The organism is Kitasatospora sp. NPDC028961 (assembly GCF_055564815.1).
Genome location: NZ_JBVHVO010000001.1, coordinates 287,482 through 377,791, shown reverse-complemented (window position 1 = coordinate 377,791; position 90,310 = coordinate 287,482). Strand labels below are relative to the sequence as shown.

The window sequence follows — 90,310 nt, the reverse complement described above, 5'->3', positions numbered from 1 at the left end:
GAAGAGATGAGCTCTCCCCTCGACCCCCCCCCACACCCCCCCCCCACCCCCCCCCCCCCCCCTCCCCCCCCCCCCCCCCCCCCCCCTCCCCCGGTGTCCGGCCCGCGTCCGGTCCCGTCCAGTGCGGTCCCGTCCGGTCCCGCCCCGTCCGGTGCGGTCCGCTCCGGTCCCGTCCGGTGCGGTCGGGACGCCCCGGGAGCGAGTGCCGAGCACGTACCCGGCGCGCCGATGTGACACGCTCTCGGTATGCCGCTCGACCAGAAGCCCGTGCCCGCGCAGCCGTCCGCCAGCTCCGGCCCCGACCGCACGCCCGGTCAGGACGGCGTCGACCACGGTCAGGACGCCGCCGAGGAGGCCGTCGACGCGCCAGGGGCGGGCGAGGACGGCTCCACCGGGGCCGTGCCCGCGGCGCCCTGGGACGTCCGGCAGGCGGGTCCGTGGAAGCACCGCGACCTGGCGGCCAACGGTGCCCGGTTCCACATCGCCGAGCTGGGCGAGGGCCCGCTGGTCCTGCTGGTGCACGGCTGGCCCGAGTACTGGTGGGCCTGGCGCCACCAGCTGACCGCGCTCGCCGAGGCCGGCTACCGGGCCGTCGCGCTGGACCTGCGGGGCATCGGCGGCAGCGACCGCACCCCCCGCGGTTACGACCCGGGCAACCTCGCGCTGGACATCACCGGCGTGATCCGCTCGCTCGGCGAGCGCCGGGCGCACCTGGTGGGCCACGCCTCCGGCGGCACGCTGTCCTGGGTGGCGGCGGTGATGCGGCCGTCGGTGATCCAGAGCCTCACCGTGGTCTCCGCCGCGCACCCCCGGGACCTCCGCCGGGCGCTGCTGACGGACCGCCGCCAGATGGCCGCCTTCGAGCACGTGCTGGGCTTCCAGCGGCCGTGGATACCGGAACGCCGCCTGGTCGCCGACGACGCCGCGCTGGTGGGCCGCTACCTGGACGCCTGGACGGGACCGAACCAGCTGGACCGGACGGCGGTGGCCGCGTACCGGCAGGCGATCCAGATCCCCAGCACCGCGCACTGCTCGATCGAGCCGTACCGCTGGCTGCTGCGGTCGATGGCCCGCCCGGACGGCATCCAGTTCGCCCGCCGGATGAAGAAGCCGATCACCGCGCCCACCCTGCACGTCCAGGGCGCCGCCGACCCGGTGCTGCTGTCGCACACCGCGCTGGGCGGCGGCGAGTACGTGGCCGCTCCGTACCGGTGGCGGCTGCTGCCCGGGATCGGGCACTTCCCGCACGAGGAGGCGCCGGAGGAGTTCACCGCCGAGCTGCTGGACTGGATCGGCCGCCACAAGGACTGAGAGCCCTCCGCATCCGGACACGGAAGCGGAGCCCAACTCCGTTGATATTGAGCTCATATGACAAACGCATAGGCCATGTTGACGACATCCCGGGCGGTTATCCCGGCCGACCCAGGGGCATCCATTGCGGTATGACCTGGATGCCCGATCACGGCAGCGCTCCGCGCAGCCGACGCCACAACAGCTCGCAGAGGTCCGGCCACCGCCCCGACTGGGCGGACGACCTGGGTCACGACGGCACCGACCGCCGCCGGAGCACGGCGCAGCGGCAGCTCGGCATCCCGCGCATCCTCGGCCGCCGCGCCCGCTGGGTGGGCGCGCGGCTACGGCGCGAGAGCTGAGCCTCCGCGCCGGGGCGGCGCGAACGAGAACCGGGGCCGGGCGCGGCCCGGCCCGACCCGACAGTCCGAGCGACCGGCGACCCCGCGGCCGGTCCGGTTCAGCGACCGGACCGGCGCGGCGGTCGGCCCGCCCGGGTCAGTTCACCCACGTCGGTGACACCGCGGTGAACCAGAGCAGCACGAAGGTCGCCACCGACATGATCGGCACCAGCACCTTCGTCTCGACGCTGTTGCCGCTGCGCTTGATCAGCACCACCTCGTAGCGCTCCTTGTGCGGCCAGAGCAGCGGCGCGCCCTTCTTCGTCAGGCAGTCGCCCAGCAGGTGCGCCAGCGCGCCCAGCGCCACCGCGTACGGCAGCCAGCCGGGGGCGTTCGGCATCCAGCTGTTCATCCCGGCGGTGCCCAGCGCGGCGAGGCCGATGATGGTGATCCACGCCGTCGGGCCGTCGCCCGGCGGGTGCAGCCGCAGGGCGCGGATCGCGAGCGCCAGGAGGAAGAACGTCATGCCCAGGGTGAAGTTCCGGCCCAGGTAGGTGACGCCGGCCCAGGTACCGCCCCCCATCAGCGCGACGAACAGCAGCGAGTGGGTGGCGTGCCGGTGTCCGCCGGAGATCCAGGACACCAGGCGGCAGAGCAGCCGGGAGACCGGGCCGAGGAAGTTGGCGATCGTCCCGTCGTGGTGGTCGAGGTCCGGGAGCAGGGCGGCGCCGGCGCAGAGCACCGTGCCCATCAGGATGTCCGCCGGCTGCAGGGTGGTGTCGAGCAGCAGCGGCGGCAGGAACGGTGCCGAGGCCGCGTACAGCATCGCCCCGCTGACCGCGTGCGAGTGACCCATCATCGGACGCCGCCGACCTCCGCTCGGCCCACCCCGGGACGGCACCCGGTTGAGCCGAACGGGTGAGCGCGGCCGACGCTACCAGCCCGGGCCGACAACGCGGCGGACATCGGACCCACCGGTGGCCCACAGCCAGGTCGGATCGGGCGGGTCGACCAAGTCGGGCGGGGCGGGCCGGCCGAGTCCGCGCGGCCGGGTCGCAGCGGGCAGGTCCTGACCGGCCGGCACGAGGGCGACGGCCGGCCGCGTCAGAGCGCGCAGCCCTGGGTGTCCACCCGGGTCGCCGCGGTGCTGCCCTTCTCGGCGTCCTCGCGCACCTCGGCCGCGGTCAGCACGTACCCGGTGTCCGCGCTGTCCAGCGACTTGGCGAAGACCACGCCGAAGACCTGGCCGTCCGGGGTGAGCAGCGGGCCGCCGCTGTTGCCCTGGCGGACCAGCGAGCGCACCGAGTAGACGTCGCGGACGACCTGGCCGCGGTGGTAGATGTCCGGGCCGTTGGCCTGGATCCGGCCGCGGATACGGGCCGGCTGGACGTTGAAGGCGCCGTTCTCGGGGAAGCCGGCCACGATCGCGTTGTCGTTGGTCTTCGCCTCGCCCGCGAAGGAGAGCACGGGGGCGTTCAGCTTCGGCACGTCCAGGATCGCGATGTCGCGCTGCCAGTCGTAGCGGACGACGGTGGCGTCGTAGAGCTGGCCGACGCCGCCGATCTGCACGGTGGGCTCGTCGACCCCGCCGACCACGTGGGCGTTGGTCATCACCCGGTGCGGCGCGAACACGAAGCCGCTGCCCTCCAGCGTCTTGCTGCAGGCGGTGGCGGTGCCGACCACCTTGACCAGGCTCTGCTTGGCCTTGGCCACGGCCGGGCTGGCGGCCAGCGCCGGGTCGGGGGTGTCGACCTGGGTGATCGGCTCGTGCTCGAAGGGGTTGAAGACCTGCGGGAAGCCGTTGCGGGCGAGCACCTTGGAGAAGTCGGAGAACCAGTTCGGCGCGTCCGAGGGCAGCGTGTCCTGGACGCCGCCGAGGATCGCCGAGGTGCGGACCTGCTTGGAGACGGTGGGCAGGGAGGTGCCGGCGAGCGCCGAGCCGATCAGCCAGGCCACCAGCAGCATCGAGATCACGTTGACCACCGCGCCACCGGCGGCGTCCAGCGCCTTCGCCGGCCGGCGGTCGATGTGGCCGCGCAGCTTCCAGCCGAAGTGGGTGGTGACCGCCTGGCCCACCGCCGCCAGCACGATGACCACCACGACGGCCACCACCGAGGCGGTGGTGCCGGGGCTGAGGTGGTCGAGCAGCAGCGGGAGCAGCTGGACGGCGATCAGGCCGCCGCCGAGGAAGCCGAGGACCGACATCACGCCGACCACGAAGCCCTGCCGGTAGCCCGACACGGCGAATCCCACGGCGGCGGCGATCAGCAGCAGATCCAGGACGTTCACTCCGACACCCTCCCACGGCGGGCGCCGGGGCCACACAGTCGGGCGTTCACGTCGTCCTGGCGTCGCCGCCCAGCAGCGCACGGGAGCGGTCGCGGTCACCCTGCACCAGCGCCAGCGCCTCGTCCGAGAGGTCGACGATCCGGGTCTGGTCCCAGGGCAGCTCCAGGCCGCTGTGGTGCAGCACCCGGTCGATCACCCCGGCGGTGAAGCCCCAGACCAGCCGGCCGCCGACCGCGAAGGCCGGCCCCAGGTGTCCGGACGGGTGGCGCAGCCGGACCCGGTTGGCAGGGTCGGTCAGCTCGGCGATCGGCACCCGGAACACCGCGCCGGTCTCGCCCGCGTCCACCGGACGGACCGGTGACTCCTCGCGCCACCAGCCGAGCACGGGGGTGACCACGAAGCGGCTGACCGGGATGTAGAGGGCGGGCAGGGCGGCGAAGACCTGCACCCCGGACGGGTCCAGGCCGGTCTCCTCCCAGGCCTCCCGCAGCGCCGCCACGACCGGGCCGGAGCCCTCGGGGTCGCCGTCCTCCGGGTCCAGCGCGCCCCCGGGGAAGGAGGGCTGCCCGGCGTGCGAGCGCAGCGACCGGGCCCGTTCGATCAGCAGCACGTCGGGGCCGGTCCCGCCCTCGCCGAAGAGCATCAGGACGGCCGCGGCGCGACCGCCCTCGGCGGGCGGCAGGAAGCGGCTCAGCTGCTCGGGCAGCACCCGCTCGGCGGCGTCCCGGACCGGCTCCAGCCAGGACGGCAGGCCGTCCCGCTCGATCCGTCCCGGCAGGGCCTGCCCGGGCCCCCGGTCGTGGCCGTGCGCCGTCACTCGGCCACCGCCAGATCCGCGACCTTGCCCTGGTGAGCGACGGCGTCGGCCCGTGCCGCCGCCTCGCCCGGGTAGTTCGCGGGCGGCCTCAGCCGCTGGCCGGGGTGGCCGCCCATCTCGTACTTGAGCAGCTTCTTCGCCTTCTCCGGATCCGTCTCGCCCTCCCCGTAGGAGGGGCAGAGCGGCGCGATCGGGCAGGCCCCGCAGGCCGGCTTCTGGGAGTGGCAGATTCGCCGCCCGTGGAAGACCACCCGGTGCGAGAGCATCGTCCACTCCGACTTCGGGAAGATCTCCGCGACGGCCGCCTCAACCTTGACCGGGTCCTCCTCCGCCGTCCACCCGAACCGCCGGGCCAGCCGCCCGAAGTGGGTGTCCACGGTGATCCCGGGCACGCCGAACGCGTTGCCGAGCACCACGTTCGCCGTCTTGCGCCCCACGCCGGGGAGGGTGACCAGGTCGGCCAGCCGGCCCGGGACCTCGCCGCCGAACTCGTCCCGCAGCGCGATCGAGAGCCCGATCAGCGACTTCGCCTTGTTGCGGAAGAACCCGGTCGGCCGGATGACCTCCTCCAGCTCCTCCGGCACCGCCGCCGCCATGTCCTCCGGCGTCGGGTACTTCGCGAACAGCGCGGGCGTCGTCTGGTTCACCCGCAGGTCCGTCGTCTGCGCCGACAGCACGGTGGCCACCAGCAGCTCGAACGGGTTGTCGAAGTCCAGCTCGGGGTGCGCGTAGGGGTACAGCTCCGCCAGTTCCCGGTTGATCCTCCGGGCCCGCCGCACCATCGCCAGCTGCGACTCCGGCTTCCTCGGCTTCACAGCCACCTTCACCGCCGGCTTGGCTGCGGCCTTCCGGACCTTGCTCTCTGCCATGCAGGAAGGCTACGCCGAACAGCCCTGACCCCGCGGGCGATCAGCCATCGACGCGGGGCCGCGGACGATCAGCCCTCGACGCAGGGCCGCGGCCGGTTCGGACGCCCCCTGCGCGGCGGCCGGTCAGGACGGCCCGCAGGGCTGGTCCGCCGGCGTGCGCGGCGCCGGCGACGCCGTGGGCGCGGGAGGCACCGCGGGCCCCGCGGGTGCGGCCGCCACGGCCGCCACAGCCGGTGCGGCGTGGCGGTCGCGACGGGCGGGGGCGAGGGCGCCGAGCATCACCACGGCCGTCACGGCGAAGGCGGACGGGTAGCCCAGCGGACCGGCGACGACGCCGAAGGCCACCGCGCCGACGCCCATCCCCGCGTCGAAGGCGACGTTCCACAACGCCGTGACGGCGCCGAAGCCGGCCTTGGAGACCCTCGCGTACATCAGGGTCAGGGTGGCGTTCTGGGCCGCGCCGAAGCCGATGCCGAACACCGCCGCGCCGGCGACCACGGCGACCGCGCTGCCGGTCAGCGCGATCAGCAGGGTGCCCGCCGCGCAGAGCAGCAGCGCGGGCAGCACGAGCCGCTCCGGTCCGTGCCGGTCGCCGTACCGGCCCGCCGCCCAGCGGGCCGCCGTCGCCGAGGCCGGCTGGACGAACAGGGCCACCGCGGCGAGGCCCGCGGACCCGGCCGGGACGGCCAGCGGCAGGAAGGTCACGATGATCCCGGCGGCCAGCGCGGTGGCGCCGAAGACCACGGTCGGGCGGCGCAGCCCGGCCGACCGGAAGCCGGCCACCACCCCCACCGCCGGCTCGGCGGACGGTTCGCGGTCCGGCAGCCCGGGGACGGCGGCGATCGCGGCCAGCGCCACGGCGCCGGCGGTCACCGCCACCGGGGTGTAGCCCACGTGGGCCGCCAGCCAGACGCCCAGCGGCAGGCCCAGCAGCGAGGGCACGCCCGAGACCACGCCGACCAGCGCCAGCCCCTCGCCGCGCCGCTCGGCCGGGATCAGGGCCGCCGTCAGCGCGCCGCCGGCGACGATGGTGAAGGCGAAGCCCAGCCCGCGCACCAGGCAGACCGCCGTGATCCAGACGAGGCCGCCGTCGACGGCGGTCAGCACCAGCGCGGGCGCCCCGAGCAGCAGCAGGCCGACCGCCAGCACCGAGCGGTAGCCGAAGCGGACCACCAGCCGGGGTGTGGCCAGTTCGCCCAGGACGGTCGTCAGCATCAGCGCGCCGGTCGCGAGCCCGGCCGCGTTGCCGCCCCCGGTGGACTCCTCGGCGTAGAGCGGGACGACGGAGAGCAGCAGGTTGAACCCGGTCGAAGCGCCGAGGATCGACACGAAGCGCAGCAGCAGCGGCCGGGTGACCAGCCGGGGGCGGGTGCCGGGCGCGGTCCGGGAGGGTGCCGTCGAGGTCATATGACGGACCGTAGGCCCGAACCGGCCCGTTCGTAAGATCCGTATCGGCCGCTCCGGACGGCCGCCACCACCGCGGTCAGGGGCAGCCGACGACCTGGCCGGCCCAGGAGAGGCCGCCGCCGAAACCGAGCAGCAGGGTGGGGGTGCCCGCGGGCACCTCGCCGCGCTCGACCAGCTTGGACAGCGCGAGCGGGACGGAGGCGGCCGAGGTGTGGCCGGACTCGACGACGTCGCGGGCGACCACCGCGCCGGGCACGCCGAGCCGGTCCACCACCGCCTCGATGATGCGCAGGTTGGCCTGGTGGGTGACCACCGCGCCGAGGTCCGCGGGGGTGATCCCGGCCCGTCGGCAGGCCTCCTCGGCGATCGGGGCCAGCGCGGTGGTGGCCCAGCGGTAGACGGTCTGGCCCTCCTGACGGAACTTCGGCTGCCAGCCGTCGTCCAGCCGGACGGCGTGGCCCCGGGTCGGGTCTGAGCCCCAGACCACCGGCCCGACGCCCCGACCGGCCGGATCGTGGCTGAGGACCGCCGCACCGGCGCCGTCGCCGAGCAGGACGCAGCTGGAGCGGTCCGTCCAGTCGGTGACGTCGCTCATCCGCTCGGCGCCGATCACCAGGGCGTGCCGGGCGGCCCCGGCCCGGACGGCGTGGTCGGCGGTGGCCAGCGCGGTGCAGAAGCCCGCGCAGCCGTTGTTGACGTCGAAGCCGACGGCCGAGGGGATGCCCAGCCGGCCGGCGACCTGGGTGGCGATGCTCGGGCAGCGGTCCCTGGCCGAGCAGGTGGCGACCACCACCATGTCGATCTCCTCCGGCGCCAGGCCCGCCGAGGCGAGGGCCTTGCCGGCGGCGGCGGAGGCGAGGTCGGTGACGGACTCCGTGTCGGCGATGCGCCGGGTGACGATGCCGGTGCGCTGCCGGATCCATGCGTCGCTGGTGTCGACCAGTTGGGCGAGGTCGTCGTTGGTGAGGACTCGGGCGGGCTGGTGGTGGCCCAGGGCCGCGATCCGGGATCCCGACATGTCTGCTCCTCCGTGAGGGGGTGTCACGCCGGGACTATAGCGTCCGAACGGTCGGACTCTAAAGGCCCGAGGCTGGCTACACTGGGCCGGTGAGCCCGAGAAGATCCGTCGCCGACGCCCGCCGGACCCGCACCGCGATCCTGCGCCGGGGGCTGGACCTCGCCTCGGTCGAGGGCCTGGAGGGGCTGACCATCGGCCGGCTCGCCACCGACCTGTCGATGAGCAAGTCCGGCGTCCTCGGCCACTTCGGCACCAAGGAGACCCTGCAGCTCGCCGTGGTCGACGAGGCCGTCGCCCTGTTCGTCCGCGAGGTGGTGCAGCGCGCGGCGGCCGCCGGCGCGGAGCCCGGGCTGCCGCGGCTGCTCGTCCAGTGCGAGGCCTGGGTCTCCTACCTGGAGCGCGACCTGCTGCCCGGCGGGTGCTTCTTCACCGCCGTGACCTCCGAGTTCGACGACCGGGAGCGCGGGCCGGTCCGGTCGGCGGTGGCCGCCCGGAACGCCGTCTGGCAGCGCGAGCTGCGCCGGCAGACCGAGCTGGCGATCGCCGCCGGTCAGCTGCCCGCCGAGCCGGACGCCGAGCAGGTGGTCTTCGAACTGACCGGGCAGGTCCTGGCGCTCAACCACGCCCGCCGGCTCTACCGGGACGCGGCCGCGCCCGCCCGCACCCGGCGGGCGATGCGGCGCCTGCTCGGGCTGCCCGCCGCGGTCGACGGGCCGCCCGAGCTGGCCCCGCTCCCGGAGCCGGACGACCACTGAGGCCGCCCGAGCTGGCCCCGCTCCCGGAGCCGGACGACCACTGAGGCCGCCCGGCCCGGGCCACCGGCACCTCCCCTGTGCGTGCCGGTGAGCTCCTGCCGGTCAGCGCCGGTACAGCGCGTCCAGCTCCCCGTAGCCCAGCGCGCCGGGCGCCCCGGTCACGGCGCCCGTGCCGAGCAGTTCGGCGGCGGCGCGGTGGGCGGCGCTGTACGCGGCCTCGGCCAGCCCGGTGCCGACGCTGATCCGCCGGACGCCGGTGGCGGCGAGCTCGGCGACCGTCGGCCCGCCCGGCCCCGTCATCGCGTTCACCGGCAGCGGGGACGCGGCGCAGAGCCGGGCCAGCACGTCGAGGTCCAGCAGGCCGGGGACGAAGAGGCCGTCCGCACCCGCCCGCGCGTACGCCGCCACGCGCACCAGCACCTCGTCCAGCCGGCCCTCCTCCGGGCCGATCCCGAACAGGAAGACGTCCGTCCGGGCGTTGACCAGCAGCTCGGGCAGGCCCGCCGCCGCGGCCGCCGACCGGGCGGCGGCCAGCCGCGCGGCCTGCTCGGCCACCGGGAAGAGCGGGCCGCCGGCCGCCGCCGAGTCCTCCAGGTTGATCCCGGCCGCGCCGGCCCCGACCAGCGCCCGCACGGTTTCGGCCACCTCGGCGGGGGCCGCCCCGTAGCCGCCCTCGGCGTCGACCGTGACCGGCAGGTCGACGACGGAGGCGATCCGGCGGGCGGCCTCGGCCATGTCCGCCCGGCCGAGCTGCTGGCCGTCGCCGCGACCGAGCGACCAGGAGACGCCGCCGCTGGTGGTGGCGATCGCCGCGGCCCCGGCGGAGGCGATCACGGCGGCGCTGCCGGCGTCCCAGGCGTTCGGCAGGACGAGCACCCCGTCGGCCACGAGCGCCCGCAGCCGCAGGGCCCGCTCGCGAAGCTCGGGGGTGGTGGTGCCGGTGGACTGGGAGGCGGACATACGGGGTCACCGTCTTTCGGGCCGTGGACTCGTGGACTCATGGACTCGTCAGGACCGGATCCTGCGCCCCCAGCCGCCCGCGCTCCACTGATTAAGCCGGAGCCGAATCCTGGCGGCCCTCGACCGCCCCGATCCCCTGATAATCCTCGGCGCCCCGTCCCGGGCGCCCCCGCGCACCGGACCGCGCGCGCCCTGGCCGACCTGCGAACACCGCGAGAACACCGCGCCGGCCCCGGACACCGGCCGCACGCGTCGCCGGCACCGCCCGCCACGCCGCTCCACGCGCCCGCCGGAGCCGCCCGCAGGCCGCTCCGGCGGTACGAATGGCCCCGCGCAGCACACCTCGGCGCACCCCCTCCTCATATGATCGGAGCGACATGCGCCATGCTTGGTGATGCAGAGCACTGTACGGAACTTGCGCCGACCGGCTTGATCGCCGGGCGGCCGAGAAGGAGGAAGCACGTGGACGACGTTCTGCGGCGCGCCGCACTCTTCGCGGCACTCGACGACGAACAGGCCGGCGAGCTGCGCGCTTCCATGACCGAGGTGACCCTCGCCCGCGGTGAGTCGCTGTTCCACGAGGGCGACCCGGGCGACCGGCTGTACGTCGTCGCCGAGGGCAAGGTCAAGCTGCACCGCGCCTCGCCGGACGGCCGCGAGAACATGCTCGCCGTCCTCGGCCCCAGCGAGATGATCGGCGAGCTGTCGCTCTTCGACCCGGGCCCGCGCACCGCCACCGCGAGCGCGCTGACCGAGGTCAAGCTGCTGGGCCTCGGCCACGGCGACCTCCAGCCCTGGCTGCACGCCCGCCCCGAGGTCTCGATCGCACTCCTGCGCGCCATCGCCCGCCGGCTGCGCCGGACCAACGACGTGATGTCCGACCTGGTCTTCTCCGACGTGCCCGGGCGCGTCGCCAAGGCCCTGCTGGACCTCTCGCGCCGCTTCGGCGTGCAGTCCGACGAGGGCATCCACGTCGCCCACGACCTCACCCAGGAGGAGCTGGCCCAGCTGGTCGGCGCCTCCCGCGAGACGGTCAACAAGGCGCTCGCCGACTTCGCCGGCCGCGGCTGGCTGAAGCTGGAGGCCCGCGCCGTGGTCCTGATGGACGTCGAGCGGCTCTCCCGCCGCTCGCGCTGACCCGGCCGGCCGGAGCCTCCGCTCCGGCCCGCCCGGCGCGCCGTCGGTCCCACCGACGACGAGGGCCCGTCCACCGATGCGGTGGACGGGCCCTCGCGCGTGTCCGGTGCGGCTCCGGGCGGTCGGCCCGGCCGGCGGTCAGATCAGCCCGTGGTCCTCCAGGTACTGGAGCTGGGCCCGGACCGACAGCTCGGCCGCGGGCCAGAGCGCGCGGTCCACGTCCGCGTAGACCCGGGCCACCACCTCGTCCGCCGTCCGGCAGCCGGCCTCGACCGCGGTCTCCACCTGGGCGAGCCGCCCGGCCCGGTGCGCCAGGTAGTACTCGACGGCGCCGAGCGCGTCCGCGAGCACCGGCCCGTGGCCGGGCAGCACCGTGCGCACGCCGTGCTCGGTCGCCATATTCTGCAGGTGGCGCAGCGAGTCCAGGTAGTCGCCGAGCCTGCCGTCGGGGTGGGCCACCATCGTGGTGCCCCGGCCGAGGACGGTGTCGCCGGTGAGGACCGCGCCGTCGGCCGGCAGGTGGAAGGTCAGCGAGTCCGAGGTGTGCCCGGGGGTGGCGACCACCCGCAGGTCGAGGCCGCCGACCTCCAGCCGCTGGCCGTGCGTCAGGCCCTCGGAGCCGAGCCGGTACGCCGGGTCCAGGGCGCGGACGTCGGTACCGGTCAGCTCGGCGAACCGCGCGGCGCCCTCGGAGTGGTCGGCGTGGCCGTGGGTGAGCAGGGTGAGCGCGACGCGCTTGCCCTGCTGCTCGACGGTGTCGATCACCCGGCGCAGGTGCCCCTCGTGCAGCGGGCCCGGGTCGACGACCACCGCGAGGTCCGAGCCGGGCTCGGAGAGCAGCCAGGTGTTGGTGCCGTCCAGCGTCATCGGCGACGGGTTGGGCGCCAGCACGCAGACTGCCCGGGGGGTGGCCTCGCCGCCGATGCCGGCGGCGGGGTCACCCGGGAGGATTCCGCTCACCGGCCGCTCCCGCCGAGTCGGCCGCCCTCGCAGGTCCGGTCGAGCACGCGTCCGGGCAGTGCCCGGACGAGGGCGCGCAGCCCCGGTATGCCGTCTACGACTGCGCCCTCGCAGGCGAGCGGGCGGGGGGTCAGGCTGCGGGCGGGCATCGCGCGCGCCGTCCGGCGAGCCACGTCGTTGTGGGTCATCGGGCGTCGATCCTTCCTCGGGCGGTGTCGGTTCATCGGATGTATCAGTTCATCGGTTCATCGGCTCGTAGGTTCGGGGGCCGGGATCCGGCGTCCGGGTGCCGGGCGCCCCGAGGCCGGGACATCAGCGGTCTTCGGGAAAGTCTCCATCGATGGTGAGCTCTTCATACCCCGACCATCGAACCGTCATTCGATCCCCCCGGACCTCGGCGGTGCCGAGGATCGGGCGCAGCGAACGCCCCGCCGCGGCCTCCAGCGCCTGCGCGGTGCTGCGCACCGGCAGCAGCTCCCGCAGCACGGTCACGGTGGGCGGCAGCATCCCGAACACGCCGTCCTCGTGGCCCCGGACGGCCTCGGCCGGAGAGAGCCAGGCGACCCGGTCGGCCTCGCCGACCTCCAGCGCGGCCCGCTGACCGGGCGGCAGGGCCGCGACGAAGAACCAGGTGTCGTACCGGCGCTCCTCGAACGCCGGGGTGACCCAGCGGGCCCAGCCGGCCAGCAGGTCGCTGCGGAGCAGCAGGCCGTGCTCACGGAGGAAGTCGGCGAAGGAGAGCTCGTGGGCCTCCAGGGCGGCGCGCTCCGCGCTCCAGTCCCGGGGTTCGGCGGTGCTGTCGGCGTCCGGGCCGGCCAGCAGGACGCCAGCCTCCTCGAACGTCTCGCGGACGGCGGCGCAGACCACCGCCTGCGCGGTCCGGGCGTCCACACCGAGCCGCCCGGCCCACTCCTGCGGGCCGGGCCCGGCCCAGCCGAGCTCGGCCTCGGCGTCGCGCGGGTCCACTCCGCCACCCGGATAGGCGTACATGCCCGCCGCGAACGCCATCGAGCTGCGCCTGCGCAGCAGATAGGCCTCCGGCCCGGTCGCCGTGTCCCTCAGCAGCACCACGGTGGCGGAGGGCCGGGGCTCCGGCGGGATCACCTCGCCGGACTCGACCGCCCGGATCCGGGCAGGCCAGCCGGGCGGCATCGGGAGCGTCGTTGCTCGCTGGTCCATGCCCGGATGCTAAGCGCACGAGGGCGGGGTTGGACAGGGCCGACCCCACCCTCGTGATCGGTCTCAGGCCTTGACCCGGACCTGCAGCTCGACCTCGACCGGGGCGTCCAGCGGCAGGACGGTGACGCCGACCGCGCTGCGGGCGTGCACACCGGCCTCGCCGAGCACCTGGCCGAGCAGCTCGCTGGCGCCGTTGATGACGCCGGGCTGGCCGGTGAAGTCGGCGGCGGAGGCGACGAAGCCGACCACCTTCACGACCCGCTCGATCAGGTCCAGGTCACCGACCACCGACTTCACCGCGGCCAGCGCGTTGAGCGCGCAGATCTGCGCGAGTTCCTTGGCCTCCTCCGGGGTGACCTCGGCGCCGACCTTGCCGGTGGTCGGCAGCTTGCCGCCCACCATCGGCAGCTGGCCGGAGGTGAAGACGAACTCGCCCGAGCGCAGGGCCGGCACGTAGGCGGCGACCGGCGCGGCCACCGGCGGCAGGGTCAGACCGAGCTCGGCGAGCTTCTCCTCGACCTTGCTCATGCGTTCTTCTCCCGCTTGAAGTAGGCCACCAGCTGCTCCGGGTTCGGGCCGGGCACGACCTGGACGAGCTCCCAGCCGTCCTCGCCGAAGTTGTCCAGGATCTGCTTGGTGGCGTGCACGAGCAGGGGCGCCGTCATGTATTCCCACTTGGTCATGGCCAGACTCTAGACGAGCGGCGGGGGCGAACGGGGCGGCCTGCGGACCGGCGTGTGAGGTGGCCCACAATCCGGGCATGATTCAGGCCCGGCCTCCCCGATGCTCCCGGCATCCGGCGCGGTCCCTGGTTACCCTCGCGGGAGGGCACCTGCGCGGTGGCGGCCCTCGGAACGGCCCCTCGGCCCTCGGAGACGGACGGAGACGGAGCGTGGCACGCACCCCCGGCCAGGCGGCCCGGCGTGATCCCGACTGGGAGGGCGTCCGGCTGCACGTGGTCAGCGGCAAGGGCGGCACCGGGAAGACCAGCCTCGCCGCGGCGTTGGCGCTGGCCCTCGCGGCCGAGGGGCGGCGGACGCTGCTGATCGAAGTGGAGGGCCGGCAGGGGATCGCCGAACTGTTCGGGATCGCCGCACTGCCGTACGAGGAACGCCGGATCGCGTCCGTCACGCGCGCCCAGCTGGGGCTGCCCGGCAGGGGCGGCGCCGGGTCCGGCAGCGGCGAGGTGTACGCGCTGGCCATCGACACCGAGCAGGCGCTGCTGGAGTACCTCGACATGTTCTACAAGCTCGGACGGGCCGGGAAGGCGCTCCAGAAGGTCGGCTTCGTCGACTTCGCCACCACCGTCGCCCCCGGCGTCCGGGACGTGCTGCTCACCGGCAAGGCGTGCGAGGCGGCCCGGCGCAAGGCACCGGACGGGCGCCGCACGTACGACGCGGTGGTGATGGACGCGCCGCCGACCGGCCGGCTCACCCGGTTCCTGAACGTGAACTCCGAGGTCGCCGGGCTGGCCCGGTTCGGGCCGATCCACACCCAGGCGCAGGCCGTGATGCGGGTGCTGAAGTCGCCGGAGACCGCGGTGCACCTGGTCACCCTGCTGGAGGAGATGCCGGTGCAGGAGACCGTCGACGGCTTCACCGAGCTGCGCGAGGCCGGCCTCCCGGTCGGCGGGGTGATGGTGAACATGGTCCGGCCGCCGGTGCTGGACGCGGCGGCCGTGGCCGCGGTGGACGGGGACCACCGCGAGGAGGTCGCGCTGGCCCTCGGCGAGGCGGGCCTCGGCGGGCGCTCGCGCAAGCCGGACACCGTCCGGGCGGCGGTCGACCCGCTGCTCGACCCGCTGCTGGAACAGGCCCGGGAGCACGCCGAGCGGGTGGAGCTGGAGCGCGAGCAGCGCGCCGACCTGCAGCAGCTGAAGCTCCCGAGCTACGAACTCCCGCTGCTGGGCGAGGGTGTGGACCTCGCCGGGCTGTACCGGCTGGCGGGCGAACTGAAGCGTCAGGGGGCGGCGTGAGCGGGAGTGCGAGCGGGAACGGGAGTGCGAGCGGCGGTGCGAGCGGGAACGGTGGGCAGGACGGGCAGGGCGTGGGTGACAAGCAGGGCGCGGGCAGCGGGCAGGACACCGGCACCGAGCGGGGCAGCCACCTCGACATGGACCGGCTGATCGACGACCCGGGGACCAGGATCATCGTCTGCTGCGGCTCGGGCGGCGTCGGCAAGACCACCACCGCCGCGGCGCTCGGACTGCGGGCGGCCGAGCGCGGCCGCAAGGTCGTCGTGCTGACCATCGACCCGGCCCGCCGGCTGGCCCAGTCGATGGGCCTGACCGAGCTGGACAACACCCCCCGCGTCGTCAAGGGCGTCACGGGCGAGGGCGAACTCCAGGCCATGATGCTCGACATGAAGCGGACCTTCGACGAGGTCGTGCTGGCCCACGCCGAGCCCGAGCGGGCCCGGGCGATCATGGAGAACCCGTTCTACCAGTCCCTGTCGGCCGGCTTCGCGGGTACGCAGGAGTACATGGCGATGGAGAAGCTCGGCCAGCTCCGCGCTGCCGAGGAGTGGGACCTCATCATCGTCGACACCCCGCCGTCCCGCTCCGCGCTGGACTTCCTGGACGCGCCGAACCGGCTCGGGTCCTTCCTCGACGGCAAGGTGATCCGGATCCTGACCGCCCCGGCCAAGGTCGGCGGGCGCAGCGCGATGAAGTTCCTCAACGTCGGGATGGGCCTGCTCACCGGCACCCTGGGCAAGATCTTCGGTGCCCAGCTGCTGACCGACGTACAGACCTTCGTCAGTGCGATGGACTCGATGTTCGGCGGCTTCCGCGAGCGCGCCGACCGGACGTACCAGCTGCTCAAGGCGCCGGGGACGGCGTTCCTGGTGGTGGCCGCGCCGGAGCGGGACGCGCTGCGCGAGGCGGCCTACTTCGTCGACCGGCTGGCCGCCGACCGGATGCCGCTGGCCGGGCTGGTCCTCAACCGGGTGCACCGCACGGGCGCCCCGCAGCTCACCGCCGAACGTGCGCTGGCGGCGGCCGAGGCCCTGGAGGAGAACGGCTCGGAGCACACGTCACCCGAGGCGGAGCTGCTCGCGGCCGGACTGCTGCGGCTGCACGCCGAGCGGATGCAGATCATGTCGCGGGAGCGCCGCACCCGTGACCGCTTCGTCTCGGTCTACCCGGACGTGCCGATCGTCGAGGTCGCCGCGCTGCCCGGGGACGTGCACGACCTGGACGGGCTGCGCGCGATCGGCGACCGCCTCAGCGGCGCCGTGTAGCGCTCCGGCACCGGCCCCCGCGACGCCGCTCCCCCGTGGCGTCGCTCCCGGACCGTTGCCGTCCAGCTCGTGAACCGCCGTCGGGTGGCTGTCGCGCCCGTCGGCTCCGTGACCTGCCGGCCCGCGTGGGGCGCCGGCGCCGTACCCGGCCGTGCGGGCCTCTCAGCACCGTGCCGGCCGCTCAGCGCCGAATAGGTCGCTCAGCACCGGATAGGTTGCTCAGCCCGCCTGGGCGTAGTCCGTCAGTATCACACCGGTGGCGAGGGACTCCTCGTACTCGGTGCGGGCCGTCTCCAGCAGCCGCCGCCACGACATCACGGTCGGCCGCCGGCGCAGCAGCGCCCGCCGCTCGCGCTCCGTCATCCCGCCCCAGACCCCGAACTCCACCCGGTTGTCCAGTGCGTCCGCCAGGCACTCCGTGCGAACGGGGCACCCGCTGCACACCGCCTTGGCGCGGTTCTGCGCCGCCCCCTGGACGAACAGTTCGTCCGGATCACTAGTGCGGCAGGCGGCCTGCGCACTCCAGTCGTCTACCCAGCCCATGCCGGCGCCGTCCTCTCCCGAATCGAGGCTCCCCCACGGCGGCAACGGCATATTCACCGTTGCCAGTTGAGGACGTTACGGAAGAACGACAGCTTGCAACAGCCCCTTCGGGCTCAATCTCGAATGACCCGATCGGACTATGGGTATCGGTCAGCTCACTCGTTGGAGTGATCGCAGGTCGCAAGCCTTGCCAAGAAACCCGGGGGAACTCTCGCCACGCGAGCCGTTACGGAGAGCCACCAAAAGAGGGTGGACAGCTGCCAACAGCTGCCTCAAAAACCGGCCAGAGAGGGGCAATTCGGGCAATCCTCATCACTCACAAGAGTGAGTGACGTTGACGCACCGAAGCTGTCGCAAGCTTGTGACAAGCCTAGGCGAACACCTGCCCCTATGTACGGGATTCGGCGACGTAGGGTTCTCCCCATGGCACCGAAGCGCCCCCAGGCACCCCAGCCCCCAGGCAACCCCGGAGCTCCGAGCGGCCGGCGCCGCGGGTCACCGCTCGACTTCGCGGGACACGGAGTGAAGTTCCTGGGGGTCAGCGTGCTCTCCGGAGTACTGCTGGCCGGCATGGCCCTGCCCGCCGTCGGCGCGCTCGGGCTGACCGCCAAGAGCACGGCGGAGAGCTTCGACGACATCCCCGACGACTTCAAGACCCCGCCGCTGACGCAGGCCACGCAGATCTTCGACGCCAAGGGCGGGCTGATCGCCAAGGTCTACGAGCGCGACCGCACGGTGCTCACGGCGGACCAGATGTCCCCCTACATGCGCCAGGCGCAGGTCGACATCGAGGACGCGCGCTTCTACGAGCACGGCGCCGTCGACCTCAAGGGCGTGCTGCGCGCGGTCAGCAAGAACGCGGAGAGCGGCACCGCCTCCCAGGGCGCCTCGACGCTGACCCAGCAGTACGTGAAGAACGTCAACGTGGAGAAGGCCGGCGACGACCAGGCCGCCGTCCTCGACGCGCAGCGCAAGACGCTCGGGCGCAAGGTCCAGGAGCTGAAGGTCGCGATCAAGTTGGAGGAGGACCTGACCAAGGACCAGATCCTCACCAACTACCTCAACATCACCTTCTACGGCCACCAGGCCTACGGGGTCGAGGCCGCGGCCCAGCGCTACTTCAGCAAGAACAACAAGGACCTCACCGTCGCCGAGGCCGCCACGCTGGCCGGCATGGTGCAGAACCCGTCGCAGTACGACCCGGTGCGCTACCCCGAGAACACGGTGAAGCGCCGGAACGTGGTGCTCGACAAGATGGTCGAGAACAAGCACATCACCGCGGACCAGGCCAAGGAGGCCAAGGCCGCGCCGCTGGGTCTGAAGTACAAGGACCCGCAGAACGGCTGCATCACCGCCCAGGCGGGCATGGGCTTCTTCTGCGACTACGTCCGGCACGTGGTCAAGCAGGACCCGGCGTTCGGCAAGAGCGTCGCGGACCGGAAGAAGTTCTGGGACCAGGGCGGACTGAACATCTACACCACCCTGGACCCGGACAAGCAGGCCGCCGCCCAGAACGCGGTGACCTCCAAGGTCAAGGTCACCGACTCGGTGTCGGCCGCCGCGACCATGATGGAGCCGGGCAGCGGCAAGATCCTTGCGATGGCCCAGACCCGCCCCTACGGCCTGGACCCGAACAAGAACCAGACCGTCGTCAACCTCAACGTCGACGCGGCGATGGGCGGCGGCAACGGCTTCCAGACCGGATCGACCTTCAAGCCGATCCTGGCCGCGGCCGCGCTGGAGTCGGGGATGTCCCCCACCCAGCCGTTCCCGTCCGAGAACAAGATCGACTACCCGTCGATGTCCACCTGCGCGGGCACCTGGAAGAACACCGACAAGCCCAAGGCGACGGTGAAGAACGAGTCCACCTCCGAGGTCGGCCCGTACGAGCTCAAGCAGGCCATGGCGCTGTCGGTGAACACCTACTTCGTGCAGATGGAGCAGCAGGTCGGCCTCTGCGCGATGAAGCAGATGGCCAACAAGCTCGGGATCACCCAGTCCGCGAAGGGCGACGCGTTCCAGGAGGTGCCCTCGATGGTCCTCGGCACCCAGGAGCTCTCGCCGCTGACCATGGCGAACGTCTACGCGACCTTCGCCGCGCGCGGCAAGTACTGCACCCCGATCGCGATCAACAAGATCAGCACGGTCGACGGCAAGGACGTCAAGGTCCCGCAGTCCACCTGCAGCCAGGCCTTCTCCGAGCAGACCGCGGACGCCCTCAACACCGTCCTGCTCAACGTGACCGAGAAGGGCACCGCGGCCGCCCTCGGTCTGGAGGACGGCCGGCAGATCGCCGGCAAGACCGGTACCACCGACGAGAAGAAGGCCGCCTGGTTCAGCGGCTACACCCCGTCCCTCGCCACCTCGGTCTGGCTCGGCGGCCCGGCCGGTGGCGTGAAGATGAAGAACATCACCATCGGCGGCAAGTATTTCCCCGAGGTCTTCGGCGCCGACGGCCCCGGCCCGATCTGGCAGCTGGCGATGAACCAGGCGCTCAAGGGCTCGCCGAAGGACCAGATCCAGACCATCAACATCCCGGACCCGGCGCCCAAGCCCGACCCGAACGCGACCGCGCCGGCCACGCCGCCGGCGGGCGACGCCGCCGCGGCCGGTGGCGGCACCCCGGGCGGGAACCCCGGCGGCCAGCCGGGCGGCAACCCCGGCGGCGCCACCAACGCCGGCGGGATGATCGGCGGCGGCTTCACCTTCCCGCCGGGGATCATCGGCGGCGGGAACGGCAATGGCAACGGGAACGGGAACGGCGGCCGGCACTGACCGACCCGCACCGACCGGCCGACAGCCTGGGACACCGAGAGGGGCGCCCTCCGAGCAGATCGCTCGGAGGGCGCCCCTCTTGTTCGTGCGGGTGGTGGGGCGGCGTCTTCGCGCGGCGCGTGCGCCATGTCGCCGGCGCCCGCCCGCCCGACTGGCCGGTCGGTCGGGCGGTCGAGGCCGTCAGCCGGTGAGCGCGGCCTTGACCGCGGCGGCGACGCGGCCGCCCTCGGCCAGGCCGTCCACCTTCGGCTTCACCAGCTTCATCACGGCGCCCATGCCCTGCGGGCCGGTCGCGCCGCTCTCCGCGACGGCGGCGGCCACGATCGCCGTCAGCTCCTCGTCGGACAGCTGCTTGGGCAGGTACCCCGCCAGCAACTCCCCCTCGGCCCGCTCCCGCGCGGCCTGCTCCGTCCGGTCTGCGGCGTCGAACGCCTCGGCCGCCTCCCGGCGCTTCTTCGCCTCGCGAGCCAGCACCTTCAGCACCTCGGCGTCCGAGAGCTCCCGCTTCTCCTTGCCGGCCACCTCCTCGCTGGTGATGGCGGAGAGCGTCAGCCGGATGGTGGCCGAGCGCAGCTCGTCCCGGTCCCGGATCGCGGCCGTGAGGTCCTGGTGCAACTGCTCCTTGAGCGTGGTCATGGCCCAGAGTCTCCCACCTGCGGCGATCGGCTGCCCGCCATTAACGCCGGCGCATCGGCGGTGGAGCGCGCACGGGCCGCGGTCGCGGGAGGTGCTTCGCACCATCCGGTAACTTTTTATAGTGGTTACATGACTGACGAACGGGCGACCGGACTGGTGCTGCACACTCCCGGAGGTGCGCGCTACCACTTCGACCCCGGCGCGCTCTGCCTGGAGCTCCTCACCACCGGTGGCCCCGGCGACTACGCCCGGTACGAGGTGCTGCACCACCCCGAGGACCTCACCCGATGGCTGGAGCTGTCCCGACTGGAACTCCCCGAGGAGGGCGTCCGCGTCGACGTGGGGCAGCTGACCGCCACCCGGACCCTGCGGGACGCGCTCTGGCGCCTCGCGGCGGCCCGGGCACACGGGAAGGCGGGGGCCGGGGCGGACTACGCCGTACTCAACCGCGCCGCCGCCCACCCGCCGCTCGTCCCGCAGATCGGCCCGGACGGCGCGGCCGCCGCCCCGCTGCCGGCCGACGGCGACCAGGTCCTCTCCGCCCTCGCCCGTGACGCCATCACCCTGCTCACCGGCCCCTACGCGGACCGGGTCCGGGAGTGCGGCGGCCACAACTGCCGCCTGATCTTCGTCGACACCTCGCGGCCCGGCCGGCGGCGCTGGTGCTCGATGGAGCACTGCGGCAACCTGCACAAGGTCCGCGCCCTCCGGGCCCGACGCGACGAGGCCGAGCGGACGGACCCCGCCACCGGATCGGCCTGACCGGCCAGGGGCCGACCGGGGCGGCGGCACGGTCCGGCGCAGGTGCCGGCACGGGCATTCGGAGCACAGCGGCGTGTCCTCCCCGGCCCACCGGACGTTCACCGGCTGATCCACCGTCTGAGAGCATGGAGCGATGCGACCGCTGTACTCCGTCCCCCTCGGAATCGCCGCCACCGGCGCCGCCTGCCTCGCCTACTCCGCCGGGTACGAGGTCCGTTCCTTCCGGCTCCGCCGGGTCGAGGTCCCCGTCCTGCCCAAGGGCGCCCGCCCCCTCCGGGTACTGCAGGTCTCGGACATCCACATGGTGAGCGGCCAGGGCAAGAAGCAGCGCTGGCTGCAGAGCCTCGCCGGACTCCGGCCCGACCTGGTGGTCAACACCGGCGACAACCTCTCCGACCCGCTCGGCGTCCCCGCCACGCTCGACGCGCTCGGGCCACTGATGGACTTCCCCGGGGTCTACGTCTTCGGCTCGAACGACTACTACGGCCCGGCCCGCAAGAACCCGGCCCGCTACCTCCAGGCGATGCGCAGCGGCGCCCACGGGATGAACAACCCCGACGGCACCGCGCGGCGCGGCATCACCGGCGCCGTGCACAACCCGTGGGAGAAGCTGCGCGACGGCTTCGACGCGGCCGGCTGGCTCGACCTCACCAACACCCGCGGCCGACTGAACATCGGCGGCCTCGACCTCGAGTTCACCGGCCTGGACGACCCGCACATCCGCCGCGACCGCTACAGCGAGGTCACCGGCGGCCCGTCCGCCGACGCCGACCTCTCGCTGGGCATCGTGCACGCGCCCTACCTGCGCGTCCTGGACGCCTTCACCGCCGACCGCTACCCGCTGATCCTGGCCGGCCACACCCACGGCGGCCAGCTCTGCGTCCCCTTCTACGGCGCCCTGGTCACCAACTGCGACATCGACTCCAAGCGGGTCAAGGGCCTCTCCACCCACCAGGCCGGCGGCCGCCGCGCCTTCCTCCACGTCTCGGCCGGCTGCGGCACCAACCGCTACACCCCCGTCCGCTTCGCCTGCCCGCCCGAGGCCACCCTCCTCACCCTCACCCCCTCCGGCTGACCTGCGGCGGAGCCCCCCTGGGAATCGGATTTCGTCTCTCGGCAAGCGTCCGGTAGAGTTCTACTCGTTGCGAAGGAGACGGAGCAACAAACCGCAGGACCGGGGTGTGGCGCAGCTTGGTAGCGCGCTTCGTTCGGGACGAAGAGGCCGTGGGTTCAAATCCCGCCACCCCGACCCAGTAGTACGAGGAAGGGCCCTACCGGAGAGATCCGGTAGGGCCCTTCCTCGTTGTGCATGACTAGCTGCGTGACTGATCCTCAGCATCTTGCTTCGACGAGAATCATCCGTGATCTGGATCACCTCTCGGCCTGACCCCCTGGTGGAACTCCTCATTGCGGGCTGCGTCGGAGTGACTGCCGCTGATGCCTGGGACAGAAGCACGAAGCCGTGGCACAGCTCAGGACACCAGCTCCCCTGTCGCTGAGAGCGAGATCATCCCAGCCCTGCCCACCCACTACTCCTGGACGCGTCGACACATCAGGGTCGCCGGCCTCGGCCTGCACGCATTGACGATCTGATTGCAGAGACCTCGCCCGGAGCGGTCACTGATCACAGCCCGATACAGGCTCCGAGACGGTGGGGATGGCTCCCGGGACTGCGGCAGAGCAGTCGGCGCCGCGTGACTACGCTGTGGCTACGACATTGGGGGAGGGGAAGCCATGACAGCGTGGGTACTGGTCTGCAACCCGGCGAAGTTTCGCATCGATGACCTTCGGGCGGCCGGCGCCGAGTTGGACTCGTGGACCGTCCGGCGCCACCTGAAGGAGATGCAGAAGGGCGATCCGTTCGCGCTGTGGATAAGCGGTCCAGGAGGAGGCGTTGTAGCGCTCGGCGAGCTCTCTGGAGAACCGCACTGGACTGACGCCGAGGGAGCCGACCATGAGTACTGGACCGAGCCGCCTGGGGGCGGGAACGCCGTTGCACTTAAGGTCAGCAAGTGGCTGAACTCTCCCATCCCACAAGCATGGTTTAAGGGCAATAGCGTCTTCACCGGCGCCGGCATCCTCTCTCAACCCTTTGCCGGGAACCCTCATCGCCTCACGGATGACCAGTGGGAGGCACTGGTCTCCGAGACAGAGCGAGCCATGAGCTCAGGGCTTGGCAGCGCAGTAGCTAAGGACGACGACTGGCACCTCCAGCCTGGCGAGGAGATTCGTCGAGTCGAACTCCACGACCGCTACGGGGGAAGCCGCCAAGGGGGGATCAGCCCGTCGCAACAGTCCGGGAATGTCCTGTTCTTCACGGACGCCAGCACAGGAGAGCAGCACGGGTACAACGATGTTTGGGAGTCTGACGACCACTTCCGCTATACCGGTGAAGGGCAGACCGGCGATCAGGTCTTCACCAAGGGGAACAAGGCGATCCGGGATCACCTCCAGGACGGCCGGCACCTTCGCCTGTTCATTGGCAGCCGGGGCATTGTCCGTTACGCCGGCGAGTGGATCCTGGATCCCAACGAGCCGTACTCATGGGGGCGCGCCAAGTCCACGAACGGCGGCCCGGAGCGGAAGGTCATCCACTTTCACCTCATCCGAGTTGGGGCCGCGGTAACCGCCCCCGGCGTACCTGTGGGCAGCGACTATCGGGTCGAAGACGAGACCACCGTGCCAGCACAAGCCGTCCCAAGTTCTCCGGACCCAGAATTGATGGGTCGGAACCTCAGTAAGCATCGAGAACTACAGAATGCGCTCGCCAAGCAGGCGCAAGCCCGTGGCATGAAACCGTTGTCGCCGACTCCGGCCGACCCGGCCTTTGACATTGCGTGGCACGACGGGGACACGCTGACGGTGATCGAGGTGAAGTCCTTGCGCCCCGAGAATGAGTCGCATCAATTGCGGACTGGAATAGGTCAGTTGCTCGATTATGTAGACCAGCTCAGCGCGCGTGCACCGCAGGTTCGTGGGGTGCTATGGCTGGAGCGGACCCCGTTGGAGGAACGCTGGTTGGGCATCTGCGAGCGGGCCGGGGTGGTTCTCGCATGGCCGGAAGCAGACGCGAAGGTCTGGGAGTAGGGGATTCTGGCGCGCTTCCCCCACGACGGACCCTCGTCGAACCCTGAGATGGTTCCTAACCACACACGCCGGCTCGCTCCGGAGCTGAGCACCCGATGGTGCAGCGCCACCATTCGCCAAATCAAGCGAACAGGCGTCCGCTTGGGTCCGAATGAGGACCTGCGAATTTAAGTCCTGCTGCGCCACGACTGAGGGGCCAGCCGAATAGCTCTGGCTGGCCCCTCGGAAGTCCACCGTCAGCTACCGCGGGTCAGTGGGTGGGGGCGTCGGGGTGGGGGACGACGGTGACGACGGTGGAGCAGGAGGTGGCGCCGTCGGGGCCCTGGTGGAGGGTCACGCCGATGCGGTCGCGGCCGGCCGGGTCGCGGGCCAGGCGGGCGGCGTCGACCAGGCAGGGCTCGTCGAGTTCGACGTAGCTGCTGAAGACGCACTCCATGGCGACCGCCAGGACGGGGGCCGGGGAGCAGAGGGCCTGGGCGGCCTGGCGGCAGGCGTCGAGGAGCAGGGCGCCGGGCGCGTGGTCGACGGGGTGGTCGAAGTAGACCGGGTGGGAGGTGTCGACCCGCAGCTGCCAGCGCCGGGCGTGGTCGGTGGCGGAGAGGGCGACGTCCTGCGAGGTGGTGGCATCGGGTCTCGCGGTGCGTATCGGGGGCCCGGGCGGCACGGCGCGTGCCATCGCCGTGGCGGCGTCGGCGTGGTCCCCGCGCAGCCGCCGGTAGATGGCCGGGGCCTGGACGGTGAAGCGGGTCTGGGCGGTGGCGAGCGGCTCGCCGGCCCGGCTCACCATGTAGGAGAGGGTGAGGGCGCAGACCCGGTTGCCGCGGCGGACCACGTCCTGGCAGACCACGTCCAGCTGGATCTCGTCGCCGTCCCGCTCGGCGGGGCGGTCGGCCAGGAGCAGCTCGGGGACCAGTGCGAAGCTGAACCGGTCCCAGACGAGGTGGTGCCCGAGCGGGACGTCGAAGGCGGCGTGGGAGAGCAGCGGGAAGCTCTGCCGGACCGTCTCGACCAGCAGCATCGGGTCGTAGAGCCCGCTGTCGGCGCGATCGCGGGGCCAGCGGGCGGTCACCCGGTAAGCGTCCGGGCCGGTGGTCTCCCAGCCGGTCAGCAGCACTTCTTCGGCCGCGCGCTTGTGGACGAGTTCCTTGGGCACGGTGGTCGCAGCAGTCATGGTGCTGCCGTGGTCTGTGCGATACATGTGTGCACTCCCCCAGAATGGCCACTGGCGTGGTTGGTGGAGCCTCCGTTGTGTACGCCGGGCCCCGCTGCAAATAACGTAGAGGTCGTTCTTTTTGTTTGTCGAGGAGTTTGGAGTCACTGTGACGCGAGCGAAGCAGGACCGAGCCGTACGCACCCGCGGGACGATCCTGAGGGCCGCCGCACAGGTCTTCGACGAGTACGGTTTCAGCGGCTCAAGCGTCAACAAGATCATCACACAGGCGGGCACCACCCAAGGCGCAATGTACTTCCACTTCCGGTCGAAGGAGGAACTGGCCAAGGCGGTGATGGACGAGCAGGCCGCCGACCTGGAACTGCCGGACCGGCCGGCCGGTCTGCGTCAGCTCCTCGACCTCAACCTGTACCTGGCCGACGAGCTGCGGGAGAACGTGCTGCTGCGCGCGGGCGTCACGCTCGCCGTCGAGCAGGGCCAGCTCGGCCTGCGGGACGTCCGGCCGTACGAGATGTGGGCCGAGCAGTTCTGCGCCGAGCTGGAGGAGGCCCGCAAGGCCGGTGAGCTGCTGCCCGACGTCGACTCGGCGGAGTTCTCCCAGGTCCTGGTCGGGGCCTACACCGGCACCCAGGTCATGTCGCACCTGCGCAGCAACCGCGCCGACCTGCCGGAGCGGATCGCCCGGCTCTGGTGGTACCTGCTGCCCGGGATCGCGACCGCGCCGGTCGTGAAGACCTTGCGGGGCGTCCTCGCGGAGCGCGGGCACCGGGCGTGACGCGCATCCTGCTGACCGGGGCCGGCGGCTTCATCGGCTCCGCGGTGCTCGCCGCGCTGCGCGCCCGGCCGGAGACCGGCGTGATCCGGGCCGTCGCCCGCTCCGCCGCGCCGCCCGGGACGGTCCGGGTCGCGGCGGACCTCACCGACCCGGCGACGCTGCGCGGCGCGGCCGAGGGCGCCGACGTCCTGGTCCACCTCGCCGCCGCCGTCTCCGGTGACGAGGACGCCTGCGCGGCGGTCAACGTGCTCGGCACCCGGGCGCTGCTCGCGGAGGCCGCCCGGGTGGGCGTGGGGCGGATCGTCCACCTCTCCACCACCGCCGTGTACGGCCCCGGCCCGCACCGGGGCATCGACGTGGACGGGGTGACGCCGGCGCCCGTCTCGGCGGCCAGCCGGACCAGGCTGATCGGGGAGCGCGCGGCGCTCGACGCCGGCGCGGTGGTGCTGCGCGCGCCGCTGGTGCTGGGCGCCGGGGACCGCTGGGTCGTACCCTGCCTGGCCGAACTCACCCGGCGGGTGCCGGCCCGGTGGGACGGCGGCGCGGCCCTGCTCTCGCTGGTCGCGGTGGAGGACCTGGCCCGGCTCGTCGCCGGGCTGGCCCTCGGGCCGGAACGGCCACCGAGCGGGGTCCACCACGCCGGCCACCCCGAACCCGTCCGCAGCGGCGCCCTGTTGGACGCCCTGGCCGAGCACGGGGTACTGCCCCCGGCCCCCGGCCAGGACTGGCCCTGGGAGCGCTGCCTGGCCGAACTGCGGCGGGTGCCCGGGGCGTTCAGCGAGCGGCAGTTCGCGCTGCTGGCCCAGGACCACTGGTACCGCAGCACGGAGATCTGGCGGTCGACCGGCACCGATCCCGGACCGGGACCGCTGCACCGGCTCGCCGCGGCCGCGCCCTGGTACCGGGACCACCTCGCGCGGACGGACGCCACGGCCACCGAACGGAGTTCCGAGGGAGTTGCCAAAGCTGCAAGCGGATGACGGCCGAGCGGTGCGTATGCGGCCCGCTCCGCGTAGCGTCGGGACTCCGTCGGATCGGCTCGGACCGACGCAGGGGTCCCGGCCTTCCGCCCGCCCCGCTCCGTCTGCTCGAAGGAGCCACTCCCGCTCATGCGGTTCGTCAGTCCCCCGCTCCAGGCCGTGGAGCCGGTGCCGACGCTCGGCCGGTGCGCCAGAGCAGCCCTCCCCGACGGCGGTGGGCGATGAAACAGGAACGCGCCCAGCACACCCGACGGGCCCTGCTGCGGGCCGCCGCAGGCGAGTTCGACCAGCACGGCTACGCGGGCACCTCGCTCTCCCGGGTCAGCCGGGCGGCCGGGGTCACGATGGGCGCGCTGACCTTCCACTTCCCCACCAAGGCCAGCCTGGCGGACGCCGTCCGCGCGGACGCCGTCGAGCTCACCCGGGCCGCCCTCGGGGGCCCGGCGGAGGACGGGGCCACGGCGGGCGACAGGGCCCCGGCGGGCGAGGGGAGAACGGACGGTAGGCCTCCGGCCCGCGACAGCCCCGGCGGGGCCGACAACGCCCCGTCGGGCTGCGGCACCGGCGAGGTGGCGCGGCTGACCGACGTGCTCACCCGGCTGCTCCAGGACGAGCCCAGCGTCAGCGCGGCGGCCAGACTGGCCTGGGAGCAGCCCGGCTCGGCCGACAACTGGTACGCCAGCTGGATCCCCGTCCTGCGAGGGCACCTGACGCGGCACCAGCCGGGCGTCCCCGGGCCGCGGGCCGACGGGTCGAACGGCTCCGGGCCGCAGGGCCCTGCGGCCCGGCACGACCTCGAAGCCCAGGGCCCCGCAGCACTGGGCCCCGCAGCACAGGGCGACCCCGACGGACAGGGCCCCGGGGGCCGGGTGGTGGCCCCGCCGGCGGCGGCCGCCGATGCGCAGGACCTCGAAATCCTGGTGCACTGCCTCGTGGTGGGCTCGGAGGCCCTGCGGCGCGGCGTCGTGCCGGTGGGCGGGGCGACCGCCCCCACCGGGGACGAGCTCCGGCAGCGGCTCCGCAGGCTCTGGCACCGCACGCTGGCCGGTCCCTCGGCCTGACGCCGTCCCTCCGTATGCGCCCCGTGGCCGGGCTCGACACCGGCGCGCTACCGGCGTGGTACCGGCGCAGGAGCAGCGCACCCCCATGCTCCGCGCCCTGCGATGGCAGGTGTGCGCCGGGGCGCACACACCCCGGCATACGAACTTGTCAGAATCGTGCCAGCGCTCACCTCGACCCCCAAAACAAAGCGATCGTTCGCTATTCTTCCCGGGACGGCATTCACGGCACCTCACGATCCCGGGGAGCTCACATGGACGCGCAACACCTGCCGCCGGCCGGCGAAGCATCGGTCTCCCGGTTCGCCGAGCAGGTCTTCGCCCACCTGCCCCGGATAGACCAACGCCGCTGGGCCCACGCCTATCTACGCGGCCTGCTCGCCGCACCGGGCCGCAAGTCGTTGTCGAACATGGCCACCAGCCTGACCACGAGCCGGACCGCCGCACTCTCGCTGCAGCAGTTCATCAACGGCAGCCCGTGGGACTGGCGGCCGGCCCGCCGCACCCTGGCCCGCCTCACCACCACCGGCCCGCGCCCGGTACGGGCCTGGACGGCCACCCTGGCGGTCATCCCCAAGCGGGGCGACCAGGCGGTCGGCGTCCACCGCCGCTTCGTCCCGGAGTTCGGCCGCACCATCAAGTGCCAGGCCGCGGCCGGGATGTTCATCGCCACCGACCGGCACGCCGTACCGGTCGACTGGTCGCTGCTGCTCGACGCCGACTGGACGGAGGACCGGGACCGCCGGGTCCGCGCCCGGATCCCGGACTCCGTCACCCCGCGCCCGGCCGACCGGACGGTGCTCGACATGGTCGACCGGCTGGCCGCCCACCTCCCCGTCGCCCCGCTGGTCGCGGACCTCACGGTGGTCGACGACCTGCCGCCGCTGATGTCGGCGCTCGCCCGCCGGGGCGTCCCGTACCTGCTGGAGGCCCGGCCGCACCAGGCCGTCCGCCCCGTCCTGCAGGCCACCACCGGGCGGTTCGGCCGGATCCAGCAGGACGCCGTGCCGGTCGAGTCGCTCCTCCCGCGCCAGCGGCCGCGCACGCCCGGCACCCCGCAGCCGACGCTGCGCTGCGTCCCGGTCCTGACGCCCGGCGTCCAGGGCGCGCCCGTCCACCGGCTCTGGGTGCAGGACGCCCGCGGCGGCAGGGACCGGCGGTACTGGCTGACCAACCTCAGCGAGGACGCTCCCGCCGTGCTCGCCCTGCTCGGCACCGCGGCGACCACCCGGGACGCCGTGGACCGGCTGGGCGCCGACTTCGGCCTGCTGGACTTCTCGGGCCGTTCCTACCTCGGCTGGCACCACCACATGACGATGGTCTCGGCCGCGTACGCGCTCGGCCACGACCGGCCGGACCTGACCGGCACGCCGGCTCGCGAGGTGTTCCGCACCTCCGCCTGACCCCCGCCCCGACCGCCGCCCACCCGGGGCCGGCCGCCCGCGCGGCAGCGGGCCGGCCCCGGGAGCGCCGGCGCCCTACGCCACCAGCGCCGCGGCCTCCGCCTCCCGGGCCGCCGCGACCATGCCCGCCAGGGCGGCCCGGCTCGCCCCGAGGACCAGCAACTGCCGGTCCAGCGCCGCCAGCCGGTCTTCGAGCACCTCCAGCACGCACGAGTCCACCGTGTTCTCACCGCTCACACAGGGCAGCACATCGCGGATGGCACTGGTCGAGAGCCCCGCGCCCAGCAGGGCCCGGATCCGGCGCACGACCACCGGCGCCTCGGCGCCGTACCGGCGGTGGCCGCCGTCGCGCCGGCTGCTCTCCAGCAGCCCCTGCTCCTCGTAGTACCGCAGCAGGCGGACGCTGACCCCGGTCTGCGCCGACAGTTCACCGATCCGCATGTGACCCTCCGAACGCGCGGCCGCGCATCGCCCACCGACGGTGAGTGTAACGCCGCAGGGAACACCGGAGCGGGCCACCGACTTTGCTGCAGCGCAAATGATTTGACGATCCGTCGGACCGATGGGGGGATGACGGCCGGACAGCGGAGAGGGCCGGGTGGCCGGGGACGGGCACCGCTCTCCGTCCCGGTCGCCCGGCCCACCGTTCGCGCCTGCGCCGATCCGTCAGCCGAGGATCTGGAACACCGAATCCGCCTGCCCCGCGTACGCGTTGCTCAGCGCGAAGGTCCGGCTGCTCGGGCGGAAGATCCCCGCCTGCTCCGCGTTGCCGAGCCGGGAGCGGCGGCGCCGACGAGTTGCCGGCACGTCGGCCGTCGCCGGTCTGCGGGGGCAGCGTCAGAGGAGGTCCGGGAGGTCGGTGCGGGCGGTGACGCCGAGCTTGGGGTAGGCCTTGTAGAGGTGGTGGCCGACCGTGCGCGGGCTGAGGAAGAGCTGGGCCGCGATGTCGCGGTTGGTGAGCCCCCGCGCCGCCAGCCGGACGATCTGCAGTTCCTGCGGGGTGAGGGTGGCCAGGGGCCCCACCGGGGCGTCGGCGGGGGCCGGGGCGCCGGCTCCGGTGGCGGTGAGTTCGGTGCGGGCGCGGTCGGCCCACGGGTGGGCGGCGAGCAGTTCGAAGGTCTCCAGGGCGGCGCGCAGGTGCGGGCGGGCGTCCGTGCGTCGGCGTTCGCGGCGCAGCCACTCGCCGTAGAGCAGCGCGGTGCGGGCCTGCTCGAAGGGGCGGTGGGTGCCGTCGTGGAGGTCGAGGGCCGCGCGGTAGGCGGACTCGGCGAGTTCGTCCGGCCCGAGCAGTGCCTGGCAGCGCAGCCGCAGCGCCTCGGCCCACGGCACGGCGGCGGCGCCGGCCCAGCGGGCGAAGCGCTCGTACGGTTCGGCGGCCCGCTCCGGGGTGCCCAGCCGGACGGCGGCCTCGACCAGGTCGGGGACGGCCCGGGTGGCGCCCACGTGGTGGCGGTAGGGGCCGGTGGTGAGCGCCTGGAGGCGCTCGGCGGCGTCGGCGGCGCGGCCCCGGCCGAGGTCGAGCAGGGCGAGCGCCCACTGGGCCCAGGGCTCCCCGGGCGCGGGCGCGGGTTCGCCGCCGCCGGGCCCCGTCCCGGTGTTGGTATGGGTGAGCGCCGTCGCCGTCCGCGCGGTCGCGGTGAGCGCGGCGCACTCCTGCTCCGCGCCGCGCAGCGCGGCCAGGAAGCCGAGCAGGGCGCTGAGTTGGCTGACCCACTGGTGCTGGCCGGTGTCCCGGGCCAGGGCCAGGGCCTCGGAGGCGGTGACCTCGGCGTCGCGGTGCCGCCCGTGGAACAGCTCCGCCTCGGCGAGGAAGAACTGCAGCGTGGGCAGCGCCCCGACAGTGCCCTTGGCCCGGGCCTCGGCGACGAGTTCGGCGCCGAGTTCCACCGTTTCGGCGTCCCGGCCGAGGACCAGCGTCACCCCGCAGAGCTGGACCAGGTCGCTCGGCGTCTCGGCGCCCGCCCGACGGGCCGCCGCCGCGGTGTCGCGGGCGGCCGGCAGCGGCGGGGCCGGGCGGCCCAGCGCGGGCAGGACGGCCGCCGACAGGTGACGGGCGAGCGGAGTGAGCGGATCCCCCTCGGCCAGCGGGAGCGCGGCGAGCCGGTCGAGCACAGCGACCACCGGCCCCTCGCCGGCGTACCAGGCCGCGTGGAAGGCCTGGAGCAGCATCCGGGCGGCGTGCGGCGCCTCGATGTCCGTGCCGGCCGCGTCCAGCAGCAGCCGGTAGGCCGCCGGGTAGGAGCCGCGCCAGAAGTGCGCGGTGGCCCGGACCTGGTCCAGCAGGGCGTGCGCGAAGACGCTGTCCGTCCGGGCTCCGGCCTGCTCGGCGAGCGCCTCGGCCTGTGCCAGCTTGCCCTCCTCGGTGGCGGCCTCGGCCGCCAGCACCAGGCGCCGGGTGGCGCCGTCGCGGTCGGGGGTGAGCCGGGCGGCGCGCTCGTACGCGGCGGCGGCGCCGCCGTGCGCGCCCCTGGTCTCCGCGCTGACGGCGGTGCGCTCCAGGGCGTCGGCGAGGTCGGCGTCGGGTGCGGTGGCGGCGAGGGCCAGGTGCCAGGTCCGGCGGTCGCCGTTCTCCAGGGCTCCGCCGATGGCCCGGTGGACCGTCAGACGCTGTTGTATCGGGGCGCGTTGCAGGATCGCGGCGCGCAGCAGCGGGTGCCGGAACGCGAGGCGGCGGTCGGTGCCCAGGGCGACCAGGCCCGCCTCCTCGGCGGGGGCGAGGTGGTCGGCGCTCACGCCGAGGGCGGCCGCGGCCGCCAGCACGACGTCGAGGTCACCGTTCTCCTCGGCGGCGGCGACCAGCAGCAGGGTCTGGGTGGCCGGCGGCAGACCGGTGACCTGGCCGTGGAAGGCGATCTGCAGACGGCTGGTGAGCGCCAGCCCGCCGGAGGCCGCCCCCGCCCGGTCGGCGGCGGATCCCTCGACCGGGACGGGCAGTTCGGTGAGCGCCAGCGGGTTGCCCGCGGACTCGGCGAGCATCCTGCGGCGGACGTCGCCGGTCAGCGCCGACGCGGTGCGGGCGTCGAGCAGCAGGGCGGCGGCGGGCTCGGCGAGCCCGGCCAGCCGGAGTTCGGGCAGGCCGGTCGGCGGCAGACCGTCGCCGGAGGTGCCGGAGGCGCCCGCGTCCCGGGTGGCGAGCAGGAGGGCGACGCCCTCCGCCTGGAGCCTGCGGGCGGCGAGCAGCAGGGCGTCCAGCGAGGCCCGGTCCAGCCACTGCACATCGTCGACGACACACAACAGGGGCTGGTCGGAGGCGAGTTCGGCGAGCAGGCCGAGCGTCGCGAGACCGGTGAGCAGCCGGTCGCCGCCCGGCCCGGCCGGTGCGGCGGCGTCCCCCAGGCCGAACGCGCCCTCCAGGGAACGCCGTTGCGGACCAGGCAGGGCGGCGAGCCGGTCCAGCCCGGGGGCGAGCAGCAGACTGAGCCCGGCGAACGGGAGTTCGGCCTCGTACTCGACGCCGGTCGCCCGGATCACCCGGAACGCGCCGCCGCCCGCCGCCACCGCGTACTCCAGCAGTGCGGTCTTGCCGATCCCCGGCTCGCCGCGCAGCACCAGCACCCCGCTGCGGCCCGCCTTCGCGCCGTCGAGCAGCGCGTCGACGACGGCCTGCTCCTGTTCCCGCCCGTAGAGCATCCCCATCCTCCGACCCTACTGGCGTGGCCTACCTACGGCCCCGGCGGTGCGCCCGCTCCCCTACCTATCCGTGACGGATTCGCCCACCGGGCGTCGTCCGTACCTTCGTGAGCAGCGGGAACGACCCGCCGAACCACCCAGCAGGACACGGGAGAAGACGATGAACGACATTCAGGTGACCGACCTCCACCGGCTCGCCGAGCGCTACCTCGCCGCCTGGAACGAGACCGACCCGGCCGCCCGCCGCAAGCTGGTCGACGAGGTGTGGGCCGAGGACGGCAGCTACACCGACCCGCTGGCCGCCGTCACCGGCCGGGACGGCGTCGATGCCCTGATCGGCGCGGCCCAGGCGCAGTTCCCCGGCCTGGAGTTCACCCTCGGCCCGGTCGACGCGCACCACGACATCGCCCGGTTCACCTGGAACCTCGGACCGGCGGGCGGGGAGGCGCTGGTGGTCGGGTTCGACGTGCTGGTCGCCGGGCCGGACGGCCGGATCGCCTCGGTGTACGGCTTCCTGGACCGCGTCCCGGGCGCCTGAGCCGCCGGAGGAGGCGGCGGGGGCGGGCGACGCACCCGCCCCCTCGCCCGGCCGACCTCGTGCGCACCCACGCCCGATCCCCGCCCCGCTCCCGAAACCGCTCCCGACTCCGCCGAGGAGAGCCCGCGATGAGCACCGCCCCGCCCACGCGTACCGACCTGCGTACGAGCACCGCACCGCCCACCCGCACCGCCCTGCCCACGAGCCCGGTCACGGTCACGGCCGGGGCTGCGGACGAGGCCGGGGCCGGGGAGCCGGCCACCCGGGGCCTGCTGCCGGTCGTCCTGACCGCCACCTTCATGACCGCCCTCGACGTCTTCGTGGTGAACGTCGCCGTCCCGTCCGTCCAGGCCGACCTGGGCGCCGGCCCGGCCGCCGTCCAGTGGGTGATCGCCGGTTTCGCCCTGGCGCTGGCCGCCGGGCTGATCACCGCCGGCCGGCTGGGCGACCGCTACGGGCGGCGCCGGGTGTTCGCCCTCGGCCTGGCCCTGTTCACGCTCGCCTCTGCCGGCTGCGGCCTGGCCCCGACCGCCGCCGCCCTGGTCGGTGCCCGGATCGCGCAGGGGCTGGCGGCGGCACTGATGGGCCCGCAGGTGCTGGCCATCCTGCGCACCGCGTTCAGCGGTGCGGCGCAGGCCTGGGCGTTCGCGATGTACGGGCTGACGATGGGCGTGGGCGCGGTGTTCGGCCAGCTGATCGGCGGCGCGCTGATCCGCGCGGACCTCTTCGGCCTGGACTGGCGCAGCTGCTTCCTGCTCAACCTGCCGGTCGGCCTGGCCGCGCTGGGCCTGGTCCGCCGCTGCCTGCCGGAGTCCCGCGCCCCGCACCGCCCCGGGCTGGACCCGGTGGGCGTCCTGCTCGTCACCGTCGCGCTGACCGGCCTGGTGCTGCCGCTGATCCAGGGCCGCGAGGCCGGCTGGCCGCTCTGGACCTGGCTCTGCCTGGGCACCGCCCTCGCCCTGCTCGCCGGCTTCGCCGTCCACCAGCACCGGCACACCGGGACACCGCTGGTCGACACCGGCCTCTTCCGGAGCCGGGCCTTCGCCGCCGGGCTGCTCGCCCAGCTCGCCTTCTGGCTCGGCCAGGCGTCGTTCTTCCTGGTGCTCGCCCTGCACCTGCAGCAGGGCCGCGGCCTGGACGCCCTCGGCTCCGGCCTGGTCTTCACCGCGATCGGCGCCGGCTACCTGCTCACCTCCACCACGGCGCACCGCGTCGCCGCCCGCCTCGGCCGCCAGGCGATCGCGCTCGGCGGGCTGCTGATGGCCGGCGGGCTGGGCCTGCTCGGCCTCGCCGTCCACGCCGGTGGGACGACCGGCGGCGTCTGGTGGCTGGCGCCGGGCCTGTTCGTGGACGGTCTCGGGATGGGGCTGGTGATCGCCCCGGTGACCAGCGTCGTGCTGGCCTCGGTCGAGCCCCGGCTGGTCGGGTCGGCCGCGGGGCTGCTGGCCACCGTGCAGCAGGTCGCCGGGGCGCTCGGGATCGCGCTGATCGGGATCGTCCACTACGGCGCCGGCGATCCGGTCACCGCCCTGGAGCGCTGCGTCGCCGCGCTGGCGGTGCTGGAGTTGCTGCTGGTGGGCCTGGTGCAGCTGCTGCCCCGCCGGACGCCCTGAGGGGAGCGCGGCAGGGCGGGTGGACCGGTCCCGGTCCACCCGCCCGTTCCGTTCACTCCCCCCGATCGGGTTGGATGGGTGGATGAGCGAGGAGAAGAGCGCCGTACCGGCGTGGGAGCAGCGGTTCAGGGCAGCCAGGGTTTCCCTCCCGGACTGGGCGGAGGACGCCCCCGACCGGTCGCTGTACGTGTCCAACGCGACCGGTACCTACGAGGTGTACGCCTGGGACCGCGCCACCGACACCCACCGGCAGGTCACCGACCGGCCGAACGGCACCACCGACGCCGAGCTGTCGCCCGACGGCGCGTGGATCTGGTGGTTCGACGACAACGACGGCGACGAGTTCGGGATCTGGCGCCGCCAGCCGTTCGCCGGCCGCCCGGAGGACGGCGCCGGCTCTCCCGACGAGGAGGCCGTGCCCGGCCTGGCCGCCTCCTACTCCGCGGGCCTCGCCCTCGGCCGGGACGGCACGGTCGTGGTCGGCCGCTCCACCGACGAGCACGGCACCACCCTCCACCTGCGCCGCCCGGGCGCGGCCGAGACGGTGGAGATCTACCGCCACGAGGAGTACGGCGGCATCGGCGACCTCAGCTACGACAGCGCGCTGCTCGCCATCGACCACACCGAGCACGGCGACGCGATGCACTCGGCGCTGCGGGTCGTCCGGCTCGCCGACGGCGCGACCGTCGCCGAGCTGGACGAGGTCACCGGGCACCCGGAGCCGCGCGGCATCGCCTGCCTCGGCTTCGCACCGGTCGACGGCGACACCCGGCTGCTGGTCGCCCACCAGCGCACCGGCCGCTGGGAGCCGATGATCTGGGACGTGGCGACGGGGGCCGAGACCGCGCTGGCGCTCCGCGACGAGCAGGGCCGCGAGCTGCCCGGCGACGTCTCCGCCCAGTGGCGCCCCGACGCCCGCGCGCTGCTGGTCGAGCACGAGTACGAGGCGCGCAGCGAGCTGTTCTCGTACGCCCTCGACACCGGGGTACTGACCCGGCTGGAGACCCCGCGCGGCACCGTCGGCGGCGCGACCGCCCGCCCGGACGGCACGGTGGAGTTCCTCTGGTCCTCCGCCGCCGAGCCGTCCGCCGTCCGGTCCACCGCCGGCACGGTCGTCCTGCGGGCGCCGGGCCCGGTGCCGCCGGGCTCGGTCCCGGTCGAGGACGTCTGGGTGGACGGCCCGGGCGGCCGGGTGCACGCGCTGGTCCAGCGCCCGGTCGGCGACGGCCCGTTCCCGACCGTCTTCGACGTCCACGGCGGACCGACCCACCACGACAGCGACTCCTTCGCCGCCGGCCCGGCCGCCTGGCTGGACCACGGCTTCGCGGTGGTCCGGGTCAACTACCGCGGCTCCACCGGCTACGGCCAGGCCTGGACGGACGCGCTGCACGAGCGGGTCGGCCTGATCGAGCTGGAGGACATCGCCGCCGTCCGCGCCTGGGCGGTCGCGAGCGGGCTCGCCGACCCGGAGCGGCTGGTGCTCACCGGCGGCTCGTGGGGCGGCTACCTCACCCTGCTCGGCCTCGGCGTGCAACCGGAGAACTGGACCCTCGGCGTCGCCGCCGTCCCGGTCGCCGACTACCTGACGGCGTACGACGACGAGATGGAGGCGCTGAAGTCCCTGGACCGCACGCTCTTCGGCGGCACACCGACCGAGGTGCCCGAGCGCTGGACCGCCTCCTCGCCACTGACCTACGTCGAGCGGGTCCGGGTGCCGGTCTACATCAGCGCCGGGGTGAACGACCCGCGCTGCCCGATCCGGCAGATCGAGAACTACGTGGAGCGGCTGGAGCAGCTGGGCCGGCCGCACGAGGTCTACCGGTACGACGCCGGGCACGGCTCGCTGGTGGTGGAGGAGCGGATCAAGCAGCTGCGGCTGGAGATCGACTTCGTCCGGCGGCACCTGGGCGCGGGGAGCGCCGGGGCGGGTCAGGGCGAGCCGAGCGACGGGGGCAAGGGGTGAGACGTCGGCTGACGCTCATGGGGGTGGGGGTGGCCGGGGCGCTCGCGCTCACCGGCTGCTCGGGTCAGGACGGCAGCGACGCGGCCTGCCCGCCGCCGCTGTCGCCGTCCAGCCGGCCGACGGCGACCGCCACGGCGACGGCGACGGCCACCGCGACGGCGGCCGCGGCCGGGGCGGCGGCGGGCCCGGCCGTCCGGGCGGTCTCCCGCGCGGCCGACGTCGCGGTGGGCGTGTCGGGTGCGTCGGGTGCGTCAGGTGCGGACGTCACGGACGTCACGGCCGTCACGGCCGTCACGGACGTCACGCGGGCCGCCGCCGGTGACGGGGCGGTCGTGCTCGCCTCGTCCAAGTCGTCCGGGTCGAAGTCGTCCGGGTCCAAGGGGTCGAAGAGCTCCAAGAGCGGGCGCAGCACCCGCCACCACACCGACCACTACGACTCGGACGACGACAGCGGCAGCGGGAGCGGCGGCAGCCGGTGCGGCAACCCGCCCCCGACGGTCTCGCCGTCCTCGACCCCGTCCGGCACGCCCTGGTCCCCGCCCGCGGCGACCCCGCACCCGACGCCGGCCGTGCCGACGGCGCCCGTTCTGCCGCCCAAACCGGCCGTCCCGCCGGCGAAGCCCTCGCGCTGAGCCCGGCGTCCGGGGGGCTGAGCCCGGCGTCCGGAGCGCTCAGCCCCGCGCCCGGCGAGCTGGGTCCGGAGGGCTGAGCCCGGCGTCCGGAGCGCCGAACCCGCCCCGGGCGGCCGCCCGCACCCCGGCCGGGGCTACTCCAGGACCGGGTCCAGCCCGAGGGCCCGGTCCTGCGCGGCCTCCGCCTCGCGTCGCACCAGGCGGAACCACATGAAGACGACGAAGCCGCCGAAGACGAACCACTCCAGGGTGTACCCGAGGTTCTGGAACGCCCGCAGGCTGAGGCCGTCGCCGCCCTGCGGCTGCACGGTCGGCACCGGGGTCAGTCCCGCCGGCACGGTGTCCGAGGACACCCAGCCGTCGTACCAGCCGTCGTACCAGCCGTCGTAGGAGAGCTTGTTGACGAGCGAGGCCTTGTTGATCGTGCCGAGCTGTCCGGCCGGGAGCCCGCCGGCCACGGCGCCGCCGCTGCCGCTGCTCTCGCCGGCCTGCAACCGCCCGGCCACCGTGACCTCGCCGACCGGCGGCAGCGCCGTGGCGGCCGCGCCCTCGGCGGGCGTGCCCGGCGCCCAGCCGCGCACCACCGCGACGATCCGGCCGTCGTCGGTGCGCAGCGGGGTGAGCACGTAGTAGCCCTGCTTGCCGTCCAGCACCCGGTTGGGTACGAGCAGCTGGTGTTCCTGGTCGAAGGTCCCGGACACCGTCACGGCCCGGCCGACGGTGTCGGTGGTGACCTGCGGCCGGTCGGGGCCGAGCAGTTCGCCGAGCGGCGCGGCCGTGCCGGCGTCGTCCACCGCCTTGCTGATCTCCTGGTGCGAGGAGACCTTGTCCTCGAACCGGCCGAGCTGCCAGGAGCCGAGCCAGACGCACACCGCCACGGCCGCGACGGCCAGCGCGGTGCCGCTCAGCCAGCGCGGAGTGAGGAGGAACCGGTACACACCCCCCACGGTAACCAGTCCTCACACCCCGCCTGACCACAGGGGCCCCCGCCACGCCCGCCCCGACCGGGGCCGGGCACCGCGGCCGGGGCCCGCACGCGTGGGCCGGCGCCCGGCGGCGGGGTCAGTCGGAGGACGGCGAGGTGGACGGCGCCGAGGTCCCGGTCGGGGAGGGCGCCGCGACGGCCTGCGGCGCCGTGCGGTAGACCGTGCCCGAGCAGGCCCCCGGCAGGACGACGGAGGCGGCGCTCGGGCTGCCCGGCGCCGGGGTGTGCGCGAGGGTGACGCCGGCCGGCGGCGCGGTGGGGCCGGAGGTCGGGGTGGCCGAGGGGCTCGGCGCCGCGGTCGGGCCCGCCGTCGGGGTGGTGGACGCCGGGGGCGCCCCGGTCGGTGCCGCCGAGGCTCCGATCGCCGGGGCGACGCCGCCCGTGCCGGAGCCCGCGGCCGAGCCGCCCGGTCCGCCGGACCGCAACGCCTGGGCGCCGCCCGAACCGGAGCTGCCCGGACCGCTCCGGCCGGCCGTCGCACTGGGCGAGACGCCGCCCGCGGTCCGGCAGCCGCCGCCGTCCGGCACCCAGCCGAAGTCCACCCGGTAGGCGGCCTGCGGTGCAAGGAGCAGCCCGGGACCGTCCCCGCCGCCCGGTCGCGGGGCGGGCAGGTCGGTCGCCGGATCGTCCGCCGTGTGGTCGGTCACCCGGATCCGGGACTGGTCCGTCCCGGTGGCCCCGGTCACCGCGACCGAACCCGGCCCGCCGAGCCGGCAGGTGTGCGCGGAGGTGTTGACCACCGCGAAGTACCCGTAGATCCGCCCGTCGCCGTCGGCCGCGCCGACCCTGGCCGTCCCCTGCCCGAGGTCGCCCCGGAGGCAGAGCGGTACGGGCGCGTCGTCGCCCCCGCCGGTGCTGGAGGCGCTGGGCGGGGCGGACGCGCCCGCCCCGGCGTCGGCGCTGCTGGCTCCCGGGCGCGGCGTGGTGCTCGCCGCGCCGGACGGGCTGCCGGCGCCTGGTGAACCACTGGCCTCGGGGTGCGGCAGCGCGTTCGGGCCCGCGGCGTCGGTGCCGGCCGTGCCGCCCTCGACGGTGGCCGAGGGCGTCGCGCCGGACGCGCCGGGGGTGCCGGGGCCGCCGGAGAGTCCGAGGTGGTCGTCGTCGTGCAGGGCCGGCAGGCCGATCGCCACCGCGACCGCCAGTGCGGCGGCCGCCGTCCAGGCGCCGCGCCGGGCCGCCCGCCGCCGGGGTACCGCGCGGCGGATCCGGTGCAGTCCGGCGGGGTCGGGCTGCACCTCGGCCACGGCGCGCTGCAGCAGCACGCGGACCAGCAGCTCGTCGGTGTCGAGCCTGTCGGTGGGCGGCCCGTCGGGCTTCGGGGCGAGCGCGTGGGGGCCCAGCGCGTCCGGGCCCAGCGCCTTCGGGCCGGGCGCCTTCGGCCCGCGCACGTCAGGACCGTCCGCTCTCGGGCCCTGCGCCGTCGGGCTCTGCGCCGTCGGGCCGTTCCCGTCCGGGCCACCGCCCGTACCGATCCGGTCGTCAGCCATGCCCGGCCTCCATCTGGACCCGCAGCGCGGCGATCCCTCGCGAGCCGTAGGCCTTCACCGAGCCGAGCGAGATGCCCAAGGTATCCGCGACCTGTGCCTCCGTCATGTCCACGAAGTAACGGAGCACCAGAACCTCCCGCTGACGACGTTGCAGACCACGCAGCGCGGCCTTCAACTGGTCGCGCTCCAGCGCATCGTAGGCTCCTTCTTCTGCACTGGCCATGTCAGGCATCGGCTTCGGCAGCAGCCGCAGGCCGAGGATCCGCCGTCGCAGCGTGGAGCGGGACAGGTTGACCACGGTCTGCCGCAGGTAGGCGAGCGTCTTCTCCGGCTCACGCACCCGGCGGCGTGCCGAATGCACCCGGATGAACGCCTCCTGGACCACATCCTCACAGGTCGAGAGGTCGTCGAGGAGCAGCGCCGCCAGCCGCAACAGGGAGCGGTAGTGGGCCTGGTACGTCTCGGTGAGCAGGTCCTCGCTGGTACCCGCGCCGGTACCGGCGCCGGAGCCCGCCGTGCCGGGTGCGACCGCCGTCATCTGGCTGTCTTCCGGCCTATCCGCAGGTCGCTGGGCACGCGGCGAGAACGTCACCACGGCCGCTGCCGAGATGCCCGCCCCTGCCCCCACCATCACGTTCGCCACGCCCGTTGGACACTCGATCCCCTGTCATGGTTGCCCCAGCCCACGGAGCATTCTCGCGTACGGGCGGCGGCCCGCTCCAGGGGATTCCGGCGGATTGGGCAAGTGACCTCCGAAGGACCGCAGAAGGCGCACGGAATCTCACGACGTCTCACGGTTCTCGCCGCTTTCGGAGCCCGTCCGGTCCCGCCCCGGTCCCGCTCCCATCCTTGGGGCCTTACGGAGGGACACGATCCATTCCCGTCCCCGGCCCCTACCGGTCTCACGGTCGGTCCCGCTCCGACGGTTCATCCGGCCCCCCGCGTCGTCCGGCGTCACCCGGCTCCGCCCGGCCGTCAGGCGCCTCGCGGCCCCGCCCCGGCCCACGGCGCGTCAGACAAGGAGTTCGCCCGCCACCAGCTCGGCGATCTGCAGGGCGTTGAGCGCCGCGCCCTTGCGCAGGTTGTCACCGCAGAGGAACAGGTCCAGCGCCGCCGGGTCGTCCAGCGCCCGCCGCACCCGCCCGACCCAGACCGGATCGGTGCCGACCACGTCGTTCGGGGTGGGGAACTCCCCGGCCGCCGGGTCGTCGTACAGCACCACGCCGGGGGCGTCACGGAGGATCTGCTGGGCGTGCTCCTGGGTGACCTCGCGCTCGAAGACCGCGTGCACGGCCAGCGCGTGGGTACGCACCACCGGGATGCGGACGCAGGTCGCGGAGACCCGCAGGGCCGGCAGGCCGAGGATCTTGCGCGACTCGTCGCGGAGCTTCAGCTCCTCGGACGACCAGCCGCCGTCCATCAGCGCGCCCGCCCAGGGCACCGCGTTGAGCGCCAGCGGGGCGGCGAACGGGCCGTTGTCGGCGATCACGGCACGCAGGTCGCCGGTCTGCTCGCCGACCTCGGTGCCCGCCACCAGCGCGACCTGGGCGCGCAGCGCGTCCACCCCGGAGCGGCCCTCGCCGGAGGCCGCCTGGTAGGAGGCGATCACCAGTTCGCTGAGCCCGTACTCGGCGTGCAGCGCGCCGATCGCGGCGATCATCGCCAGCGTGGAGCAGTTGGGACCGGCCACGATGCCGCGCGGCCGCATCCGGGCCGCCGCCGCGTTGACCTCGGGGACGACCAGCGGGACGTCCCCGTCCATCCGGAACGCGCCGGAGTTGTCGACCACCACGACGCCCTTGGCGGCGGCGATCGGTGCCCACCGGGCGGAGACCTCGTCGGGCACGTCGAACAGCGCGACGTCGATCCCCTCGAAGGCCTCCTCGGTGAGCGGGAGCACCTCGACGGACTCCCCGCGCACGGTCAGCTTGCGGCCGGCCGAGCGCGGGGAGGCGACGAGGCGCACCTCGCCCCAGATGTCCTGACGGAGGGAGAGCAGGCCGAGCAGCACCTCGCCGACCGCGCCGGTGGCGCCGACGACGGCGAGGTTCGGCCGGCGGGTCATCGCCCGGTGCCTCCGTAGACGACCGCCTCGTCCGACTCGCTGTCCAGCCCGAAGGCGCTGTGGACGGCGCGCACGGCCTCGTTGACGTCGTCGGCCCGGGTGACGACCGAGATGCGGATCTCCGAGGTGGAGATCAGCTCGATGTTGACGCCGGCCTCGGAGAGCGCCTCGAAGAAGGTCGCGGTGACCCCCGGGTTGGAGCGCATGCCGGCGCCGACCAGGGAGATCTTGCCGATCGCGTCGTCGTAGCGCAGCGACTCGTAGCCGATGCCCTCCTTGACCCGGCCGAGCGCGTCGATGGCCTTCTGGCCCTCGGTCTTCGGCAGCGTGAAGGAGATGTCGGTCAGCCCGGTCGCGGCGGCCGAGACGTTCTGCACCACCATGTCGATGTTGACCTCGGCGTCGGCGATGGCGCGGAAGATGCGCGCCGCCTCGCCCGGCTTGTCCGGCACGCCGACGACCGTGACCTTGGCCTCGGAAGTGTCGTGGGCGACTCCGGAGATGATGGCCTGCTCCATCTCGCCCCCTTCGGGCTGGTTCGGGTTGTCGTTGCTGACGATCGTCCCGGGAAGACCCGAGAAGGACGAGCGTACGTGAATCGGGATGTTGTAGCGCCGCGCGTACTCCACGCAGCGGTCGAGCAGCACCTTGGAGCCGGACGAGGCCAGCTCCAGCATGTCCTCGTAGGCGATCCAGTCGATCTTGCGGGCCTTCTTCACCACCCGCGGGTCGGCGGTGAACACGCCGTCCACGTCGGTGTAGATCTCGCAGACCTCGGCCCGGAGGGCCGCGGCGAGGGCGACGGCGGTGGTGTCCGAGCCGCCGCGACCGAGCGTGGTGATGTCCTTGCCGGTCTGCGAGACGCCCTGGAATCCGGCCACGATCGCGATGTTGCCCTCGTCCAGGGCGGTGCGGATGCGGCCCGGCGTCACGTCGATGATGCGCGCCTTGTTGTGGACGGAGTCGGTGATGACACCGGCCTGGCTGCCCGTGAAGGACTGGGCCTCGTGACCCAGGGATTTGATCGCCATGGCCAGCAGCGCCATGGAGATGCGCTCTCCAGCGGTCAGCAGCATGTCGAACTCACGGCCGGCAGGGAGGGGTGACACCTGCTCCGCGAGTTCGATGAGCTCGTCCGTCGTGTCGCCCATCGCGGACACCACGACGACGACCTCATGGCCGGCCTTCTTGGCGTCAACGATTCGACGGGCCACGCGCTTGATGCCCTCGGCATCCGCAACGGATGAGCCGCCGTACTTCTGCACGACAAGGCCCACGTGCGCTCCTCGACTTGTGTCGTTTCCGGGGGCTCTGGGCCCCCGCACCCCCGGGTGGCGGGGGTTGTGCGGTCCGCGCCAGTCTACCGAGCGGGGGTGCCCCGACTGCCGCTTTCCATATGATGAGACGCCCGTTTCAGCAGGTGGGCGGCGGTTCGGAGGTGGCGACCGGCAGGTCTGCGGGCTTTCCGGTGCGGCCCCGGAGAATCGGCGGACGAACGGACGGCGGCCCCGGGGTTTTCCCTTCCACCGGAATCCCTGAGGCGTCCGTCACAGTCCGTTCCCGCCCGTTCCCCGCCTCCGGGGCTGCCCGTCACCGTGCGCCTGTGCTGCCCGCACCGCTCGTGCCGCCCGTCGTACGGCTGCCCGGTCTGCTACCTGCCCAGGCCCAGCTCGGCCGCCATCAGGTCGCCGGCCTGCTGCTCCAGCTGCTCGTCGGTGAGCCCGTCGTCGTCGGTGTCCGCACCGTCCGGCACCGCCCCGATCGGGCTGTCCAGCCGGACGTGGGCGATCAGCGACTGCAGCGCCCGCAGCACCGCCGAGCAGGTCGTGCCCCAGTTGGAGAGGTACGAGAACTGCCACCACCAGAGCGCCTCGCTGACCCGCCCCTCGCGGTAGTGGGTGAGCCCGTGCTGGAGCTCACTGACCACGCCGGCGAGGTCGTCCGAGATCCGGAAGGCGTTCGGCTTCTCCGGCGGCCCGTACGGGTCGAAGACCTCGTGGTAGACGTCGATCGGCGCGAGGAGCACGGCCAGCCGCTCGCGCAGCTGCTCGCTGTCCGGCTCCGGACCGGTGTCGGGCTCGAAGCGGTCCTCCGGGACGACGTCCTCGATCGCGCCGAGCCGACCGCCGGCCAGCAGCAGCTGCGAGACCTCCAGGAGGAGCAGCGAGACGGCGCTGCCGGGCTCGTCGCCCTTGGCGACCTCGGTGACGGCGAGTACGAAGCTCTCCACCGAGTCCGCGATCTGCACCGCGAAGTCGTCCGGCTCCGAGCCGTGCGCATGGACGTGCGGGGCGGGCCGGTCCTGCTGCGGGCCTGCCTGGTGGGGCGTGTGGGGCTGCTGGTTGATCGTCCGGTCAGACATCGAGCAGTCGTCTCCCTTCGAAGGCGCGGCCGAGGGTCACTTCGTCCGCGTACTCCAGATCCCCGCCGACGGGCAGACCGCTCGCCAGCCGGGTCACCTTCAGGCCCATCGGCTTGCAGAGCCGGGCCAGATAGGTGGCGGTCGCCTCCCCCTCCAGGTTGGGGTCGGTGGCAAGGATCAGCTCGGTGACCGTGCCGTCCGCGAGGCGCGCCAGCAGCTCGCGGATCCGCAGGTCGTCCGGGCCGACGCCCTCGATCGGGCTGATCGCGCCGCCCAGTACGTGGTACCGGCCGCGGAACTCGCGGGTGCGCTCGATCGCGACGACGTCCTTGGGCTCCTCGACCACGCAGATCACCGCGAGGTCGCGGCGCGGGTCGAGACAGACCCGGCACTGCTCGGCCTCCGCGACATTGCCGCAGGTCGCGCAGAACCGGACCTTGTCCTTGACCTCCAGCAACGAGTGCGCCAGCCGGCGGACGTCGGTGGGGTCTGCCTGCAGGATGTGGAAGGCGATCCGCTGCGCGCTCTTGGGCCCGACGCCGGGCAGCCTGCCCAGTTCGTCGATCAGGTCCTGAACCACGCCCTCGTACACGTCGCGCCTTCCCTCAGGGGTCTGTGGTGCACCGGTTGCCCGATGTCCCGGTGCCATCATCCAACGAATCGGGCGCCGGGCACACCGCCCGACGCCCTACTCCCGCATAAATCACACAGGTCTGTTATCCGAACTTCAGACCTTCATGACTTCGGTCTTTCCGCCCCGATTCGGCCATCCGACCAGGTCAGAACGGCAGACCGGGGATTCCGCCGCCGCCCAGGCCCTGGGTCAGCGGGCCCATCCGCTCGGCCTGCAGCTTCTGCGCCGCCTGGTTGGCGTCCCGGACGGCCGCGAGGATCAGGTCGGCCAGGGTCTCGGTGTCCTCCGGGTCGACGGCGGCCGGCGCGATGGCCAGGGCCACCAGCTCACCGGCGCCGGTCACGGTGGCCTCGACCAGGCCACCGCCCGCCGAACCGTTCACCTTCGTCTCGGCCAGCTCCTGCTGCGCCTGGGCGAGGTCCTGCTGCATCTTCTGCGCCTGCTTGAGCAGCTGCTGCATGTTGGGCTGGCCACCACCGGGGAACACGGCTCACTCCTTGCGTTCTGCGTCCGTCGTGCTTCGCTTCGTCCTGGCACGCCTGCGCCGACCGCGCCGCCGGCCGTGCCGGCCGGGCGTCGCGCGGACGTCGCCGCGTCGTCGCACCGAGCCTACGTGCTACCGGTGCCGGGCGTCCGATCGGTCACCGGCCGGGTCCCGCTCGGGCCGCCGACTCACCGGCCGCCCCCTGCCGGCGCGCCGCCCGTCCGCCGGTCAGTTCCCGCCGTGGCGGATCTCCTGCAGCACCGTCGCGCCCAGCTCGCGGATGATCAGCTCCTGGCCGGAGAACGTCTCCTCCTTGAGCTCCGGATCGTCCTCCTCCGGGATGTCGTCCTCCAGCGCGACCGACTGCGCCGGGCGCCCGGCCGGCGGAGCCGACGGGGCCTGCACCGGCGGAGGTACCGGCGCGGGCGGCATCGCGGGGGGCGTGGCCATCGGCGCGGGCGCCGGTACGGGCGCCGGCGCAGCGGCCTGAACCGCAGGCGCGGGCGCCGCCGGACGCGCCGGTGGGGCCCCCCAGCCGCCGGTGGAACCACCGGGGCTGCCCGGGTTGCCGGAGCCGCTGCCGCCGGGATTCCCGCCCCCGGCGCCGCCGGTCCCGCCGGAGCCGCCCGACGGGTCGATGATGCACTCGATCCGCCAGTCCACACCGAGCGCGTCCGCCAGCGCCTGGCGCAGTACGTCGTCACTGTTGCTGCTGACGAAGCTGTCCCGCGCGCCCGCGTTGATGAAGGACACCTGGAGCACGCTGCCGTCGAACCCGGCCACCTGGCCGTTCTGGCTGAGCAGGATCCAGGTGAAGCGGCGGCGGTTCTTCACCGCCTCCAGGATCTGCGGCCACATCTGCCGGACCTGCCCGGCCCCCTGCTGGGCGGCGCCCGACGGCTGCCCGCCGCCGGGCGCGGCGGCCGGAGCGGGGGCGGGCGCGGCCACCGGGGCGGCCTGGACCGGCGCGGGAGCCTGCTGCACGGGCGGCGCCGCCACCGGAGCGGGCGCACCCCCGCCCGGGGAGAAGCTGCGCGGGATCGGCCACGCACCCGGCGCGGGCGCTGCCGGCGCGGCGGCCTCCTGCGCCGGGGCCGCGGGCGCTACCGGCGCCTGCACTGGGACGGCCTCCGCCTGGGGGGCCTGCACGGCGGGAGCCTGCGGGGCAGGCGCGTGCATCACAGGGGTCTGCATCGGGGGCTGCACGGCGGGAGCCTGCATGGCGGGAGTTTGCATGACGGGAGCCTGCATCGGGGCCGCGAAGCCGCCGGTGGCCGCCCGGCGCTCCAGCTTGTCCAGCCGCGCCTGCAACGACAGCTCGTCGCTGTACGCGCCCGGCAGCATCACCCGGGCGCAGATCAGCTCCAGCTGCAGCCGGGGCGCCGCGTTCCCGCGCATCTCGGTCAGCCCGGTGTTGACGATGTCCGCGGCCCGGCTGAGCTCGGCCGCGCCGAACGCGTCCGCCTGCGCCTGCATCACCGCGACCCGGTCCGCCGGGGCGTCGATCAGCCCCTTCTCCCCGGCGTCCGGCACCGTGGCCAGGATCACCAGGTCCCGGAGCCGCTCCAGCAGGTCCGTCACGAACCGGCGCGGATCGTGCCCGCCCTCGACCACCCGGTCGATCACCTGGAACACCGTCGCGCCGTCCTGCCCCGCGAAGGCGTCCACCACCTCGTCCAGCAGCGCGGAGTCCGTGTACCCGAGCAGCGCGGTGGCCATCTGGTAGGTCACACCGCCCTCGGTCGCACCGGCGAGCAGCTGGTCCATCACCGACATCGAGTCACGCACCGACCCGGCCCCGGCCCGGACCACCAGCGGGAAGACGGAGTCCTCCACCTGGATCTGCTCCCGGCCGCAGACCTCCGCCAGGTAGTCGCGCAGCGTGCCGGGCGGCACCAGCCGGAACGGGTAGTGGTGCGTCCGGGAGCGGATCGTCCCGATCACCTTCTCCGGCTCCGTGGTCGCGAAGATGAACTTGAGGTGCTCCGGCGGCTCCTCCACCACCTTCAGCAGCGCGTTGAAGCCGGCCGAGGTCACCATGTGCGCCTCGTCCAGGATGAAGATCTTGTACCTGCTGTGCACCGGCGCGAAGAACGCGCGCTCCCGCAGCTCACGGGCATCGTCCACACCACCGTGCGAGGCGGCGTCGATCTCGATGACGTCGATCGAACCGGGCCCGCCCGTCGCCAGGTCACGGCAGGACTGGCACTCACCGCACGGCGTCGGCGTCGGCCCCTGCGCACAGTTCAGGCAGCGGGCCAGGATGCGCGCGCTCGTCGTCTTCCCGCAGCCGCGCGGGCCGCTGAACAGGTAGGCGTGGTTGACCCTGTTGTTGCGCAGGGCCTGCTGGAGCGGAGCGGTCACGTGCTCCTGCCCGATGACCTCGGCGAAAGTCTCGGGGCGATAGCGGCGGTACAGGGCTAGGGACACACCACCGACGATATCGGGACGAGCCGACAAACGCGTCGCCCCTCAACGGCCCCCGCCCGCCCCCGGGAACGCAAAGACCCCCCGCGCACCCGCCAGAGCCCTCCTACCCTTGCTGCCTTCCGGCCCTGGGGGGGTTCAGAGAGATAACGCCACACGAGGGGCTGACACCCACAGTACCGGATCCCGGCCCCCGTCCTCCACCACCCACCCTCCCCACCCCCGCTCCGCGATCCGCAGGCCACACCCCCGGACCACCCTCGACATACGTGGTCGCAACCACCCCCGAACATGTACTAAGCTCTCCCACGGAGGATTCGCCTAGAGGCCTAGGGCGCACGCTTGGAAAGCGTGTTGGGGGCAACCCCTCACGAGTTCGAATCTCGTATCCTCCGCCGGCAGAAGGCCCGGACCGCATCGCGGTCCGGGCCTTCGTCGTCTGCAGGGGTGCTGTTCGCCCGAAGTACGTCGGGACAACCTCGCATAAGTTTCGGACGCCATGCCCCCAGCTTCGACACTGAACTCGTCCGACCGTTGGCGCCCCCCGGGGAGACACCTCTGGCACCTCTGGCACCTCCGATGCCTTGACGGACTCCCGGGTACGACTTCGCGCGGTGCCGCCCTCCCGGGGCGGCACCGCGCGTTTCCGCCCTCCGGTCCGGCGCGCCGGACGAGCCCGGGGCACCGGTCGCTCCGGGCAACGCAGTGGCCCGGATCACAGGAGCGCTTGCCGGGTGGGCGAAATGGAGGGGCCCGCGAAGTGGTTGACACCTGAACATCGCACCCGCCGTCCGACCACGAGGGAACCCCATGACCAGCACCGCGTCCTCCGCCTCCCGTGCGGCCGAGCTGCTCGCGCGGCCCGTCGAGCTGAACGGGCTGACCGTCCCCAACCGCATCGTGATGGCGCCGATGACGCGCCAGTTCTCGCCGGGCGGCGTGCCCGGCGAGGACGTACAGGCGTACTACGCCCGGCGGGCCGCCGCCGGGGTGGGGCTGATCCTCACCGAGGGGACGTACATCGGCCACGAGTCGGCCGGGCAGAGCGACCGGGTGCCGCGGTTCCACGGGGAGGAGCAGCTGGCGGGGTGGGCCGAGGTCGCCGCGGCCGTGCACGCGGCGGGCGGCACGATCATGCCGCAGCTGTGGCACATCGGCATGGTGCGCAAGCAGGGCGAGCCGCCGTTCGCCGACGCCCCCGCCGTCGGCCCCTCCGGCCTGCGGATCGACGGCACCGAGGGCACCGGCAGGGCGATGACCAGGAGCGACCTGGACGACGTCATCGGCGCCTTCGCCGAGGCCGCCGCGGCCGCCGAGCGGATCGGCTTCGACGGCATCGAGCTGCACGGCGCCCACGGCTACCTGCTCGACCAGTTCCTCTGGGCGGGGACGAACCGGCGGACGGACGCCTACGGCGGCGACCCGGTCGCCCGGACGAAGTTCGCGGCCGAGATCGTGGCCGCCGTCCGGGAAGTGGTGTCGCCGGAGTTCCCGGTGGTCTTCCGATACTCGCAGTGGAAGCAGGAGGCCTACGAGGCCCGGCTCGCGGAGAGCCCGGAGGAGCTGGCGGACATCCTGACCCCGCTCGCCGAGGCCGGCGTCGACGTCTTCCACGCCTCCACCCGCCGCTACTGGCTGCCGGAGTTCGAGGGCTCGGACCTGAACCTGGCGGGCTGGACCAGGAAGCTCACCGGGCGGCCCGCGATCACCGTCGGCTCGGTCGGCCTCGACGGCGACGTCATCCGCAGCTTCGCGGGTGAGGGTGCCACCGTGCAGGGCATCGACAACCTCCTCGACCGGCTGGAGCGCGACGAGTTCGACCTGGTCGCCGTCGGCCGGGCGCTGCTCCAGGACCCGCAGTGGGCGGCGAAGGTCCTCGCCGGCCGCTTCGACGAGCTGAAGCCGTACGACGTGTCGGCCCTGACGACGCTGAGCTGACGTCGCGTCATGTTCCGTGTCCGCCAACCGCATCACAGCGGGCGGCGGGCACGGCCGTGCCGCCGGCCTCAGGCGGCGCGGGCGGTGCGGCGGTAACTGCCGGGCGGCTGCCCGTACTCGCGCTTGAAGGCCTTGGCGAAGGCGTACTCGGAGCCGTAACCGGTCCGGGCGGCGACGGTGGTCAGCGGGGCCTCGGACTCGCGCAGCAGGGTCGCCGCGGTGGTCAGGCGCCAGCGGGTCAGATAGGCCATCGGCGGTTCGCCGACGAGCGTGCTGAAGCGGCGGGCGAAGGCCGCGCGGGAGAGTCCGGCCCGGTCGGCCAGCGACTCGACGGTCCACGGCGCCGCGGGGGCCTCGTGGATGGCGGTCAGCGCCGGGGCGACGGCGGAGTCGCCGAGCGCGGCGGCCCAGCCGGCGGCCGCCGCGGGGGGCTGGTCCTCGAACCAGGCGCGCAGGATGTAGAGGAGCAGCGAGTCGATCAGGGCGGGGACGATCCCGGCCGAACCGATCCGCGGCTTCTCCAGCTCGGTGCCGAGGAGTTGGACCGCCGCGCTGAGCTCGGGGTGGCGGCCGTGCCGGGTGGGCAGGTGGATGACCGCCGGCAGTTGGCGGACCAGCGGGTGCGGACGCCCCTGGTCGAGGTGGTAGTTGCCGCACAGCAGGCTGGTGCGGGGGCCGTCGCCGCCCAGGGTGACCATGCCGATCGGTGAACCCGGCCGGTACTGGTCGGGCCGCTCGGTCTCGGCCGGGGTGGCGGGGTGGTCGGCGAGGATGTGGCCGCGGCCGTCGCGCAGGAAGACCACGTCGCCGGGGCTGAGCGCGATCGGCTCCGCGCCGGGCGCGTCCTCCAGCGGGACCAGCCAGCACGTCCCGTACAGCACCACGTGGAACCCGGCCCCGGCGACCGGGGGGAGGCGCAGGCCCCAGGGGGCGCGGCCCTCGGTGCGTACGGACGTGGGCTGCCCCGTCCGCATCGAGCTCAGCGCCTCGGTCAGGATGTCCAACGCCTTCCCCCCGCTTCCCCGTTCGTCCGACCTGTTCGGCCCATCCGGCCCATCCCGAATATCCGGCACGTCCGGCCCTCCACTGTAGGACCGCGCTCAGGCGACGGTGAGGACGACCTTGCCCTGCACCCGGCCGGACCCGACCAGCTCGTGGGCCTTGGCGGCCTCGTCGAGCGGAAAGGTCTCGGTGACGTGCGGGCGGACGCGGCCCGCGTCGACGAGTGCGGCGATGGCCTCCAGCGAGGCGTAGTCGGGCTCGACCGAGATGCCCGCGAAGTGCCGGCCGGCGGCCTCGATCCGGGCGGCGAGCTCCTGGTTCCAGTGCTCCATGATGCTGACCAGGGTGCCGCCGGGGCGCAGGACGGCCAGGGCGCGGTCGCCCTCGGAGGAGGAGTCGAAGACGACGTCGACGTCGCGGACCGCCTCGGTGTAGTCGGTGGTCCGGTAGTCGATCACCTCGTCGGCGCCCAGGCCGCGAACGAACGCGTGCTTGGCCTCGCTCGCCAGGGCGATCACATGGGCTCCCCGGGCCTTGGCGATCTGCACGGCGAAGTGGCCGACGCCGCCGGCCGCGCGGTGGATCAGCACCCGCTGGCCCTCGGTCACCCCGGCCGCGTCCACCAGGCCCTGCCAGGCGGTCAGGGCGGCGAGCGGGAGGGCGGCGGCGTGCACGTGGTCGATCGTGGCGGGCTTGCGGGCCACCTGCCGCGAGGGGACGGCGATGTACTCGGCGTACCCGGTGGCGGCGCGGGGGAAGAACGGCATGCCGTACACCTCGTCGCCCGCCTTGAACCGGGCGCCCGGGCCGGCCTCCTCGACGACGCCCGAGATGTCCCAGCCGACACCGAACGGCGGCTCGCCCAGCAGCGGGTAGGCCCCCGACCGGACGGCCACGTCGACCGGGTTGACCCCGCTCGCGTGGACCCGGACGAGGACCTCGCCGCCGAGCGGGGTGGGGCGGTCGATCTCGACGGTCTCCAGGACCTCGGGGCCGCCGAAGGACTGCTGGGTGACTGCGCGCATGGGAGGACTGCCTTCCTGGCTCGCCCGGCCCTCGTGCGGACCGGTTCTCGTTGTCCCCAACCCTAGGAAGGTCCGATGAGCCGATGAATATCCTTCAGTCTTCGGAAGATGTCCCAGCGTCTCGTGCGGCGGGCGCTCCGCTCCACGGCGACCGGACCGGCCCGCGACTGGTGGAACGAAGGCAATTGACCCACCATCATGCTGCTGGAATGCACTGCTCCACCGGTCTTCCGAATCGCTAGATTCATGGTCATGACGAACGCCGCCGCAGCCGCGCCGACCACCACGCCCACCGGCACCCCCGGCACCCCCACCACCCGGTCTCCCCGGATCAACTTCGCCAAGGCCGCCCCGGCCGCCTTCAAGGCGCTGATCGGCTTCGACGCCGCCGCCCGCGAGGGCCTCGACCCGGCGCTCGTCGAGCTGGTCCAGATCCGCGCCTCGCAGCTCAACGGCTGCGCCTACTGCCTGCACCTGCACACCTCGGACGCCCGCAAGGCCGGCGAGAGCGAGGAGCGGCTGCACCTGGTCGCCGTCTGGCGGGACGCCGCGCACTTCTTCACCGCGCAGGAGCAGGCCGCCCTCGCGCTGACCGAGGCCGTCACGCTGATCGGCCAGGCCGGCCTGCCCGACGACGTCTACGCCCGGGCCGCCGCGCAGTTCACCGAGGAGGAGCTGGCCCGGCTGCTGGCCCTGGTCCTCACCATCAACACCTGGAACCGGATCGCGCTCAGCACCGCCAAGGTCCCCGGCACCGACGAGCGGGCGGCGCACTGACCGCCCCGTCGCGGCGAGCCGCCGTCGACCCGAGAGCCCGGCCCCACCCCCGTCGGGGCCGGGCCCTCGGCCGCACCCGGTCCGGTGACCGGGCGGAACGGGCGGCAGCTGGCTCAGAGGTGCCCGAGGACGGAGCGGACGGCCTGCTCGACGGCCGCGCGCGACTCGTCCGTCGGGTCGACGGTGTCGAACCCGTGGTGGCCGTGCGGGACGTCGATCACCTGGAGGTCCGTGTCCCGTGCCTCGGCGGCGGCCACGAACTCCTCGACCGTCGCGGCGATCTCCGTGACCTCCAGGCCCACCCGGGTCAGGACGACGGGCAGCCGCCCGGCCCCGGCCAGCGCGTCCACCGGGCGGAACCGGCTGTCCACGCCCTGCCAGCCGGGCAGCGGCGCGAGGATCGGGTAGGTCACGGCGAGGCAGCGCAGCCAGGACGGGGGCGCGGAGAGCCAGTCCGCCGAGAGCGGGCCGCCGCCGGAGAAGAACCAGAGAGCGATGCGGTCGCCGTCGACGCGCGGGTCGGCGCGGAGCAGTTCGACGGCCTCGGCGACGTCCGCCGCGGCGAGCGGGTAGTCGGCGAGCGAGTGCAGGCGGTGGTCCAGGGTCGCGCCGATCACGCCCTGGCTCGCCGCGTACCGGCCGTAGCCGACGTAGGTCGTCCAGTCCCGTGGGGTGGGCCGCACGGTCTCGGGGACGGGGCCGCCGTGGACGAACAGCACCGCCGGACGCGGCGCGGCGGCCGCGTCGGTCGCACCAGCCGCATCGGTCGCACCGGCCGGGTTGGTGCCGGCCGCACCGGCGCCGGCCGGGTCCGCCGGCAGGTAGAGGTCGACCCGGCCGATCCGCTCGCGGGTCTGCTCGGGCACGTCCAGCACGAACGGGCGCAGGTAGCCCGGCAGTTCCTGGGCGGGCGCCGCCGCCAGCCGGTGCCCCTCGCCGGCCGCGGCGCCGAGCAGGAGCTCGGCCAGCTCGTCCGGACGGGAGAGCATCGGCCAGTGGCCGGTGTCCAGGTCGAAGAAGCTCACCCGGGGGTCGGCGAGGGCCTTGAACTGCGGCATGCCGAGCGTCATCAGGCCCTCCAGCTTGGCGATGCTCATCCCGCTCTCCGTGCAGAAGATGCCGGAGGTCGGCACGGTGGCGAGGGCCCCCGAGAGCCTGAGCGGCTGGGTGAAGGTGGCACTCGGCTGCGGCGAGGCGAGACCGGTCAGCCGGGCCAGCGCCTCCTCCGAGAGGCCGGCGGTGCTGCCCCAGCGGTGCCACCCGTCGGCGGCCGGCGGGTCGATCCACCCGGTCCCGCCGTCCCGGTCCGCCGGGTCGAGCAGCCGCCGGCGGACCTCCTCGTCCGGGACCAGCTGAACGGCGGCGTCACCGTCCTGGGGCAGGCCGGCGTCCAGGTAGACGATCCGGGCGATCCGCTCCGGGCGCCGGTCGGCCGCGCCCAGCACGGGGTGGATGCCGTAGTCGTGGCCGACGATCACCAGCTCCGTCGCCTCCACCCCGTCGATCAGCCGCACCACGTCCTCGATGTGCGTCTCCAGCCCGGTGTCCGGACCGCCCGCCTCGCGGCGCTCCCCCAGCCCGGTGAGCGTCGCCGGGTACACCTCGGCCCCGGACTCCTCCAGCCTGGCGGCCACCTCCCGCCACACCTCTCCACCGGTGAAGGGCCCTGACACCAGCACGAACGCCGTCATGATCGTCTCCTTGCGCGGATCGTCCCCGCAGGCGGCCCGCCGGCCGCCCGCGCACACCGGTACGGTAGGAACTCCCCCTGAGGGAGGTTCAAGCCTTGCTGTCGTCAGACGTCATGTGGAGCATCGGCGAACTCGCGGAGCAGGCGAGCGTCACGGTGAAGACCGTCCGGTACTACTCGGACCGCGGCCTGCTGCCCGAAGCCGGCCGCAGCTCCGGCGGCCACCGCCGGTACGGCCCGGAGGCGCTCGACCGGCTCCGGCTGATCCGCTCCCTGCGCGCGCTCGACCTGCCCGTCCCGGAGGTCGGCCGGGCCCTGGAGGACGAGTCGGCACTGGAGGGCGCCGTCGCCCGGCAGTTGCGCGAGCTCGGGTCCCAGCTGGCCGCCCTGCGCTGGCGCGAGGCCGCCCTCCAGCTGCTCCAGGACTGCACCCCCACCGAGCGCGCCGACCGGCTGCGTCTGATCGGCGCGGTGACCAGTCCGCCCGACACCACCGTGCTGGCCCGCTTCTGGCGCCGGGTGCTGCCCCCGCGGCTGCCCGCCCCGCTGCTCACGGCGGTCGTCGACGCGGCCGTCCCGCAGCTCCCCGACGATCCGACCCCGGCCCAGGTGCTGACCTTCGCCCGGCTGCACGCGCTCACCGCCCCCGGCCGGCTCAGCATCGACGTCTGCCGGCCCGACCTCCGCGAGCCCGACGAGGACTACCGGCCGGCGGTGCTCTACCAGGGCCTCGGCACGGCGTACGAGCTGGCGGCGGCGGAGATGGCGGACGGGGCGGGGCGGCCCGGCGAGGCGCTGGACTGCTTCGTGGCCGCGCACGCCGACTCGCGCGGGCTGCGCGACACCCCGGAGTTCCGCCGCCGGCTCGGGTACGTCCTCGACCAGACCGCCGACCCGGTGATCGGCCGCTACTGGCAGCTCGCCGCGGAGCTCGCCACCCCGGCCGGCGGCCCGCCCGCCGTCACGGCCGGCTCCGCCCACGAATGGCTCCGCGCCGGGCTGGGCACCACCGCGTTGGGCGCCACCGCCCTGGGCGCCACCGCCCTGGGCGCCACCGCGCCGGGCGCCTCCCCGCTGCGCACCACCGCCCCGGACGTCCGACGCCCCGAAGCCGCCTGAGCGCCCGCAGCCCCCGCTTCCGGCGCAGCCCGCAGGGCCGAGGCCCTCAGCCCATCGTCTTCGCCCCGTCCAGCGACTCCCGGATGATGTCCGCGTGCCCGGCGTGCTGCGCGGTCTCCGCGATGATGTGCAGCAGCACCCGGCGCACCGACCAGCCGGCGCCCGGCTCGAACCACGGCGCCTCCGGCAGCGGGTGGACGAGGTCCAGATCGGGCAGCGTCGAGACCAGCTCGTCCGTCTCGCGCGCCACCCGCTCGTACGCGGCGAGCAGGCCCGCCAGCGTCTCGCCGTCCGTCATCCGGAACTGGCCCTCCCAGTCGATCGAGCCCCGTTCCATCGCCTCCGCACCGCCGACCGCGAACCGCGACCAGCGCTCCTCGACGCCCATGACGTGCTTGATCAGACCGCCCAGGCACAGCTCGCTCGCCGTGGTGCGCCGGGCGGCCCGCTCGTCGTCGAGGTCACGCACGGTGTACCGGAGGAAGCCGCGGTGCTTGTCCAGCGTCTGGAGCAGGTCGGCACGCTCGCCGCCCGCGGGTGCGCCGGCAGCCATCAGGCGTCCGCCATGGTCGGCATGGGCCCGGAGGTCGTGCCCAGGTCGATGACGCCGAAGGCCGCGCCCTGCGGGTCACCGACGGCGGCGAACCGGCCGAACGGGCTGTCCATCGGCCCGAAGAACAGCTGTCCGCCGTGCTCGGTCACCTTGGCGATGGCGGCGTCGCAGTCGTCCACCGAGAAGTAGACGCTCACGTACGAGGGCGCCTCGGGCGGCATGTCGTCCGGTCCGACCTTCATCCGGCCGAGCGCGGGCCGGTCGGCGACCTGGAAGATCTTGTAGTCGACCTGGTCGGTGTCCATCCGCTTGGTGCTGTAGGGGAAGACCGCGGGGAAGAAGACGTCGGCCTTGCCCGGCTCACGCGTGAGCACTTCGGCCCAGGTGTACGAACCCGGCTCGTTCTGCTTCTCGAAGCCCTCGTGGCGGCCGGCCTGCCAGACGCCGAAGGTGACGCCGCCCGGGTCCTTGGCGATCGCCATCGAACCGAAGTCGCCGACCTGCATCGGCCCCATCAGCACCTCGCCGCCCGCGGCGCGGATCTTCTCGACGGTCGCGGCGGTGTCCGGCGAGGCGAGGTACAGGCACCAGGCCGACGGCACGTCGTCCCCGGGCATCGGCGGGACGACGGCGGCCACTGCCTTGCCGTCCGAGTACGCCGTCGTGTAGTTGCCGAACTCCGACGCGCTCTCGCCGAAGGTCCAGCCCAGCACCGCCCCGTAGAAGGCCTTGGCGCCGTCCAGATCCTTGAACATGGCGTCGGCCCAACAGGGTGTGCCCTCAGGTAGCACGGTCATGATCCTGCCCTCCATGTAACGATTTGCCCCGATTCGTCACAGTAGCCAGTCCCCCGTCGGACCGCGCCCCGAGTACCCGCACCGCGCCGCCCGCGCCCTCCGCACCCGCCCTCCCCGGCTCCTGCCCTTCCTGGCCTCCCCGGCCTTCCTGCCCTTCCTGGCCTCCCCGGCCTCCCCGGCCCTCCGCGGCCTCCCCGGCCGGACACGGCGACGGCCCGCCGGAGCACCCCGGCGGGCCGTCGCGAGAACCGGTCACCGCTACACGTCGGCCGCACCCGCCGGGAGGGTCACCGGAAGGGCCGCCGCGAAGGCGAACCGCGACGCCGCCGTCCCCAGTCCGGGCGCGCCGAACGGGAGCGCGCCCCCGGCACCGACCGGGGCGCCCTCCGGCACGACCGTGGCCGGGGCGACCACGCCGTCGGCCGGCACCTCCGCCGCCGGCGCCGCGTCCGCCTTCGGCACCTCATCGGCCGCCGGCCCGGCCGGGAGCTCGGCCGCCCTACCATCCGCCCCCGACCCGCGCCCGAAGTGCCGCCGAAGGTCCGCCTCGCCGTACCGGCGGCAGTCCCGGTGCCAGACGTGGATGCCCGCGAGCCAGTTCTCCAGCTCCTTGACGTACCCGTCCAGCAGCGCCCGGGCCTCCGGCTCCAGCCCGAAGTCGTCGTACAGCACCGGGAACTCGTTCTGCGCCACGTGCTCGAACTGCCGCAACCGCGAGTGCATCAGGTCGTCGACGATGCCGACGGCCGAGGGGTAGTCGCAGTTGAAGAAGTTCTGCACCACCAGGACGGCGTTGTGCACCTCGCCCTCGTACTCGACCTCCTTCTGGTACGAGAAGAGGTCGTTCATCATGCACGCGTAGTCGGCGGCCGCGCTCTCCAGCGAGCGCATCGGCCCGCTCTCGTAGATCTCCGGCGGGACGGCCTGGCCGTGCGCCAGTCGGCACAGGCTCATGGTGAGGTCGGAGCCGAAGGTCTTCCGACGCATCTCGATGTAGTCCACCGGGTCGGGGATCCGGTGCTGCGCCTGGTTGTTGAGCTCCCAGACCCAGCTCAGGGTCATGTCCTCGATCGCGGCGCGGAACTTCCGCCGGGCGTCCGGCGTCATCGGGGCGCTGGTCCGCTCCCAGAGGTCGGCCAGGCCCCGCTCCAGGGCGTTGACCGGCACCGGCGCCGGGCTGTCGTCGACGGGCATGAACGTCGAGAAGCGCTCGGTGAGCAGCTTGGCGCCGACCAGGTCGCGGGTCCGCCCGTAGACCACCGGGTAGTAGTCGTCGCCGTAGGTCCCCCACGTCAACCAGGCCGAGGTGAGGTCGAGTTGTTCGGGGGTGGCGTCCGGGTGGATGCCGGCCGAGCAGAGCGGGAAGTCGTAGTCGGCGAGCTTCTCGGCCGTCCAGATGCCTGAGCCCGGTACGCCCGGCTGCGCCTCCAGCATGCCCATCCGGGCTGCCCACGCCACGGTGTTGACCCGGGAGGCGTCCAGGTGCGGGCTGAGTTCGACGGTGTACGGGAGCCTGAACTCCGGCAGCCTGGAGGCCCCGACCCGCTGGTACGGCACATGGCCGTGCGAGCGCGCCCGCCGCACCGCCGGGTCGACGCCACCGGGCGAGCCGGGCGTCCCGTCGAGCGTGTTCACCCCACTCAGCGAGCCCAACTCACCCATGCCGCCGGGCAGTCCGCGCCCCGACCCGGCCCGCAGCACGTCCAGCGCCGACGTCCCGACCCCGCCGATCGCGTACTGGTCCCACCAACGGGCCGGCGCGGCGGCCGCGCCGCCGCCGTTCATGTACCGGCTGGACCGCATGTGCCACTCGTGGCCGCCCGACTGCCAGTCCTGCAGACCCTTGACGTACGCCATCACCCGCGCGACGCCCGCCGGGTCCAGCCCGGTCTCGGTGAACAGCCAGGGCAGCTCGGTGAACACGGTGTTCTCGAACTGCTGGAGCCGCGAGGTGAGCAGGTCGTTGACGGCGTCCGCGGCTTCCTGCGTCGTGCAGCCCAGGAAGGTCTCCAGCACGAGGATGCCGTTGCTCAGCTCGCCCTCGTCCTCGACCTCCCGCTGGTAGGAGAAGATGTCGTTGCGCAGGTGGACGCCGTCCGAGAAGGCGTCCATCAGCACCCGCAGCGGTCGCGAACCCGAAACCTCCTTCGGCACTTCGGCGTTGGCCGCGTACTCGATCAGACCGGCCGACCAGGGCGCGCCGCCGACCTTGCGGCGCATCTCGATGTACTCGACCGGGTTGGCGATCCGGCCGGCGTTGATGTTGGCGAGTTCCCAGAGCGACTCGTTGAGCAGGTTCCGGGTGCTCTCGGCGAACCGGATCCGCCAGTCCTCCCCCATCGAGGGCACCGTGCGCCGCCACAGATCGGCCAGGCCCGCCTCGACCGGGTTGGTGGGCTCGGGCATCGGGGTCGACGGGTCGGCCGGCATGAACAGCGGCAGCCGGTCCAGATAGGCCTTGCCGCCCTCGCGGTCGTTGCTGCGCTTGAAGATCTCCAGGAAGTGGTCGTCGAAGAAGAAGACCCACACGTACCAGTCGGTGACCAGCGACAACGCCTCGGCGGAGGCGTCCGGGTGGGTGTACGCGCAGAGCAGGCCGTAGTCGTGCGCCTCCAGATCGGCCTGGTCCCAGATGCCCGACCCCTCCAGCATCCCCATCTCCCGGGCCCACGCGGTGGAGTGGGCCCGGGCGCCTTCGAGATGGGGGTTCAGGCGCGCCGGGTGCGGCACGTAGAAGGAGGGCAGTTCGAACGGCTGAGTCACCGGGCGAGCCTTTCTGGACGCGTCGAGGAGGCCGACCGGCCCGGCGGAGCGGAGCCGGTCGGTCCGCTGCCCCACGACCCGGTCGGCTCAGCATTACCCCTCGCCGACGATCTCCACCGGACAACCGCAACAGTCGTATGAGATAACCCACTTCCCCCGAACACCCGCCCGATAGAACGCACGCCTCTCGGTCACCTGTGCGGACGGAACAGCCCGGCATCCACCCTCGGGGGCGATCCGTCCTGCGGGAAAGGACGTTGGCGGCGGGTCACCGATCCGGACGGATTACCCGGCCCATTCCGACCGCGCGACGATACGCCAACGAACTACCCAGGCGGGCCAAGGGCGGCCAACTCAAGCAATCCGTTCCGACGGGCGTGTTGACCCGCTCCCCTCATCCCCCGTCCACCAGACTGGGCGACGATCCGAGTCTCCACGATCCGAGGAGGGCCTGCCCATGAACGTCACCGTCCGGCTCGCGCAGCAGCCCGAGGCCGACGACCTGCTCGGGCGCAGCGCGCTCGCCGCGCTCGTCGGGATGCTTCTCGACCAGCAGGTGCCCATGGAGTGGGCGTTCACCGGCCCGCTCACCATCGCGCAGCGTCTGGGCCGGGACGACCTGGACGCGCACGAGATCGCCGTCCACAACCCCGAGGCGTTCGTCGCCCTGCTCTCCGAGAAGCCGGCCGTGCACCGCTACCCGGCCGCGATGGCCAAGCGGGTGCAGCAGCTCTGCCAGTTCGTGGTGGCGCAGTACGACGGCGACGCGGCGGCGCTCTGGCGCGACGTCGCGACCGGCCGGGAGCTGCTCAGCCGCCTCAACGCCCTTCCCGGCTTCGGGAAGCAGAAGTCGCAGATCTTCCTCGCGCTGCTCGGCAAGCAGTACGGCGTGCGGCCCGAGGGCTGGCGCGAGGCGGCGGGTCTGTACGGCGAGGAGGGAGCGTACCGGTCGGTCGCGGACATCACCGGCCCGGAGTCGCTGGAAAAGGTGCGCGCCCACAAGCAGGAGGTGAAGCGCGCCGCCAAGGAGGCGAAGACCGCCAAGGTCTGATGACCGATCACTCCTGCTGCCCGGCACTCCCGAGGAGTGCCGGGCAGCGGCGCGCGGCGCCCGCCCCGAAAACGGGTTGCCCGCCCACGCCCCGCCGGGTGAGGCTCGACGGATGACCGACACCGACAGCCAGGACAGCCCCGGCGTGCGTTCCCTCTTCTCCGGCGACGGCCGGCTGACCACGATCCCCCGCAAGGCGGCCCGCCGCGAGCAGTTGCTCGCCCACCTCGCCGGCACCCTCTTCGAACCGGGCCGCTCCTACAGCGAGCGCGAGGTCAACGAGACGCTGCGGGCGGTGCACGACGACTACCCGGCTCTGCGCCGCTTCCTGGTCGAGGCCGGCCACCTGGCCCGGCCCCAGGACGGCAGCAGCTACCGCCGCGCCGCCTGAACCCCGCCCCCCGGGGAGGCGAGGGCCTCAGCGCACCCGCCGGTACGCGTACCGCCCGCGGATCCTCCGGGCGAAGTACCGCCCGTGGCTCTCCGCCGCCATCAGCTCCCGGTGCACCCGCCCGGGGACCGCGTCGTACCGGTAGACGCTCCCGCCGGTGAACTCCAGCTCCAGTACCCGCCGCGCCGCGTCGTACCCGACCGAGCGCAGCGCCGAGGAGTCCACCGCCAGCCGCTCCATGCTCCCAGTGTGCGCACGAGGGCCCCGGCCGCGCATCGCGGCCGGGGCCCTCCACCCACCGTCAGACCAGCACGGGCTCCTGCTCCTGCTCCCGCTCGGCCTCGTCAGAAGAGGACGCGGAGGAGGTACCGGCGGCGACCGCCGCCTTCCGCCTCGGCAGCGCGAACATCAGCAGGAACACCGCCGCCAGCACCGCGACGACCCACCACATCGCGTGGACGAAGGCCCCGCCGAACGCCGTCCCGACCGCCTCGGGGGCGACCACGTCGTCCATCGCCCCGAAGAACGCCACCGACACCAGCCCGAGCCCCAGCGCCGTCCCGAGCTGGTTGACCGTGTTGATCAGGCCCGACGCCGAACCGGCGTGCTCACGCGGCACCTCGGCCAGCACCGCGTCGGTGATCGGCGCCACGATCAGGCCCATCCCCAGGCCCATCACCACCAGCGGCAGCGCCATCTGCCAGGACGTGATCGCCGTGCCGTACCGGTCGGCCTCCCAGATGTAGGTCAGCGCGCCGACCGCCATCACCAGCGCGCCGGCCTGGAGCACCTTGCGTCCGAAGCGCGGCACCAGCTGCTGGACCGAGAGTCCGGCCGCCACCGAGACCGCGATCGAGAACGGGATGCCCGTGGTTCCGGCCTTGAGCGGGCTCCAGCCCAGCCCGATCTGCATGTAGAGCGTCCAGACCAGGAAGAAGATCCCGGTGACCACGCCGAAGGTCAGCTGGACGCCGATGCCGGCCGCGAAGCTCTTCACCCGGAACAGCGACAGCTCGACCAGCGGCGAACCGTCCCGCCGCGTCTTCACCTTCTCGTACGCGACGAACAGGGCGAACACCGGCAGGCTGCCGGCCATCGAGAGGTGGCCCCAGAGCGGCCAGCCGGCCTCCCGGCCGTGGGTGAGCGGGTAGAGCAGCATCAGCAGGCCGACGCTGGCCAGCAGCACGCCCACGAGGTCCAGCTTGAGCGCCTTCTCCGCCCGCGACTCGCCGATGAACGCCCGGCCGAGCAGCAGCCCTGCGATGCCGACCGGCAGGTTGATCAGGAAGATCGGCCGCCAGGCCAGCCCGAAGAGGTCCCACTCCGTCAGCAGCGCGCCGATCAGCGGTCCGGAGACGGCGCCCAGACCGACCACCGCGCCGAACAGGCCGAACACCTTGCCGCGCTCCTCCGCCGGGAAGGAGGCGTGGATGATCGACAGCACCTGCGGCACCATCAGCGCCGCCGTCCCGCCCTGGAGGATCCGGGTCGCGACCAGCATCTCGGCGCCGGTCGCCAGACCGCAGAGCGCCGAGGCGACGGTGAAGCCGCCGATTCCGATCAGGAACAGTCGCTTCCGGCCGTAGATGTCGCCCAGTCGACCGCCGGTGATCAGCCCGATCGCGAAGGCCAGGGCGTAGCCGCCGGTCACCCACTGGATGGCACTGAACGAGGCGCCGGTGTCCTCCTGAATGCTGGGGATGGCGATGTTCACGATGGTGACGTCCACCAGGTCCATGAACGAGGCCGTCATCACGATCGCCAGCGCGATCCACCTCCGCCGGTCGGACACCACACCGGAGCCCGCTCCGGAGCCCTCCCCGGAATCCGCTGTCATCGTCTTCTCCTCTACCTCGCTCTTCGGCACGTCTGCGACAGTAGAGGGGATGTAGGTCAGCTCTTGTCCTCGTTGTCCGGCATCCTGGGTGCCATGACGGACACTCCGGCGCGGCTGCTGAACCTGCTCTCCCTCCTCCAGACCCCGCGCGAGTGGCCGGGCAGCGAACTGGCCGAACGCCTCCAGGTCAGCTCCCGGACGATCCGCCGCGACATCGACCGGCTGCGCGCCCTGGGGTACCCGGTCGAGGCGACGATGGGCGCGATCGGCGGCTACCGGCTGGTGGCCGGAACGGCGATGCCGCCGCTGCTGCTGGACGACGAGGAGGCGGTGGCCATCGCGGTCGGCCTGCGGGCGGCCGCCGGGCACGCCGTGGTCGGCATCGAGGAGGCGTCCGTCCGGGCGCTCGGCAAACTGCTCCAGGTGCTGCCGGGGCGCCTGCGCCACCGGGTCGGCGCGCTGAACACGGCCACCGTGCCGCTGCTCACCGGCGACGGACCGACCGTCGACCCCGAGGACCTCACCGTGCTCGCGGGCGCCGTCACCAACCGGGAGCGGCTGCGCTTCCACTACCGGGCGGGCGACGGCGCCGAGACCCGGCGCCAGGTCGAGCCCAACCGCCTGGTCTCGACCGGTCGGCGCTGGTACCTGGTCGGCTACGACCTCGACCGCGACGACTGGCGGCTCTTCCGGGTGGACCGGATCAGCGAGCCCTTCCCGACCGGCGCCCGCTTCACCCCGCGCGAACTCCCCGCCGAGGACGCGGCCGCGTACGTGGCGAGCAAGCTCCGCCGGCCGGCGGCCACCCACACCCTGGTGGCGACCCTGCACATGCCCGCCTCCGAGGTGGAGAGCTGGATCAGCCGTGCCGCCGACACCACGGTCGAGCCGGTCGACGACCGGAGCTGCCGGCTCCGCTCGCGGTCCGACTCGCTGGGGTACCTGGCGATGCGGCTCCTCATGCTGGGCTGCGAGTTCGAGGTCCACGAGCCCCCGGAGATGAACGCCCACCTGCGTGCCCTCGCCGCCCGCGCGGGCCGGGCCGCCGACAGCGGGGGTCCGGTCCACCCCGCCGCCGACAGCGGGGGTCCGGTCCGCCCGGCCGCCGACAGCGGGGGTCCGGTCCGCCCGGCCGCCGACAGCGGGGGTCTGGTCCGCCCGGCCGCCGACAGCGGGGGTCCGGTCGGGCCCTGAGCCGCCCGCGCTACGCCGCCACCCGGTACCAGGCGTCCCCCGAGCGGAACCGGAGCACGCCGTCCCGCCCGTAGGCCCGCTCCCGGTCCAGCTCCCCGGGCAGCCGGAGCCGGCGCCGCCCGGTCTCCTTCCACTCCGTGCCGACCAGCAGGCACCGGACCAGCTCACCCGCGTGCGTCAGGAAGATCCCCTGCCGGCCGCCGACGGCGAAGCCGAGCGGCAGCCGGACCGGGGACCGCCGACTCACGGACCCTCCGGCCGGGTCGATCCGGGTCAGGTAGCTCGCGGTACTGCCCGGGTACCAGGCCAGCCAGACGGCGCGGCCCTCGGTCGCCCCGGCCAGGCCCTCCAGCGGGTAGCCGGGCAGTTCGTCCCGCCCCGGTCGCCAGACCATCCGCCCGGCCGGGTCCGCCCCGACCAGACCGGGGTGGGCCATTGGGTGGTCCCCGTAGATGCCCTCGTCCCCGAAGGCTATCCAGATCCGGCCGTCCCGGTCGGCGACCAGCGTCCGAATGTCGTCGCCGAGCACCAGCTCGTGAGCCGGCTCGCCGTCGGGCCCGAACACGACCGCGTTGGGCGCCCATCCGCCCGGCTCCTCGTCGGCCCGGTAGCTCGCCACCAGCAGCCGGCCGCCGGGCAGCAGCGCCAGGTGGTCCGGGTCGACGGCGAGCCCGCGCAGCGCCGTCCGCCGCTCCCCCTCCGGCGTCACCGTCACCAGCTCGGCGTCCGGGGGCGGGTCGGGGCACGTCCGGCCGCAGGCGCCGGACGGCTTCTCCCCGGGCACCAGCAGCACGACCAGTTCGCCGTCCGGTCCGACCGTCCAGCCGGAGGCCCGGCGGCCCGCGCCGGCATCGTGCTCGGGCAGCCGCCAGACCTCCACCGGTTCGTTCATCCGACGAGGATCTCAGACCCCGTACTCGGCGGTGATCACCGCACGGGCCAGCGTGTGGAAGGTGATGTGGAAGCCGATCTGGGCCGCCGGCGTCTCCGGGGTGACGTCCAGCGCGTCCACGTCCAGCGCGTGCACGGCGAAGGCGTACCGGTGCGGGGCGCCGGGCGGCGGGGCCGCGCCGTCGTACTTGTTGCCGGGGAAGTCGTTGCGGCCGTGGAACGAGGCCGCCCCGGGCAGGTCCGCGTCGGACGAACCGGCGCCGCGCGCCAGGCCGGCGGTGTCACCGGGCAGGTTGAGGGCGAGCCAGTGCCACCAGCCGGAGCCGGTCGGGGCGTCCGGGTCGTAGCAGGTGACGGCGACGGACCGGGTGCCCTCCGGCAGGCCCGACCAGGCCAGCTGCGGCGACAGGTTGCCGCCCGCGTGGACGAACTCCTCGGCCAGCTTGCCGCCTTCGGCGAGGTCATCACTGGTCAGCTCGAAGGACGGCACCTGCGGCAGGAACTCGTAGGGCAGCGGCGGACGAACGCTCATGAAACGGTCACCTCTCGACAAGCCAGGACAGCCCGGACCAGGCTGAATGACGCGATTCACTGTAGTGGGGTGCCACCGTTCACGGGCCCCCTCTACAGTCGGGTCATGGCTTCCACACCCGCCCGCCTGCTGGCCGACTCCCGACGAGCCCTCCTCACCATGGTCGGCCTGCTCGCCGTCATCTGGCTGGTGCAGTTGGTGAACTGGATGGACGACTACGGCCTCACCTACGAACACGGCCTGATGCCGCGCCGGCTCGACGAGCTGCCGGACGTGTTCGCCATGCCGCTGCTGCACTTCAGTTGGGAGCACATCGAAGCCAACTCCTGGCCGCTGTTCGCCTTCGGCTTCCTCTCCGCCTACCGGGGCATGAAGAGGTTCCTCTGGGCGACCCTGATGATCGTCGTGGTCGGCGGCCTCACCGTCTGGCTGTGCGAGCGCCCCGAGACGGTCACCGCCGGGGCCAGCGGCCTGGTCTACGGCTACTTCGGCTACCTGGTGCTGCGCGGGGTGCTCGACCGCAACCTGCTGGACGCGGTGATCGCCGTCGTCGTCGCGGCGGTGTACTCCTACCTCCTGATCGGCGTCCTGCCGGTGACTCAGGGGGTCAGCTGGCTGGGCCACCTCGGCGGTCTGATCGGCGGGCTCGCCGCCGCCTGGCTGCTCCGCAACCGCGGACCGAAGACGGCCGCAGCCCCGGCGTCCGAGCCCGCCGCCGGCCCCCGGTCCGCCCAGCACAAGGAGCTGGACGACCTCGGCCTCTGAGCGCCGGAGGAGCACGCCAGGAGCACGCCAGGAGCACGGCAAGGGCCCCCGCGAGCGCGCCGCCGACCAGGTATAGACCAATCCCGGACCTGCGACTAGCGTGGGAGAGCCCTGCCTCTGCCCTCTGCCTTCTGCCCTCTCCCCCTGCCCCCTGCTCCGGAGCCGCACCGTGGAGTCGTCCGTCCTCGCCTTCGCCACCGACCTGCTGGACGAGGGCACCGACACCTTCTTCGGCAACCTCGCCGACCGGGCCGGGGTCGGCGGCGTCACCCTCGCCTCGGTCTACCACGAGGCCCGGGACGTCTTCCCGCACAACCCGCGCCGGGTGATCCGCTACCTGGAGCCGGGCGCCGCCTACTTCCGCCCCGACCCGGCGCGCTGGGCCGGGCGGCGGCTGCGGCCCACCCCCTCCACCGCGATCGGCGACCGCGACCCCTTCGCCGAGGCCGCCGCCGAGGCGCGGCGCCGCGGGATGAAGCTGCACGCCTGGACGGTGTTCTGCCACAACGACCGGCTCGGCTTCGAACACCCCGACTGCGCCCCCGCCAACGCCTTCGGCGACCGCCACCTCACCGAACTCTGCCCGGCCGCCCCGGAGGTCCGCGAGTACGCGGTGACGCTGGTCGCCGAGCTGGCCCGGTACGGCGTGGACGCGATCCGCGCCGAGTCGCTGCACTTCCACGGGCTGCGCCACGGCTACCACCACGAGCGCTACTTCGAGGAGCTGGGCCCGGTCGCCGAGGCGCTGCTCGGGATCTGCTTCTGCGACCACTGCCGCGCCGCCGCCGTCCGGGCGGGCGTCCCGGCCGACGAGGTGGCGGCGACCGTCCGCGCCGAGCTGCGCCGCCGGCTGGCCGACGACACGGCCGCCGCCGAGCCCGCCGCCCTCGACGAGCTGGCCGACGGCGCCCTGGCGGCCTACGTCGACGCCTCCGCCGCGACCGTGACCTCACTCGCCGCCGAGGTGGCCGAGGAGGCGCGACGGCACGGCATGCGGCTGAGCTTCATGGACGGCGGCGGCCCGGGCCGGGGCTGGCTCGCCGGCATCGACCTGCCCGCGCTCGCCGGGGTCGCCGACCAGATCGAGACGCTCGGCTACGCGCGGACCCCGGAGGCCGTCCGGGAGAAGATCGCCGCGTTCGCCCTGCACGGCGTCCGCCCGCGCGACATGGCGGTGATCCTGCGCCCGATGGCCTCGGACTGCGACGGCCCGGCCAACCTCGCCGCCAAGATCGCCACACTCCGTGAGCTCGGCGTGCCGGAGGTCGAGTTCTACCACTACGGCCTGATGCGGCTCTCCTCGCTGGACCGGATCGGCACCGCGCTCACCGGCTGAGCGGAGCCGGGCCGAGCCCAGCTGAGCCGGGCCGAGCCAGCCGACCACACTCCCGGCACCACGACCCGGCTCAGCGCCGCCGCCGGGACGTCCCGAACAGGCTGCGCGAGATCTCCCGCCCGAGCTGCGTCCCGGCCGAGCGGGCGAAGGACTTGAGCGTCGGGTTGCTCAGCAGCGACCCGAGCAGCCCACCACCGTCCCCGGTCCCCTCCCCCGACCCCGCCTCGGACCTCCGACGCGGTTCGGGCGCCGGCCGCGGCGCGGCGGGCTCCCCGGCCGGCACCGACTCCGGGACCGGCTCGGGCACCGGTGCCGGCTCCGGCCGCGCCGCCCGGGCGGCCAGCTTCTCGTAGGCCGACTCCCGGTCGATCGCGTCCCGGTAGCGGGCCGCCAGCGGCGACGCGTCCACCGCCGCCCGCAGCGCGGCCGGTTCGACCGGACCCATCAGCGACCGCGGCGCCCGCAGCCTGGTCGCCGCCACCGGCGTCGGCGCGCCCCGCTCGGAGAGCACCGTGACCACCGCCTCGCCGGTGCCGAGCGAGGTCAGCACCTCGCTCAGGTCGTACGAGGACCGGGGGAAGGTCGAGACCGTCGCCTTGAGCGCCTTGGCGTCGTCCGGGGTGAAGGCGCGCAGCGCGTGCTGCACCCGGTTGCCCAGCTGGGCGAGCACCTCGGCCGGGACGTCCTTCGGCGTCTGGGTGACGAAGAAGATCCCGACGCCCTTGGAGCGGATCAGCCGGACGGTCTGGGTGATCGCCTCCCGGAACGCCTTGGAGGCGCCGCTGAAGAGCAGGTGCGCCTCGTCGAAGAAGAACACCAGCTTGGGCTTGTCGAGGTCCCCCACCTCGGGCAGCTCCTGGTAGAGGTCGGCCAGCAGCCACATCAGGAAGGTGGAGAAGAGCCGCGGCCGATCCTGCACCGCGGGCAGCTCCAGCGCCGAGACGAGGCCCCGCCCGTCCGGGGCGGTGCGCAGCAGCTCGGCGGTGTCGAACTCCGGCTCTCCGAAGAACGCCCCGGCGCCCTCGTTCTCCAGCATGGTGAGCGAGCGCAGGATCACTCCCGCGGTGGCGGCCGACAGCCCGCCGATGCCCTTCAGCTCCTCCTTGCCCTCGGGCGAGGTGAGGAAGGTGATGACGGCGGTGAGGTCCTTGAGGTCGTACAGCTCCAGGCCGTTGCGGTCGGCGTAGTGGAAGACCAGCCCGAGCGAGGACTCCTGGGTCTCGTTCAGGTCGAGCACCTTGGCGAGCAGCAGCGGGCCGAAGCTGGTGACGGTGGCTCGGATCGGAATGCCCGTGCCCAGGCCGCCCAGGGCGTAGAACTCGGTCGGGCAGCCCTGCGCCGACCAGTCCTGGCCGACCTCGGCGGCCCGGGCGGCGGTCCGCTCGCCCGGCGCGCCGGGCGCGGAGATCCCGGAGACGTCGCCCTTGATGTCGGCCAGGAACACCGGCACCCCCTGGGCGGAGAGCTGTTCGGCGATCAGCTGGAGGGTCTTGGTCTTGCCGGTGCCGGTGGCGCCCGCGACCAGCCCGTGCCGGTTGAGCACCCCGAGCGGGATGCGCACCTGGGCGTCCCGGTAGGCGGTGCCGTCCAGCAGCACCGCCCCGAGGTCGAGGGCGGGCCCGGCGAAGGCGTACCCCTCGGCGATCTCCCGCACCGCGGGCGGGACGACTTCCGGGACGGCCTCGGTGCCGGAGGGGGCGGACGGCGGCTCGGCGGTGGACATCGGTGCACACTCCAGGGCACGACTGAGGGGCGACGTTCACGACATTTCCCATGAAACAGCCGCAATCGTCCGCCCGCAGCTCGCGCCGGTGCGCGTGGCGCGGTCGCGGCTGCTGCGCCATCCGCCGCCCAAACGGTAGGCTTTCCGTGTGATCTTCAAGCGCATCGGCAATGGGCGGCCGTACCCGGATCACGGCCGGACCAGCACCCGCCAGTGGGCGGACGTCGCCCCGCGTCCGGTGCGGCTGGACCAGCTGGTGACCACCAAGGGCCAACTCGACCTGGAGACCCTCCTCGCGGAGGACTCCACCTTCTACGGCGATCTCTTCGCCCACGTCGTGAAGTGGCACGGCGACCTCTACCTGGAGGACGGGCTGCACCGCGCCGTACGCGCCGCGCTCCAGCAGCGCCAGGTGCTGCACGCCCGCGTCCTCGAAATGGAGTGACGGGCTCGTCCCGCACCCCGCGACCCGTGTGGACACCGCCCTCCGGCCACCTCCGGAGGGCGGTCCGCGCATGCACCGGTACCCCCGTTCGGGTGCCGGCGTACTCCAGATGATGATCATTTAGTACCTTCGCAGCCGTCCGGCACTAATCTGCTGACTACGGCCGCAGTCCGTGGCGTACGCCGCCCACCCAGGCCGTTTCCGTCACCCGATCCCCGCCCTGGCACGAGGGGGAGACAAACCGTGAGCATGTTGACTCCCCAAGGCCTGAAGGGGAAGCAGTACCGCGTCACCGGCAACAGCTATCCACGGCTGGGCCGGCCGCCGAAGAAGAGCCGCAAGGTCCTCGCCCTGATCGGCTCACTGCTCGCCCTGGCCCTGATCGGCCTCGGCGGCGTGCAGCTCTGGGACATCTTCACCGGCAAGGGCAAGAACGCCTCCGCCCAGGCCTGCGCGTCGCCCTCGGGCAAACCGCTGGCCGCCCCCACCCCGGACGGCTCGGCCCCGCCCTCCGGCGCCCCCACCGATCCGAACGCCATCCCGCAGCCGGCCTCGATCACGGTGAACGTCTACAACGCCACCGCCAAGTCCGGGCTGGCCGCGCGGACCGCCGAGCAGCTGAAGAAGCGCGGCTTCACCATCGGCAAGGTCGGCAACGCGCCCGCCGAGCTGGACAAGAAGGTGCCCGGCACCGCCCAGGTGGTCGCCGGCCCGGCCGGCGCCGGGGCGTCCACCCTGCTCGGCTCCCAGATCGCCGGGGCCCTCACCACGGCGGACGCCCGGACCGACACCACCGTCGACTTCGTGATCGGCGACAGCTACAACGCCCTGCTGGACGAGACCCAGGCCGCCGCCGCGCTGGCTCTGGCGACCAAACCCACCCCGACCCCGAGCACCACCGGCAGCTGCTGAGCCGGCCCCCGGGCACAACGGAGCCCCCCGGCACCGCCGGGGGGCTCCGTTCGTCCGTTCGTGGCGCGCGGGCTCAGCCCGCGGTGCCGTACAGGCGGTCGCCCGCGTCGCCGAGGCCGGGGACGATGTAGCCGTTCTCGTTCAGCCGCTCGTCGACGGCGGCGGTCACCACGGTGACGGGCAGCCCGGCCAGTTCCTTCTCCATCACCGCGACGCCCTCGGGCGCGGCCAGCAGCACCACGGCGGTGACGTCGGTGGCGCCCCGCTCGATCAGCATCCTGATCGCGGCGACCAGCGTGCCGCCGGTGGCCAGCATCGGGTCGAGCACGTAGACCTGGCGGCCGGAGAGGTCGTCCGGCATCCGGGTGGCGTAGGTGGAGGCCTCCAGGGTCTCCTCGTTGCGCACCATGCCGAGGAAGCCCACCTCGGCGGTCGGCAGCAGCCGGGTCATCCCGTCCAGCATGCCCAGGCCGGCCCGCAGGATCGGGACGACCAGCGGCCGGGGGTAGCTCAGCCGGGTGCCGGTGGTGACCGCCACGGGGGTGGTGATCTCCACCTCCTCGGTGCGGACGTCCCTCGTCGCCTCGTACGCGAGGAGGGTCACCAGCTCGTCGGTCAGGCGACGGAAGGTCGGCGAGTCGGTGCGCTCGTCGCGCAGGGTGGAGAGCTTGTGGGCGACCAGGGGGTGGTCGACGACGTGGATCCGCATACGTCGAGGTTAGCCCGGCCCCGGACGCCCGTACGCCACCCGGTGGCCCACCGGGCCGGCGCCGCGTCCCGGCGCGGAGCCGACCGGGGTCACCCAGCGGTGACGCGCCGTGACGCACCGCGAATGTCGGGGCGGAACGTCCTCCTGTGGTATCAATCCGGCCGATCTGGGAAAGTCAGGTCCTATGACGAGCAACCCGAAGAACGGGGACGGCTCGGCGGACGGGTCCACGGGCCCGTCGGGCGGGCGCTCGGGCCTGCCCCCGGACCACCCGGAGACCGAGGCGGAGCGCCGCAAACGGCGGACGGTGTTCCTGCGCGAACTCGCCGAGGCGCGCGAACTGCGGGAGCGGGTCCAGCCCCGGCGCACCAAGGAGCGCCGGATGCGCGAAGCGATGCGGATGCGAACCTTCCGGTTCTGACGGGCCCGCGGCGCGCCCACGGGGATCCGACGGCGCGCACCCGGCGCACCCGGCGCCCGTTCACCGGCTCCGGGCCGGCCCTTCCGACACGACCTGCAAAGACGCGCTGCCGAACACTCCCCGCAAAGCCGGGCTTTCTGTCACGATTCCGAGGGGACGGTCCGAACAGCGGGCCGCCTCTGGCGCGGGGGCGGCCAGATTCCGCGTTGCCCGGAGCGCCGAGCCGAGACCGATGATCTTGGGAGTGTCCCTGGTGGCGTACTTCGCTGCAGTGCTTGCTCGCACCGAGGACGGGTGGGATGTGAGCGAGACGGAACTCGACGACGTCGAAACCCTGGCGGACCTGGCCGATCTGGCCCGCGAAGCCGCCCAGGACGACGACAGCGTCCTGGTCTTCATCGAACAGGAGGACGTCTGGTTCGCCATCGTCCGGGTCGACGGTGAGGAGGACCCGCGGATCTTCGTGTCGGACGGCGCCGCCGCCGCCCGCAGCAGCTACGGCTCCGTCCTCACCGACGAGCTGGTCGACCAGGCCGGCGAGAGCGAGTTCGGCGACCTCGACGACCTGGTCGCCGAGCTGGAGGACGAGGAGGCGCAGGCCTCGGCCGGGCCGGAGGACGAGGACGGCGACGCGGACGCCCGCGGCGGCGTCCCGGTCGGCCCGCTCGGCGACGCCCACCTGCTCACCGAGTTCGGCCTGCCGTCCGAGGAGCTGCTCGCCCTCAGCGGCGAGGGCGCGGTGCCGGGCGACGCCCTGGAGGAGATCGCCGAGGCCCTCGGCTGCGGCGAGGTCCTGGAGGCCGTCCGGTAACGGGCCGGTGCCCCTCGCCGGATGCCGGACACTGGATGCCATGCAGTCCGCGTCCACCCGCCAGATAGCCCCGCTCCCCGCCCCCGTCCGCCCCGACCCGGTCCGCGACCGCTGGGCGGCGCCGATGCGCCTCGCCATCGCCGAGGCCGCCCTGGCGCCGGCCACCGGGGACGTCCCGGTCGGGGCGCTCGTCCTGGGCCCGGACGGCGAGGTGATCGGTCGCGGCCACAACGCGCGCGAGGCGGTCGGCGACCCGACCGCCCACGCCGAGGTGGTCGCCGTCCGGGAGGCCGCCGCCGCGCTCGGGGAGTGGCGGCTCGTCGGCTGCACCCTCGTCGTCACCCTGGAGCCCTGCACCATGTGCGCGGGCGCCCTCGTGCTCTCCCGGATCGACCGGGTGGTCTACGGTGCCCTCGACGAGAGGGCCGGCGCCGCCGGCTCGCTCTTCGACGTGATGCGCGACCGCCGGCTCAACCACCGCCCCGAGGTGATCCCGGGCGTCCTCGCCGACGAGTGCGGCGAGCAGCTCCGCGCGTTCTTCGAGAACCACCGCTGAACGCGGCCGCCGGCCGCCGTCCCGATACGGATTTCGTGACCTCGCCACCCGTCCGGTAGAGTTCCCCTCGGTAGCGTGTCCGAGCGGCCAAAGGAGCACGCCTCGAAAGCGTGTGTGGGGGCAACTTCACCGTGGGTTCGAATCCCACCGCTACCGCCAGCAGCACGAGGGCCCCGACCGGGAACGGTCGGGGCCCTCGTCGTTCCCGCGCACCCTCGGGCGCGGAAGGGCTCCGCACCCGGGGCCGATGACCACCAACGCCCGGCGAGTACGGAGCCTGGAGGGGGAGCGGCTCGGGGGACCAACCGCTCCCCCGGCGGAGTCCCACAACCGGCGCCGCGTCGGGGGGAAGTCACGGCGACCGGTCCCACAGCGGGGAGCTCCGGATCCACGTGCCGGGGGATTCCTGCCAGATCCGCGGCACACCACCCATCCTGCGCGACGGTCCGCGCCCGGGCACCCGGAGAAAGGCCCCACTCCCGGGGACCTTCGTCCCGCCGGGTGAACGCGTCGCACACTTGATGGGCCGTCCGGTGGATAAGCTGCGCTCTGCAGAGGGCCGCTCGGGGACCGAATGGCGGCGGCCCACAGCAGGGAGGAAGGTCACCGGATGGCGCAGGCGAAGAAGATCGGCATGGTCCTCCTGCTCATCTTCGTGCTCTACACGATCATCACCTCGCCCGCCCGCGCGGCCGAGCTGGTCCAGCTGGGGTTCGAGGGCATCTCGAACGCCGCCAAGGCGGTCGGCACCTTCATGACCGGGCTGGTGAAGTAGCGGACCAGGGGGCGGTCCTCCGGCCCCGGCGGCTCCGGCTACGGTGTGCGGGACCCTCAGTCCCCCGTCCGCGAGGAGCGGCATCGTGATCCGGCACCTGGTCCTGTTCAAGCTCAACGAAGGCGTCAGCAAGGACGACGAGCGGGCGCTCGCCGGCGCCGAGGCCTTCGAGGCGCTCGGCCCGGTCATCCCCGAGCTGCGCGAGTGGGAGTGCGGCTGGAACACCACCGAGCGCGACATCGCCCACGACTACGCGATCAACAGCCTGGTCGAGGACCGTGCGGCGCTGCAGGCCTACCTCACCCACCCGGCCCACCAGGCCGCGGCCGGTCAGTGGCGGGAGTTCGCCACCTGGGTGATCGCCGACATCGAGGTCTGACCCCGGACCGTCCCCCGGACGGCCGCAGGCGCCCCGCCCGGGTCCCGGGCGGGGCGCCTTGCGCTGTCCGGAAACCGCCCCCCGGCCCCGCGCCACCCGGGGGGGCCGGGTGGCGCACCGGCGCAGCACCAACACACCTCCCCTCGGTACTTGCCCGACCTGCGCCCGGCTTGTGATGCTATGACCGGTTTTGCCGGACACGGCGAGGTGGTGAATCGAGCCGCGACACCCGATCCGCAAGTCCCACCGTTTGTCGACTTTGGGAGGGGTGACGTGTCCGTGCGGACACCAGGGAGTGCGCCGGACACCGGCACCGGCCAAGCCGCCGGGCAGATCACCGCGGAGACCGTCGTCCAGGCCGTCGTCCAGACCGCCGGACCGACCACCGCCCAGGCCCAGGCCCCGACGCAGGCCCAAGCCCAGGCGCAGGCTCCGGCCCAGGCGCAGGCCCCGGCCCAGGCGCAGGCCCCGGCCCAGGCCCCGACGCAGGCCGCCGCACCGGACGCCGGTCGCCCGGCGCCCCCGCCCGGGGACGAGGTCCTGGCCACCGTCATCGGCCCGGCCGGCGAGCTCCGCCCGGACGGCCTGCGCGGCCCCGGCGGCCGCCCGGTGGTGGACGTCCGGACGCTCACCCGGGTGCTGTTCGAGCGGCTCGCCGAACTGCCCCCGGACGCCCCCGAGCGGGAGCGGGTCCGGGCGGCGCTGATCGAGGTCAACATCCCGCTGGTGCGCTACGCGGCCACCCGCTTCCGCAGCCGCAGCGAGCCGATGGAGGACGTCGTCCAGGTCGGCACGATCGGCCTGATCAACGCGATCGACCGGTTCGACCCGAACCGCGGCGTGCAGTTCCCGACCTACGCGCTGCCGACCATCCTGGGCGAGATCAAGCGCTACTTCCGCGACAACGTCCGCACCATGCACGTCCCGCGCCGGCTCCAGGAGCTCTGGGTCCAGGTCAGCGGCGCGATGGAGGAGCTGACGGTGGTGCACGGACGGGCCCCCAAGGTGCCCGAGATCGCCGCCAGCCTGCGCATCCCGGAGGAGGACGTCCGGGCCTGCCTGGACGCCGGCCGGGCCTACAACGCGGCCTCCCTGGAGGCGGCCCAGGAGCACGAGGGCGGGCTCGCCCTGCTCGACCGGCTCGGCTACGAGGACTCGGCACTGGCCGAGGTCGAGCACCGGGACATGGTCCGCCACCTGCTGGTCCAGCTGCCCGAGCGGGAGCGGCGGATCGTCATGCTGCGGTTCTTCGCCAACCTGACGCAGTCCCAGATCAGCACCGAGCTGGGAATGTCGCAGATGCACGTCTCGCGCCTGCTCTCGCGGATCCTGACCAGGCTTCGGACCGGCAATTCCTGGGAAGACTGACCGTCACAATCACGGACAGAACACCGCGAACCACTGGGCCCGCCCGGGATTGCTGCGCGTTACCGCCGCGTGACGTCTTGCGACCTTCGGGTTTGCCGGGGACTGTGTTCCGGTATGCAGGGGGAGGGCGTCCTCGGGAACCACCGCGCGACGGAATCCGTTCAACTGTCAGTCACAAGGGGGTGGGTGCATGTCCGGAGACCTGGGCACTGCGGAGATCCACGCTGGTCAGGCCCATGGCACCGCGGTCGCCGTCGACCGGATCCCGCTCCAGCGGGGCCCGGACGCACCGTCCGTCGCCGAGATCGACCCCGCGCCGGCCGCGGAGGCCGCCGCCGCGCCGCAGGCGCCGCCGGGCCCCGGGCTGGACACCCGGACGCTCTCGCGCTCGCTCTTCCAGCGGCTCGCCGCCCTGGAGGCCGACAGCGCGGAGCACACCTACGTCCGTGACACCCTGATCGAGCTCAACCTGCCGCTGGTCCGGTACGCCTCCGCGCGCTTCCGCAGCCGCAACGAGCCGATGGAGGACATCGTCCAGGTCGGCACGATCGGCCTGATCAAGGCGATCGACCGGTTCGACCCGAACCGCGGGGTGGAGTTCCCCACCTTCGCGATGCCGACCGTGGTCGGCGAGATCAAGCGCTTCTTCCGGGACACCAGCTGGTCGGTCCGGGTGCCCCGGCGACTGCAGGAACTGCGGCTGGCGCTCACCAAGGCCGGTGACGACCTGGCCCAGAAGCTGGACCGCTCCCCCACCGTCGCTGAGCTGGCCGTCTGCCTCGGCGTCAGCGAGGAGGACGTGGTCGAGGGGCTCGCGGTGGGCAACGCCTACACCGCCAGCTCCCTGGACTCCAGCCCCGGCGAGGAGGACGGCGACGGCCCGCTGGCCGAGCGGCTCGGCTACGAGGACCTCGCGCTGGAGGGCGTGGAGTACCGCGAGTCGCTGAAGCCGCTGCTGGCCAAGCTCCCGCCGCGCGAGCGCCGGATCATCATGCTGCGGTTCTTCGGCAACCTCACCCAGTCGCAGATCGGCGAGGAGATCGGCATCTCCCAGATGCACGTCTCCCGGCTGCTGACCAGGACCCTCACACAGCTGCGCGAGGGCCTGATCAGCGAGGGGTGAGCCGGGGCCCGGACCGGGCCGGGGCGACTCAGGGTACGAGCAGGTTGGCCCGCAGGCCCGCCAGCACGGCGTCGTCCAGGCCCAGGCCGTCCCGCCAGAACGACGCGAAGTCGGGCCAGCCGGCCTCGACCTCCTCGAAGGCCGCCTCCAGGTAGTCGCGCTCCGCCCGGAACACCGGGAGCAGCAGCTCCGGCTCCTGCATCAGACCGCGGGTGCCGAAGCTGTCCACGATGGTCTCGACGATCGCGGCGGAGCGCTCGTTGGTGAGCAGGTAGTCGGCGAAGACCGTCTCGCGGTCCACCCCGAGGGCGGTGAGCAGGACGGCGGCCGTCCACCCGGTGCGGTCCTTGCCGGCCGAACAGTGGAACAGCAGCGGCGCGCCGTCCGGCGCGGCCAGCAGGCGCAGCACGGTGGCGAACCGCTCGCGGGCCACCGGGTCGGTCACGAACCACCGGTAGAGGCCGGTCATCATCGCGGCGGCCCGGCCGTCACCGAGCAGGGCGCGCTGCTTCTCCGGGCTGCGGTCGGCCAGGGCGTCGCGCAGCGCGACGTAGATGTCGAAATCCGCGGCGAAGACCGGCAGGTGGTGCAGGGTCACGCCGTCCGGGGCGGTGCGCTCGACGGTGATGGGCGCGGCGGACAGCTCGGCGGCGGCGATCACGGCCACCGGCAGGCCGCGAACCCGGTCGGGGCCTGCCTCGCGGACCTCGTCGAGGCTGCGCAGGTCGACGACCTGGCGCAGGCCGAGCGCCGCGAGCAGGTCGAGGTCCTCGTCGGTGAGGCGGTTGAGGCCGTCGCTGCGCAGCACGGCGCCGTGCTTCAGCACCCGTCCGTCGGCCGTCCGGTAGCCACCGAGGTCGCGGGCGTTGACGGCGCCCCGCAGGCCGAGGCTCCGGGCCTGCTGGGCGGCTTCCGGAGCGGGCTCCAGGACCTCTTCCCGGGCACCGTCCCGGTCGCCCTCCACCGACGTCCCCACGGCATTCCGCAGGGCCTCGATTGCGGCGGTCTCGGTCTGCTGCTCGGTCACGCGGCGGCCTCCATTGGATATTCGAGCGGTGCCGTGGCACAACCCGACGCGATATTGCATGAACCTGCCCGACGGAACAGGGGGATGTGCAAGAGTGTCATGCGCAACGCCGCCAGTGTAGGGCGCGGCATACATGTCATCACCGCACGGTCGGTGAGCAGCGGTAACGCTCCGGCGCCGTTTTTAATTCTCAATTCATTATTTGCGCAACAGGCGCTCTTCCGGTCACAATCAGCGCCTTCATGGCATCGCCATGAACGTTGGTAACAGATTCGCTGCACTCCTGCCCATTTGGTCCCAATCGGTGCGGAGTCTCCACCAGGATGGGCGCCGGGCAGCCTGCTGCCCGCGAACAGCGACCGGGCAGGCGAGCGTCGAGCAGCGAAAGCGCCCTGCCCAGGGGAGGAACACACATGGGTCGAGCGACCCGAAGAGTTGCCGCCTGCGCGGCAGCAGTCCTGCTGGCCGGCGGCCTGCAGTCATCCCTCGCACACGGTGCCACCGCAGCACCCAGGATCGACCTCACGGTCCTGGTGATCAGCGACGGCGGCCCCGCCTCGGCGGCCATCGCGGCCGAGCTGAAGAGCCAGGGCACCCCGTACAAGTTGGTCGACCTCAACGACGCCGGACGCCCGGTGATCAATGCGGCCTTCCTCAGCGACAGCCTCAACGGCCAGCCGCGCGGCAAGTTCCAGGGCATCGTGCTGCCCAACGACAACCCGTTCGCGGCCGGCTCCGCCGAGATGGCCGCGATCGCCGCCTACGAGGCGGCGTTCGGCGTGCGCCAGGTCGACGCGTACACCTACGCCAGGCCGGAGGTCGGCCTGAACTACGCCGCCGACCCGGGTTACATGGGCAGCCTCGACGGCTTCCAGGGTCAGGTCTCCACGGCCGGTCTCGCGGGTCCGTTCGGCTACCTCAAGGGCAGCGTCCCGTTCGAGGACAACGACCCGGCGGTCGGCGAGAGCTACGGCTTCCTCGCCACCCCGCTGACCACCCTGCCGGCCGGTGCGAGCTTCACCCCGCTGGTCGAGACGACCATCCCGGGCACCACCACCAAGGGCTCGCTGGTCGGCGAGTACAGCCACGACGGCCGCAAGGAGCTGGTCGTCACCTTCGTCTACAACCAGTACCAGCAGCAGTACCGCCTGCTGGCGCGCGGCATAGTCGACTGGATAACCCAGGGCGTCCACCTCGGCTACGACCGCAACTACTTCGCGGCCCACGTGGACGACGTCTTCCTGGCGGACGACCGCTGGGACACCGTGCTGAAGTGCACCCCCGGTGACGTCACCTGCCCGCCCGGCACCCCGGAGACGGCCGACCCGATCCGGATGACGGTCGCCGACGCGCAGTACGCCAAGCAGTGGCAGACCGCCAACAACTTCACCATGGACATGGTGTTCAACGGCGGCGGCAGCGAGGACTGGAAGGCCGACCACTCCGTCACCACCGACCCGGTGGTGGACCAGATGGTCGCCGACCAGACCAGCTACCGGTGGGTCAACCACACCTACACCCACCCGTACCTGGGCTGCCTCCAGGACGTCTCGGTGGTGCCGTGGAAGTGCACCAAGGACACCGCCGGCAACACCGTCTGGGTCGACCAGGCCACCATCACGTCCCAGATCAAGAACAACATCGACTGGGCCGCGGCGCGCAACCTGCACATCGACAAGACCGAGCTGGTCACCGGTGAGCACTCGGGCCTGCTGACCGCTCCGCAGGAGACCAGCGACAACCCGTACCTGGCTCCCTCGCTGGTCGCCAACGGCGTGAAGTGGACGGCCAGCGACGCCTCCCGCGAGACCGGCCAGCGGGCCGTCGGCTCGTCGGTGCTGACCGTGCCGCGGTACCCGATGAACGTCTTCTACAACGCCGCCACGGCGAAGGAGGAGACGGACGAGTACAACTGGATCTACACCAGCGTGGCCAACGGCGGCAGCGGGGTCTGCGAGAACAACGCCAACTCCACCTGCCTGCCGACGCCGCTGGACGTGAACACCGGCTACCAGTCGTACATCGTGCCGCTGGAGGCCCGGATCGACCTCGGCCACGTGCTGAGCAACGACCCGCGACCGCACTTCATCCACCAGTCGAACCTGTCCGAGGACCGGATCGTCTACCCGGTGCTGGAGAAGGTCCTCTCCACCTACCGCGCGCTGCACGCCGACAACGCGCCGATCGTGAACCTGGCACAGAAGGACCTCGGCGCCGAGTTCCAGCGCCGCGCGGCCTGGAACGCGGCGCTCACCGCCGGCCAGGTCACCGCCTACCGGGTCGGCGACACCGTCACGGTGAGCGCTCCGGCCGGCGTCCAGGTGCAGGCCACCATGCCGACCGGCACCACCCAGAAGCTCGCGATCGGCTCGGGTGCGTTCGGCACCGCCTACGCCGGTACGCTGTCCGGCTGGGTGAAGCCCGGAGCGCTCCAGAGCAGCGTCCAGCTCAAGCTGGCCGCGGCGGTCACCCCGGCGGCTCCGGCCGCCGCGCCGAACACCGCCAAGACGCTGACCGCTCCGGCGCCGGCCGACAAGAAGATCGTGCCCCAGGGCACCGCCGACGCCGTCCCGGCCGGCCCGGGCGACACCGCCCGGACCGACGCCCCGACGCTGGTCCCCGGTAGCGGGGTCCCGGTGCCGGGCAAGGGCGTCACGGCCGGCAAGAGCAGCACCAAGGGCAACGCCAAGGGCGGCGCCCAGACCGGCAAGGCCTCCGGGGGGAAGGCCGACCCGACCAAGAAGACCGCCGGCCAGTCCGGCACCCGCTAACAGGTGACACCGGTGGTGGGACGGGCGACGGCCCGCCCCACCACCGGCCACCGGGCCCGGCCGTCCAGGCCGGCCGCTTGACGCAAGGACAGGAGGGGGGACAGGAATGCGCGTCACCCTGCTCACCGAGGGGACGTACCCGCACCAGCACGGCGGCGTGAGCGTCTGGTGCGACCAGCTCGTCCAGGGCATGCCGGACGTCGACTTCGACGTCATCGCCGTCACCGGGACCGGCCACGAACCGCTGGCCTGGGAGCTGCCCGCCAACGTGCGGTCCGTCACGACCGCACCGCTCTGGGGCCCTGCCGCCGACGGCAGAGCACCCCGCGGCCGCGAGATGCGCCGCTTCCTCAACGCGTACGAGCGCTTCCTGCACTCCATCCTGGACCCCGTCTACACCACCCACTTCGGCACCGAGCTGTACGGCTTCGCCGACCTCGCCCGGCGCGGGCTGCTCAGCCCGGCGCTGCGCAGCGAGCGCGCCCTGCGCACCCTCCAGCACGTCTGGACCCGCGACTACCTCTCCACCGGCGTCTCCCGGCCTACCCTCCACGACGCGCTCAACGCCACCGACCTGCTGGAGCACGCGCTGCGCCCGCTGTCGGTCGAGCCGCCCCAGGACGGCGTCGCGCACGCGGCGAGCGGCGGCCTCGCCACCCTGCCCGGGCTGATCGCCTCGCAGCAGTACGGCGTACCGTTTCTCCTCACCGAGCACGGCATCTACCTGCGCGAGCGCTACCTCGGCTACCGCACCGGCCCCTACCGCTGGCCGGTCAAGGCGCTGCTGCTGGGCTTCTACCGGATGCTCGCCGAGGAGAGCTACCGGCGGGCTGCGCTGGTCACCCCCGGCAACCGGTACAACCGGCGCTGGGAGGAGCGCGGCGGCACGCCGTCCGCGCACATCCGGACCGTCTACAACGGCGTGGACCCGGCGGCCTTCCCGCCCGCCGGGCCGGAGCCCGAGACGCCCACCCTCAGCTGGGCCGGCCGGGTCGACCCGATCAAGGACCTGGAGACGCTGATCCGCGCCTTCGCGATCGTCCGCGACGAGATACCCGACGCGCGGCTGCGGCTGTTCGGCGGCACGCCCAAGGGCGGCGAGGCCTACCGCGACCGCTGCATAGCCCTGGCCGCCGAGCTCGGCGTCGCCGACTCGGTGGCCTTCGAAGGCCGCGTCGCGGACATCACCGACGCGTACGCGGCGGGGAACGTGGTGATGCTCTCCAGCATCAGCGAGGGCTTCCCGTTCACCCTGATCGAAGCGATGTCCTGCGGCCGCTCCACGGTCTCGACCGACGTGGGCGGCGTGCGCGAGGCCGTCGGCGACACCGGTCTGGTCGTCCCGCCGCGCGAACCCGAACCGATGGCGGCCGCCGCCGTCGAGCTGCTGCGCGACCCGGAGCGCCGGGCCCGGCTCGGCGAGCAGGCCCGGCTGCGGGTGATCGAGCAGTTCACGCTCCGCCAGAACATCGACGGCTTCCGCGGCATCTACACCGAGCTGCTGGGCACCTCCCGCTGGCTGCCGAACGGCGTCGTCGCCGTCACCGACGGCGCGTCCGGCGCGGACTGGGACGACCCGGTGCCCCTCGAAGCGGCCGCCGAGCGAAGCGAGGTGGGCGCGTGAACGACCGCAGGGAGCGAACCATCACAAGCCGCGCGTCCCGCGAAGCGGCTGCCGAGCGAAGCGAGGTGGGCGCATGAGCGGCCCGCTCCGCCTGGTGCCCGACGAGGCCGGCCCCGACTGGGCCGAGCAGACCGTACAGCTGCGCACCCTCCCGAGGGGGCGCCGCCGGCCCGTACTGCCCGCGCAGCGGCCCGTTCCCGAGCCCGAGGAGCAGCTGGAGCTCTCCCCGGACCCGCTGGACGAGCTCGCCGAGCGGCTCGCCGACGTCTGCGCCGACGCCGTCCACCCCTACGAGATCGCGGCCTTCCTGGAGTCCGACGGCCTCTCCGACGAGCAGGCCGGGCTGCTGTACGGCCGCCCCGACGCGTTCACCGTCGCCGAGGAGCTGTTCGAGAAGGTCGAGCGCCGCTACCCGGGCCCGAGCTCCGAGTTCGCCAACCCCTGGCGGGCCGACCCCTGGCGGTGCGTCGTGCGCGGCCTGGTGTTCGCCCTGCCCGGCCTCGGCTACCTGCTCGGCGCCAACCTGTTCGCGGCCACCCGGATGCGCTTCGGCCTCCCCTCGGGGATGCTCGCGCTCTCCGTCGCCACCCTGGTCAGCTGGTCGTGGAACCAGGCGCTGGCGCACCGCTCGTACGCCTGGCTGGGCCGCGGCCGGCGGCGTGCGGCCGGCGTCTGCCTGGCGGTCGGCGCACCGCTGGGCGCACTGGTCGCCGCCGTCGCCGGGTACGTGATCGGCGGTCCGCTCGGTGCCCTCTGCTTCGCCGCCGGGCAGTCCGGCTACCTGGCGGCGGCCACCGTCCTGCTGGTGCTCGGGCGGGAGAAGTTCCTGCTGGTGGCACTGGCACCGTCGGCGATCGGGGCCGGCGTGGTGCTGGCCGTGGACGTGCCGCAACTCGTCCGGACGGTCGTGCTGCTGGCCTCGCTCGCGCTCGCGGTGGGCCTGGCCGGCCGGGAGATCGTCCGCTGTCTGCGCAGCGAGCAGGACGCCACGGTGCTCAGGCTCCCGCTCCGCAAGGAGGTGCCGCACCTGCTGTTCGGCCTGGCCGTCGGCACCCTCACCATGATCGCCGGCCTCGGCACGACCGTCCACCAGGCGGTCCGCACCGGGGCCGCGGAAGGCGCGTCCGCCAGCCCGACGGGGCCGGCCATGATCGCGCTGACGCTCAGCCTCGGGCTCGCCGAGTGGCTGCTGTTCCGCTACCGGGCGATGGCCGTGGCCGGACTGCGGACCAGCCACACCCCGGCCGCGTTCGCCCGCCGCACCGCCGGCGTGCTGCTCGGCTGCCTGTTCATCTACCTCACCACCGTGGCCGCGCTGGACGCCGCCGCCACCGTGCTCTGGCCCGGCGCCCCGGCGCTCGGGGTCCCGGAGCTCGGTGCGCTGCTGCTGCTCGGCGGCTCCCTCTGGCTGGCGCTGCTGCTGAACGCCTTCGGGTTCAGCTGGAGCACCGCCCTGATCTGTCTGGCAGCCGCGGGCGCCGAGTGCGCCGGACTGCTGACCGGTGTCGACCCGACCGTCCTGCAGCTGATCGGCTGCGGGGCCGCGGCCGCGGTCCTCACCGCCATCGCCGGGCCCGTGCTCGGCCGCACCACCAGGCACCGCTGAACCACCCCAGTGCTGGGTCACCACCGTTCCGCGCCCAGCCGTCCCCACCCGTACCAGAGCAGAAAGCGAACTACCGGATGAGCAACGTCGCCGTTACCGGAGCCGAGGGCTTCATCGGCTCCCACCTCGTCGAGACCCTGGTCGCGGACGGCCATCAGGTCCGCGCCATGGTGCAGTACAACTCCTTCTCCTCCTTCGGATGGCTGGAGACCCTCCCCAAGGAGGTGCTGGACTCCGTCGAGATCGTCCTCGGCGACGTCCGGGACCCGGGCTCCGTCACCGGCCTGGTCAAGGGCTCCGAGGCGGTCTACCACCTGGCCGCCCTGATCGCGATCCCGTACTCCTACCGGGCTCCGCACTCCTACGTCGACACCAACGTCACCGGCACCCTCAACGTGCTGGAGGCGGTGCGCCACCTCGACGTGCCGCGCCTGGTGCACACCTCCACCAGCGAGACCTACGGGACCGCGCAGACCGTGCCGATCACCGAGGACCACCCGATCAACACCCAGTCCCCGTACGCCGCCTCCAAGGCCGGCGGGGACCGGCTCGCCGACAGCTACTACGCGAGCTTCGAGACCCCGGTCGTCACGCTGCGCCCGTTCAACACCTTCGGCCCGCGCCAGTCGATGCGCGCCGTCATCCCCACCGTGATCGCCCAGGTGGCCGCCGGCGAGCGCGAGATCACCCTGGGCGACCTGCGCCCGACCCGTGACTTCACCTTCGTGAAGGACACCGCCAACGCCTTCCGCACGGTCGGCACCGCCCCGGCCGAGACCGTGGTCGGCAGGACCTTCAACGCCGGCACCGGCGGCGAGATCTCGGTCGGCGACCTGGTCGTCCTGATCGGCAAGCTGATGGGCGCCGACCTCACGGTGAAGGAGGACGAGCAGCGCATCCGTCCGGCCAACTCCGAGGTGATGCGCCTGGTCGCGGACGCGACCCGGCTGCGCACGGCCACCGGCTGGGCCCCCGAGTACTCCCTGGAGCAGGGCCTTGAGCAGACCATCGAGTTCTTCCGCGACCCCGCCAACCTGGCGCGCTACAAGACCGACATCTACAACGTCTGACCTGCCGCACCTCACTGGCAGCACCGGCAACCACAAGGCTCCTGTCGCACCATACTTCCGTGGGGGAAACACCATGCACGCAGTGATCCTGGCCGGTGGCAAGGGCGTTCGCCTTCGTCCCTACACCACCGCCCTCCCCAAGCCGCTCGTCCCGATCGGCGACCAGCACGCGATCCTGGAGATCGTGATGCGCCAGCTCGCCGCGGCGGGCTTCACCTCCGTCACCCTGGCCATCGGCCACCTCGGCCACATCATCCGCGCCTACGTCGGCAACGGCTCCCAGTGGGGGCTCCGGGTCGGCTACGCCGTCGAGGACAGCCCGCTCGGCACCATGGGCCCGCTGCTCACCATGCAGGACCGGCTGCCCGAGCACTTCCTGGTGATGAACGGCGACATCCTCACCGACCTGGACTTCGCCGGGGTGCTCAAGCACCACGAGTCCTCCGGGGCGCCGCTCACCATCGCCACCTACGCCCGCCAGGTCAGGATCGACTTCGGTGTGCTGACCAGCGAGTCCGGCTCGATCACCGGCTTCCAGGAGAAGCCGACCATCGACTACCGGGTCTCGATGGGTGTCTACGGCGTGTCGCGCTCGGCGCTCGCCGCCTACACCCCGGGCCTGCCGCTGGGCTTCGACGAGCTGGTGCTCGACCTGCTCGCCGCGCAGACCCCGCCGGCCGCCTACGAGTTCGGCGGCTACTGGCTCGACATCGGCCGCCCGGACGACTACGACCGGGCCAACGCCGAGTTCGCGCTCAACCGATCGGTGCTGCTCCCCGGCGAGCCCGAGGGCCTGTACGCCGTGCCGAACAGCCCGGGAGCGGCGGTCCCGGCCGCCCGCACCGCGGCGGACGCCGCCGACGGGCAGCCGACGGCCTCCGCCGCGACGGGCCCCGAGAACGACGGACGGGCCGCGTGAGAATCTTGCTGCTCGGCGTGGACGGCTTCCTCGGCCGGCACGCCGCCACCGTCCTGCGGTCACTGCCCGGAGCCACCGTGCTGACCGCCGGGCGGCGGCCCGACCACGACCTGCGCCTGGACCTCGCCACCGCGCAGGCCGGTCCGCTCGGCGAGGAGCTGGCCGCGCTCGCCCCGGACGCGGTGGTGAACTTCGCCGGCGCGGTGTCCGGCAGCGCGGTCACGCTCGCCGAGGTCAACGCGCGCGGCCCGGCCGTGCTCTGCGAGGCCCTGGCCCAGGGCGCGCCGAAGGCCCGGCTGGTGCACATCGGCTCGGCCGGCGAGTACGGCGTCTGCGAGCCCGGCAGCTCCCTCGCCGAGGACGCCGACGCCCGCCCGGTCGGCGTCTACGGCGCGACCAAGCTGGCCGGCTCCCTCGCGGTGGCCGGCTCGCCGCTGGACGCCGTGGTGCTGCGGGTGTTCAACCCGGTCGGACCGGGCGCACCGGCCGGCTCGCTGCCCGGCCGGCTCGCCGCCGAGCTGCGCCGGGCCGCGCCGCAGGGTGCCGACGGCGTGGTGGAGGTCGGGGACCTCTCGGCCCACCGCGACTTCGTCGACGCCCGGGACGTCGCCCGCGCGGTCGGCCTGGCCGTCGCCGCCGAGCACCCGCTGCCCCGGGTGCTCAACCTCGCCTCCGGGCGGGCGAAGCCGGTCCGGGCGATCGCGGACGGCCTGGCCGCCGCGGCCGGGTTCACCGGCCGGATCGACGAGAGCGGCGCCGGCTCCGAGCGCTCGGCCGCCGTCTCCTGGCAGCAGGCCGAGGTCTCGGCCGCCGCCCGGGAGCTCGGCTGGCACCCGGAGACGGACCTCGCCGACACCCTGCGCGACCTCTGGCTCAGCACCGATCCCCTGGTCACCGGATGACCGGCGCGAGCCCTGTCGACGGCCGCCTGCTGGTGCCGCTGTACGTCCACCCCGCGGTGGACCCGGCGGCCTGGCAGGCGGTCGCCGCCGCCGACCCGGGCCGGATCGCCGCCGTCGTGCTGAACCTGGCCGACGGCCCCGGCGCCGTCCCCGACAACGTCTTCGCCGAGGCCGCCGACGAGCTGCGCAAGGCGGGCCTCCCGCTGCTCGGCTACGCCGACACCGACTACGGCCGACGACCCCACGCCGCCGTGGTCGACGACATCCTGACCTACCGTCAGCGACACGGCATCACCGGCGTCTACCTCGACCAGGTCGCCACCCACCCGGGTGCGCTGGCGCACTACCGGCGGCTCGCCACCGCGGCCCGCGCCGCCGGTTGCGCGACCGTGGTGTTCGGCCACGGCGACCACCCCGATCCCGGCTACGCCGAGGTCGGACTCGCCGACCTGCTCGTCACCTTCGAAGGGGACTGGGAGGCGTACCGCGCGATGACCCTGCCGGTCTGGACCGGCCGGCACGCCGCCGCCCGGTTCTGCCACCTGGTGTACGACGTCCCCGCCGAGGAGGCCGGGGAGGCCGCCGCGCTGATCACCGCCCGCCGGGCCGGCGTCGGCTGCGCGGTCCCGGGCGCCGGGGAGAACCCCTGGAGCACCCTGCCGCACGCCCTGGCCGTCACCGAACCGACCTGACCCCACCCGGAGTTCGAGTACCGTGACCCGTCCCACCCGGTCCCTGCTGGCCGCCCTCGCCCTGACCACCGCCCTGGTGCTGACCTCGTGCAGCAGCTCGGGCCAGGAGGACGAGGACGACACCTCGGCCGACGCCACCGGCTCCCAGCCGCCCGCGGCCACCGCCGCACCCGTCCCGGGCACCCCGTCCGCACCCGCGACGACCGACCCCGGGACACCGAGCACCCCCGGCACCCCGGCGCCCGCGACCACCCCGGGCACGCCGAGCGACCCGGGAACACCGGGCACGCCGCCGGCCCCGGGCACCCCCTCGGTGCCCGGCACCCCGGGCACGCCGGCGCAGCCCGCCGGCGCCCGCTGGCAGCCCACCCCCGGCCTCGCCTGGCAGTGGCAACTCGGCGGCGGGGTCGACCAGTCGGTGGACGTCCCGGTCTACGACGTGGACGGCTTCGAGACCGACGCCGCCGTGGTCGCCGCCCTGCACGCCAAGGGCCGGAAGGTGATCTGCTACATCAACGCCGGATCCTGGGAGGACTTCCGCCCCGACGCCGCCGCCTTCACCAAGGCCCTCCAGGGCTCCGGCAACGGCTGGAAGGGCGAGAAGTGGTTCGACATCCGCAAGCTGGACCAGCTGAAGCCGCTGATGGCGGCCCGTTTCGACATGTGCCGGAGCAAGGGCTTCGACGCCGTCGAACCGGACACCATCGAGGCCTACAACCAGAACAGCGGCTTCCCGCTGACCGCCGAGGACCAGCTGCGGTACAACCGCATGCTGGCCTCGCTCGCCCATGAGCGCGGCATGGCGATCGGCCTGAAGAACGACCTGGACCAGATCCCCGCCCTGCTGCCCGACTTCGACTTCGCCGTGAACGAGGAGTGCGCGCAGTTCGACGAGTGCGCCCGGCTCTCGCCCTTCATCCAGGCGGGCAAGGCGGTCTTCCACGTCGAGTACAAGCTCGGCACGGAGAAGTTCTGTGCCCGGACCAAGTCGCTGGGCCTCAGCTCCATGCAGAAGAAGTTGGAGCTGGACGCCTGGCGGAAGCCCTGCTGAGGCCCCGTCGGGGCAGCAGGGCGTACCGGCCCGCCAGGCACTCCGTCGGACGGATTACTTGACAGCCAGCCAGATGACGGCGCCCACCACGACCAGCGCGACGACGGCGATCACGGCGATCAGGCCGGTCCGGTTGCCGCCGCTGCTGCTGCCATAGGTGGAGACGGAGCCCGGAGCCTGGGGTGCCGGGGTCTCGTCGACGAACGCCCGGAACATCTGGGTGTTGCCGGCGGGGTCGTAGTCGTTGTCAGCCATGGCACGGACTCTAACGAATCCGCCGACCCCGCCGACACCCCGGACCCTCCTCGGGCGCCCCGCCCCGCCCGACGGCCCGGGCGGGGCGGGCGAGTACGACAGGCACGTGAACTCTGCCGCGACCACGGAATGCCGGTCCGGGCGATCCGGTTGACTCGGGTCATGACCGGAATCCACAGTGACGCCCCCGGCCGGGTCCGGCTCGGCACCTCCGACCTCGCCGTCCACCCGCTCTCCCTGGGCGGCAACGTCTTCGGCTGGACGGCCGACGAACAGCAGTCGTTCGCCGTCCTGGACGCCTACACCGCCGCCGGCGGCAACTTCGTCGACACCGCCGACACCTACTCCTCCTGGGTGCCCGGCAACACCGGCGGCGAGTCCGAGAGCATCATCGGCGACTGGCTGCGCAGCCGCGGCAATCGCGACGACCTGGTGATCGCCACCAAGGTCGGCCTCCACCCCGAGGCGCGCGGCCTGGGCGCGGCCACCATCAAGTCCTCGGTCGAGGGCTCACTGCGCCGGCTCGGCATCGAGCACATCGACCTCTACTACACCCACCAGGACGACGACACCCCGGTGGAGGAGTTCATCACCGCCCTGGACGAGCTGGTGAAGGAGGGCAAGGTCCGCGAGATCGCCGCCTCCAACATCGGCGCCGAGCGGCTCGCCGAGGCGCTGGCCTTCTCCGAGCGCGAGGGCCTGGCCGCCTACGTCGCCGTCCAGCCGCACTACAACGTGGTCTCCCGCGCCACCTTCGAGGGCCCGCTCGCCGACGTGGTCGCCGCGCACGGCCTGGCCACGGTGCCCTACTACGCCCTCGCCTCCGGCTTCCTGACCGGCAAGTACCGGCTCGGCGGCGGCGAGGTGGCCAGCGCCCGCTCCGAGGGCGCCTCCCGCTACCTGGCCGACCCGCGCGGCCCCAAGGTGCTGGAGGCGCTGGACACCGTCGCCGCCGAGCACGAGGCGGAGCCCGCCACGGTGGCCCTGGCCTGGCTGACCACCCGCCCGACGGTCGCCGCGCCGATCGCCAGCGCCCGCCGGGTCGAGCAGCTGCCGCCGCTGCTGGCCGCCGCCTCGCTGCGCCTCACCCCGGAGCAGCTCGCCCTGCTGGACGCCGCCTCCGCCTGACCCCGGTGCGGGGGGGGGGGGGGGGGGGGGGGGGGGAGGGGGGGGGGGGGGGGGGGGGGGGGGGGGGGGGGGGGGGGAGGGAGGGAGGGGGGGGGGGGAGGGGGTGGGGG

84 protein-coding genes, 3 tRNA genes, 1 other RNA gene and 1 pseudogene are annotated in these 90,310 nt (G+C 73.6%); 47 read left to right on the top strand and 42 right to left on the bottom strand.

The window, feature by feature from the left end; translation table 11 throughout:
- The first annotated feature begins 246 nt into the window (after positions 1-246).
- Both ACZ4UX_RS01705 and ACZ4UX_RS01700 read left to right on the top strand, forming a co-directional pair.
- Entirely contained in the window at positions 247-1,311 is a 1,065-nt protein-coding gene (locus ACZ4UX_RS01705; protein ID WP_465704868.1) for an alpha/beta fold hydrolase, read from the top strand.
- 131 nt (positions 1,312-1,442) lie between these two features.
- Entirely contained in the window at positions 1,443-1,652 is a 210-nt protein-coding gene (locus ACZ4UX_RS01700) for a hypothetical protein (RefSeq protein ID WP_329488515.1), read from the top strand.
- Positions 1,653-1,788: 136 nt separating this feature from the next.
- Here the strand turns inward: ACZ4UX_RS01700 and ACZ4UX_RS01695 are convergent, their stop codons facing one another.
- From ACZ4UX_RS01695 to ACZ4UX_RS01670, 6 genes are all read right to left on the bottom strand, one after another.
- Positions 1,789-2,490 carry a metal-dependent hydrolase gene (locus ACZ4UX_RS01695; protein WP_352291062.1) on the bottom strand — a complete coding sequence of 234 codons (702 nt, stop codon included), beginning with the start codon at positions 2,488-2,490 and terminating at the stop codon, positions 1,789-1,791.
- A 245-nt stretch (positions 2,491-2,735) separates the two neighbouring features.
- Positions 2,736-3,920, bottom strand: coding sequence for a MarP family serine protease (locus ACZ4UX_RS01690; RefSeq protein WP_465704866.1), 1,185 nt, complete (start codon positions 3,918-3,920; stop codon positions 2,736-2,738).
- Between the two features lie 46 nt (positions 3,921-3,966).
- On the bottom strand, positions 3,967-4,737 hold the full coding sequence (locus ACZ4UX_RS01685) for an NUDIX hydrolase (RefSeq protein WP_380382452.1): 771 nt from the start codon (positions 4,735-4,737) through the stop codon (positions 3,967-3,969).
- Positions 4,734-5,606, bottom strand: coding sequence for an endonuclease III (gene nth, locus ACZ4UX_RS01680; protein WP_465704864.1), 873 nt, complete (start codon positions 5,604-5,606; stop codon positions 4,734-4,736). The genes ACZ4UX_RS01685 and nth overlap by 4 nt, the downstream gene beginning before the upstream one ends.
- Before the next feature lie 123 nt (positions 5,607-5,729).
- On the bottom strand, positions 5,730-7,013 hold the full coding sequence (locus ACZ4UX_RS01675) for an MFS transporter (RefSeq protein ID WP_465704862.1): 1,284 nt from the start codon (positions 7,011-7,013) through the stop codon (positions 5,730-5,732).
- A 76-nt stretch (positions 7,014-7,089) separates the two neighbouring features.
- On the bottom strand, positions 7,090-8,031 hold the full coding sequence (locus ACZ4UX_RS01670; RefSeq protein ID WP_465704860.1) for a beta-ketoacyl-ACP synthase III: 942 nt from the start codon (positions 8,029-8,031) through the stop codon (positions 7,090-7,092).
- An 89-nt stretch (positions 8,032-8,120) separates the two neighbouring features.
- Here ACZ4UX_RS01670 and ACZ4UX_RS01665 point away from each other — a divergent pair, with 89 nt between their 5' ends.
- Positions 8,121-8,786, top strand: a complete 666-nt coding sequence (locus ACZ4UX_RS01665; protein WP_465704858.1) for a TetR/AcrR family transcriptional regulator — start codon at positions 8,121-8,123, stop codon at positions 8,784-8,786.
- A gap of 102 nt (positions 8,787-8,888) precedes the next feature.
- Here the strand turns inward: ACZ4UX_RS01665 and ACZ4UX_RS01660 are convergent, their stop codons facing one another.
- On the bottom strand, positions 8,889-9,746 hold the full coding sequence (locus tag ACZ4UX_RS01660) for an isocitrate lyase/PEP mutase family protein (RefSeq protein ID WP_465704856.1): 858 nt from the start codon (positions 9,744-9,746) through the stop codon (positions 8,889-8,891).
- Positions 9,747-10,208: 462 nt separating this feature from the next.
- On the opposite strand from ACZ4UX_RS01660, the gene ACZ4UX_RS01655 reads away from it, so the two are divergent.
- Positions 10,209-10,883: a Crp/Fnr family transcriptional regulator gene (locus tag ACZ4UX_RS01655; RefSeq protein ID WP_030392646.1), complete on the top strand. Its 675-nt coding sequence runs from the start codon at positions 10,209-10,211 to the stop codon at positions 10,881-10,883.
- 138 nt (positions 10,884-11,021) lie between these two features.
- Here the strand turns inward: ACZ4UX_RS01655 and ACZ4UX_RS01650 are convergent, their stop codons facing one another.
- The 5 genes from ACZ4UX_RS01650 to ACZ4UX_RS01630 form a co-directional block, all read right to left on the bottom strand.
- Positions 11,022-11,843: an MBL fold metallo-hydrolase gene (locus ACZ4UX_RS01650; protein WP_352291070.1), complete on the bottom strand. Its 822-nt coding sequence runs from the start codon at positions 11,841-11,843 to the stop codon at positions 11,022-11,024.
- Positions 11,840-12,031 (bottom strand): hypothetical protein, encoded by a 192-nt coding sequence (locus ACZ4UX_RS01645; protein WP_380382441.1) that lies wholly within the window; start codon positions 12,029-12,031, stop codon positions 11,840-11,842. Before ACZ4UX_RS01645 ends, ACZ4UX_RS01650 begins: the two co-directional genes overlap by 4 nt.
- Before the next feature lie 124 nt (positions 12,032-12,155).
- A complete protein-coding gene (locus ACZ4UX_RS01640) occupies positions 12,156-13,022 on the bottom strand; it encodes an NUDIX hydrolase (RefSeq protein ID WP_465704853.1) in 867 nt (288 codons plus the stop codon).
- Between the two features lie 63 nt (positions 13,023-13,085).
- Positions 13,086-13,550: a RidA family protein gene (locus ACZ4UX_RS01635; protein WP_329488529.1), complete on the bottom strand. Its 465-nt coding sequence runs from the start codon at positions 13,548-13,550 to the stop codon at positions 13,086-13,088.
- Positions 13,547-13,705 carry a DUF4177 domain-containing protein gene (locus ACZ4UX_RS01630; protein WP_094743074.1) on the bottom strand — a complete coding sequence of 53 codons (159 nt, stop codon included), beginning with the start codon at positions 13,703-13,705 and terminating at the stop codon, positions 13,547-13,549. The genes ACZ4UX_RS01635 and ACZ4UX_RS01630 overlap by 4 nt, the downstream gene beginning before the upstream one ends.
- Before the next feature lie 209 nt (positions 13,706-13,914).
- Between ACZ4UX_RS01630 and bagA the strand changes: the two genes are divergently transcribed.
- Together bagA and bagB are read left to right on the top strand one after the other, a co-directional pair.
- Positions 13,915-14,997, top strand: coding sequence for an ATPase BagA (gene bagA, locus ACZ4UX_RS01625; RefSeq protein ID WP_359804119.1), 1,083 nt, complete (start codon positions 13,915-13,917; stop codon positions 14,995-14,997).
- 137 nt (positions 14,998-15,134) lie between these two features.
- Positions 15,135-16,262 (top strand): ATPase BagB, encoded by a 1,128-nt coding sequence (bagB, locus tag ACZ4UX_RS01620; protein ID WP_329492159.1) that lies wholly within the window; start codon positions 15,135-15,137, stop codon positions 16,260-16,262.
- Positions 16,263-16,481: 219 nt separating this feature from the next.
- On the opposite strand, the gene ACZ4UX_RS01615 is transcribed toward bagB, so the two are convergent.
- Positions 16,482-16,805, bottom strand: a complete 324-nt coding sequence (locus ACZ4UX_RS01615) for a WhiB family transcriptional regulator (RefSeq protein WP_033333275.1) — start codon at positions 16,803-16,805, stop codon at positions 16,482-16,484.
- A 522-nt stretch (positions 16,806-17,327) separates the two neighbouring features.
- Here ACZ4UX_RS01615 and ACZ4UX_RS01610 point away from each other — a divergent pair.
- Positions 17,328-19,580, top strand: coding sequence for a transglycosylase domain-containing protein (locus ACZ4UX_RS01610; RefSeq protein ID WP_359804118.1), 2,253 nt, complete (start codon positions 17,328-17,330; stop codon positions 19,578-19,580).
- Between the two features lie 180 nt (positions 19,581-19,760).
- Here the strand turns inward: ACZ4UX_RS01610 and ACZ4UX_RS01605 are convergent, their stop codons facing one another.
- A complete protein-coding gene (locus tag ACZ4UX_RS01605) occupies positions 19,761-20,216 on the bottom strand; it encodes a GatB/YqeY domain-containing protein (protein ID WP_329488535.1) in 456 nt (151 codons plus the stop codon).
- Between the two features lie 129 nt (positions 20,217-20,345).
- Here ACZ4UX_RS01605 and ACZ4UX_RS01600 point away from each other — a divergent pair, with 129 nt between their 5' ends.
- The 4 genes from ACZ4UX_RS01600 (at position 20,346) to ACZ4UX_RS01585 (ending at position 24,065) form a co-directional block, all read left to right on the top strand.
- Positions 20,346-20,978 carry a CGNR zinc finger domain-containing protein gene (locus tag ACZ4UX_RS01600; protein ID WP_465704851.1) on the top strand — a complete coding sequence of 211 codons (633 nt, stop codon included), beginning with the start codon at positions 20,346-20,348 and terminating at the stop codon, positions 20,976-20,978.
- Between the two features lie 133 nt (positions 20,979-21,111).
- The gene (locus tag ACZ4UX_RS01595; RefSeq protein WP_465704849.1) at positions 21,112-22,053 is read left to right on the top strand and encodes a metallophosphoesterase; all 942 of its coding nucleotides are present in this window, start codon (positions 21,112-21,114) and stop codon (positions 22,051-22,053) included.
- Between the two features lie 100 nt (positions 22,054-22,153).
- A tRNA-Pro gene (locus ACZ4UX_RS01590) sits at positions 22,154-22,227 on the top strand.
- A gap of 485 nt (positions 22,228-22,712) precedes the next feature.
- Complete coding sequence (locus tag ACZ4UX_RS01585) at positions 22,713-24,065, top strand: EVE domain-containing protein (RefSeq protein WP_465704847.1); 1,353 nt, start codon at positions 22,713-22,715, stop codon at positions 24,063-24,065.
- Positions 24,066-24,315: 250 nt separating this feature from the next.
- Here the strand turns inward: ACZ4UX_RS01585 and ACZ4UX_RS01580 are convergent, their stop codons facing one another.
- Entirely contained in the window at positions 24,316-25,263 is a 948-nt protein-coding gene (locus ACZ4UX_RS01580; protein WP_465704845.1) for a ScbA/BarX family gamma-butyrolactone biosynthesis protein, read from the bottom strand.
- 121 nt (positions 25,264-25,384) lie between these two features.
- Here ACZ4UX_RS01580 and ACZ4UX_RS01575 point away from each other — a divergent pair, with 121 nt between their 5' ends.
- The 4 genes from ACZ4UX_RS01575 (at position 25,385) to ACZ4UX_RS01560 (ending at position 29,452) form a co-directional block, all read left to right on the top strand.
- A complete protein-coding gene (locus ACZ4UX_RS01575; protein ID WP_329488588.1) occupies positions 25,385-26,011 on the top strand; it encodes a ScbR family autoregulator-binding transcription factor in 627 nt (208 codons plus the stop codon).
- Positions 26,008-26,991 (top strand): NAD-dependent epimerase/dehydratase family protein, encoded by a 984-nt coding sequence (locus ACZ4UX_RS01570; RefSeq protein ID WP_465704843.1) that lies wholly within the window; start codon positions 26,008-26,010, stop codon positions 26,989-26,991. The genes ACZ4UX_RS01575 and ACZ4UX_RS01570 overlap by 4 nt, the downstream gene beginning before the upstream one ends.
- Positions 26,992-27,212: 221 nt before the next feature.
- On the top strand, positions 27,213-28,052 hold the full coding sequence (locus tag ACZ4UX_RS01565) for a TetR family transcriptional regulator (protein ID WP_465704841.1): 840 nt from the start codon (positions 27,213-27,215) through the stop codon (positions 28,050-28,052).
- Positions 28,053-28,303: 251 nt separating this feature from the next.
- A complete protein-coding gene (locus ACZ4UX_RS01560) occupies positions 28,304-29,452 on the top strand; it encodes an IS701 family transposase (protein WP_352290566.1) in 1,149 nt (382 codons plus the stop codon).
- Positions 29,453-29,527: 75 nt separating this feature from the next.
- Here ACZ4UX_RS01560 and ACZ4UX_RS01555 read toward each other — a convergent pair whose 3' ends face one another.
- The 3 genes from ACZ4UX_RS01555 to ACZ4UX_RS01545 all read right to left on the bottom strand — a co-directional run bounded on the left by ACZ4UX_RS01555 (position 29,528) and on the right by ACZ4UX_RS01545 (position 33,088).
- Positions 29,528-29,893: a MerR family transcriptional regulator gene (locus ACZ4UX_RS01555; RefSeq protein WP_352290564.1), complete on the bottom strand. Its 366-nt coding sequence runs from the start codon at positions 29,891-29,893 to the stop codon at positions 29,528-29,530.
- Between the two features lie 225 nt (positions 29,894-30,118).
- The gene (locus ACZ4UX_RS01550) at positions 30,119-30,259 is read right to left on the bottom strand and encodes a hypothetical protein (protein ID WP_465704839.1); all 141 of its coding nucleotides are present in this window, start codon (positions 30,257-30,259) and stop codon (positions 30,119-30,121) included.
- 30 nt (positions 30,260-30,289) lie between these two features.
- A complete protein-coding gene (locus tag ACZ4UX_RS01545) occupies positions 30,290-33,088 on the bottom strand; it encodes a helix-turn-helix transcriptional regulator (protein ID WP_465704837.1) in 2,799 nt (932 codons plus the stop codon).
- A 154-nt stretch (positions 33,089-33,242) separates the two neighbouring features.
- Here ACZ4UX_RS01545 and ACZ4UX_RS01540 point away from each other — a divergent pair, with 154 nt between their 5' ends.
- From ACZ4UX_RS01540 to ACZ4UX_RS01525, 4 genes are all read left to right on the top strand, one after another.
- Positions 33,243-33,620 carry a nuclear transport factor 2 family protein gene (locus tag ACZ4UX_RS01540; protein WP_465704835.1) on the top strand — a complete coding sequence of 126 codons (378 nt, stop codon included), beginning with the start codon at positions 33,243-33,245 and terminating at the stop codon, positions 33,618-33,620.
- 128 nt (positions 33,621-33,748) lie between these two features.
- Positions 33,749-35,233 (top strand): MFS transporter, encoded by a 1,485-nt coding sequence (locus ACZ4UX_RS01535; protein WP_465704833.1) that lies wholly within the window; start codon positions 33,749-33,751, stop codon positions 35,231-35,233.
- A gap of 82 nt (positions 35,234-35,315) precedes the next feature.
- On the top strand, positions 35,316-37,196 hold the full coding sequence (locus ACZ4UX_RS01530; RefSeq protein ID WP_465704831.1) for a S9 family peptidase: 1,881 nt from the start codon (positions 35,316-35,318) through the stop codon (positions 37,194-37,196).
- A 17-nt stretch (positions 37,197-37,213) separates the two neighbouring features.
- Complete coding sequence (locus tag ACZ4UX_RS01525; protein ID WP_465704829.1) at positions 37,214-37,828, top strand: hypothetical protein; 615 nt, start codon at positions 37,214-37,216, stop codon at positions 37,826-37,828.
- A gap of 134 nt (positions 37,829-37,962) precedes the next feature.
- Here the strand turns inward: ACZ4UX_RS01525 and ACZ4UX_RS01520 are convergent, their stop codons facing one another.
- The 10 genes from ACZ4UX_RS01520 to ffs all read right to left on the bottom strand — a co-directional run bounded on the left by ACZ4UX_RS01520 (position 37,963) and on the right by ffs (position 48,441).
- Positions 37,963-38,766, bottom strand: coding sequence for an SURF1 family protein (locus ACZ4UX_RS01520; protein WP_465704827.1), 804 nt, complete (start codon positions 38,764-38,766; stop codon positions 37,963-37,965).
- Positions 38,767-38,890: 124 nt separating this feature from the next.
- Positions 38,891-40,300 carry a hypothetical protein gene (locus ACZ4UX_RS01515; protein WP_465704825.1) on the bottom strand — a complete coding sequence of 470 codons (1,410 nt, stop codon included), beginning with the start codon at positions 40,298-40,300 and terminating at the stop codon, positions 38,891-38,893.
- On the bottom strand, positions 40,293-40,838 hold the full coding sequence (locus tag ACZ4UX_RS01510; protein ID WP_329492163.1) for a SigE family RNA polymerase sigma factor: 546 nt from the start codon (positions 40,836-40,838) through the stop codon (positions 40,293-40,295). The genes ACZ4UX_RS01515 and ACZ4UX_RS01510 overlap by 8 nt, the downstream gene beginning before the upstream one ends.
- A gap of 474 nt (positions 40,839-41,312) precedes the next feature.
- Positions 41,313-42,365: an aspartate-semialdehyde dehydrogenase gene (locus tag ACZ4UX_RS01505; protein WP_465704823.1), complete on the bottom strand. Its 1,053-nt coding sequence runs from the start codon at positions 42,363-42,365 to the stop codon at positions 41,313-41,315.
- Entirely contained in the window at positions 42,362-43,642 is a 1,281-nt protein-coding gene (locus ACZ4UX_RS01500; RefSeq protein ID WP_329488605.1) for an aspartate kinase, read from the bottom strand. Before ACZ4UX_RS01500 ends, ACZ4UX_RS01505 begins: the two co-directional genes overlap by 4 nt.
- A 374-nt stretch (positions 43,643-44,016) precedes the next feature.
- A complete protein-coding gene (locus tag ACZ4UX_RS01495) occupies positions 44,017-44,727 on the bottom strand; it encodes a DUF5063 domain-containing protein (RefSeq protein ID WP_329488607.1) in 711 nt (236 codons plus the stop codon).
- Entirely contained in the window at positions 44,720-45,319 is a 600-nt protein-coding gene (gene recR / locus ACZ4UX_RS01490; protein WP_329488609.1) for a recombination mediator RecR, read from the bottom strand. Before recR ends, ACZ4UX_RS01495 begins: the two co-directional genes overlap by 8 nt.
- 187 nt (positions 45,320-45,506) lie before the next feature.
- A complete protein-coding gene (locus tag ACZ4UX_RS01485) occupies positions 45,507-45,848 on the bottom strand; it encodes a YbaB/EbfC family nucleoid-associated protein (RefSeq protein WP_329488611.1) in 342 nt (113 codons plus the stop codon).
- 225 nt (positions 45,849-46,073) lie between these two features.
- On the bottom strand, positions 46,074-48,275 hold the full coding sequence (locus ACZ4UX_RS01480; RefSeq protein WP_465704820.1) for a DNA polymerase III subunit gamma and tau: 2,202 nt from the start codon (positions 48,273-48,275) through the stop codon (positions 46,074-46,076).
- A 69-nt stretch (positions 48,276-48,344) separates the two neighbouring features.
- Positions 48,345-48,441, bottom strand: an RNA gene (ffs, locus tag ACZ4UX_RS01475) — signal recognition particle sRNA small type.
- Positions 48,442-48,582: 141 nt separating this feature from the next.
- On the opposite strand from ffs, the gene ACZ4UX_RS01470 reads away from it, so the two are divergent.
- Positions 48,583-48,667 (top strand) — tRNA-Ser (locus tag ACZ4UX_RS01470).
- A gap of 415 nt (positions 48,668-49,082) precedes the next feature.
- Entirely contained in the window at positions 49,083-50,210 is a 1,128-nt protein-coding gene (locus ACZ4UX_RS01465; protein ID WP_465704818.1) for an NADH:flavin oxidoreductase, read from the top strand.
- A gap of 68 nt (positions 50,211-50,278) precedes the next feature.
- Here the strand turns inward: ACZ4UX_RS01465 and ACZ4UX_RS01460 are convergent, their stop codons facing one another.
- Both ACZ4UX_RS01460 and ACZ4UX_RS01455 read right to left on the bottom strand, forming a co-directional pair.
- The gene (locus ACZ4UX_RS01460; protein ID WP_465608606.1) at positions 50,279-51,214 is read right to left on the bottom strand and encodes an AraC family transcriptional regulator; all 936 of its coding nucleotides are present in this window, start codon (positions 51,212-51,214) and stop codon (positions 50,279-50,281) included.
- A 96-nt stretch (positions 51,215-51,310) separates the two neighbouring features.
- The gene (locus tag ACZ4UX_RS01455; RefSeq protein ID WP_465704816.1) at positions 51,311-52,237 is read right to left on the bottom strand and encodes an NADP-dependent oxidoreductase; all 927 of its coding nucleotides are present in this window, start codon (positions 52,235-52,237) and stop codon (positions 51,311-51,313) included.
- A 246-nt stretch (positions 52,238-52,483) separates the two neighbouring features.
- On the opposite strand from ACZ4UX_RS01455, the gene ACZ4UX_RS01450 reads away from it, so the two are divergent.
- Positions 52,484-53,014 (top strand): carboxymuconolactone decarboxylase family protein, encoded by a 531-nt coding sequence (locus ACZ4UX_RS01450; protein ID WP_465704815.1) that lies wholly within the window; start codon positions 52,484-52,486, stop codon positions 53,012-53,014.
- Between the two features lie 113 nt (positions 53,015-53,127).
- Here ACZ4UX_RS01450 and ACZ4UX_RS01445 read toward each other — a convergent pair whose 3' ends face one another.
- Positions 53,128-54,705: an alpha/beta hydrolase gene (locus tag ACZ4UX_RS01445; protein ID WP_465704813.1), complete on the bottom strand. Its 1,578-nt coding sequence runs from the start codon at positions 54,703-54,705 to the stop codon at positions 53,128-53,130.
- 98 nt (positions 54,706-54,803) lie between these two features.
- Between ACZ4UX_RS01445 and ACZ4UX_RS01440 the strand changes: the two genes are divergently transcribed.
- On the top strand, positions 54,804-55,823 hold the full coding sequence (locus tag ACZ4UX_RS01440; protein WP_465705394.1) for a helix-turn-helix domain-containing protein: 1,020 nt from the start codon (positions 54,804-54,806) through the stop codon (positions 55,821-55,823).
- A gap of 46 nt (positions 55,824-55,869) precedes the next feature.
- On the opposite strand, the gene ACZ4UX_RS01435 is transcribed toward ACZ4UX_RS01440, so the two are convergent.
- The 3 genes from ACZ4UX_RS01435 to ACZ4UX_RS01425 form a co-directional block, all read right to left on the bottom strand.
- Complete coding sequence (locus ACZ4UX_RS01435; RefSeq protein WP_465704811.1) at positions 55,870-56,376, bottom strand: DinB family protein; 507 nt, start codon at positions 56,374-56,376, stop codon at positions 55,870-55,872.
- Complete coding sequence (locus tag ACZ4UX_RS01430) at positions 56,376-57,173, bottom strand: VOC family protein (protein ID WP_465704809.1); 798 nt, start codon at positions 57,171-57,173, stop codon at positions 56,376-56,378. Before ACZ4UX_RS01430 ends, ACZ4UX_RS01435 begins: the two co-directional genes overlap by 1 nt.
- A gap of 258 nt (positions 57,174-57,431) precedes the next feature.
- Positions 57,432-59,936, bottom strand: coding sequence for a terpene synthase family protein (locus ACZ4UX_RS01425; RefSeq protein ID WP_465704807.1), 2,505 nt, complete (start codon positions 59,934-59,936; stop codon positions 57,432-57,434).
- 457 nt (positions 59,937-60,393) lie between these two features.
- Here ACZ4UX_RS01425 and ACZ4UX_RS01420 point away from each other — a divergent pair, with 457 nt between their 5' ends.
- Both ACZ4UX_RS01420 and ACZ4UX_RS01415 read left to right on the top strand, forming a co-directional pair.
- Entirely contained in the window at positions 60,394-60,987 is a 594-nt protein-coding gene (locus ACZ4UX_RS01420; RefSeq protein ID WP_329488629.1) for an HhH-GPD-type base excision DNA repair protein, read from the top strand.
- A 112-nt stretch (positions 60,988-61,099) separates the two neighbouring features.
- Positions 61,100-61,378: a DUF2087 domain-containing protein gene (locus ACZ4UX_RS01415; protein ID WP_359804088.1), complete on the top strand. Its 279-nt coding sequence runs from the start codon at positions 61,100-61,102 to the stop codon at positions 61,376-61,378.
- Between the two features lie 27 nt (positions 61,379-61,405).
- On the opposite strand, the gene ACZ4UX_RS01410 is transcribed toward ACZ4UX_RS01415, so the two are convergent.
- Positions 61,406-61,618 carry a KTSC domain-containing protein gene (locus tag ACZ4UX_RS01410; protein WP_329488631.1) on the bottom strand — a complete coding sequence of 71 codons (213 nt, stop codon included), beginning with the start codon at positions 61,616-61,618 and terminating at the stop codon, positions 61,406-61,408.
- A 61-nt stretch (positions 61,619-61,679) separates the two neighbouring features.
- A complete protein-coding gene (locus ACZ4UX_RS01405; protein WP_465704804.1) occupies positions 61,680-63,215 on the bottom strand; it encodes an MFS transporter in 1,536 nt (511 codons plus the stop codon).
- 93 nt (positions 63,216-63,308) lie between these two features.
- On the opposite strand from ACZ4UX_RS01405, the gene ACZ4UX_RS01400 reads away from it, so the two are divergent.
- Entirely contained in the window at positions 63,309-64,409 is a 1,101-nt protein-coding gene (locus tag ACZ4UX_RS01400) for a helix-turn-helix transcriptional regulator (protein WP_465704802.1), read from the top strand.
- A gap of 10 nt (positions 64,410-64,419) precedes the next feature.
- Here ACZ4UX_RS01400 and ACZ4UX_RS01395 read toward each other — a convergent pair whose 3' ends face one another.
- Positions 64,420-65,301 (bottom strand): hypothetical protein, encoded by an 882-nt coding sequence (locus ACZ4UX_RS01395; RefSeq protein WP_465704800.1) that lies wholly within the window; start codon positions 65,299-65,301, stop codon positions 64,420-64,422.
- A 12-nt stretch (positions 65,302-65,313) separates the two neighbouring features.
- A complete protein-coding gene (locus tag ACZ4UX_RS01390; RefSeq protein ID WP_329488635.1) occupies positions 65,314-65,832 on the bottom strand; it encodes a YbhB/YbcL family Raf kinase inhibitor-like protein in 519 nt (172 codons plus the stop codon).
- Positions 65,833-65,937: 105 nt separating this feature from the next.
- Between ACZ4UX_RS01390 and ACZ4UX_RS01385 the strand changes: the two genes are divergently transcribed.
- Positions 65,938-66,597 (top strand): rhomboid family intramembrane serine protease, encoded by a 660-nt coding sequence (locus tag ACZ4UX_RS01385; protein WP_465704798.1) that lies wholly within the window; start codon positions 65,938-65,940, stop codon positions 66,595-66,597.
- A 169-nt stretch (positions 66,598-66,766) separates the two neighbouring features.
- Complete coding sequence (locus ACZ4UX_RS01380; RefSeq protein ID WP_396485978.1) at positions 66,767-67,933, top strand: hypothetical protein; 1,167 nt, start codon at positions 66,767-66,769, stop codon at positions 67,931-67,933.
- 70 nt (positions 67,934-68,003) lie between these two features.
- Here the strand turns inward: ACZ4UX_RS01380 and ACZ4UX_RS01375 are convergent, their stop codons facing one another.
- Positions 68,004-69,656: a helicase HerA-like domain-containing protein gene (locus ACZ4UX_RS01375; protein ID WP_465704796.1), complete on the bottom strand. Its 1,653-nt coding sequence runs from the start codon at positions 69,654-69,656 to the stop codon at positions 68,004-68,006.
- Between the two features lie 148 nt (positions 69,657-69,804).
- On the opposite strand from ACZ4UX_RS01375, the gene ACZ4UX_RS01370 reads away from it, so the two are divergent.
- Entirely contained in the window at positions 69,805-70,101 is a 297-nt protein-coding gene (locus tag ACZ4UX_RS01370) for a type II toxin-antitoxin system VapB family antitoxin (RefSeq protein WP_030061387.1), read from the top strand.
- A gap of 249 nt (positions 70,102-70,350) precedes the next feature.
- Positions 70,351-71,013 (top strand): LytR C-terminal domain-containing protein, encoded by a 663-nt coding sequence (locus ACZ4UX_RS01365; protein WP_465704794.1) that lies wholly within the window; start codon positions 70,351-70,353, stop codon positions 71,011-71,013.
- Between the two features lie 73 nt (positions 71,014-71,086).
- Here ACZ4UX_RS01365 and upp read toward each other — a convergent pair whose 3' ends face one another.
- Positions 71,087-71,722 (bottom strand): uracil phosphoribosyltransferase, encoded by a 636-nt coding sequence (gene upp / locus ACZ4UX_RS01360; protein WP_329488640.1) that lies wholly within the window; start codon positions 71,720-71,722, stop codon positions 71,087-71,089.
- 184 nt (positions 71,723-71,906) lie between these two features.
- Between upp and ACZ4UX_RS01355 the strand changes: the two genes are divergently transcribed.
- From ACZ4UX_RS01355 to ACZ4UX_RS01320, 8 genes are all read left to right on the top strand, one after another.
- On the top strand, positions 71,907-72,143 hold the full coding sequence (locus ACZ4UX_RS01355; RefSeq protein ID WP_329488641.1) for a hypothetical protein: 237 nt from the start codon (positions 71,907-71,909) through the stop codon (positions 72,141-72,143).
- Between the two features lie 232 nt (positions 72,144-72,375).
- On the top strand, positions 72,376-72,954 hold the full coding sequence (locus ACZ4UX_RS01350) for a tRNA adenosine deaminase-associated protein (protein ID WP_465704792.1): 579 nt from the start codon (positions 72,376-72,378) through the stop codon (positions 72,952-72,954).
- Positions 72,955-72,994: 40 nt separating this feature from the next.
- On the top strand, positions 72,995-73,510 hold the full coding sequence (tadA, locus tag ACZ4UX_RS01345) for a tRNA adenosine(34) deaminase TadA (protein WP_465704790.1): 516 nt from the start codon (positions 72,995-72,997) through the stop codon (positions 73,508-73,510).
- 69 nt (positions 73,511-73,579) lie between these two features.
- Positions 73,580-73,669 (top strand) — tRNA-Ser (locus tag ACZ4UX_RS01340).
- Between the two features lie 451 nt (positions 73,670-74,120).
- Positions 74,121-74,285: a hypothetical protein gene (locus ACZ4UX_RS01335; RefSeq protein WP_199926184.1), complete on the top strand. Its 165-nt coding sequence runs from the start codon at positions 74,121-74,123 to the stop codon at positions 74,283-74,285.
- An 85-nt stretch (positions 74,286-74,370) separates the two neighbouring features.
- Positions 74,371-74,664: a Dabb family protein gene (locus tag ACZ4UX_RS01330; protein ID WP_329488644.1), complete on the top strand. Its 294-nt coding sequence runs from the start codon at positions 74,371-74,373 to the stop codon at positions 74,662-74,664.
- A gap of 273 nt (positions 74,665-74,937) precedes the next feature.
- The gene (locus tag ACZ4UX_RS01325; protein WP_465704788.1) at positions 74,938-76,032 is read left to right on the top strand and encodes an RNA polymerase sigma factor SigF; all 1,095 of its coding nucleotides are present in this window, start codon (positions 74,938-74,940) and stop codon (positions 76,030-76,032) included.
- 190 nt (positions 76,033-76,222) lie between these two features.
- Positions 76,223-77,155 carry an RNA polymerase sigma factor SigF gene (locus tag ACZ4UX_RS01320; protein WP_465704786.1) on the top strand — a complete coding sequence of 311 codons (933 nt, stop codon included), beginning with the start codon at positions 76,223-76,225 and terminating at the stop codon, positions 77,153-77,155.
- A gap of 28 nt (positions 77,156-77,183) precedes the next feature.
- Here ACZ4UX_RS01320 and ACZ4UX_RS01315 read toward each other — a convergent pair whose 3' ends face one another.
- The gene (locus tag ACZ4UX_RS01315; protein WP_329488646.1) at positions 77,184-78,182 is read right to left on the bottom strand and encodes a tyrosine-protein phosphatase; all 999 of its coding nucleotides are present in this window, start codon (positions 78,180-78,182) and stop codon (positions 77,184-77,186) included.
- Positions 78,183-78,595: 413 nt separating this feature from the next.
- Between ACZ4UX_RS01315 and ACZ4UX_RS01310 the strand changes: the two genes are divergently transcribed.
- From ACZ4UX_RS01310 to ACZ4UX_RS01275, 8 genes and pseudogenes are all read left to right on the top strand, one after another.
- Complete coding sequence (locus tag ACZ4UX_RS01310) at positions 78,596-80,953, top strand: hypothetical protein (protein ID WP_465704784.1); 2,358 nt, start codon at positions 78,596-78,598, stop codon at positions 80,951-80,953.
- Between the two features lie 106 nt (positions 80,954-81,059).
- On the top strand, positions 81,060-82,577 hold the full coding sequence (gene pelF / locus ACZ4UX_RS01305) for a GT4 family glycosyltransferase PelF (RefSeq protein WP_465704782.1): 1,518 nt from the start codon (positions 81,060-81,062) through the stop codon (positions 82,575-82,577).
- A 73-nt stretch (positions 82,578-82,650) separates the two neighbouring features.
- On the top strand, positions 82,651-84,183 hold the full coding sequence (locus tag ACZ4UX_RS01300) for a hypothetical protein (protein ID WP_465704780.1): 1,533 nt from the start codon (positions 82,651-82,653) through the stop codon (positions 84,181-84,183).
- 77 nt (positions 84,184-84,260) lie between these two features.
- On the top strand, positions 84,261-85,253 hold the full coding sequence (locus ACZ4UX_RS01295; RefSeq protein ID WP_465704778.1) for a GDP-mannose 4,6-dehydratase: 993 nt from the start codon (positions 84,261-84,263) through the stop codon (positions 85,251-85,253).
- Between the two features lie 73 nt (positions 85,254-85,326).
- Positions 85,327-86,034: pseudogene (locus ACZ4UX_RS01290) on the top strand (nucleotidyltransferase family protein); the annotation flags it as partial.
- 134 nt (positions 86,035-86,168) lie between these two features.
- A complete protein-coding gene (locus tag ACZ4UX_RS01285) occupies positions 86,169-87,074 on the top strand; it encodes an NAD-dependent epimerase/dehydratase family protein (RefSeq protein ID WP_359804075.1) in 906 nt (301 codons plus the stop codon).
- Positions 87,071-87,766 (top strand): spherulation-specific family 4 protein, encoded by a 696-nt coding sequence (locus tag ACZ4UX_RS01280; protein ID WP_329488652.1) that lies wholly within the window; start codon positions 87,071-87,073, stop codon positions 87,764-87,766. The genes ACZ4UX_RS01285 and ACZ4UX_RS01280 overlap by 4 nt, the downstream gene beginning before the upstream one ends.
- Positions 87,767-87,788: 22 nt before the next feature.
- A complete protein-coding gene (locus tag ACZ4UX_RS01275; RefSeq protein WP_465704775.1) occupies positions 87,789-88,817 on the top strand; it encodes an endo alpha-1,4 polygalactosaminidase in 1,029 nt (342 codons plus the stop codon).
- A gap of 54 nt (positions 88,818-88,871) precedes the next feature.
- On the opposite strand, the gene ACZ4UX_RS01270 is transcribed toward ACZ4UX_RS01275, so the two are convergent.
- A complete protein-coding gene (locus ACZ4UX_RS01270) occupies positions 88,872-89,072 on the bottom strand; it encodes a hypothetical protein (RefSeq protein WP_329488653.1) in 201 nt (66 codons plus the stop codon).
- Positions 89,073-89,234: 162 nt separating this feature from the next.
- Here ACZ4UX_RS01270 and ACZ4UX_RS01265 point away from each other — a divergent pair, with 162 nt between their 5' ends.
- Entirely contained in the window at positions 89,235-90,200 is a 966-nt protein-coding gene (locus tag ACZ4UX_RS01265; protein ID WP_465704773.1) for an aldo/keto reductase, read from the top strand.
- The last annotated feature ends 110 nt before the right edge of the window (positions 90,201-90,310 follow it).

Excerpts from the sequence above, each read along its gene's own strand:
- ACZ4UX_RS01705 (WP_465704868.1), top strand. The coding sequence starts at position 247 with ATGCCGCTCGACCAGAAGCCCGTGCCCGCGCAGCCGTCCGCCAGCTCC.
- ACZ4UX_RS01700 (WP_329488515.1), top strand. The coding sequence starts at position 1,443 with ATGACCTGGATGCCCGATCACGGCAGCGCTCCGCGCAGCCGACGCCAC.
- ACZ4UX_RS01695 (WP_352291062.1), bottom strand. The coding sequence starts at position 2,490 with ATGATGGGTCACTCGCACGCGGTCAGCGGGGCGATGCTGTACGCGGCC.
- nth (WP_465704864.1), bottom strand. The coding sequence starts at position 5,606 with ATGGCAGAGAGCAAGGTCCGGAAGGCCGCAGCCAAGCCGGCGGTGAAG.
- ACZ4UX_RS01675 (WP_465704862.1), bottom strand. The coding sequence starts at position 7,013 with ATGACCTCGACGGCACCCTCCCGGACCGCGCCCGGCACCCGCCCCCGG.
- ACZ4UX_RS01670 (WP_465704860.1), bottom strand. The coding sequence starts at position 8,031 with ATGTCGGGATCCCGGATCGCGGCCCTGGGCCACCACCAGCCCGCCCGA.
- ACZ4UX_RS01660 (WP_465704856.1), bottom strand. The coding sequence starts at position 9,746 with ATGTCCGCCTCCCAGTCCACCGGCACCACCACCCCCGAGCTTCGCGAG.
- ACZ4UX_RS01645 (WP_380382441.1), bottom strand. The coding sequence starts at position 12,031 with ATGACCCACAACGACGTGGCTCGCCGGACGGCGCGCGCGATGCCCGCC.
- ACZ4UX_RS01640 (WP_465704853.1), bottom strand. The coding sequence starts at position 13,022 with ATGGACCAGCGAGCAACGACGCTCCCGATGCCGCCCGGCTGGCCTGCC.
- ACZ4UX_RS01635 (WP_329488529.1), bottom strand. The coding sequence starts at position 13,550 with ATGAGCAAGGTCGAGGAGAAGCTCGCCGAGCTCGGTCTGACCCTGCCG.
- ACZ4UX_RS01630 (WP_094743074.1), bottom strand. The coding sequence starts at position 13,705 with ATGACCAAGTGGGAATACATGACGGCGCCCCTGCTCGTGCACGCCACC.
- bagB (WP_329492159.1), top strand. The coding sequence starts at position 15,135 with ATGGACCGGCTGATCGACGACCCGGGGACCAGGATCATCGTCTGCTGC.
- ACZ4UX_RS01615 (WP_033333275.1), bottom strand. The coding sequence starts at position 16,805 with ATGGGCTGGGTAGACGACTGGAGTGCGCAGGCCGCCTGCCGCACTAGT.
- ACZ4UX_RS01605 (WP_329488535.1), bottom strand. The coding sequence starts at position 20,216 with ATGACCACGCTCAAGGAGCAGTTGCACCAGGACCTCACGGCCGCGATC.
- ACZ4UX_RS01600 (WP_465704851.1), top strand. The coding sequence starts at position 20,346 with ATGACTGACGAACGGGCGACCGGACTGGTGCTGCACACTCCCGGAGGT.
- ACZ4UX_RS01595 (WP_465704849.1), top strand. The coding sequence starts at position 21,112 with ATGCGACCGCTGTACTCCGTCCCCCTCGGAATCGCCGCCACCGGCGCC.
- ACZ4UX_RS01585 (WP_465704847.1), top strand. The coding sequence starts at position 22,713 with ATGACAGCGTGGGTACTGGTCTGCAACCCGGCGAAGTTTCGCATCGAT.
- ACZ4UX_RS01580 (WP_465704845.1), bottom strand. The coding sequence starts at position 25,263 with ATGTATCGCACAGACCACGGCAGCACCATGACTGCTGCGACCACCGTG.
- ACZ4UX_RS01565 (WP_465704841.1), top strand. The coding sequence starts at position 27,213 with ATGAAACAGGAACGCGCCCAGCACACCCGACGGGCCCTGCTGCGGGCC.
- ACZ4UX_RS01560 (WP_352290566.1), top strand. The coding sequence starts at position 28,304 with ATGGACGCGCAACACCTGCCGCCGGCCGGCGAAGCATCGGTCTCCCGG.
- ACZ4UX_RS01555 (WP_352290564.1), bottom strand. The coding sequence starts at position 29,893 with ATGCGGATCGGTGAACTGTCGGCGCAGACCGGGGTCAGCGTCCGCCTG.
- ACZ4UX_RS01545 (WP_465704837.1), bottom strand. The coding sequence starts at position 33,088 with ATGGGGATGCTCTACGGGCGGGAACAGGAGCAGGCCGTCGTCGACGCG.
- ACZ4UX_RS01540 (WP_465704835.1), top strand. The coding sequence starts at position 33,243 with ATGAACGACATTCAGGTGACCGACCTCCACCGGCTCGCCGAGCGCTAC.
- ACZ4UX_RS01535 (WP_465704833.1), top strand. The coding sequence starts at position 33,749 with ATGAGCACCGCCCCGCCCACGCGTACCGACCTGCGTACGAGCACCGCA.
- ACZ4UX_RS01530 (WP_465704831.1), top strand. The coding sequence starts at position 35,316 with ATGAGCGAGGAGAAGAGCGCCGTACCGGCGTGGGAGCAGCGGTTCAGG.
- ACZ4UX_RS01525 (WP_465704829.1), top strand. The coding sequence starts at position 37,214 with ATGGGGGTGGGGGTGGCCGGGGCGCTCGCGCTCACCGGCTGCTCGGGT.
- ACZ4UX_RS01515 (WP_465704825.1), bottom strand. The coding sequence starts at position 40,300 with ATGGCTGACGACCGGATCGGTACGGGCGGTGGCCCGGACGGGAACGGC.
- ACZ4UX_RS01510 (WP_329492163.1), bottom strand. The coding sequence starts at position 40,838 with ATGACGGCGGTCGCACCCGGCACGGCGGGCTCCGGCGCCGGTACCGGC.
- ACZ4UX_RS01505 (WP_465704823.1), bottom strand. The coding sequence starts at position 42,365 with ATGACCCGCCGGCCGAACCTCGCCGTCGTCGGCGCCACCGGCGCGGTC.
- ACZ4UX_RS01495 (WP_329488607.1), bottom strand. The coding sequence starts at position 44,727 with ATGTCTGACCGGACGATCAACCAGCAGCCCCACACGCCCCACCAGGCA.
- ACZ4UX_RS01465 (WP_465704818.1), top strand. The coding sequence starts at position 49,083 with ATGACCAGCACCGCGTCCTCCGCCTCCCGTGCGGCCGAGCTGCTCGCG.
- ACZ4UX_RS01455 (WP_465704816.1), bottom strand. The coding sequence starts at position 52,237 with ATGCGCGCAGTCACCCAGCAGTCCTTCGGCGGCCCCGAGGTCCTGGAG.
- ACZ4UX_RS01450 (WP_465704815.1), top strand. The coding sequence starts at position 52,484 with ATGGTCATGACGAACGCCGCCGCAGCCGCGCCGACCACCACGCCCACC.
- ACZ4UX_RS01445 (WP_465704813.1), bottom strand. The coding sequence starts at position 54,705 with ATGACGGCGTTCGTGCTGGTGTCAGGGCCCTTCACCGGTGGAGAGGTG.
- ACZ4UX_RS01435 (WP_465704811.1), bottom strand. The coding sequence starts at position 56,376 with ATGGCTGCCGGCGCACCCGCGGGCGGCGAGCGTGCCGACCTGCTCCAG.
- ACZ4UX_RS01430 (WP_465704809.1), bottom strand. The coding sequence starts at position 57,173 with ATGACCGTGCTACCTGAGGGCACACCCTGTTGGGCCGACGCCATGTTC.
- ACZ4UX_RS01420 (WP_329488629.1), top strand. The coding sequence starts at position 60,394 with ATGAACGTCACCGTCCGGCTCGCGCAGCAGCCCGAGGCCGACGACCTG.
- ACZ4UX_RS01415 (WP_359804088.1), top strand. The coding sequence starts at position 61,100 with ATGACCGACACCGACAGCCAGGACAGCCCCGGCGTGCGTTCCCTCTTC.
- ACZ4UX_RS01410 (WP_329488631.1), bottom strand. The coding sequence starts at position 61,618 with ATGGAGCGGCTGGCGGTGGACTCCTCGGCGCTGCGCTCGGTCGGGTAC.
- ACZ4UX_RS01405 (WP_465704804.1), bottom strand. The coding sequence starts at position 63,215 with ATGACAGCGGATTCCGGGGAGGGCTCCGGAGCGGGCTCCGGTGTGGTG.
- ACZ4UX_RS01400 (WP_465704802.1), top strand. The coding sequence starts at position 63,309 with ATGACGGACACTCCGGCGCGGCTGCTGAACCTGCTCTCCCTCCTCCAG.
- ACZ4UX_RS01395 (WP_465704800.1), bottom strand. The coding sequence starts at position 65,301 with ATGAACGAACCGGTGGAGGTCTGGCGGCTGCCCGAGCACGATGCCGGC.
- ACZ4UX_RS01390 (WP_329488635.1), bottom strand. The coding sequence starts at position 65,832 with ATGAGCGTTCGTCCGCCGCTGCCCTACGAGTTCCTGCCGCAGGTGCCG.
- ACZ4UX_RS01385 (WP_465704798.1), top strand. The coding sequence starts at position 65,938 with ATGGCTTCCACACCCGCCCGCCTGCTGGCCGACTCCCGACGAGCCCTC.
- ACZ4UX_RS01375 (WP_465704796.1), bottom strand. The coding sequence starts at position 69,656 with ATGTCCACCGCCGAGCCGCCGTCCGCCCCCTCCGGCACCGAGGCCGTC.
- ACZ4UX_RS01365 (WP_465704794.1), top strand. The coding sequence starts at position 70,351 with ATGTTGACTCCCCAAGGCCTGAAGGGGAAGCAGTACCGCGTCACCGGC.
- upp (WP_329488640.1), bottom strand. The coding sequence starts at position 71,722 with ATGCGGATCCACGTCGTCGACCACCCCCTGGTCGCCCACAAGCTCTCC.
- ACZ4UX_RS01355 (WP_329488641.1), top strand. The coding sequence starts at position 71,907 with ATGACGAGCAACCCGAAGAACGGGGACGGCTCGGCGGACGGGTCCACG.
- ACZ4UX_RS01350 (WP_465704792.1), top strand. The coding sequence starts at position 72,376 with ATGATCTTGGGAGTGTCCCTGGTGGCGTACTTCGCTGCAGTGCTTGCT.
- tadA (WP_465704790.1), top strand. The coding sequence starts at position 72,995 with ATGCAGTCCGCGTCCACCCGCCAGATAGCCCCGCTCCCCGCCCCCGTC.
- ACZ4UX_RS01335 (WP_199926184.1), top strand. The coding sequence starts at position 74,121 with ATGGCGCAGGCGAAGAAGATCGGCATGGTCCTCCTGCTCATCTTCGTG.
- ACZ4UX_RS01320 (WP_465704786.1), top strand. The coding sequence starts at position 76,223 with ATGTCCGGAGACCTGGGCACTGCGGAGATCCACGCTGGTCAGGCCCAT.
- ACZ4UX_RS01310 (WP_465704784.1), top strand. The coding sequence starts at position 78,596 with ATGGGTCGAGCGACCCGAAGAGTTGCCGCCTGCGCGGCAGCAGTCCTG.
- pelF (WP_465704782.1), top strand. The coding sequence starts at position 81,060 with ATGCGCGTCACCCTGCTCACCGAGGGGACGTACCCGCACCAGCACGGC.
- ACZ4UX_RS01300 (WP_465704780.1), top strand. The coding sequence starts at position 82,651 with ATGAGCGGCCCGCTCCGCCTGGTGCCCGACGAGGCCGGCCCCGACTGG.
- ACZ4UX_RS01295 (WP_465704778.1), top strand. The coding sequence starts at position 84,261 with ATGAGCAACGTCGCCGTTACCGGAGCCGAGGGCTTCATCGGCTCCCAC.
- ACZ4UX_RS01280 (WP_329488652.1), top strand. The coding sequence starts at position 87,071 with ATGACCGGCGCGAGCCCTGTCGACGGCCGCCTGCTGGTGCCGCTGTAC.
- ACZ4UX_RS01270 (WP_329488653.1), bottom strand. The coding sequence starts at position 89,072 with ATGGCTGACAACGACTACGACCCCGCCGGCAACACCCAGATGTTCCGG.
- ACZ4UX_RS01265 (WP_465704773.1), top strand. The coding sequence starts at position 89,235 with ATGACCGGAATCCACAGTGACGCCCCCGGCCGGGTCCGGCTCGGCACC.